This window comes from Photobacterium angustum, from assembly GCF_002954615.1.
GTDB lineage: Bacteria > Pseudomonadota > Gammaproteobacteria > Enterobacterales > Vibrionaceae > Photobacterium > Photobacterium angustum_A.
Window position 1 is genome coordinate 2,364,528 of the sequence record NZ_MSCJ01000001.1, and the last position, 115,343, is coordinate 2,479,870.

The window sequence follows — 115,343 nt, forward strand, 5'->3', positions numbered from 1 at the left end:
TAAAGAATGGCGGTGAAGGAGGGATTCGAACCCTCGATACGGGATAAACCGTATACTCCCTTAGCAGGGGAGCGCCTTCAGCCTCTCGGCCACCTCACCACACAAATCGGTGCGAATAACAAGTTTACCACTTATCACTCTAAATAATGGTGCGCGCGGGAGGATTCGAACCTCCGACCGCCTGGTTCGTAGCCAGGTACTCTATCCAGCTGAGCTACGCGCGCACTAAATGCCTTATTGGCTAACTTATTTTATCAAAATAAAACAAGTTGAAAGATGGCGGTGAAGGAGGGATTCGAACCCTCGATACGGGATAAACCGTATACTCCCTTAGCAGGGGAGCGCCTTCAGCCTCTCGGCCACCTCACCGTCTTTCGGGGGCTCATATTACTGTCAGCCAAAAATAAGTCAATCACTTTATTGATAAAAAATAACAATCACGAACCGCATGCGTACTTAATAGTCAATGAGGTAATTTATACAACGTAAGCGTTGAAATATTCACTTACTTTTAACTGAATTGGTTCTGTAACTACTGACGATTAAATAAATATTTAAACGCATTCATTTATTACAGATACAAAAAAGGCCTGGTTTTTATACCAGACCTTCTTCAAATTAATAGTTACCAGAACCCTGAGAGTCTGTTTCTTTTTCCGCTTGAATTCGCATGTAAATTTCTTCGCGGTGAACAGATACTTCTTTAGGTGCATTAACACCAATACGTACTTGGTTACCTTTAACACCTAAAACAGTTACGGTCACTTCATCACCGATCATTAGGGTTTCACCTACGCGACGTGTCAAAATTAACATTTATGTGCTCCTTGAGTCATCTCAATCTTATAAGAATTTAACGTTTATTATCCAATATTATTTACGATTTCGTAAATAGCCACTGCTCAAGAAACAGCGAGATATGATTGATTATCCAGACTTTGACCGTCAACCACAAACCTTTTATGGATTAAATCTACAGCAGCGACATGATCATCATCATTAATTAACAAAGATAAGCATTTTTTGTCACTCTGATAAGTATGCACTTTAATGTTAGCCTCCTTTAACACCTTTTGAACAGAATCCAAATAATGTTCCGTATTCTCTCCCACCAAGGAAAGAATGGAGACCATACCAATATGGCGTATTTTACTATCAAAAACTAGCTTCAAGCGTGCAATATCATCATTTACAACAACTATTTGTGATTTATTCTCATCACTTGCATGAGCAATAATCCAAGCAGTTCCACCAAATAATGCTAAATGTTTGTTGATCTCAGTTTCTGGAAGCGCTATTTCAAGCAACGCATGTTGATTTTGTAACGCGATACCAATGATAGTTGATGAAACCATACTATCAAAATTTACTAGCGTCCCTTCACTATCATCAAAAGAAGAAAGTACACGAAGTGGAACACGATGCTGGCAAGCATACTCAACAGATTGTAGCTGTAGTACTTTCGCACCTAAACGAGCCATTGACGTCATGTAGTCAAAATGAATGACATCGAGTCGTATTGCTGTAGGAACAATTCTTGGATCGGTAGAATAAACGCCATCAACATCAGTAAAGATCTGACATTCGTCTGCATCTAACGCACTTGCAATCGCTACTGCGGTGGTATCAGAACCACCGCGCCCCAATGTCGTAATATTGCCGTCAATATCACGACCTTGAAAGCCAGCGACAATAACAATGTTATCGTCGCCAAGTAATGCGGTTATTCGCTGCGTTTCAACTTCACGAATAGTGGCATTATTAAATGCATTATCTGTTCGAATAACAACTTGATCAGCGATCAACGATACCGCACTGTAGCCACGTTTATTCAATGCCATGGCTAACAAGGCAATTGACACCTGCTCTCCCGCTGCAAGCAATACATCTAGCTCACGCGGTGTTGGTATTTCGTCTATTTGCTTAGCTAAACCTAATAAACGATTGGTCTCCCCTGCCATCGCAGAAAGAACAACGACAACTTGATGGCCTGACTGGCGTGCTTTTATCACACGCTCAGCCACCGCTTCAATTCGCTCTATTGAGCCAACCGATGTTCCACCAAATTTCTGCACTAATAGTGCCACATTACCTCTCCAGTAATTACAGTTTATCAGCTAGCCATGGTGCAACGGTTTCTAGTGCTGCAGGTAATGCTGCTGCATCTGTACCGCCTGCTTGCGCCATATCAGGACGACCACCGCCCTTGCCGCCAACTTGTTGAGCAACTAGGTTAACTAGTTCACCCGCTTTAACTTTGCCAACAAGATCTTTTGTTACACCAGCAATCAAGCCAACTTTATCGTCGCTTACATTACCAAGTAGAACAACACCACTGCCTAGCTGATTTTTAAGTTCATCAACCATGCCACGAAGGGCTTTATTATCAGCACCGTTAAGTTTTGCGATTAAAACTTTAACGCCGTTGATCTCTTGCGCTTGGTTGATAAGATTTGCGCCTTCTTGAGCCGCTAACTTATCTTTTAATTGTTGAATTTCTTTTTCTAGTTGCTTGCTGTGCGAAACTAATGCTTCCACTTTGCTAACAACTGATGCTGAATCCGATTTTACTAGACGAGCAGTCTTAGCAAGCATTGCATCTTCAGTGTGCATCGCTTCGATTGCAGCAGCACCTGTTACCGCTTCAATACGACGAATACCCGCAGCGATACCGCTCTCAGATAGGATCTTAAATAGACCGATGTCACCTGTACGCGTTGCGTGAATACCACCACAAAGCTCAGTTGAGAACTCACCCATGCTTAGTACACGTACTTCATCATCGTACTTCTCGCCAAACAATGCCATTGCACCTTTCGCTTTCGCCGCTTCGATGTCCATGATATTGGTTTCAATCGCATGGTTAGCACGGATTTGGTCGTTAACCATGGTTTCTACAGCACGTAGTTGTTCTGGTTTAACTGCTTCTAGGTTAGAGAAATCGAAACGTAGACCATCAGCTTTTACTAATGAACCTTTCTGAGCTACATGCTCACCTAAAATGTTACGCAATGCTGCGTGCATTAGGTGTGTTGCTGAGTGGTTTAGGCTGATTGCTGCACGGCGCGCTGAATCTACAGACGCTGTTAGTTTTTGACCAACAGTTAGTGTACCTTCAGCAACTTGACCTTTATGACCAATTGCTGCACCAAACTTTTGCGTATCAGCAACGTTGAACAGTACACCTTCAGCAGTAAGAATACCGCTATCACCACACTGACCACCTGACTCTGCATAGAATGGTGTATTCGTTAGTACGACTAGCGCCTCTTCACCTGCATTTACGCTATCAACAGCAACACCATCACGGTATAGGGCAACAATTTCACCTTCACCGTCTGTTGCGCTGTAACCACAGAATTCTGTTTCAGCATCAACTTTGATTGCATCGTTGTAATCAACACCAAAGTTACCTGCATCACGAGCACGTTGACGTTGTTCTTCCATTGCCGCTTCAAAACCGTCTTCATCAATAGTGAAGCCACGCTCACGAGCAACATCGTTGGTTAAATCAGCAGGGAAACCGTACGTATCGTATAGTTTAAATACTGTTTCACCATCAAGCACTTTACCGTCTAAGTTATCGAGTGCTTCGTTAAGAATTGTCAAACCTCGGTCAAGAGTACGACCAAAGTTGTCTTCTTCAATCTTAAGAACTTTTTCTACTAGTTCTTGCTGTGCTTTTAGCTCTTCACCAGCGGTACCCATGATCTCAGCAAGAGGACCAACAAGCTTGTAGAAGAATGCACCTTGTGCGCCTAGCTTGTTACCGTGACGTACTGCGCGACGGATAATACGACGAAGTACGTAACCACGACCTTCGTTTGACGGCATAACACCATCAGAGATCAAGTAAGCACATGAACGGATGTGGTCAGCCACAACGCGTAGTGATTGGTTAGACAGATCTTCAAAGCCGATCACTTTCGCCGCTTCTTTAATTAGCGTTTGGAAAATGTCGATTTCGTAGTTTGAGTGTACGCCTTGCATGATTGCAGCAATACGCTCAATACCCATGCCTGTATCAACAGAAGGCTTAGGTAGCGGTTCCATTGTACCGTCAGCTTGACGGTTGAACTGCATAAATACGTTGTTCCAGATCTCAATGAAACGGTCACCATCTTCTTCTGGTGTGCCAGGACGACCACCCCAAATATGATCACCGTGATCGTAGAAAATTTCTGTACATGGACCACAAGGACCTGTGTCGCCCATTTGCCAGAAGTTGTCAGACTCAAAAGGCTTGCCACCTTTCTTATCGCCGATACGAACGATACGATCTGCAGGAATACCTACTTCTTTGTTCCAGATTTCAAATGCTTCGTCATCGGTTTCATAAACAGTCACAACCAAACGATCGGCTGGCAGTTTTAGAACAGAAGTTAAGAACTCCCAAGCGTATGCAATTGCATCGTGCTTGAAGTAATCGCCAAAGCTGAAATTACCTAACATTTCAAAGAAAGTATGGTGACGAGCAGTAAAACCTACATTTTCAAGGTCGTTATGCTTACCACCTGCGCGTACACAGCGCTGAGCCGTTGTTGCTCGGGTATAGCTACGCTTTTCAAGACCTAGAAATGTATCTTTAAATTGGTTCATACCTGCGTTAGTGAATAACAACGTTGGGTCATTCGCAGGTACAAGAGAAGAGCTTTCCACTATTTGGTGGCCTTTGCTCTCGAAAAACGCAAGATACGCACGGCGGATCTCATCAGTGCTCATGTACATTGGCAAATCCTGAATTAATGCTTTATTGAAAGACAGAAAATCATACTTATGTGATCTTCCTCCTCGCCCTTTGGGGTATGAAAAACATACTTTATTAAAAAGGTCGAGCTGAGTAATCGAACTAAGATAAATTTTTTGGGGGCTATTGTAAAACAACGGCAGCAATAACTGAAAATGTTATGTGGGAAAATGCACTAAATAATCCGATTATTTAATGCATTTGGTAGGTGATTGCTCAAGATTGAATAAGACGTTCGTGTAATTTATTAAATAAACGCTCTTTGGCTACCTACTTCGAGATCTCTTTTGCTGATAAGCCTTGAACAGAGTTAAGAAGTGAAGACACGATGGAGTCGCTATCAATACTTTCACCATTTAACACTCGCGCTAAAATATCACTAGCAAATTGCTGCGGTGAAATCACAATATCAGGATTCACACTTTTCACTTTATTAATATTTTTACTGTCATTTACCAGTGCAACCGTACGTGCATTGCTTTCCAATTCAATCGCAGACAACACAATAAAGGCATTATCAGCATCGTCATCACTTAATGCGAGCACCGCTTTTGCATTCATCACACCGGCTTGAGTTAAGATCTCACCGTCGCTGTAATCCCCCACTACAACATCCAAATCTTCAAGTAAATCCTTCGCTGCTTGTTGAGTACGAGGAGATACGATCACGGTGATAGGTTGTTTACGAGAAGACAGTTGTTTTATTGTATTTATTGCAAGGCTAGATAAGCCACAAATAATAAAATGATTGGTTCTATTCATTTTTTTAGTATTACCTTTAACAAGTCGCTCAAAACCACTATGAACAACAGGACCTAATACTGACGTCGCCGATGTGGCAAAGACCGTGATACCTGAAACAATGACTGAAATAGTAAATAATCGCGCAGGCTCCGAAACGGGAACAATATCACCATATCCCACTGTCGACATGGTTTCTATTGCGTAGTAAAACGCGGTCAATAATGAGGTAATTTTAGGGTCAAAACCATCACCAAAATACAGCGCACCATAGGTTGACGTTAGCATCAAAGTGATCACGCTGATCAACGCAAAAATACTACCTGCCGCAACACTGCTTCTTGAAAAATGGCGACGAACTAAAAACAAAATTAATAAAGAAATTAAGCCATAGTGAATATTGTGCGTCTGATCAGGGTGGATGTGCGCGGTGTAAAGCGTATCGATGATCATTAAAGTGAAACTGATCATCCACGATATTCGAGCTCGAAAAAAGAGTCCAATAGAGCTCAAAGCTATAAATACGCCCAACATGAAATAAGGCGCATTGGTTAAAAAGCTATGGTTAATTTGCTCATAATCTTTCACATTAAAGATCGTAATCAGATCAATCGGTAAACCATAAATAGTATGGAAAATTAAACCGCTATTAACCAATACAAATAACGCGACAAAAATATGCCTAATACTATATAGCCATAACGCGAAACGCCGAAAAATGCGTCCTATCCAACGCAATAACGAAAAACCGTCTTTCACTTTGTATATACCTATTAAGCAATATCAATGAGTTAGCGTTATAGCTTAGTCAAATAAAAATAACGTTCCTCTATATTAAAACAAAACATGGTGCTACGGAGGATCTAATTTTCATTCTATTAATAAAATACACCAGATATAAAAAAACCCAATCCTAAGATTGGGTTTCTTGATACGAAGTTAACGTAATTTAGAATGCTTCGTCTTCTTCAATATCACTATTTTTCTCGTCAACTTGATCACCTTCAGTTACAGGTGTTAGCAGCAAGTCACGTAATTTTGTCTCAATTTCAGCGGCAATCGCAGGGTTTTCGACAAGGTACTTACAAGAGTTTGCCTTACCTTGACCAATTTTATCACCTTGGTAACTGTACCAAGCACCCGCTTTTTCTACTAGTTTATGCTTAACGCCTAAATCAATTAGCTCACCGTTACGGTTAAAACCTTGACCGTAAAGGATTTGAGTTTCAGCTTGCTTAAACGGTGCTGCAATTTTGTTTTTAACCACTTTAATGCGTGTTTCGTTACCAACAACTTCGTCACCTTCTTTGATTGCGCCAGTACGACGGATATCAAGACGAACAGAAGCATAGAACTTCAGTGCATTACCACCAGTAGTCGTTTCAGGGTTACCAAACATCACACCGATCTTCATACGGATCTGGTTGATGAAGATACACATACAGTTTGACTGCTTAAGGTTACCCGTTAACTTACGCATCGCTTGTGAAAGCATACGCGCTTGTAAACCCATGTGTGAGTCACCCATTTCACCTTCGATTTCAGCTTTAGGTGTTAGAGCTGCCACTGAGTCAACAACGATTAAATCAACAGCGCCTGAGCGAGCTAATGCATCACAAATTTCAAGCGCTTGCTCACCTGTATCTGGCTGAGAAACTAATAGCTGATCAATATCAACACCTAGCTTCTGTGCATAAATAGGATCAAGTGCGTGTTCAGCATCGATGAAAGCACAGGTTTTTCCTTTACGCTGAGCTGCTGCAATCGTTTCAAGGGTTAAGGTTGTTTTACCTGATGATTCTGGACCGTAAATTTCTACAATACGTCCCATTGGCAGACCACCAGCACCCAGTGCAATATCTAGTGATAATGAACCGGTTGAAATGGTTTCGATATCCATAGTACGGTTATCGCCCAACTTCATGATTGAACCTTTACCGAACTGCTTCTCAATCTGGCCTAACGCTGCGGCAAGAGCCTTTTGTTTGTTGTCGTCCATTCGACTCTCCAACGGATGCTAAAATGAAATGAGTGAAGTATTTCTATGTCGCCTAGTATACTGTCTATTCATACAGTGTCTATAGGTGATCATAATTTTTTTGTTAAATGTGCATAGCCTTGTGCTACTCCGCCACAGTTGTTGCTCGTTCAAGCATGGCAGACAATGCTTTAGCAATCGCTTGTAATCGTATATTTTTTCGATCGCCTTCAAAATGGCAACACGTTGTTTGTCGCCAACCCGTTGCATCAGCCCAACAGAACCAGACTGTACCCACAGGTTTTTCTTCACTGCCACCATCAGGACCAGCAATACCACTGATCGCCACACTGATATCTGCTCGTGAAGCCGCTAATGCACCACATGCCATTTCAAATACCACAGCTTCACTTACCGCACCAAATTCTGCTAACGTCGCGCTAGAAACACTTAACATTTCTTGCTTTGCTTCGTTGCTATAGGTAACAAACGAGCGATTAAACCAAGCAGAACTGCCCGCAATCTCAGTGATCGCGTAAGCAACACCGCCTCCAGTGCAAGATTCCGCTGTCGTTGCAACCCAATTTTTATTTTTTAATGCCTGACCTAAATCTGTCGCAAGCTGTTCGATATTCATTTTTATTTGCTCCTTGCTAGCGTTATCAACGTGAAATGCTCTCGATATTTCGTTTCGTAATATGAATTACAATTTCTTTTCTCGACTTTACGCCTATCTAAGGCTGTTGCAAATATCTAAAAAAACGTATTTCGCTACTTTGCCCTATAGTCAGATTCACGTATCCTTAGCGATCAAATATTCATTGGTCATGCTGTTATGTAGGCATGACCACGTTCAAGCAAGAGTAGGCAATATCGTGACGATAAAAGGCTTAGAAAAACATACACCTATGATGCAGCAGTTCTTAAGAATCAAAGCTGAGAATCCTGATATATTATTGTTCTATCGCATGGGTGATTTCTATGAAATGTTTTTTGATGATGCGAAACGTGCCTCTCAACTGCTTGATATTTCGCTAACAAAACGTGGCTCAACCAATGGCGAACCTATTCCGATGGCCGGTGTGCCTTACCATGCGGTTGAAGGTTATTTAGCTAAATTGGTTCAGCAAGGTGTATCTGTTGCGATTTGTGAGCAAATTGGTGATCCGGCTACCAGTAAAGGCCCTGTAGAACGTAAAGTCGTGCGTATCGTCACTCCAGGAACTGTCAGTGATGAAGCGTTACTCAATGAGCGACGTGATAACTTAATTGCCGCTATTTATACTGCAAATAATAAATTTGGCTACGCAACATTAGATATCACCTCTGGTCGCTTCATGCTCACAGAGCCAAACAGCGAAGAAGAAATGCAGGCTGAGCTACAACGTACTAGCCCTGCTGAACTACTTTATCCTGAAGATTTTACCTACCTACATTTAGTAGAACCGTTTAAAGGTAAACGTCGTCGCCCTATTTGGGAATTTGAATTAGATACCGCGCGCCAGCAACTAACTCTGCAATTTGGTACCCGTGACTTAATCGGCTTTGGGGTTGAGAATGCGGAGTTAGGGCTATGTGCGGCTGGCTGTTTAATGCAATATGTCAAAGACACCCAACGTACGGCATTACCACATATTCGTGCGATCACTTTAGATACTAAAGATCATGCGGTTATCTTAGATGCTGCGACACGTCGCAATTTAGAGTTAACGCAAAACCTTGCCGGTGGCTACGATAACACGCTAGCAGCCGTCCTCGATCAAACCGCAACGCCGATGGGGAGTCGTTTATTAAAACGCTGGCTTCACCAACCTATTTGCGATCAAAAACAATTAAATGGTCGCCTAGATGCCATTGAAGCATTTAAAAATAGCGGCATGTTTGTCGATGTATCGGGTGTCTTGCGTCACATGGGTGACTTAGAACGTATTCTTGCGCGTCTTGCATTACGTTCAGCACGTCCACGCGATTTAGCACGCATGCGAACAGCAATGCAGTATCTACCAGAACTTGCTGAATTATTAGCGGAAATACCCCAATCACGCATTAATGACTTAGCCTCTCATGCAGCGCCAATGGACGAGCTATGTGAATTACTTGAGCATGCCATTATTGAAAATCCACCGGTTATCATTCGTGATGGTGGCGTTCTTGCACCGGGTTATAACGCAGAACTTGATGAGTGGCGCGATTTAGCCGATGGCGCAACTAAATTCTTAGAAGAATTAGAAGCCAGTGAACGCGAACGTCACGACATCGACAGCCTAAAAGTTGGCTTCAACCAAGTGCACGGTTTCTTTATTCAAGTAAGCCGCGGTCAAAGTCACTTAGTACCAAGTCATTATGTTCGTCGCCAAACACTGAAAAACGCAGAGCGTTACATCATCCCTGAGCTTAAAGAGCATGAAGATAAAGTCTTAAACTCTAAATCAAAAGCACTCGCTCTTGAGAAGAAATTATGGGAAGAGCTGTTTGATAAGCTATTGCCTCACCTTGAACAACTGCAAAATGCAGCAAGTGCATTATCAGAGCTTGATGTATTAACCAACCTTGCTGAACGTGCTGATAGCCTTAATTACTGTCGTCCTGAATTAATGACAGAAACAGGTATCGAAATCACAGCAGGTCGTCACCCTGTCGTTGAGCATGTGCTAAGCGAACCGTTCATTGCCAACCCTATTTCGCTGCATCAAGACCGCCGTATGCTAATTATTACTGGTCCGAATATGGGTGGTAAATCAACCTATATGCGTCAAACTGCATTAATTGCGTTAATGGCACATGTCGGCTCTTTTGTCCCAGCTGAAGCGGTAAAAATTGGCCCATTAGATCGTATCTTTACCCGTATTGGAGCCTCTGATGACTTAGCATCTGGTCGCTCAACTTTCATGGTTGAAATGACAGAGACGGCTAATATTCTTCACAATGCTACCAAGCAAAGTTTAGTCTTAATGGATGAAATTGGTCGTGGTACTAGTACTTATGACGGCTTATCGCTGGCATGGGCAAGTGCGGAATGGCTCGCGGATAAAATATCAGCCATGACACTTTTTGCGACTCATTACTTTGAATTGACTGAGCTGCCATCACTGTTAACAGGGTTAGCTAACGTTCACCTTGATGCCGTTGAGCATGGTGATGAAATCGCCTTTATGCATGCTGTACAAGAAGGTGCCGCAAGCAAGTCTTATGGTTTAGCGGTAGCGAGCTTAGCTGGCGTACCTAAGACGGTGATTAAACGCGCTAAGATCAAACTACAGCAATTGGAGGCATCTGGCCACCAGCAAGCTCTGCAACCTAACGAAATCACAACGGGCGCACCTAAAGAAGAGCATCAATTAAGTTTGATCCCAGAGCCGAGTGAAGTAGAAGAAGCTTTAGCAAACGTTAATCCTGATGAGTTAACACCACGCCAAGCACTTGATGAGCTTTATCGTTTAAAAGCGCTGCTTTAATTAAAAATCATTGAAATCAGATATAAAAAAGGACGCTTCAGCGTCCTTTTTTATTACTTTAAATTTATTATTGGCACGTCAAAAGTGATTTAAATAATTGTTAGCGCCATATTGAATCTAAACTTCTTGATTAAATAGTGATTCGATATTTAACCCTTGATGAGTCAACATATCACGTAAACGTCGTAAACCTTCAACTTGAATTTGACGTACTCGTTCACGGGTTAAACCAATTTCTCGTCCCACATCTTCTAATGTTGAGGCTTCATAACCTAATAGGCCAAATCGACGCGCTAACACTTCACGTTGTTTAGGGTTGAGTTCTTGTAACCAGTGAACAATCGAGTTTTTAATATCATCGTCTTGGGTTGATGATTCAGGACTACCACCTTTCTCATCAGGAATGATATCAAGTAGTGCTTTTTCGGAATCCCCACCGATCGGATTATCTACCGAGCTCACACGCTCATTTAAGCGCAGCATACGGTTCACATCATCAACCGGTTTTTCCAATTGTTGAGCGATATCTTCTGCCGTTGGCTCATGATCCAGCTTTTGTGCTAATTCACGTGCTGTACGTAAATAGACATTGAGCTCTTTAACGACATGGATTGGCAACCGAATAGTACGGGTTTGATTCATGATAGCCCGTTCAATCGTTTGACGGATCCACCATGTAGCATAGGTAGAAAAACGGAATCCACGCTCGGGATCAAATTTCTCAACCGCGCGGATCAAGCCTAAATTACCTTCTTCGACTAAGTCGAGTAACGCAAGTCCTCGATTACTATAACGGCGTGATATTTTTACAACTAAACGAAGATTACTTTCAATCATACGTTTACGGGCGACTTCATCGCCTCTTAATGCGCGACGTGCATACAGTACTTCTTCTTCTGCGGTAAGTAATGGCGAATAGCCAATTTCACCGAGATAGAGTTGAGTTGCATCCAGTGCTTTTTGAGTGGCCTCATATTTGGCAAGTTCAGCATCATCTGTATCATCGGTTACAGGTGATGCTGCGGTAGTTTCAGAACTATCATCAGCAGACGTAGGTGCTGGTACATCAATATCCAGTTCTTCGTCTAAAGTGAATGAATCAAGGTTTGTGGCTGTGCTGCTTCTACTCATAGCGCCTCCCAGATGGCGAGTTAGCAAGACATTACAACTTCATCATGTCATCTCTTATTGCTGCATCATTGATCTTTCACTTTTACTTCGGTAAATAACGCATCGGATCGACGGATTTACCCTTATAGCGAATTTCAAAGTGTAGCCTTACACTGCTAGCCCCAGTGCTTCCCATGGAAGCTATCTTTTGCCCAGCTTTTACTTGTTGTTGTTCTTTTACTAAAATTTTGTCGTTGTGTGCATAAGCACTTAAGTAGTCTTCACCATGCTTAATAATGACTAAATTACCGTAACCCGGTAGCGCATCACCAGCATATACAACAAGACCTGCGGCAGTCGCCTTAATGGCTTCTCCTCGCGTACCTGCAATATCAATACCTCTATTGCCGTTATCTGAATTAGAAAAACCAGCAATAATTTTCCCTTTTACAGGCCAAGCCCATTTAGATGTTGCTGAACTTGTACTTGGTTTAGTTGTTACAGGTTTGTTAACTTTTGAGTTTTCAGAGTACTCTTTTGGTTTTGGCTGTGCAACCGTTTTATTGGTTGTTTTTTGCTCTGGTTGTTTAACAACTGGCTTTTTCGGTGTTGTTGGAGTGGTATTTACAACAGGAGGCTTGACCACAACAGGAGGCGTTGAAGAACTATATGATGAGCTATTACTCCCATTAGGGATCACTAAGCGCTGACCTGGGTAGATAATATAAGGTTCTGATAGATTATTGTTTTTCACAATATCTTTTACATTTTGCCCAGTAACATAGGAAATAAAATATAACGTATCTCCTTTCTTTACCGTGTATGAATTTCCTTTAAAACTACCACGCTCTAATTGTGAGTAATCTTTGCTGAGATTGGCAACCGGTGCTGGTGTATGACTACTACAAGCTGATAGCAGGATCATACTCGTCACTGCTAACAAGGAAGGTTGAATTATTTTTTTCATCATACACTCTGTATTCATGGTTTAAGCCAAATCTCCAGCCAATAAAGGCACAAATCTTACGGGTTCAATCACGGTTTCGCAAAATGCTTCGCCATTTCGAACAATTAATTTCAATTCTTGCTGTTGACAACCAACAGGTAAAATTAATCGTCCACCATCAACAAGTTGAGCAAGTAAGCTCTGGGGGATCTCACTTGCTGCAGCTGTCACGATAATCGCATCAAAGGGACCTTTGCTTGCCCATCCTTGCCATCCATCGCCATGTTTAGTTGATATATTATGTAACTCTAACTGCTTAAAGCGTCGTTTTGCCTGCCACTGCAACGCTTTGATTCGTTCAACAGAATAAACATGCTCAACCAGTTGAGCTAATACGGCGGTTTGATATCCAGAGCCAGTACCAATCTCTAATACAGACGATTGATAGGTTAGCCCTAGTAACTCTGTCATTCTTGCCACAATATAAGGCTGAGAAATCGTTTGTCCGCTACCTATGGGTAACGCATTATTCTCATATGCCTGATAGGAAAAAGCTTCATCAATAAAACGCTCTCGAGGCACTGTTGCAATCGCATTGAGAACGCGTTGGTTACTTATCCCTTTATTGTTTAAAAATGTTATCAAGCTATCTACTTGATTTTGATACCGCATGACTACTGGATCTCCACATTTTTCATCCAGCCCTCAATTCCAACCATGGCATCATGCGCGGTTAAATCGACTTGTAGCGGCGTGATTGATACAGCTCCTTGCTCTATCGCATAAAAGTCAGTACCAATACCAGCATCTTGGCATTGACCGGGAGGGCCTAACCAATATAGCGGTTGGCCTCTTGGGTCATGCTCTTTGATCATATTTTCAGCACGATGTCTTGCCCCAAGACGAGTGACTTGCCAAGGTTTAAGTTGCTCAAAAGGCACATCAGGAACATTTATATTTAATATATTGTTGCTGGGTAATGGCTGCTTAGATAGCTGTTCAATCACTTGTTTAACAACCTTTGCTGCCGTTATAAAGTGTGTATTACCAACAAGTGAGACTGCAATAGCAGGAACACCTAGAAAGTGCCCTTCTGTTGCCGCTGCCACAGTACCGGAATACAGCACGTCATCACCTAAATTAGCGCCATGATTGATCCCTGCAACGACAATATCGGGACGTTCATCCAACCATTCATTCAGTGCAAAATGCACACAATCAGTTGGCGTTCCTTGTACTGAAATACGGTTTTCAGCTTCTTGTCGAATACGCAGTGGATAATCTAAGGTCAATGAATTTGAAGCACCCGATCGATTTCGATCGGGTGCAACCACAATTACATCGGCCAGTTGGCTTAATTCTTTTGCAAGTGTATTGATGCCTTCGGCAAAAATGCCATCATCATTGCTGATCAATATTCTCATCATTCACAACCTCAGATTTAAGTGGCATGATTAACTCACGCACTACCGAGGTGGCAAAACTACCAGCAGGCAGAGCAAATGAAACAATCAAATCTTTGTCTTCAAAATGCCATTGCATATTATTAGGCATTAATAATAATGCACGACGATCATGACGCATTCGGTTATCTCGAACAAGCTTAACCAATGCGGGTTCTTGTTCAACAATTGCCAACTCAAATGCTTGTGCTTCCGCTTGAGTAGGCAGAGCATTGTCACCAAGCAACGGACCTGTAATAGCTACCTCGCCACTATTGACTTGCTGTTGGAGTTCATCGGTTACCACATCAGCAACAAACGTGCGCTCATCTCCTGCCATTTGTAAGCAATCGCCTGCCATAATGGTTGAGGTTGAACCGTGCTCAATTCGCTTTGATAATACTTGGTTAAACATCCAAGAACGTGCTGCTGATAAGTAAAAACTACGCTTACTCTTATCACGCACACGGAATTCATCATTGCCCCAAGCGCGTGCTTTAACCACGTTATTACCACCATGACCAAAACGCTGCTCACCAAAATAGTTTGCAACACCTTGTGCTTTGACCATTTCCAGACGCTCAGTTAATGCATCAAGGTTATCTAGATCAGTAAGGCGTAATTGGAACCAGTTACCCGCTAAATCACCTGGGCGTAATTTTTTATCATGGCGTGTCACTTCAAGAATTTCGACACCTGGATGTTCAGCTTCAAATTGGCTTAAATCAGGATCAGCTTTACCCGGTAAGTGAACACTTAACCATTGCTCTGTGATTGCATGGCGATCTTTCAACCCAGCCCAGCTAACATCACGTGATTTAACACCACATGCTTTAGCTAACTCATTCACTACATATTTGGTGTTTTCACCGACTTTGCGAATTTTCACCATCAGGTGTTCGCCTGTACCGCTAAATTTAAAACCAAGTTCTTCATTAACGATGAAGTCCTGAGGACTGGCTTTAAGACGTCCGTGACAGATTGGCTTTGCATGTAGCCAATTAAAACAATCCATTATATTTTCTGCAGTGTTGGAGTGAGACATAAGCTCAAGATACCTTTTTAATTAAAACAACCGCTTCACAAGCAATGCCTTCTTTACGTCCAGTAAAACCTAAACGCTCAGAGGTCGTTGCTTTAACATTTACATTGGCGATATCTGTTTCCAGATCTTCTGCAATCGCTTGGCACATCGCATCAATATACGGCGCCATTTTTGGCGCTTGTGCAATAATAGTAACGTCTACATTACCAAGACTGTAACCTTGTGCTTTAACTTTACTGTAGACATCACGTAATAAATATCGGCTATCAGCACCAGCCCATTCCGCATCTGTATCGGGAAAATGACGACCAATATCCCCCGCGCCTATTGCGCCAAGTAATGCATCACATACCGCGTGTAGTGCAACATCACCATCAGAATGAGCGATCAGACCTTGCTCATAAGGGATTGCTACCCCACCAATAATTACCGGGCCTTCACCACCAAATTTATGAACATCAAAACCATGACCAATTCGCATTATGGTAATTCCTTTAATAACTGTTGTAGGTAGAACTCAGCTAAAGCTAAATCTTCAGGTTGTGTCACTTTTAGATTATCCGCACGTCCTTTCACCAGTACAGGTGAAAAACCACAAAACTCAAGCGCAGACGCTTCATCTGTGATCACCGCTTCTTTTGCTAAAGCGGTCGTTAACGCGTCACGTAGTTGACTGGCACGAAACATTTGAGGCGTTAATGCATGCCATAGTTGCTCACGGTCAACGGTGTGATCAATCACTGCGAGTGCATTTGAATTAACAGTACTGCGTTTCATGGTATCGCGTACTGGCGTGGCAAGGATTGCGCCATATTCAGACGTTTCAGCCACAGCCATTAATTGACGGAGATCTTCGATACGTACACAAGGGCGAGCAGCATCATGTACCATCACCCATGCGTTATCATCATTGATTGCTGCTAGGCCTGAAAATACGGAATCAACACGCTCATTACCGCCATCAACCACAGTGATACGGGGATCCATCGCTAACGGTAACGTCGGAAAGTAAGGATCGTTCTTACTTACTGCAATCACAACATGTTGGATTTCAGATAAGCTTAATAAACGCTCAACCGAATGTTCTAGAATCGTTTTACCAGCAATCGTTAAATATTGCTTCGGACGATCAGCGGCCATACGGCTACCAACCCCTGCTGCAGGTACAATAGCAATGCATTTATCGATCATGAAAGGTTATCTCATCACTTAACTAAAAATGTGTAATTAGTTACTATCACCAACAACACGAATAAATGTTTCCCCTGGTTTCACCAAACCAAGATCAGTACGCGCACGCTCTTCCACAGCTTCTTTACCGCCATGAAGATCTTTGATCTCCGCATACATTTGCTGATTACGTTGATGTAATTCAGCATTAGCGGCTTGTTGTAAGCTTACACTCTCTGTGACTGCGGTAAATTCTTTCATACCGTTTTTGCCATACCAGAAATCATATTGTAACCAAGCGATAAGAACCAATAATACAATAATAAACAGGCGCATACTTCTCCCTGCGAAATAATTTTAAACAGCAAGCTGCATTCCGATTATTGAATAAACCTAAATAATTGGAATACATTTTGCGAGTCAGCAATAATCCCATAATCAGTCAATGGTGACTACTATTATGCTATGAGACTTTACATCTCCCTTACTTAACATTTCTTTTCCTGAAAATAAAAACAGTGTTCACTGACAACAATACAAAATAAGCATTTGTTCCTGCATAAATATTGATGCCGCTTAGTGTTGTATTTTTTATTTTAGAGATAAAAAAACCGCCTCTTGCAAGGCGGTTTTATTTAACCAAATTGAGTAAACTCAATCATCGCTTAATAGAAAATTAAGCTTGGCCTTTAACTTCTTTAAGACCGTTGAAAGGAGCACGCTCACCTAGTGCTTCTTCGATACGGATAAGTTGGTTGTACTTAGCAACACGGTCAGAACGGCTCATAGAACCAGTTTTGATTTGACCTGCAGCAGTACCTACCGCTAGATCAGCGATAGTTGCGTCTTCGGTCTCGCCTGAACGGTGAGAGATAACAGCAGTGTAACCAGCGTCTTTAGCCATCTTAATAGCAGCTAGAGTTTCAGTTAGAGAACCGATTTGGTTAAGCTTGATTAGGATTGAGTTAGTGATACCTTTCTCAATACCTTCAGCGAAAATCTTAGTGTTTGTAACGAATAGATCGTCACCTACTAGTTGAATTTTGTCACCTAGTAGTTCTGTTTGGTGCTTGAAGCCAGCCCAATCTGATTCGTCTAGACCATCTTCGATAGAAACGATAGCTGGGAACTTCTCAGTTAGATCTTTAAGGAAGTAGTTGAACTCTTCTGAAGTGAATTGCTTACCTTCACCTTTAAGATCGTAGATGCCTTGCTCTTTGTTGTAGAACTCAGATGCAGCACAGTCCATTGCTAGAGTAATATCAGTACCTAGCTCGTAACCTGCAGCTTCAACAGCTTCTTTAATTGCTTTAAGAGCAGCTTCGTTTGACTCTAGGTTTGGTGCGAAACCACCTTCGTCACCTACAGCTGTGCTCATGCCCTTAGACTTAAGAACTTTAGCTAGGCTGTGGAATACTTCAGAACCCATACGTACAGCTTCACGAAGTGTCTTAGCACCTACTGGCTGAATCATGAACTCTTGAATATCAACAGTGTTATCTGCGTGCTCACCACCGTTGATGATGTTCATCATAGGTAGAGGCATAGAGAACTGACCAGCAGTACCGTTTAGCTCTGCAATGTGCTCGAATAAAGGCATGCCTTTAGATGCAGCAGCTGCTTTTGCGTTAGCTAGTGATACAGCTAGGATTGCGTTAGCACCGAAGTTTGATTTGTTTTCAGTACCGTCAAGGTCGATCATAACTTGGTCGATTGCAGCTTGGTCTTTTGCATCTTGGCCGATTAGTGCTTCAGCGATTGGACCATTTGCAGCAGCAACAGCTTTCAGAACGCCTTTGCCTAGGAAACGAGATTTATCACCATCACGAAGCTCTAGAGCTTCACGAGAACCAGTTGAAGCACCAGATGGCGCAGCAGCCATACCTACGAAACCACCTTCTAGGTGAACTTCAGCTTCAATTGTTGGGTTACCACGTGAGTCAATGATTTCACGAGCTAGAACTTTAACGATCTTAGACATTGTGTTTCCTCTTGCTTTATCTTCAAATTAAAAGCTAAAAAAATAGCTGTAGCCATAACAACTACAGCTATCAGTAATCCTTACTGGTTAAGCTCACCACGGTGGTATGCACCCGCCGCTTTTACAAAACCTTCAAACAATGGGTGCCCATCACGAGGTGTCGATGTGAACTCAGGGTGGAACTGTGCAGCTACGAACCAAGGGTGATTCGGAACTTCAATAATTTCAACAAGTTTCTTGTCAGCAGACAAACCAGATACTTTTAGACCTGCTTTTTCAAGCTTAGGTAGTAAAGTGTTGTTTACTTCGTAACGGTGACGGTGACGCTCATGGATCGTTGGCTGACCGTATAACGTACGCGCTTTAGAACCATCTTGTAGATGACATAGCTGAGAGCCAAGACGCATTGTACCGCCTAGATCTGATTTCTCAGTACGCTCTTCAACTTTACCTTCACTATCAATCCACTCAGTAATAAGACCAACGACTGGATATTTAGTTTCAGCATTAAATTCAGTTGAATGCGCATCGGCCATTTTGGCTACATTTCGAGCAAACTCGATTAATGCTACCTGCATACCTAAACAAATACCTAGGTATGGAATATTATTTTCACGTGCGTATTGAGCTGTAAGGATCTTACCTTCAACACCACGGCTACCAAAACCCCCAGGAACCAAGATAGCATCAAGGCCAGCCAGTACTTCTGTACCTTTTGACTCAACATCTTGAGAATCGATATATTTGATTTTTACTGATAGACGATTTTTCAGGCCCGCGTGTTTAAGCGCTTCGTTAACTGATTTATATGCGTCAGGCAGTTCAATGTACTTACCAACCATACCAATAACTACTTCAGAGGTAGGGTTCGCTTCTTCATAAATAACTTGTTCCCACTCAGAAAGATCAGCTTCTGGTGCAGTAATACCAAAACGCTTACACACTAAATCATCAAGACCTTGAGCCTTAATTAATTGTGGGATTTTGTAGATTGAATCTACATCTTTCATTGAGATAACAGCTTTTTCCTGCACGTTACAGAACAGCGCAATTTTTGCTCGCTCATTTGCAGGGATCATACGATCAGAACGACACACTAAGATGTCTGGCTGAATACCAATAGAAAGAAGTTCTTTTACTGAGTGCTGAGTTGGCTTGGTTTTCACTTCGCCAGCCGCCGCTAGGTAAGGAACGAGAGTCAAGTGCATGAACATGGTGTTTTCACGGCCTTGCTCTACTGCTAATTGACGAATAGCTTCCATAAATGGAAGTGATTCAATATCACCTACAGTACCGCCTACTTCAACGATTGCTACATCATGACCTTCAGCACCCGCTAATACGCGAGATTTGATTTCATTAGTGATATGAGGAATTACCTGAATCGTTGCACCTAAGTAATCACCACGACGCTCTTTGCGTAATACGTCTGCGTACACGCGACCAGCTGTAAAGTTATTACGCTTAGTCATCTTGGTACGAATGAAACGCTCGTAGTGACCTAAGTCTAGGTCAGTCTCTGCACCGTCTTCCGTAACGAATACTTCGCCGTGTTGAATTGGGCTCATTGTGCCTGGATCAACGTTGATGTAAGGGTCTAGCTTCATCATAGTCACGTTAAGACCACGTGCTTCTAAAATCGCTGCAAGTGATGCAGCAGCAATGCCTTTACCTAGAGAGGAAACTACTCCGCCCGTAACAAAAATGTAATTCGTAGTCATGTTTAACCTGGAAGATTGGTGTAGAGGATAAATGTATCTGGACGGGAAATTAGTATACCAGACACCATTTATCGCCACAACGTGAAAACTATCACACCGCCATTTGATTTTTTTTGCTTCAAATCAAGTAAGCGTTATGCCACTGAAATATCAAGCTTTAACAACCAAAACAATGCTAAATAGGTATATTTTATTTATAATCCATACCTTAAATTCAATTACTGATTTTTACTTTCTTTATCTTTAACACTATTCCATGCTTCATCTAGCTCAGTTAATGAACACTGACTAATGATCTTTCCTTGTTCTAGCACACTTTCTTCCACTTGGCGAAAACGCTTTTCAAATTTTTTATTGGCTTTTTGTAATGCCATCTCTGGTTTTACTTTTAAATGACGACTTAAATTCACCACTGAAAATAGTAGATCACCGAGCTCTTCTTCTATTCGTTGTTGTTCTGGCACCGCTTGAATCACTTCGTCCATCACTTCATCAAGCTCTTCTTTTACCTTATCAACCACTGGTGCTAATTCATCCCAATCAAAACCAACATTCGCGCAGCGTTTTTGAATTTTATCAGCACGCATTAATGCTGGTAATGCGTTTGGAATATTGGCAAGCAAGCTCACATATTGCTCTTTAGCTGCGCGCTCTTTGGCTTTTTCGGCTTCCCAGTTTTGTTGAACGGCTGCTTCATCATCAAAATCAGCATCACTAAAAACATGGGGATGGCGACGGACCAGCTTTTCACTTATGCCTGCCACTACATCGTCAAATTCAAACAACCCTTGTTCTTTGGCCATCTGACTATAAAAAACAACTTGGAACAATAAATCACCTAATTCTTCTTTTACATCGTTCCAGTTTTTCAGCTCGATGGCATCAGCCACTTCATAGGCTTCTTCAAGGGTATAGGGAACGATTGAATCAAAGTTTTGTTTCAAATCCCACGGACAACCACGATGTGGGTCTCGCAACTGAGACATAATCGCTAATAATTGTTCCATTTGAGATGCTTTTTTATTATCCATACCATCAACTCTTTAAAAATGGCGCTTTAAGCTTCTAACTTTAAAGCGCCAAAACTTCGATAGTTAATACTAGAAAACTAATTTAGAAATTCATAGCAACGATCAATCATCATCATGTTGGCAATGCTCATGTTGCTTATGATGATCTCTAGCATGATCACAATTTTCATGTCCATTATCGCCATCATAATGATGATTATCACATCGATGTTGATGTGACTCATGACGATGGTGTCTACACCCTTGGTGATGTGAATAATGGTGTTGGCAATCAGAGTGATGAGAGCACGTGTGATTAGATGAATCTACGCTATAAGACTCTGCTAACGCATAGTTTGGCAACAGAAATGACATTAACAATAACATTACTATTGTAAGACTTTTTTCTCTAATCATGCTTAATACATTCGACTTCATAATACCCCCGTTAATTATTTAAACGTTACTTTATCTGCACCCACTTTCATTCCCTGCAGGCAAAGAATAAAAAACAGCAATTGTTTGATTTCATCGCTAGGTACATTGATAAAGTTATTATCAGGAAGAAGAAACATTGAAATAAGTAATAAAACACTCGTAACACTATTTTTAGTTAATAATTTTAATAGTAAATTTTTCATAATAGTTCTCTTGCCGCTTTATTTATAAAGCAACATCATTAATTAATAACAACTATCACTCATCTATATAATTAAGATGGGATAATTAATTTGTTAAATTAACACTTACTTTGAATCCAATTTAGATCCAGAAATAAGCAAACTATTAGGCAATAGGAGGGCGATAAATTGATTTTATAACGGCAAGAACAAGCGACTCTTGAAGATATTCAATCGGTAACAGCTTACTGACGCGAGCGATAACGAGTGGAGGAAAAGAGAGTAGATGAAATGCATTACCACCAGTACGAGGTAATACTCTACAACATGAACACTGTGAACAGTCATTACAACCGTGATCACATTGCAAACTGCAGTGATGAGATTGTTGAGTAGCCGTTTGCTGGTATTGCAGTTCGCTCTTGATATTAGTTGCTAAATTAGCAGCATTAGAGACTTGAACATTTTGACTCATATACGCAGCATTTACACTACTACTTAACAGTAATATTGCTATAAATAATGCATATAAAATTTTATGTAATTGAGATAAATACATACTGAGTCTTTATTTAGAAGTTAATAGAATATTATCGGTCAATTATATATGAGTCAACATCAAGCCTTGTTTTAGATCATTAAACAAATAAAGAAATGAATTATTTTTTATAAGAACTAAGCATAAAATAATTGCTACTACTCATAATGCTGTATAAATAAAAAAGGGAAGCATATTGCTCCCCTTAATTTTTATCTTTATCGATTAATTAGCCGTATAATCGTTTAGCCTCAGCGACATCTTTAACTTGTTCAATGCGTTTCAGTACACGACCTAACACTTCTAAGTCAGTCAATTCAAGCTCAAAGTCCATGATAGACATTTGCTTTTTATAATCAACTCGGCTTTTCATTCCCGCTACTTTTACTTTTTCATTCATTAAAGTATTGGTTAATTCTTTCAATAAGCCATTGCGCTCTGAAGCCGTCACACGCACAGTAATGGTATAATTACCGACAAAACCGCCGCCCCAAACCGTATCAATAATACGCTCTGGCGCATGATGACGAAGCTCTTCAAGCTGCTCACAATCCATACGGTGAACAGAAATACCACGGCCTTGTGTAACAAAGCCTTGAATATCATCGCCAGGAATAGGCTGACAACAACGAGCAAGGTGAGTCATCAGATTATCAACACCTTCAACAACAACAGCATCACGTTGCGGTTTTTTATGGCTTGTTGCTTGCTTATTGCTTGCCTCAGATAGCTTTTCTAAAAGCTGCTGATCTTCTTCTTCTGCTGTTGGTTTATTTACTAGCGCATTAATATGGTTAATCACCTGATTAATACGTAAATCACCACTACCAATCCCCGCATATAGCTCTTCAGGCGATTTCACATTAAAACGCTTTGCTGCGTAGTATTGCGCATCTTTTAACGTCGCATGAATTTTTACCAGCTCTGCCTCTAAGATCTCTTTACCCGCAATAATATTCTTATCACGATCTTGCTTACGGAACCACGCATGAACTTTGGCACGAGCACGGCTAGATGTCACAAATCCTAAATTCGGGTTTAACCAATCTCGTGACGGATTCGGCTCTTTTTGAGTGATGATTTCAACTTGATCGCCCATTTGAAGATGATAAGTGAAAGGAACAATACGCCCTTCTACTTTGGCACCAATACAACGGTGACCCACTTCAGAGTGAATATGATAAGCAAAATCAAGCGGTGTCGCATTCGATGGCAAGTCAACCACATCCCCTTTAGGAGTAAAAGCATAGACGCGATCATCAAATACCTGACTACGAAGCTCATCCAGCATTTCGCCAGAATCTGACATTTCTTCTTGCCATGCTAATAGCTTACGCAGCCAATTAATTTTCTCATCGTAAGCGGTTTTCGCGCCACCTGATGCCGTACCCTCTTTGTACTTCCAGTGCGCAGCAACCCCTAACTCAGACTCTTCATGCATTTGCTTAGTACGGATCTGAATTTCAATCGTTTTACCTTCAGGACCAAGCACTACAGTGTGAATAGACTGATAACCGTTAGGTTTAGGGTTGGCAACGTAATCATCAAACTCTTTTGGTAAGTGACGATATTTGGTATGTACAACACCCAGTGCGGCATAGCAATCTTGTAGCTCTTCAGCAACAATACGCACAGCTCGAACATCAAAAAGCTCATCAAACTCTAAGCTTTTCTTCTGCATTTTTCGCCAAATGCTATAAATATGCTTAGGTCGACCTTGCACTTCTGCACGGATATTTGATGCTTTCATCGCATCAGATAAGTCATCAACAAATTGTGTAATGTAATCTTCACGATCAATACGACGCTCAGATAACTGCTTAGCAATTTGCTTGTAAGTTTCAGGGTGTTGGTAACGGAACGCGTAATCTTCAATTTCCCACTTAAGCTGACCAATACCGAGACGATTCGCTAATGGAGCATAAATGTTGGCACATTCTTGCGCTGCCGCTCGACGTACTTCATCAGGCTGATCTTTAACTTCACGTAAATTACAGATACGTTCAGCCAATTTAATAACCACGCAACGGAAATCATCAACCATCGACAGTAACATGCGTCGAATATTATCCACCTGCGCGGCTTGCGCAGTTTCTTCCGCCGTTGATTTTAACTGGCTGATTGCACACATTTGTTCAACACCTTGAACTAAATGTAAAATCGTCCCGCTATATTCTTCTTTTAACGCTTCATTGCTGTAACAACCGCCTTCCACTAATGGGTATAACAAGGCCGCAATTAAAGTATCGGCATCCATACTCAAGGTGACAAGGATTTCAACTAGCTCACGACCACGCCACAACAGTAACGGACCGTTTTCTTGTTCAGCGGCAAGTTCAATACAGCGCTGATATGTTCCTTCTATCCGACTCGATACTTTTGCATCTTGACGTAAACTCTCGACCCACGAGACAAGCTCAAATGTGGTATTTTCCTTTAAATGCGCACCGCGAACTGCGACCATGTTTCTATCCTGTTTTCTCTGAATACCGATGATTGTCTTACATCACATTGCTATTTTTTTTATGGTGATTAGCTTTTAACAAACAACGCCATTGATTCTAAATGCCCTGTATGAGGGAACATGTCCATCATACCAAGACGTGCCAACTTATACCCTTGCTGCAACAACATTTGACTATCACGAGCCAATGTTGCTGGATTACATGATACATAGACCACTTTGCTTGGCGCTAAATTTACAATATGCTGCATCACGCCAGCCGCCCCAGCTCGTGCTGGGTCTAGTAAAATCTTATCAAATTGCTCTTGCGCCCACACTAGTTTCGTTACATCTTCATCCAAATTTGCTTGATAAAATGTTGCGTTATCTAGACCATTCGCTGCCGCATTAGCTGTCGCTCGCGCGACCATTTCATCAACACCTTCCACGCCGACTACCGCTTTCGCTTGTCTTGCCAGCGGAAGGCTGAAATTGCCTAACCCACAGAATAAATCGAGTACCCTATCCTGCGGCTGAATATCAAGCCAATTTATCGCTTGCTCAACCATTTTTACGTTTACGTCTCGATTAACCTGAATGAAATCTTTTGGTGAGAATGTCAGTCTTACATCGTCAATATCGTAGAACGGTTGCTCACCTAACATATGGTCAAGCTCATCTGACGACAGCGCTAAAAATAGCATCAATGCATGTTCAGTAGCGAAAGCTTTAATCGCTGCGAGATCATTGTCATTAAATGGCTGCAAATGACGAATTAACAATACGCGACCATTATCTGCATTAACCAATTCTATGTGGCCAACATGCTTACGTCCTTTAAGATTACTTAACAGTTCACGTAATGGCGGTAACAAATCATTAAGAGTGGTCGCCAAAACAGGACAAGCATTCACATCAACGATGTCTTTACTCTGTTTTTTACGAAAGCCAAATACCATTTTGCCATTAGGTAGCATACGGACACTAAAACGTGCACAGCGACGATAATGTTCACTTTGCCTAACAATAGGCTCAACTTGGGAGGCATCGTCTTTTTCTGTGATCGCAAATTTCTCCATCAATTCACTTAGCGCCTGTTGTTTGGCGATAACTTGACCTTGGTGGGATAAATGTTGCAAGTTACAACCGCCACACTGGTCATAGATTGGACAATGAGGTTTAATACGCGCAGCACTGTCTTTTAAACGTTTGATCACGCGAGCTCGGGCATAATTTTTTTTGTCTTCCGTCAATTGCACAACAACGGTTTCATCGGGTAATGCACCATCAATGAAAACAGGTTTGTTGTTCAAGTGGCCGATGCCAGCGCCGATATGATCTAAACGGCTGATAGTTATTTCTTTATGCTTGGTATCGGTTTTACGTTTTTGAGGCTTAAAAAAGCGTGCCATAAAATTTTGCTCACTGTTCAGGCATTGAGTATTTGTCGAACAGCACTGATTTATTTAATCTAGTGCTACTGATGGGAGCTAATTCTCCCACAGATTTGTCTGCTTGTAATTAAGAGAACCATGACCAGATATGGACTTCGTGCCAGAGTATTTACTCTGACATTAGCACCTACACTTATAATCGGCTTATTATTAAGCGCTTTTTTCACCATGAGCCGTTATCAGGATCTGGAACATCAGCTGATTTCTACGGGTGCGAGTATCATCGAGCCGTTAGCGATTTCAGCGGAATACGGCATGACAGAAAAAAACCGAGAAGCAATTCGTCGGTTGATTGGTTATACCCATAGAAAGCACTCCGATATCATCCGCAGCATTGCGGTGTTTGATAACCATAATCATATTTTTGCCACATCTAACTTCCACCGTAATTTTGATTCCTTCATGTATCCTGAAGGCAAACCTATTCCTCGGCTACTTGATACTCAGTTAACCGATAACACCTTAATATTACGCGCGCCCATTCTTACTGAAGGTCAATTTGGTACTAATGTTGGTAGCGATGTTCGTGGTAAAGCCCTCGGCTATATCGCTATCGAACTGGATCTCAGCACACTACGGTTACAACAATACCAAGAAGTGTTTACCGCCTTAATGGTGTTATTACTGGGCTTAACCCTGTCATCACTGTTTGCGTATCGCTTAATGCAAGACGTGACACAACCGATCTCTCATATGATCAGTGTGGTAGATAGGATCCGTCGTGGCCACCTTGATATTCGAATTGAAGGTCGATTGTTGGGCGAATTAGATACCCTGAAAAACGGTATTAACGCCATGGCAATTTCGTTGTCGGAATACCACATTGAAATGCAACAAAGTATTGATCAGGCAACATCCGATCTACGTGAAACTTTAGAGCAGTTAGAAATTCAGAACGTTGAATTAGATATTGCAAAAAAACGTGCGCAGGAAGCGGCACGGGTGAAATCAGAATTTTTAGCCAATATGTCTCATGAGCTCCGCACACCGCTAAACGGTGTAATTGGCTTTACCCGACAAATGCTCAAAACCAAATTAAATACTAGCCAGAAAGATTACCTATTAACGATTGAGAATTCAGCCAATAACCTGCTGACTATCATCAATGACATTCTCGATTTCTCGAAGCTCGAAGCGGGTAAGCTGTTACTCGAAAACATTCCTTTCGACTTTACGGACTCACTTGATGAAGTCATGCGCCTACTTGCGCCAAGTGCCCACGAAAAAGGCCTAGAACTGACACTGAAGATTGACGATCGTATTCCAGCAGGCTTAATTGGTGATCCATTACGTATTCAGCAAGTGGTCACTAACTTAATTGGTAATGCGGTTAAATTTACCGAGCATGGCAATATTGATGTCTCTGTCGAGTTAAAATCTGATGTGGATAATAATATCGCCCTACAGTTTATGGTTCGTGATACTGGTATTGGTATTTCAGAGCGTCAACAAGCGCAATTATTCCAAGCATTTAGCCAAGCTGACGCCAGTATTTCTCGCCGTTATGGCGGTACAGGATTAGGCCTTGTGATCACCCAGAAACTGGTGAGCCAAATGGGAGGCGAAGTCAGTTTAACCAGTCGCTTACACCAAGGCTCGACCTTCTGGTTCACCATCCAAATGAACAAGACGGATCTCCCCGTATCACAGCCAATTGATACGACAGCACTGCAAGGTAAGTCTTTACTATTGGTCGAAGCCAACATGCAAGCGGCCTCTGTCATTCAACAACGTTTAATGCTCGCAGGTATACATGTTACATATCGCGCAAGCATGCCTGACGATATTGACCACCATGATTTTGCTTTACTGTGTCTGTCACCGGGTGAACAACCACCATTACCTGTCATTCTAAATGATGTATTTAAAGCCGAACAAACGGCGGATAAGGTGCTAGTTTGCTTGCCAACAACAGAGCTTGCGTTATCAGAAAAACTTACTCAAACCGGTGTTTATGCCTGTTTAGGTAAACCGCTTGCACAGCGTAAACTGTTTGAAGCGTTATGCGACAATGATGACGAGCCCCTTAGCGAATTAGAAGTACCGCTATTACCTACTGTTGTTGAAAAACTGCAACCTCTTACTGTGATGGCAGTAGATGATAACCCAGCGAACTTGAAGTTAATTTCAGCGCTACTTGGTGAGCGTGTAGAAACGGTTATTACCGCAACCGGTGGTAAAAAAGCGGTCGAATATGCAAAGAATAAAGCCTTTGATTTGATCTTTATGGATATTCAAATGCCTGAAATGGATGGTGTGACAGCCTGTCAGAAAATCCATGACACAGCACTGAACCATAACACACCAGTGATTGCTGTTACCGCACACGCCATGGCGGGAGAGCGTGAGCGTTTAATTAATGCTGGGATGGATGATTATCTCACCAAACCGATTGAAGAGCATATTCTGCAGCAAATTTTAGCAAAATGGATTGCCCCAACGACACCTCAACCGCAAGCAACGCCATCCTCTGTAGGCAGAGCGCCTGTAACGCTTGAAGGACAAGTTAATGATGTCGCTCCTGTGACAAATAATAGCAGCGTTAGTTTTGATTGGAATTTAGCGTTAAAACAAGCGGCAGGAAAAGAAGATTTAGCCTATGACATGCTGCAAATGCTGCTTGATTTCATGCCTGAGGTAGAAATGCTGGTTAATGAAGCACTGGATGGTAAAGATGTTGAACTCTGGCCACCGATTCATAAATTACACGGTAGCTGCGCTTACAGCGGTGTTCCACGCCTGAAGAATTTATGTTTGGAAATTGAAACCGCACTTAAGGCTAATGCAACCCTGTCCGATATTGAACCAGAGCTATTAGAGCTGGTTGATGAAATGGATAACATTGTCAAAGCGTCTAAAGACTATCGAAACTAACCCGTTTTGCTTTAAACAGATAAGCTAACGATCAAAAAAGCGGTAGATATATTATCTACCGCTTTTTATTTATTAACGTAAAAAACTAATCGCGATTCAACGTTCTAAAATGACAGTAGCAACTGCGTAATGACGCTCATCAGCAATGGTAAGGTGAACATGATTCACTCCCATTGCTTGCGCTAGTTCATTCGCTTTACCTGATAAGCTCAGTAATGGCTTACCACGCTCATCATTTTTAACAGTAAAATCATGGAAAGAGACACCACACGCAATACCGGTACCGAGTGCTTTTGATGCTGCTTCTTTGACCGCAAAACGTTTTGCTAAAAAGCGCCCTTTTAGCTTTAATTGCTGAAACTGTTCAAGCTCAGAGCTAGACAGTATTTTCTGGGCGAACGCATCACCCGAGCGAGCAAAGACTTTTTCGACTCGCTCAATTTCAGCAATATCAGTCCCTAAACCAACAATCGCCATTAACCACGCGCTTCCTGCATTAGCGAACGCATATCTGCCACTGACTTTTCTAGCCCATCAAACATTGCTCGTCCCATAATAGAATGCCCAATGTTGAGTTCATACAGCTCTGGCAATGCCGCTATCGGCTTAACATTGTGATAAGTTAAACCATGTCCTGCATTTACTTTAATACCTAAATTATGAGCGTAGCTTGCACCTGCAGCAATCTTCTTCAGTTCATCCGATTGTGCCTCTTCGGTTGTCGCTTCTGCGTATTGCCCAGTATGAAGCTCAATAAACGGTGCGCCACATGCATGAGCAGCATCAATTTGCGCGCGATCAGCATCAATGAAAAGTGACACTTTGATCCCAGCAGCTGTCAGTTTTTCTGTTGCCGCTTTTACTTTTTCAAGTTGACCTGCGACATCTAGACCACCTTCTGTGGTTAACTCTTCACGCTTTTCTGGTACTAAGCAAACATATTCAGGCTTAACATCTAACGCAATTGCTACCATTTCATCAGTGACGGCCATTTCTAAATTCATGCGAGTTTGGATCGTCTCACGTAAAATACACACATCACGATCATTAATGTGACGACGATCTTCACGCAAATGAATAGTGATGCCATCAGCGCCTGCTCGCTCGGCTACTTCTGCAGCATGAACAGGATCTGGGTAACGTGTACCACGCGCATTACGTAATGTCGCAATATGATCGATGTTCACGCCAAGTAATATATTGTTCATGTTCCGATTCTCCTTCCTCGCGGGATAAACAATTCCCGGCTTTTTAATGGCTTAGAACCAAGATACGGTTTTAATGCCATCCTTGTAAATCGTTTTGCTGCGCGTAACTGCTCTGGGGTTTCAAATCGTCTAGCGGCAATAGCTTTTAAATCATTGCCACGAAAGGTTAATAAACCAATTTTCATCGAAGCAATAAACCCCTGCTGCTCGCGGTAGTTATAGGTCATATCATCTTCAACACTTAATCCACTACCAGCGCAATGCAGAAAGTCAATCCCGTAGCCTAGATGATGTAGTAGCGAAAGCTCAAAGCGGCGTAAAGCAGGCTCTGGGTTATCCGCTTGTGCTAGCTCTCTAAGCACATTCAAATAATCCAGAAACAGCTGAGGATAAGGGGTATGGTTGCCCAATACACGTACCAGTATTTCATTCACATACATTGCTGAATATAAAATATAGCTGCGTAGGGGTAAACCTATACTGATAGGTTCGGCATGAGTAAGAACAGGCATCGCACCTTTGCCACTCCACTTCATAAATAAGGGAGTAAAAGGTTGGAGTGTGCCTTTTAGATTAGATCGCTTACGGCGAGCGCCTTTAGAAAGAAGAGTAAGACGGCCATGATCCTCGCTAAATACATCAAGGATCAGGCTCGTCTCACTATAGGGACGAGAATGAAGGACAAAACAACGCTGTAGCCCTTCCATTACTACCCTTATAAGTCGTCGATGTAACCAAGGCTTCGCAGTGCACGTTCGTCATCTGCCCAACCTGATTTCACTTTAACCCAAAGTTCAAGGTAAACTTTACGTTCAAACAAGTCTTCCATGTCTAAACGCGCTTCGCGTCCTATCACTTTGATTTTATCGCCACCTTTACCAATCACCATTTTCTTCTGGCCTTTACGTTCAACCAGAATCAAACCATTGATATCGAAACCATCTGTTTCAGGGTTGTAATCGAATCGCTCGATTTCAACCGTCACAGCGTATGGCAATTCATCACCCGTAAAACGCATCAGCTTCTCACGGATAATTTCAGAGGCCATAAAGCGTTGAGAACGATCAGTTACGTATTCTTCAGGGAAGTAGTACTCACACTCAGGTAAGTGCTGACGTACGATTTTCTCTACCGCATCAATGTTTGTACCATGCTTTGCTGATACCGGAATCACATCAACAAATTCCATCTTACTTGCAAGCTCTTGCAAGTGAGGGAATAGCTCATGCTTATCTTTTACGTTATCAACTTTATTCACTAACAACACAGTTGGTAACTGGCTCTTCGCCAACTTGTTTAATACCATCTCATCGTCAGCTGTCCACATAGTGCCATCAACTAAAAACAATACTAATTCAACATCGGTTAATGAACTGCTTGCAGCACGGTTCATTAAACGGTTAATTGTACGTTTTTCTTCAATGTGCAATCCTGGAGTATCAACATACACAGCTTGATAGCCGTCACGTGTGTCTACACCCATAATACGGTGGCGCGTGGTTTGTGGTTTACGAGAAGTAATAGATAACTTCTGCCCCACTAAACGGTTTAGCAAGGTTGATTTACCGACATTCGGTCGACCAACAATGGCTATAAAGCCACAATGTTGTTTATCTGTCATGATTCCAACTGATTTAGTGCAAGTTCTGCTGCTGCCTGCTCTGCCTTGCGCCGACTGCCGCCTTTGCCAATTACAGGTTTATCCAAACCTGTTACGTCACATTGTACGGTGAACTCTTGATTATGAGCTTCACCTTGTACCTTAGTTACAGTATATGCAGGTAGCGGTAAACGACGACCTTGTAAACACTCTTGAAGACGTGTTTTTGGATCTTTTTGATTGATGCCTGGCTCAATCGTATCAAGACGAGCTTTATACCAAGCCAATACGATACTTCGTACTTGCTCAACATCGCTATCTAGATAAATCGCGCCAATGATTGCTTCAACACAGTCAGCAAGAATCGAATCGCGACGGAAGCCACCACTCTTTAACTCGCCAGGTCCCAGTAACAAATGGTCGCCAAGCTCGAATTCTCGACCTAGCTCAGCCAATGTTTTTCCACGGACTAGTGTTGCACGCATTCGGCTCATATCACCTTCATCCACTGAAGGAAAACGGTGATATAAGTCATCAGCAATAACAAAACTTAAAATAGAGTCACCTAAAAACTCTAGGCGCTCATTGTGGGTGCCATTAGCACTGCGGTGTGTCAGTGCTAATGTCATCAACTCACAATTATTAAATTGGTAGCCCAGCTTGCGCTGAAGCCTATTCGCTGGAGTTGTCATTTTCTCTCGATTATTTAATGCTACCGATACGATTAAAACGTACGCCGGTAGGGATCCAAGATGGAAGTAAACTATCTGCTTGTCGATCAAACTCAAAGCTGATCCAAATAGCTACCGCCTTGCCAACAAGATTCGCTTCTGGCACAAAGCCCCAGTAACGACTGTCAGCACTATTGTCACGGTTATCACCCATAACAAAATAGTTTCCTTCTGGTACAACCCACTCACCAATACCTGGACGAGGCTCATATGCCATACGACGATCACGACGTAATGGGTTGATCAGAATATGGTGATCAACATCACCCAGTTGTTCTTTAAACTCAACTAAACGTGCCATACCTTGCTTAAAGTCACTGTCAGTCATATCGGTTAATTTAACCAGTTTACATACTGAGGTACCTTTAGGCTGAATACACAGTTGCTTATCTTCACTGTAACGAACAGTATCGCCAGGTAGGCCAACAACACGCTTAATGTAATCAATCTTTGGCTGAGGTGGGAATTTAAACACCACTACATCACCACGCTTTGGCTCACCTGTACTGACGATTTTATCGTGGAAAACAGGATCTCGTAGACCATAAGCAAATTTTTCAACCAGAATAAAGTCACCTACGTATAAAGTCGGTAGCATTGATTCTGATGGAATTTGAAAAGGTTCATAAATGAAAGAGCGGAATACCATGATCAAAGCAATGACAGGGAACATTGAACTTGCTGATTCAACCCATGCAGGCTGTGGCGCAACACTTTCTAGCGTTTTAGCATCAACTTGACCACCGGATTGTTCAGCTGCTGCAGCTATTTTTAATTGACGCTTCGGTGCCCAAAGAAACTTATCAAGTGCCCAAATGATCCCTGTTACTAACGTAGCTAGTACCAGAATCAAAGAAAAAGTGTTTGCCATGTTATCCCTTATGTTTAACCCGACCAACAGAAGAATGTTGATCTGCTCTGCCCCATTTAGAGCGTCAGAGTAAAAGAAAGTGCTATTTAATTAATAAATAAGCACTTTCTAATCGTTTTTGAAGCTTATTAGCTAAAGATAATTATTTATCTTTACCCACATGAAGAATCGCTAAGAATGCTTCTTGAGGCAGTTCTACGTTACCGATCTGCTTCATACGCTTCTTACCTTCTTTCTGTTTCTGCAACAGTTTCTTCTTACGACTAATATCACCGCCATAACACTTAGCGATTACGTTTTTACGTAATTGCTTCACGGTAGAGCGAGCAATAATATGCGTACCAATCGCGGCTTGAATTGCGATATCAAACATCTGACGAGGGATAAACTCTTTCATTTTCTCAACAACATCACGACCACGAGATTGTGAGTTATCTTTGTGAGTAATGATAGCAAGTGCATCAACACGCTCACCATTAAGAAGAATATCAACACGTACCATGTCTGATTCTTGGTAACACTGGAAATTGTAATCAAGTGACGCATAACCACGAGATGTTGATTTCAAGCGATCAAAGAAATCCAGAACCACTTCTGACATTGGAATATCATACGTTAGTGCAACTTGATTGCCGTGATAAACCATATCAATCTGCACACCACGCTTTTCAATACATAAGGTAATAACGTTACCTAAGTATTCGCTTGGTACCAAAATATTACAGCGAGCAATTGGCTCACCCATAATTTCGATATCATTCACTGCTGGCAGTTTTGCAGGGCTATCAACGTACAACATTGTGCCGTCTGTTTTCTTCACTTCATACACTACAGTCGGTGCTGTTGTGATCAGGTTTAGATCATATTCACGTTCTAGACGCTCTTGAATAATCTCCATATGAAGCATACCCAAGAAACCACAACGGAAACCAAAACCTAACGCAGACGAGCTTTCTGGCTCATAAAACAATGACGCATCATTCAGGCTTAATTTACCTAAAGCATCACGGAAGTTTTCGTAATCATCAGAAGATACAGGGAATAGGCCTGCGTATACCTGAGGTTTCACTTTCTTAAAGCCAGGCAGCGCGGTTTCACAACCACCTTTTGCCAGCGTTAAGGTATCACCTACAGGTGCGCCAAGAATATCTTTAATACCACAAACAACCCAACCAACTTCACCTGTATTTAGCTCTGTTGTATCAATTTGTTTTGGTGTGAAAATACCTAAGCGGTCAACACCCCAGATTTGACCTGTGGTCATAACTTTGATCTTGTCATTTTTCTTTAGCTTGCCGTTCTTAATACGAACTAAAGAAACAACACCTAAGTAGTTATCAAACCATGAGTCAATGATTAGCGCTTGTAATGGCGCATCTGGATCACCTTCAGGTGCAGGAATTGCTTCAACAATCTTTTCAAGAACATCGTCAACACCTAAGCCTGTTTTCGCTGAACAGCGAACAGCATCAATAGCATCGATACCAACAATGTCTTCAATCTCTTCAGCTACACGCTCAGGTTCAGCCGCAGGTAAGTCAATCTTATTTAAGATTGGCACTACTTCCAAATCCATCTCAATGGCAGTGTAACAGTTAGCAAGAGTCTGAGCTTCAACGCCCTGACCCGCATCAACCACCAGCAATGCGCCTTCACAAGCGGCAAGAGAACGAGAAACTTCGTATGAGAAGTCTACGTGTCCCGGTGTGTCGATAAAGTTTAATTGATAAGTTTCACCATCTTTAGCCGTGTAATCGAGCGTCACGCTCTGGGCTTTGATGGTAATACCGCGTTCGCGTTCAAGATCCATAGAATCTAAAACTTGTGCAGCCATTTCTCGATCAGAAAGGCCGCCACAAACTTGAATTAGACGGTCGGATAAGGTCGACTTACCATGGTCGATATGTGCGATAATCGAAAAGTTACGAATGTGCTTCATGAATGGCGTGACTAGCTCGTGATTAAAATGAATGGGATCTTACGATCAAGTTGTCGGATTCTACCGAATTTAAACGCTACTCGCTATCTTTCGATGCGGCATTTATCAGCTTATCTGATGAAATCGGTGCGCCGAGAACTCGAATAAGGGTTGGCTTATACTCTGAATTACCCTCTAAGCGTTTGGCATAGTGCCGTGCTATCAGTAATCCTAACGTTGTCGCAATAACAGCAGAACTGATAACACCCAGTTCGTTACTGTTAGCTAAATCAACAAATACCCATTGCCCTAATGCACTGCCTAACAGTAAAAAAAGCAGTGGGAGCATATAGATCAATAAAGCAGAGCTTAACATACTTCGCTCAGATAAGCCGATTTCAACTACCTGCCCGATAGAAAGCGACGATTGCGTTGCTATTTTTATATCATGTACACGACCAGGCATTGCTTTCGTTACAATGCCTGTTCCGCAACTATCACGTGATGCACAATGACCACAGCTTGTTTGTTGCTGGCAACTTACCGTCACCGCTCCTTTTTCGACTGCGGTCACTGTCGCTAAAGTGCGCATCATGACTAATTACCTTTTTTTACTGCCTTATTGGGTGTCCCTTTAGTGTTATCGAAAGTGACACTTTCTGCAATCTGTCTTGCTGTTGGTGGAGGAATATCGCCGACAACCGTAATTTCTTTATTGTCTTTAACTATATTGCTCAATGTTCGGCGACCTTGACGGACAAGTTGCCCACTTAACGCATAGCTATCAATATCAGACACATATACAGAGAAGCTAAATAAACCATCACTGTACATCCGACTTTCAACAGGACGCTCTGTCATCAAGAGGCGATGGCGATCGCCTGAAATTAATTTAAAGCCATCAGGTAACCATGACACCTTCCAATCAAGATTAGCTTTTTCTTGTACTGGTAATTTTACCACTTCTGGTAGTTTTACTGTTTTCAGCTTGCTGAGCATTTCAGCCACTTTTGGATTCACCGCATAAGAAACTGCGCGAAACTGCTCTAGTAAATCACCATTTCGATCCAATAAATCCGCACGCATCACTAAATGACTAAGCTGATCAACCCATATCAAATATGAATAACGCTCGCCGTCTTTTGGTGCAATACGGATAACATCACAGGTAACTCCCGCCTCTCGTGCGCGTCCCATTGAAATGAAATCGTAGTAATGGGCTAACTCTTGAATATTAGCCTTCATCAGCGGCATGATAGGCGCCACTATTTTCGCACTTTTTACCGTGAATGGATCAAGACCGGGTTCAAAGTAACTCACCTCATTACCGCGTTGAATCACTTCTTGAGGTGGGCCACTTAAGTAGAGTAAATGACTATAGCCTTGACCATCCTCTAGCGCATGTCGATAGCGCAAGGTATCAATACTGTTCTTTTTTACTCGAATGTAAGAAATTTCGTAACTCAGCTTTTGGCTTGCCTGCTCCATTTGATGCAACAAAGCCTCTGCCGAAGGCTTTTCAGCTTCAGCAAAGGCTTGGAGAGGCAAAAGCAAGCTGACCAATGCTATCGCACCGACCAGAATCTTTTTCATTAATCTGCCACAGAATTATGTTGTTTAAGTAAAGAGTGATCAAGGCTGCCGTCTTGCGCATTAAAACGCAACTGCAACTCATAATCTTGCAACATGGAGTTAATACGACGACGTTGCTCCATCAACTGAGCTTCAGTTGGTGCACGATCCGTATTACTTGCCATATTGGTATTTAAACTTACCGGTTCCGCTTTACCTGTAAACGGAATCGTTTGTAACACAGGCACATCATTGTTAGTTGAACCTGATGAATTATCTTCACCATCATACTGCTGGACGCCAACTATAACAGCTAAAGAGACACAAGCAGCAACGGCCACTTGGCCAAATTGAGTAAGCCAAGCTGGTAACGTGCGCTGGGCTTTAAATGGTGTTGGTTGCTCTTCAATTGCTTGCGAAATTGGCTCTGTAACAACCGCAACGGGTGTTTCAGTATGGCCAACTGAATGGGCAGGTTCATCGTCTAACGCTAATGCGACATTCGCTGCAATATTCCATTCTTTGCATTGCGGAGCATCACCGCGCAACACATCACCAATTAAGGTGTAGTCACGCCATGTAAGCTCATCTTCTTTGTCTACAGTCAGCGCATTAATAATGCTCTGATCTAGCTCTTCGCCATCAAGTAATGCCGAGATCTTTTCTTTATCAGCCATTTTTTCCACCGTTGGGTGCAACATTATTGCTGCATGAGAGGACGGATACGTTTTTCAACCGCCTCACGTGCACGGAATATACGAGAGCGAACTGTACCTACTGGACATCCCATTACCTCTGCAATTTCCTCATAACTTAGACCATCCAGTTCACGTAATGAGATTGCAGTTTTGAGATCATCTGGTAGCGCTTCAATCGTGCTAAAAACAACCCGCTTCAATTCATCTGACAACATTTGGTTCTCAGGGTTCGAAATTTCTTTCAGCGCACTACCACTTTCATAATATTCCGCATCTTCTGCATCAACATCAGATGCAGGCGGACGACGCCCCTGAGCGACTAAATAGTTTTTTGCAGTATTGACTGCAATTCGGTAGAGCCATGTATAGAAGGCACTTTCACCACGGAATGTTGGTAACGCTCGGTACGCTTTAATAAACGCCTCTTGCGCCACATCTGGTACATCACCAGAATTACTGACATAACGTGATACAAGGTTACAAACTTTGTTCTGGTATTTAATAACCAGAAGGTTGAAAGCTTGCTTATCTCCCCGCTGTACTCGCTCAATTAAAACCTGATCAGTTTGCTGCTCGCTCATTCGAGCGTGTACTCCTATATCTGTCTTTACTCAATATTGCATTAGCTAAATAAAGCCACAAATACTTACGTTAAGTGCTCTATCAAAAATGCTATATCATGATTTGTTCGGCGTAGTAACGCTAATAAGCCGAGTGTCGCCTTAAACAAATCATTGAGTTATGAAATATTTATGAGCATGAGCACTACTTATGACCGAAGGATAATGGCAAAGTTCCTACGCCCATTAAATAATTTCGGCTTATTATGTTAATTTTTATATCACCGTGACTTATGTCACGGTGTATTAAGTGAACACTATCTTACCTTAATTCACGATACTAACGGGCTTTTCAGCGCGAAAAAAGCAAAATTAATAACAAGTTTTAGGATTATTACATTATATAACTTTTTTATTATTCACCTTTAATCGTCATTAATTCACGCGTTGACGCTAGGTATAAAAATTGTCATGCGATATATTTGAATACTTAATCGTCTACAAAACTTATTTGTCGTACAATTTTCATGCTAATTTGACGTGAATTTGTTAGGATACGGACAGATAACAAAAGGATATGAGATCAAGTATGAATCAGATTCATCAACATAACTGCGATGTACTGGTTATTGGCAGCGGTGCCGCTGGCCTATCATTAGCACTACACCTTTCTTCTTCTGCCAATGTTACCGTGTTATGTAAAGGACCGCTAAATGAAGGCGCTACTTATTACGCACAGGGCGGAATTGCAGCAGTATTTGATGAGTCAGACAGCATCGATTCACATGTTGAAGATACCCTTATTGCTGGCGCCCACTTATGCGATAAAGAGGTCGTTCGTTTTATTGCCGAGAATGCTAAAGAATGTGTTCAGTGGTTGATTGATGGCGGCGTACCGTTTGATCGTGAAGAATCTGATAGTGATGATAACCCTCGTTTTCACTTAACTCGTGAAGGCGGCCACAGCCATCGTCGTATTCTCCATGCCGCTGATGCAACAGGCATGGCAATGCAAACATCTCTTCAAGATCAAGCCCGTAATCATCCCAATATTACCATTTTAGAACGTCATAATGCGCTCGATTTAATCACCGAAAAAAAGCTTAATCCAAATACCGAATCAAATCGCGTATTAGGCGCTTATGTGTGGAACCGTGATAAAGAAATGGTAGAAACACTGGGGGCTAAGTTCGTTATTTTAGCCACTGGTGGTGCTTCAAAAGTCTATCAATATACCTCTAACCCAGACGTGTCTTCCGGTGATGGTATCGCCATGGCGTGGCGTGCTGGTTGTCGTGTGGCAAATCTTGAGTTCAATCAGTTTCACCCAACCTGTTTATTCCACCCTGAAGCCCAGACTTTCTTGCTAACAGAAGCACTGCGTGGAGAAGGGGCGTATTTACGTCGCCCTGATGGCTCTCGTTTTATGCCTGAATTTGATGAGCGTGCAGAGCTCGCGCCTCGTGATATTGTTGCCCGTGCCATCGACTATGAAATGAAACGTTTAGGCGCTGACTGCATGTACCTTGATATCAGTCATAAGCCAGCAGACTTTGTTAAAAAACACTTCCCGATGATTGATGAAAAGCTACAAAGCTACGGCATTGATATCACGAAAGAGCCTATCCCTATTGTTCCCGCCGCCCACTATACCTGTGGTGGCGTTATGGTTGATAAAAAGGGTAAAACGGATATTGATGGCTTATATGCGATTGGTGAAGTGAGTTACACAGGCTTGCATGGTGCTAACCGTATGGCATCAAATTCACTGTTAGAGTGTGTGGTTTATGCTTGGTCTGCAGCCAAAGATATTCAGGCTAAAATGGATACAATTGCCGTTCCACCAGCTTTACCAATATGGGATGAAAGTAAAGTCAGCAACTCGGATGAAGAAGTCGTTATCCAACATAACTGGCACGAATTACGTTTATTCATGTGGGATTATGTCGGTATTGTCCGTTCAACAAAAAGACTTGAACGTGCAATGCACCGAATAGAGTTACTGAAAAATGAAATTAGCGAGTATTACAGCCATTTCCGTGTTTCAAACAATTTAATTGAACTGCGTAACCTTGTTCTGGTTGCAGAGCTTATCATTCGTTGTGCTATTGAGCGAAAAGAAAGTCGAGGTCTTCATTACACCTTGGATTACCCAGAGTTAGACGATAACGCACAACCTACGGTCTTAACTCCCAAATAAATCGTCAATATCATTCACGTAGACAAAAACATAAAAGTCCCGATCAAGTATCGGGCTTTTTTTATATTCCAATCACATAAATTGCTACTTTAAAAAACATTCGTTGCTAACGAGGTGAGAAATACAGATACGTAAACATTTTTAAATGGCGATAATGACGTTCGGACAAACTATCACGCCAGACAATAATCCAACGATGAGATAACCCCTCCACTTTAAAAATGATCAACCAACGGGTTAACGGACGAACATAAATCACGCCACCTCGTTGCTGTTGATAATAAACCTCACCTATAGAAGAAAGTCGGAAATGGCCTTGTAATTGATAACTGTATATCGCCGAATTAAGGTATTCGTCATACAGCTTTTCACACCAAATCAAAGCTATCGGAAGTGTTAGTAATGAACTTGAAAACAAGAGGAATATAGCCACACACAAGTAAGCTACCGTTAATGTGGCTATGTGTAATTTAGATGGGAATAAATAAAGATCAGCGTAATTTACTGTTGTTGTGAGCAACAATCATATCCACCATATTCGCATGGGCTTCATTTTCACTACGGCCGTGTTTCATCACCCATGTAAAAAGATCAGGATCATCACACGTTAGTAGATTAATAAAGTCTTGCTGCTGTTGCTCTGATAGTTCATCAAAACGCTCTTCAAAAAACGGCATAATAATCACATCTAACTCTAGCATTCCACGTCGGCATGCCCATTTAACTCGTGCTTTATCTTCCGCGCTTAACATATTTAACCTCGATAACTAGAACTAAAAACCTATTTAATGCTGTAGATTTAAAACAAAGAGAAACAGCTATTTATAGTAGCAGTGACATCACTTCCCGACCATGCGCTTAAACAAGCAATCATTAAAGATGAGACATTAAAACGATAAATCCCCTTTCAATGACTCTTGCTTGATTCCCACAGCGAGACGATGGTTAATTATTTTATTTACTTGGTATACCATGTCGTAATAATGACAACATTCTGTGGACAGAGATATGAGTACTTGGTCAACAAATCTAACGTTTTCCCCCCTTGCTTTATCATCGCAAGATCCTCTTCCAGCTTTAGCATTAAGTAAGCTTGATGACTGGGGAATGGTCACGTTAATTGGTGCCGACAGTAAAGCCTATTTACAAGGTCAGTTAACGTGTGATCTTGTATCACTAGAAGCGAGTAAATCAACATTAGCAGCACATTGTGATGCTAAAGGTAAAATGCGTACTGTGATGCGTGTTTTCCATATCGACAATGGCTATGGTTATCTTCAACGCCAAACGGTCATGGCAACCCAGATCCCCGAGCTAAAAAAATACGCAGTTTTCTCTAAAACCGATATCAATCAATCAACTGACGTAGTCTTAGGTCTTAGTGGTGAACAAGCTCAAAACACGATTGATAACTACTTTACAGGTAATGATGATGTCCGTCATAACGACACAGCAACTGCAGTAAAAGTAGATAACTTACGTTGGTTTATTATCACGCCAATGGAGCACGCTGAAGCTGTCGCTCAACACTTTGCGGCTAACGCGACGCTAACCGATGCTGCGTTGTGGAACTTATACGATATTAAAGCTGCACTCCCCGTTGTTGAAGCAGAGACTGAACTTGAATTTATTCCACAAGCGATGAACCTTCAGGCCGTTAACGGTATTAGCTTTAAAAAAGGGTGTTACACAGGTCAAGAAACGGTTGCCCGTGCAAAATACCGTGGTATTAACAAACGCGCGATGTACATCGTGAGCGGTGAATCCACACAGTGCCCACAAGCAGGTGATGCACTTGAACGTAGCATCGGTGAAAACTGGCGTAAAGGTGGAACGGTTATCACTGGCTACCAATTTAATGATCAACAAGCGTTAGCTTTAGTCGTATTGCCAAACGATCTCGATGACGATGCACAATTTCGATTTGCATCACAACCTGATGCCATCTGGGAAAAACATCCATTACCTTACGCTTTAGATGATGACGCATAATTCTATCGATACTGCTGTTACCCGTTTTCTTGATGAAGAAGGCGTTGATTTTCGCCTTCTTCATCACAGCAAACCAGCAAAAACCATTGAGGAAGCGGCTCAAGAACGTGGTGTTGACCCAAAGCAACTGGTCAAATCCATTTTGCTCAAAGATATGGCAGGATTTCATGTTTTAGCCTGTGTACCTGGGCCGAATGCTGTTGATCCTAAGAAAGTCCGTGAGCTATTTGGTTGTCGTCGTATGACCTGTGCTGATGCTTCTGATGTTGAAAAAATCACAGGTTTAGTTATTGGCACTGTTGCGCCATTAGGCTTGAAACGCCCATTGCCCATTATTTTCGATCATCAAATAGAGCAACATACTAAAGTGAACATTAGTAGCGGCGATCGTATGGCAGGGCTTGAGTTAGCTACCGATGATTTAGTGATCTTATGCGATCCTATGTTTGGTGATATCAGCCGAGACTAATCCATTAAAGTAAAGCCCCTAAAAATAAGGGGCTTTCATTTAACTCTAATACGTTAACTGGCTTTACTTATTTTATCATCTTCTACCCATCCACCGTGGTCTTGGCGTGGATGATAATGCGTGGGTAATTTTTTACTTCTTTGCGTCCATGGCGATTCTTTAATGGCTTTCGTCATATCTTCATAGCCTGCTTCACGACGTAAACGAATAGAACGACGTGAGAACTCTGCATCACTTAATGGAATATGGCCTTTCAGTGGATCAAACGTAATATGCACGATATCAATATGTCTGCCTACTTTTAGTGACACCACATCAGGCACTTGTTCACTATCAACGACATCTTTTGAATGTTCTAAAATATGATCAAGATTACGCTTTGCTACGAGCGCTTCAATATGATCACAAGAGCGACTCGCGTACTGGATCTCTTTTTCACGCCATAACACTTCACTCATGGTTTGTGGTAATTCACCTTTTGCATTCCATAAATCAACCATAAAGACGAGTAAATCTTCATCTTTTTCAGCTAAATCTAAAATACCATTGATCGGTGAATTGGAAACACACCCACCATCCCAATAATGATCATCACCAATTTTAGTGGCTGGAAAGCCTGGTGGTAAAGATCCACTAGCAACAGCATGAGCTGGTTGTAATGGTTGCGTATGACTATCAAAAAATACTAACTCTCCCTTCGTTACACTTGTTGCGCCAACGGTTAAACGGGCTTTCTGTTGATTAATAATAGAGAAATCAGACAGGTCATCGATAGTGGAAAATAACGGGCTAGTATCATAAAAACTGGTTGCTGATTCACCAGGCAATGACAACCATGGATTAATAATACGCGGTACAAAAAAGCCAGGTTGGCCCATTATTAATGCTTGAGATGCACTAAAGATATTAAACATCGGTGCCATTGATGGTAATAAATCAACATCAGTTTCTGGTCTTGAGATACGATCCCAAAAATCAGTCAATTTATTTAAACGATCTTCAGGTTTATTGCCTGCCAAGATGGCACTATTCAACGCGCCGATGGAAATGCCAGCAAACCAGTCTGGTGTGTATCCCGCTTCTTCCAGTGCTTGATACGCGCCAATATGATAAGCACCTAATGCACCACCACCTTGTAGAACAAGGCAAACCTTTGGTTTTTTCTTAGTACGTGTTCTAGCCATCATAATCCCTTTTTATCTGATAAGTCCGAGTATTACTCTACAGATTAAAAAGGCACCAGCTTGATAAAAAAACAGATAATCGATATAAAACAAGGCGAACTCACAAGCTGTTTTTTATCAATTGCAATTTGTTTCATATATTACTCTTGCAATTAGCACTCTTTGATACTCGCTCTTTTATTGTGCCAATTTCGCTTATTAATGTTATTTCTTACTAGGTATTCCACACTATGTCTGTTTCTCCTTCACATAAAAAAGATATCAACTGGCGTGGTGTTGATCTCAACCTGCTGATCTCCTTTTCCGCTCTAATGGAAACACAAAGTGTTACGAAGGCGGCAAACAAACTCGCGATTGGACAATCTGCCATGAGTCATAATTTGTCTCGTTTAAGGCAACTCCTTGACGATCCTTTATTTGAACGTCAAGGACACAATATGATCCCAACACAAAAAGCGTTAGAGCTCTCGGTCACTGTCGAAAAAATTCTAAACTTAATCACTAGAGAGCTATTACAACCGAGTACATTTGAGCCAGAGCTGTTCACTGGAACGTTTAAAATAGGCCTAACCGATTACGCAGAGTTACTCTTCGCACCCGCCATTTTTGATGCCATTCATACTTGCTCACCACATAGTCATCTCAGCTTCTTTAATGTTGATCGGCATAACTATCAAACCGTTTTTAATGATCAACGATTAGACTTAGTGATTGGTTCAATGACAAATATGGGCAAAGACATTAGTAGCCAATATTTATATACCGAAGATCATGTTTGTTTATTCGATAGCAAAGCAACCGGACTCAATGCCCCTATCACCATAGAACAATATAGTGCACATCCGCATGCCTTAGTTTCACCAGATGGACAACTCATTACCCAAGTTGATGAGCAACTAAAAAATCATGCCTTACAACGTCAAGTCGCGGTAGGTTCACGTAACTTTTTGACCATCCGCCATTTACTCAAAGGAAGGGATCTACTGTGTGTGGTTTCTCGCTTAATGGCACAATTAGATCTGTTTCATGATGATTTGATCCAATGCCCAACCCCTGTCGATATTGCTGATTTTGATATTCGTTTATTATGGCTACATCGCAATGGCACTCACCCGCGTAATGAGTGGCTACGTCAACGGGTTGCCAGTACGGTTATCGAACAGGTAAAACAACTCCAGAAACAATAACGGATAATAAAAAAGCAGAGTATGCATACTCTGCTTTCTACGACTACTTACCCGATTGAGGTTCTTGAATTTGGTATAACTTGTGTTCGTCACAAGGTTCATCGCAGTTACATTCTTTATCAACACCCACGTTGGCTAAACCACCACAGCTGCCTTTGATGGTACGTTGTTTTAAAAACCAACCTATCGCCATAGCAAAAATAACAAGCAGAAAAATACCTAGTGTTAACAGAAATGTGGTCACAACTTAAAACCTCCAATTTTTGTTAAACCGCTAACAGGCGATAATGATGACATCCCGACTTTAGCAACAGGCGCTTTCTTTTTAGTGCCGCAACCGCAGCCACATGCGCCTTTTTCACGCTTACAATCTCGGCCTTGCTCTGCCGATGTTAACGCTTCTTTTACTGCGCTACCTGATAATACATCAGCCAACGTTGTGCGTGGTGCAACTCGACTAACATTAAAGCCTGCCTTTAATAATCGAGCCAGTGATCGCTGACCAATATTACCTAAGACGATTTCAGACACGTCATGATCAGCCAATTGACGCTGGATTATTTTTTTATGCTTACAGCCTAGTTCGCGACTACCTGTATTTTCAATTCTAGCAACTTGCTGTCCTTGCTGATCGTAAATAACAAAAACAGCCGCTTTACCAAAGTGCCCTGCAACCTGCTCACGTGGCGTTAATGCAATTGCCATTGACATAATTATTCCTCACTCACTTAACCGAGCGCTCACAACGAATATGATCGCTTTTTATCACTTATCAAAATAAAAGCGTTCATGGTGTTGGCATATAACCGTCAAGTTCTAACGCCAACCCTTGCACTAACGCTTGCGCCACTTTTTTTCGTCCCGACGCCACTATATTGCCTAATGTTTGACGAGAGACACCGAGTTGCTTTGCCGCTTCTACCTGTTGCAAACCTTGCATATCAACTAATCGAAGTGCTTCTAATTCATCGCTATCTAAACGTAATGACACGAGTTCTTTCATCGGTACGCCATTGGGCTTAAAGCAACTGTACGCTGGACGACATCCTATTCGACGTTCAATCTTAGGCCTAGCCATGGTTCACCTTATCCATCTAACTATGGTGAATTATTGGCGTATGCCAAAAACATTACTTTGATCTAGATACGTAACAAGCAATAAAAATTTTTCTTATCTAAACACATCAATGATTTATAAATTCACAAAATAAAATCCCAATATAACGGCTTTTAAAAACAATGAAGATGAAAGTACCATGCGCGGATATTGTAGCGAAGAGAAGATAACAGACGTGAAGATGGCGCGAACTACCTTTAAAAATGAAGTCTGTTTATTTTATTCGCCCCCCCTAAAAACCTTATAAACAGAATAATCATCTGATTTTTTATTTCTTTGCTAATTAATAAGTTAGATAGTTACATATAGGAAACAGCATATGCTAATTATGTCACAGAAGTGTCATATACAAACTGCTATACTTAGCGCCGTCAATAGCCAGGAAGGTTGGAGTTAGCAGTATTATGCGGATGTTTAAACGCTACTTACCAAAATTAATCGCCAAACATGTCAGTCGCTTATTTAGTGGTCGCCTCTACATTGACGGACGCGGTGGGTACCATTTTGAAAATGGTTTACTACTGGTTCCTATTAAAGCAGAGAAGCGTCATTACGATACCGTGAATGAGGTGAATTTAGAGGTAAGACGCTTACGTGAAACCTATGAAGCTTAAGCGCTATTGCTAACTATAAAGCCCATATCAAAATGGGCTTTTTTGATCTTACTGTTCTTCATCTTCAACAATAATAGTGGCGTAATCTTCCGCCATCAATAAGTCATTCAGCTCGTTATCATCATTCACCCTAATCTGAAATAACCAACCGTCACCATAAGGATCACTATTAACGAGCTCTGGTGCCGAATCTAATTCATCGTTAACAGCAATCACGACACCAGACAAGGGAGCATATATATCTGAAGCCGCTTTTACAGATTCAGCCATCGCACACTCTTCCCCCACATCTGTGGATGATTCAATATCTGGCAATTCAACATAAACCATATCACCAAGCAATGATTGAGCATGGTCGGTAATACCAATAGTGTAAATCCCATCACCTTCAGAACGAATCCATTCATGGCTGTGGGTATATTGTAATTCAAGAGAAACGTAACTCATTTTCACATCCTTATAAAAGTAGCAATAATCTTCAAAGCGCTACTGTCACCATGTCAGATCTATATAAATTAACGCACAGTATTTATGCCTGATATTTACTGTAGGTGAAAAAATCCATTTTGTTAGTCACGAAAAACAAAAAAGTCACCATCAGGTGACTTTTTCAACATTCGCTAACAAGCATGTTATTTTTCGTAGCGAGCAAGCTCTGGCAATTCACCACTCAAACCTAACGCTTTACGCATAAACTCGTCTTTCATACCCGGCGCTTTATCTGCTACTAACATACCTATATCACGTAATAGTTTTTTCGCTGGATTTGAACCTGAAAACAGATCTTTAAATCCTTGCATCGCAGTGATCATCTTCGCCGCTTCAGCTTTACGCCAACGTTCATATTGACGTAAATGCGCCTGTTTACCTATATCTTTATCTGCTAACCATAGTGCTTTAAGCTCTTGTGCCAAAGCCGCTGCATCAAGCAAACCAAGGTTTACTCCCTGCCCTGCCAATGGATGAATAGTATGTGCTGCATCACCGACTAACGCGACGCGTTCACGAACAAAATCACGCGCATAACGCATACGCAGTGGAAACGCTTGACGCTCACCTTCTACGCGACATAAACCTAAGCGATTATCAAATGCAGTCGTTAGATGCTGATTAAACAACTCATCTGACATATCACATAATTGTTTAGCTTCATCTGGCGGTACAGACCACACGATAGAGCATAAATCAGGTTCAGATAACGGTAAAAAGGCTAACGGTCCTTGTGGCCGAAAAATCTGTCGTGCCATCTTCATGTGTGGCTCTTGGCTACGAATATTAGCCACAATGGCACTATGACCATAATCCCAATGGGTTAATGGAATATCTAGTTGCTGACGTACCCAAGAGTTTGCCCCATCAGCACCAACAACCAATTTCGCCGTCAGATGTTTGCCAGATGCTAATGTTAGCCATGCTTCTGATTCACCAAAAGCGATGTTTTCACAACGCTCTGGAACTAATAACGTCACATTACTAAACTGCTTTACACGATCTAATAAGGCGAGCTGAATGACTCGATTTTCAACAATATGCCCCAGATCAGGCTGAGCTAATCGCTGTGCATCAAAATGGATTTGAGCAAAGCTATCTTGCTCCCATACGGTCATTTCCGAATATGGGCTCATACGACGACTTACAATCCCTTCCCATACGCCTAAGCGACGAAAAATACGTTCACTGGCACGGCTTAATGCCGATACACGTAAATCAGGTAATGACTGCAATTGAGGATCAGGTAAATGTCCTTCAATAACGGCAACTCGAAGTTCAGTTTCAGCCAATGCTGCAGCTAACGTTAAGCCCACCATTCCGCCGCCAATAATCGCGACATCAACACTTTGCATCATAGCTATCGTTCTACCTGTCCCATAGCACGACGCAATAGCGGTGCTTTTAATGTGTTTGAAAGATTCATTGTAGCCAAACCAACATTCCGTCCAGCCGTCAACAATCGATTATCATTAGCAAATAAGTTTACCAATCCTGTTGTCATCATAATGGTATTTTGACGATCGGGCATACGGCGTTCTCGGTAACGCCCTAACACCTCAGGTAAACCTATATCGTTACCCTGTTGACGACCTGAAACGATCTCTTCAGCAAGTGTCATTACATCTCGAATACCGAGGTTAAATCCTTGTCCTGCGATAGGATGTAATGTTTGCGCCGCATTACCAATCACGGCAAAACGATGCGATACCAGCGAGTTCGATTGACGAAGTAATAGCGGATAGCATGAGCGTTTACCCGTTTGGGTTAACGCACCTAAACGCCACCCAAACGCGTGTTGTAGCTTGGCAAGAAATTCTGCGTCAGATAAATCCATGATCACTTGTTGTTGCTCTGGTGGTACACACCACACTAAAGAGCTTCGCCCTTGAGACATCGGCAGCAAGGCAACAGGACCATGTTCTGTAAAGCGTTCAAATGCTTGATTATAATGAGGCTCAGAGGTTGTAATATTGGCAATAATAGCAGTTTGTTCAAAATCATAGTCTGAGCGACCAAGCTTCACCAACTGACAGCAATGAGAAATAGCCCCATCAGCAGCCACCAGCAACGACGCCTGTATACGTTCACCGTTATCAAGCTCAATAGTTGCGTGATCTACGCTGCGCTCAATTTGCTTAACACTGGCAGGACAATATAGATCAACATTTACTAGCTGCTGCAGTTTATGGTGAAAAACTTCACCTACATCAGCGAGTTCAACCACATAACCTAACGCATCGACCGCCTGCTCCTGTGAGGAGATACGAACCATACCCGCATGACCACGATCTGAAACATGAATATCGTTTATCGGCGTTGCAACATCAAGCAAGGCTGACCACATACCAATGTTATCCAGTAAGCGTGTCGTACCATACGATAAAGCGATACTTCTTGCATCATAACCCGGATGAGTATCAAACTCAGGCATCACAGCTTCAACCACTGCAATACGTAATGAATGACGGCTCAATACATCTAATGCGATAGCAAGACTCGCTCCTGCCATTGCACCACCAGCAATTACAACATCATAGTGCTTCACTATTTATCCCTTCACAAAACAACGTTTAGTGTAACGTTGGTTTTTCCTCTGCATCTTCAGCAACTGGACGCTGCCCTAATTCAGAATGACAACTCAATACACACATACGAACATGCTCAACAACTTGTTCAAATAAAGCTGCTTGTTCTTCCATATCGTCATCTTCATCAATACCTAACTGAGCGATCTCTTGAAGATCAGCTAAAGCTTCAGTGACAGCTTCAGACAATTGGTTCTTTTGAAGATCCATCAGCCCTAAACCAGAAATAAAGCTAGTTACCCACTCTGTTAATGCATCTGCTCGCATCATTAGTGGCTCATCATCATCTGGCATCAGTAATGAAAACTCAAAACCACCACTAAACAGCTCATTCGCGGTTGTCGTAAACAGAGAGCGGATCATTGTTTTAGCACCGTCGGTTAATGGCTCACCTTCGTTAGCATAATCACTAACAGGGCCAACCCAGCTTTCATCATCAATCGCTAAACCACCGCAAATCATGCCACTTAATAAACCATGTAATTCAGCAGGTGCCGCTGCAAGCCCTTGCTCTTTTAACGCAGATTCAACAGCTTGGTATGTAGGTAGGGTTATTTCACTCATGGTTTATTACCTTTATTTTTAGATCAAACAACGAACAAAGCGTTCTATTGTTACTTCACATTGCTATATCCACTTCATTTAGAGAATTCAAATCAAGCAAACATCAATAATTACATTTTTACTTAATTTCTAAAGCAGAAATAACAATGGGTCAGTAACCGCCTGTGTTATGCTAACACTTAAGCTCTGTTCGGCAAATCATAACGCCGGGCATAACGTTCAATAGTTAACCAACCACCAATTTGGTGTGATTAATATCTGATTAGTTAGAGACTATTGAGCACAAAGTGAAGTATAGCCGCTTGCATGTTGTAACCGCTTTTCCTATGATTTGGCGACAAGCAAAAGCGGAATGAATACCCATTAGGCATGGAGCAAACCGAAGATTTATGAGTACTCAGGCTGTAGAGATTCAAGTATTCGGCAGAAATATCAAAGTTAACTGCCCAACTGGTCAAGAGGATGCACTTCGTGCTGCCGCTTCTGATTTTGACCAACGCTTGAAAGATATGTCAGAGCGCACTAAAGTATCCAATGTAGAGCAACTGTTACTCTTTACAGGGCTTAACATCTGCAACGAGTTACATGCAGAGCGACTAGAACATAACGGAAGCGCTGGAATTTTATCCAATAAGATCAGTGCACTAGAAGAAAAATTAGATAAAGCATTGCAAAATTATCCAAAGCGTTGATAATGAATTAACCCTGGGGTGTGCGTCAGTGAATGAACGTCCCCGAGCCGATAAGCAAATACCCAGGATCTGCTTTTATTAGCTATTGAGCATGCTCAGCTCGACTGAGAAGCCTACGGTTAATGTTGCCGATCCACCTTGAACGTCTGGTTCAAGGGCATTATTTCGCAACGGCACCTTGGGGCACTCCTCTGTTTTACTTCCAATTTCAAAAGCATATCCATACAATTTAGCAAAATCCCAACTCAAGGATTGAGCCAAATGACACCACAGCTTGTAACCCCACGACAAAAAATAAGACAACAAATTCGCTTACAGCGACAACAACTTCCTCCTGAACAACAAAGACACGCTAGCCTACAATTACTTAAACAAGTTCAGCAATGCGAACAATTTATTGCCAGTCAACATATTGCGCTTTATTTGACCAATGATGGTGAGATCAGCACTCAACCCATTATCGACTGGTTATGGCAAAGCGGAAAATCTGTTTACCTACCGGTTTTACATCCTTTTAGCAAAGGGCACTTATTATTTCTTAACTACACCCCTAGCACTCCTATGCGCAAAAATCGCTATCAAATTTCAGAGCCCACTCTCGATGTACGAGCAGTAAAACCCGTTAATAAATTAGATATTATTTGCACCCCACTGGTGGCTTTTGATAACTCAGGTCAACGATTAGGTATGGGAGGTGGCTACTATGATCGCACTCTTAGCCAATGGCATCAGCATAAACAAGGCCCTTACCCACTAGGTTTAGCCCATGATTGCCAATATGTAGAACAATTGCCAAGCGAACAATGGGATGTGCCGTTACCTAAAATTATCACTCCGTCAAAGATCCACTGTTGGTAAAAACACAAATAAGAGCATCAAATTGACATGCTTAAGCAATCGTTTACTTTAGTTTCAATAAAAACGAACAATCTAACTAATTGTTATAAATAACCTTATGTTTTTATTTCTTATTTTGCATTGTGATTGTTCATAATCACACTGACGAACGAATTCCAATTCGTTATAATTAGCATCAACGCTTACTCGGCGTATTAGTCATAACGAGGAGAATGGCATGACACAAGATGAAATGAAAAAAGCAGCAGGTTGGGCAGCACTTGAATACGTACAGAAAGGAACAATTGTAGGTGTAGGTACTGGCTCTACGGTTAATCACTTCATCGATGCCTTAGCAACTCGCAAAGAAGAAATTAAAGGTGCTGTTTCAAGTTCAGTCGCTTCAACTGAACGTCTTGAACAACTAGGCATTACTGTATTTGATGCGAATGAAGTTGCTTCACTTGATATTTATGTCGATGGTGCTGATGAAATTAACGCAGACTACGACATGATTAAAGGCGGCGGTGCGGCGCTTACTCGTGAAAAAATCGTGGCAGCCATCGCGAAAAAATTTATCTGTATCGTTGATGACACCAAGCAAGTTGACGTATTGGGTCAATTCCCGCTTCCAGTTGAAGTGATCCCTATGGGGCGCTCTTTCATTGGTCGTGAATTGGTAAAACTTGGTGGCGATCCGGCTTACCGTGAAGGCGTTGTGACCGATAACGGTAATATGATCCTTGATGTCTACAACATGAAGATCACTGATCCTAAAACAATGGAAGATAAAATCAACGCCCTACCTGGTGTTGTAACTGTTGGTCTATTTGCTCACCGTGGCGCTGATGTATTATTGGTTGGCTCACCTGAAGGTGTAAAAAAATTCGAGAAATAACATACAATGATCGCGTTTTATTCAAAAATATAAAACGCTACTGATCCCAGTATAAATGTTATTTCCTTTCAAAACGGCATAGCTTATTGATTCTAATTCTAGCTTATGCCGTTTTTTATTATCTTTTTTGTAATATTCTTACCCATAGTGGCTATTTTTTGATACTTTACTAATAAGCTATTAGCAAACGTTTAACCATTTCGCTACCGTGGCTGTAAAGAAGACATTTCACCACCTGACATTTCTTTGTTTTACATTCAGTTAGCTGCGTTTTTAAGGATGAGAACCATGGCCAAAGTTTCACTCAATAAAGATAAAATTAAAATTCTATTATTAGAAGGACTACACCCTTCATCTCTAGAAGTGCTACAACAAGCAGGTTACACCAACATTGAATACCACAAAGGATCACTCGCTGGTGAAGAGCTACTAGAAGCCGTAAAAGATGCTCACTTCATTGGTATTCGCTCTCGTACACAATTAACGCCTGAAGTTTTTGCTGCAGCGAAAAAACTTACCGCTGTTGGTTGTTTCTGCATTGGTACTAACCAAGTTGATTTAGATGAAGCTATGCGCCGCGGTATCCCCGTTTTCAACGCACCATTTTCAAATACCCGAAGTGTTGCAGAGCTTGTCTTAGGTGAACTGCTTCTTCTGCTACGTGGCATTCCAGAAAAGAACGCTAAAGCGCATCGTGGTGAATGGATAAAATCTGCAGATAACTCATTTGAAGCGCGTGGTAAAACCCTAGGTATTATCGGCTACGGTCATATCGGTACTCAACTTGGTATATTGGCTGAAAACCTCGGAATGCGCGTTTGTTTTTACGATATTGAAAGTAAATTAACCTTAGGTAATGCAACCCAAGTCGCATCGTTAAGTGAACTGTTAAATAAATCTGATGTGATTTCACTGCACGTACCAGAAACACCAGAGACACAAAACATTATGGGTGCAGATGAGTTTGCACGCATGAAGCCAGGTTCTATCTTTATTAACGCAGCACGCGGTACTGTCGTTGATATTGATGCACTTTGTAGCGCGTTAGAAAGCAAACATATTGCAGGCGCGGCTATCGATGTATTCCCTGTTGAACCGAAAACCAATAACGACCCATTTGAATCCCCTCTGCTGCAATTTGATAACGTTATTTTGACGCCTCACATTGGAGGATCAACACAAGAAGCACAGGAAAACATTGGTATTGAGGTGGCAGGTAAACTAGTGAAATACTCAGATAATGGTTCAACGTTATCTGCTGTTGGCTTCCCTGAGGTATCACTACCTGAGCACCGTGGTTGTTCTCGTCTACTTCATATTCATGAAAACCGCCCTGGTGTCTTAAATCAAATCACGACAATTTTTGCGTCGGAAGGCATTAATATTGCTGCCCAGTTCTTACAAACAGGTGCGGAAATTGGTTATGTGGTTATTGATGTTGAAACTGAACGTTCAAAAGAAGCACTAGCCAAACTGAAAACAATCGAAGGCACTATTCGCGCCCGTATTTTGCACTAATGACTCATAGTTAATAACGTTAACGTGATAGTAAAAAGGAGAGCCGAGGCTCTCCTTTTTTATATCATCTGCATATTCTATGACTAAACATGATGCAGAGTATGATCACTTAGCTAATTTAAAAATCACATTTACACTATCAGAAATCACAATGTTATTATCACTGTAACTTTGATTCACAGCAGAGTTTGCATCAGCTGCATACATCATTGGCGCACTTCTCATGCCATAAGGCATTGGACGATCATTGGTGTTGTAATCTATCTGCCACACGCCTTCAACTTTATCACCAAAGCCTTTAGCTAACGATGCTGCAACTTCTTTAGCATTAGCTATGGCCGCTTGACGCGCTTCATCTTGATATTTCTTCTGATCTTTTACTTTCAATGTAATGTTGTTGATCTGATTAATACCATCACCTAATGCACCATCAAGGTATGTATTAAGATTTTCTAATTTGTATACCGTTACAACCACATTACGGGTTGCTTTAAAGCCTGTAAATTCTGGCGCTTGATCTTTAGGGTAACGATACTGTGCAGATAGAGAAATATTGGCACTGTTAATATTTTTACGCTCAACACCCGCTTTAGTTAAACGCTCAATAAACTTAGCCACAGCCTGATCTGCAGCTTGCTTTGCTTCAGATGCTGTTGGCTTGGTTGCAACCACGTCCACAGAAAATGCAGCCATGTCCGGTTTAACAACAACTTCACCGCGTCCAGTTGTTTCTAAATGAGGAAATGATAGATCAGCGGCAACAGCGCCTGTAGAGATAAGTGCACTGGTACTTAATAATATAGCTAATAGGTGTTTTTTCATTATCAATCCTCGCTAACAAAGAGTTATTTTTATTTATCGTAGTCATGAGATAAATAATCTATGAACTTTGACCCCAAAAAAATGGAATCTATCCCTTATAACATTATTTATTTTGAACAACGTTCCTTTGTGGTTACTTAATGACTCTTTTTATTTTCTATAGATAAAAAAATGGAGCCAATTAGGCTCCATTTCTCTTCGTTATGCTTTAAATAAATTAAGCATCAACTTTGTTTAGGTGAACATCCATTTGTGGGAATGGAATTTCGATACCTTCTTTATCAAGCTCTTCTTTGATTGCTTGGTTAAGATCGAAGTATACAGCCCAGTAATCAGGCGTATTAACCCATGGACGTACTACGAAGTTCACTGAAGAATCAGCTAGAGCAACAACACCAATTGTTGGCTCAGGATCTTTAAGAACACGCTCATCAGCAGTTACAACACGCTTAAGTACTTCTTTTGTTTTTTGAAGATCAGCGTTGTAAGAAACACCAATTACAAGATCAATACGACGTGTCGCATTACGAGAATAGTTTGTAATTGGGTTACCAATGATAGATGAGTTTGGTACTACAACGGTTTTGTTGTCAGGCGTACGTAGCTCTGTAGAGAAAATCTGAATTGATTCAACTGCACCCGAAACACCAGCAACTTCAACAAAATCACCAGATTTGAATGGACGGAAAGCAACAATCAGAACGCCTGCAGCAAAGTTTGATAGAGAACCTTGAAGAGCAAGACCAACCGCAAGACCCGCGGCACCGATCACCGCTACCACTGAAGCTGTTTGAACACCAATACGGCTAAGAGCAGCAATCAATACAATAACGAACAATAGGTAACGAACTAAGCCGTGAATGAATTCAACAACCGCGTTATCCATTTCTTTCTTACGTAATACTTTAGCAACTGCGCCAGCAACTGCTTTAACAATCATATTACCGATAAATAAAATCAGAAGTGCTGAAACAAGATTCACTGCGTATTGGATCAAAAGATCCTGATTATCACTCAGCCAGTTTCCAGCGTGCAACACACCATTAGTTAATGTGTTATCAGAAATTTTTTCGACAACCTTGTCTGTAACGCTCTCAGTCATTTGAAGTGCTCTCTCTTATATTTACTTAAAATAAATCTATAGCGTAAGTCGTAGATAGTAAAATTACTCTACGACTTACTCCATTAGAACTGTCTTTCCGTTTGTCTATCTCATAGCGAAAAAACATACTACGGAATTTTGACGCTAATTATTCCCGTTTTTACTAGTAAATAGCTACTAAAAAAAACGATGTTTACATAAATTAACTTAAATATTACTAAACAACAATTTAAGTACAATCCCTTACAAAATACAAAAAAAAAGCCCGCCGAAGCGGACTTTTTCACATTTTATATGGCTGAAGTTCGATTAAAGAACATCAACTGCGTTTAGATCAGCGAATGCTTTCTCTAGACGCTCAACCATTGATACTTGACCTGCACGTAGCCATACGCGTGGATCGTAGTATTTCTTGTTAGGCGCTGACTCACCAGTTGGGTTACCAATTTGACCTTGTAGGTAATCGTGGTTTTCAGCTTCGTAGCGACGGATACCATCCCAACAAGCCCACTGTGTATCTGTATCGATGTTCATTTTGATAACACCGTAACCGATAGACTCTTGGATTTCAGCTTCAGAAGAACCTGAACCACCGTGGAATACGAAATCTAGAGAGTTAGTTGGAAGACCAAACTTCTCTGAAACGTATGCTTGAGAATCACGTAGGATAGTTGGAGTAAGTACAACGTTACCTGCTTGGTAAACACCGTGTACGTTACCGAAAGAAGCAGCGATAGTGAAACGTGGGCTAACAGCGCTTAGTTTCTCGTATGCGTATGCAACGTCTTCTGGAGAAGTGTAAAGCTCAGATGCGTCCATGTGAGAGTTATCAACGCCGTCTTCTTCACCACCAGTACAACCTAGTTCGATTTCTAGTGTCATGTCCATCTTAGCCATACGCGCAAGGTACTTAGCTGAGATTTCGATGTTCTCTTCTAGCGACTCTTCAGAAAGGTCGATCATGTGAGAAGAGAATAGAGGCTTACCAGTTTGAGCGAAGAACTCTTCACCCGCATCTAGTAGACCGTCGATCCAAGGAAGTAGTTTCTTAGCAGCGTGGTCAGTGTGAAGAATTACAGGAACACCGTAAGACTCAGCAACAGCGTGAACGTACTTAGCACCAGCGATAGCGCCAAGGATTTGTGGACCTTGACCTTCTAGTTTAAGACCTTTACCGCCAAAGAATGCAGCACCGCCGTTAGAGAACTGAACGATAACTGGAGACTTAACTTTAGCTGCCGCTTCTAATACTGCGTTAACAGAATCTGTACCGATACAGTTAACAGCAGGAAGTGCGAAGTTGTTTTCTTTAGCTACTGCGAATACTTTCTGAACGTCGTCGCCAGAAATAACACCAGGTTTTACAAAATCAAAGATCTTAGACATAACAATAGTCCTATTATTTACTTTGTTGTCTGTGGAAAAATTCTTGTGCAAACGTTTGCGATTGCTTGCTATTCTACTGAAAGTTAATAGCTATCACAAACATTTAAACGTGGAAGCAACACTCATATATAGTGTAAATTCGGCTCCCACGCCCAAAATAATTATGCTTTAGCGCGAGACTCTAGCATTTCAACTGCAGGTAATTTCTTACCTTCAACGAACTCAAGGAACGCACCGCCACCTGTTGAGATGTAAGATACTTTATCTTTGATGCCGTACTTGTCGATAGCCGCTAGTGTGTCACCACCACCTGCTACAGAGAAGCCCGCAGATTCTGCGATTGCGTTAGCAACAACTTCAGTACCTTTACCGAATTGCTCGATTTCAAACACGCCTACAGGGCCGTTCCAAAGAATCGTTTTCGCGTTCATGATGATGTCAGCAAGTGCTTGTGCTGAATCAGGGCCTAGGTCAAGAACCATGTCGTCAGCTGCAATGTCTGATGCTGATTTGATAGTCGCTTCAGCTGAATCAGAGAATTCTTTAGCACATACAACATCCGTTGCTACTGGGATGTCAGTGCTTGCCATTAGCTCTTTAGCCGTTGGAATTAGGTCTGCTTCGTAAAGAGACTTACCTACATCGTTACCTTCAGCAGCGATGAATGTGTTAGCAATACCACCACCAACAACGATTTGGTCAGCAATTTTAGATAGTGACTCAAGTACAGTTAGTTTAGTTGATACTTTAGAACCACCAACAATAGCAACCATTGGACGTGCTGGGTTGTCCATTGCTTTGCCTAGTGCTTCTAGCTCGCCAGCTAGCAGAGGGCCAGCACATGCAACTGGTGCAAACATACCTACACCGTAAGTTGATGCTTGTGCACGGTGAGCGGTACCAAATGCATCCATTACGAATACGTCACAAAGTGCAGCGTATTGCTTAGATAATTCGTCTTCGTTTTTCTTCTCGCCCTTGTTAAAACGTACGTTTTCAAGAACAACAAGCTCACCAGCGTTTAGCTCAAGACCATTTAGGTAATCTTTTGCTAGTTTAACGTCGCAATCTAGTGCGTCATTTAAGTAGTTAACTACAGGCTGTAGAGAGAATTCTTCTGCGTATTCGCCTTCCGTTGGACGACCTAGGTGAGAAGTAACCATTACTTTAGCGCCAGCTTCTAGACAACGCTTAATTGTAGGTAGAGATGCAATGATACGTGCATCTGAAGTTACTTTACCGTCTTTTACTGGCACATTTAGGTCAGCACGAATAAATACACGCTTACCAGCTAGATCCAGATCAGTCATCTTGATTACAGACATGTTTTGTCCTCTCAAACATTATTAAAAATAAAAGTTCATAAAATTGACAGCCTGCCGTCGTTAATGTTCAACGCCAAGCCCTGTAATTCTTACTATTTTACTTTTCAGCATCCGTATGTTCGGTTGCGTACATTGCTAACGCTGTATCCAACATTCGATTAGCAAAGCCCCATTCATTGTCACACCATACCAACAATTTAATCAAATGCTGGTTGCTTACCCTAGTTTGGCTGCCATCAACAATTGCACTATGGGGATCGTGATTAAAGTCAATCGACACTAAAGGCGCTTCTGTGTAATCCACAATACCACTTAATGTACAACGAGACGTATTTTTTAATGATTGATTTACGTCATTAACTTTCACATTTGTTTTAACTGTGACACTCAAATCCATAGCAGTGACATTTATTGTGGGCACCCTCACAGAAATGGCTTCAAATTTGTCGGAAAACTTCGGAAATATACGACCAATTCCAAGGTGTAGTTTAGTATCAACTGGAATAATTGACTGACTTGCTGCGCGCGTTCGGCGTAAATCAGGATGATAAGCATCAATGACTTGCTGATCATTCATGGCTGAATGAATTGTCGTAATGGTGCCAGATTCAATACCAAACTGGTCATCTAGGATTTTTATAATGGGAACAATACAGTTCGTTGTACATGAGCCATTAGAAACAATGCGGTGCTGAGATGTTAATTGTTGATGATTAACACCATAGATAACAGTGCAATCAATATCTTTGCTAGCAGGATGGGAAAATAATACTTTTTTAGCGCCAGATGCGATATGCGCTAAACCGTCGGCACGGGAGCCAAACTTACCAGTACAGTCTAAAACAATATCGACATCAAGATCATGCCAAGGTAACAGTTTTAGATCAGGTTGGTGAAGGATACGAATTTGATCTTGGCGACCATTTTCATGGGCAATAAAAAGATGCTCCTGATCATGACTGACAGGATTTTTGAAACGTCCATGGCTAGAATCGTATTGAAGTAGATGAACCATTGCTTCCGGCTCTGCTAATTCGTTAACTGCCACGACGTTAATATGATGATGTTTGTCGCTTTCATACAATGCGCGAAGCACACTGCGACCAATGCGACCGAATCCATTTATTGCGACTTTTAGTGTCATATCCGTGCTACAAAAATACTAAGCTGCGTTAGTGTATACCAAGCTAGATACAGAATCACCATAATTGTGACATCTCTCACCAAGCAGAATTAATATCTAATATAACCAAATAGATAGACTCATCACTCATCGATATTTTTGCGTATATCCTCTACTTTAACCTTAAAAATTCACTGATTTATAGGCTTAAAACAGCGAAATATCACGTATTAAAAAGTCACTATTTGTTCATTCAGCGTCTTTTTCTACGCATTAATAAACGGCGTTTAAGATTAGGATTAGCATTAACAAACCTTCACTTTTTTACATATAGCTAATAGATAAATGAAAAAAAGTTCATATTAAGCAATCCCAAAGAGGTGGTTATGTCGAAAGTAAAAGTCATTATTGGCGCAGTATTTTTCACCGTCGTACTTTACTTTTTGTCTGTTTATTGGTCATTTGAACCAGATACATTTAATCCAGACAGTTATGCGACAGAGCAAGCCAAGCTCAATAAAAAAACTTTGACGACTGGGTATGAGACCACCACAACGCTAATTCATATTTCAGAATTACTGATTAATAAGCAAGGCGGGTTCCTTACTAACGATAAATTACCACCCAGCTTATTAATGGATAACATGCCAGCATGGGAAACGGGTGTATTAACGCAAGTACGAGATATGGCACTGGTACTAAAAGATAATCTTAGCCGCCCTCAAAATGAAAGCCATGTCGATTCAGATTTAAAAGAAGCCCAACCCGAGCTCAATATAAATAGCCATAGCTGGAACTTTCCAAGTGCAGAGTCTGAATATCAAAATGCAATTGACGCCCTTACTCGATACCGTGACCGCCTTTCGGCATCTCGCCATCCAGCACAATTTTATTCACGGGATGATAATTTAGTGGCTTGGCTTGAAGTAGTACAAAAACGCTTAGGTACTATTTCACAAGACCTTGGCTCATCTGTGGGTGAACCACAGTTAATAATGGATAGCAAAGCAGAAAGTAAGGAAGTTTCACTCAATGCGTCGAAAACAAGCTGGTTCAAAATTGATAATGTTTTTTACGAATCACGAGGTTCTACTTGGGCCATATTACTGCTAATGAAAGCAATGAAACATGATTTTGAACCGCTGTTAGAAGAAGAAAAAGCAACTGTCATGATTGATCAGATAATTCGTGAGCTTGAAGCAACCCAAGAAACGGTTTGGAGCCCAATGATTTTAAATGGTATGGGATTTGGTTTATTGCCTAACCACTCTTTGATCATGGCAAATTACGTATCTCGCGCTCAAGCAGGTACCGTTGATCTCATCAATCTGCTAGAAAAAAGATAATAAACTCTTGTCGTATGATAGATACCGCAATCTATAACTAAATCCACCAGCATACGAAGCAGACTTTATAGCCTATACAATATTGCTTGTACTCAGGTATATAAAGTCTGTTTATCGTCATTTTTAATAAAAGAAACTTTATATAGTCAATTTGTGATTACATTTTTGAGGAAAAAAAGATCCCATTGTAATCACGGAAGATAAATACCATTATTTATCAAAAGCTTAAATAGCAACTATATCTGTAAACCACCACAATAGAGCTATTCAATTTTTTTATACAATAAGAAACCCTAGTTTTCATATTGTTGATTTTATCTGTTCTCGATGTATTATAGACGTCTAGACGGAAGTAGCTCTATACATACAAACGTACATATAGCTATATAACAGCGTTATAAACGCTACCGTGCGACTAAATTCAAAAGAAAGTGAGACTACCGATGGCAAAACATTTATTCACTTCTGAGTCGGTATCAGAAGGTCATCCAGATAAAATTGCAGATCAAATTTCAGATGCTGTATTGGATGCAATTATTGAACAAGATCCTAAAGCGCGTGTAGCTTGTGAAACTTACGTAAAAACCGGCATGGTAATGGTTGGTGGTGAGATCACAACATCTGCTTGGGTTGATATTGAAGAGCTAACACGTGAAACCGTACGTGAAATCGGTTATGTCCATTCAGATATGGGCTTTGATGCAAACTCTTGTGCAGTAATGAACACCATCGGTAAGCAGTCTCCTGATATCAACCAAGGTGTTGATAAAACCGATCCAAAAGAACAAGGTGCTGGTGACCAAGGTATCATGTTTGGTTACGCAACCAATGAAACTGAAGTATTCATGCCTGCGCCAATCACTTACTCTCACCGCTTAGTTCAGCGTCAAGCTGAAGTACGTAAGAACGGCACGCTTCCTTGGTTACGTCCTGATGCAAAATCTCAGGTAACGTTCGCTTACGATCAAGGTAAAATTGTTGGTATTGATGCGGTTGTTCTATCAACTCAGCACAGTGATTCAATTTCAACGTCTGATCTACGTGAAGCAGTAATGGAAGAAATCATCAAACCAGTACTGCCTGCGGAATGGTTAAATAAAGAGACTAAATTCTTTATCAACCCAACCGGCCGTTTCGTTATCGGTGGCCCAATGGGTGACTGTGGTTTGACTGGTCGTAAGATCATCGTTGACACCTACGGCGGTGCTGCACGTCACGGTGGTGGTGCTTTCTCTGGTAAAGATCCATCAAAAGTTGACCGCTCTGCAGCATATGCAGCACGTTATGTAGCAAAAAATATCGTCGCAGCAGGTATGGCAGATCGTTGTGAAATCCAACTTTCTTACGCTATTGGTGTAGCCGATCCTACATCTATCATGGTGGAAACATTTGGTACTGAAAAAGTAGCACATGAGATCATCATTGAAGCAGTACGCCAGCACTTCGACCTACGCCCATATGGCCTACAAGAAATGCTAGATCTTCTACAACCAATCTATAAGAAGACTGCAGCTTACGGTCACTTTGGTCGTGAAGAGTTCCCTTGGGAAAAAACAGATAAAGTGGCTGCACTTCGCGATTTCGCAAACATTAAGTAATACACTTAATCGTGCACAAAAAAGGACGCTTAGGCGTCCTTTTTTATTACTTGTCGTTTATCTATTTGCAATAAAAACACCTTGCTCCCCTACCCTCGCCAGCGCTTTATCTTCGGTGTATAGTGCCGTTCTCAATAACAAAGAACGAGTAAAAATGAATTCACTGCAACAACAAGTTATCAAACGTGTCGAACACGCCATCAAAACCGCCAATCAACGCCTTAATAAACGTTTAAAAATGCCGACTGTGACTTTTACCCAACGAGGGAAAATTGCGGGAAGTGCACGATTACAAAGCTGGGAAGTACGTTTTAACCCTGTCTTACTCAATGAAAACGCAGACGCTTTTCTAAACGAAGTCGTTCCTCACGAAGTGGCACATTTAATCGTGTTTAAACTGTTTGGCCGAGTAAAGCCGCATGGTAGAGAGTGGCAATTGATCATGCGAGAAGTATTTCAAGTAGCACCAAGAACAACACATAGCTTTGATGTCAGCTCTGTCTCAGGTGACACTTACCTCTATAAATGTAGCTGTAGCGAATACCCATTAACCATTCGCCGACATAACCGTATTTTACGTGGACAAGCTAACTACCATTGTCGCCGATGCCGTGAAGTTTTGGTTTATTCGCCTCAGTAACCTACGATTTTATATAAAAATATCTAAAAGCACCGTTACAAATAATTGCGACACACTTCTCAAAGAGAAAAATATCAGTAAGCTAATGATACGATAAATAATTAATGAACTACATTCATGACGCGTATCTCAAGCTGTTTTGCTATTGCCCTACTGTTACCTGTTACCGCATTCGCGACCTCTTATAAGCCAAGCGAACTGGGTAACACGACTAATCCTTCTTTCAGTAAAGCAAAAAAAATCATGCAAACGGAAATTTATATTTCTCCTCAAGACATGAAAACCATTTACTGTGGTGCTGATTTCAACAATAAAAAATACGTGACATTACCATCCGGTTTTACCACTGAAGTGTATAAAAAACGCGTTAAACGCTGGGAAGCGGAGCATGTCGTTCCTGCCGAGAACTTTGGTCGTGCTTTTAGTGAGTGGCGTGAAGGTGCTGCCGTTTGTGTTGATAGTAAAGGAAAAGCCTTTAAAGGCCGTAAATGTGCAGAAAAAGCCAATAACGAATACCGCTTAATGCAATCCGACCTTTATAATTTATACCCTGCCATTGGCGCCGTTAATGCTGCACGACAAAACTATAATTATGTGATGCTGCCTAAAACCAATAGCAAAAATTATCGTTCATTTGGTAGTTGCGACATGATCATTGATAAAAAGGATCATGATGCTCAACCGCCAGAGCGTGCTCGTGGTGTGATTGCTCGTACTTATATGTACTTTGAAGCCGTATACCCAAAATATAAAATGAGTCGTCAACAACGCCAATTAATGAATAGTTGGGATAAACAGTACCCTGTATCTAAATGGGAATGTGAGCGTGCCGCTAAAATTGAAAAAATCCAAGGTAACGTTAACCCTATTCTTGCGAGCCGTTGTTCATAACAGCATCTTTTACTTACACGCACTTTAGCGTTCAAAAACGCGTTATGTGTAAATAACGCGTTTTATTTAACCTCGAATAATTGGCGAACAGAGCATCCATGTTAAGATTCGTCATTACTCTTTTTTTATTGCATAGATGACCGCATTATGAGAATTCCACGTATTTATCATCCAGAATCTTTACCTTCCCACGGCAAGGTAATGCTCAGTGACGATGCTGCTAACCATGTTGGTCGCGTTATGCGTATGCAAGTAGGCCAAGAGCTATTAATGTTTGACGGCAGTAATGCAGAGTTTCCCGCCGTGATCACCAACGCAAGTAAAAAAAGCGTTGAAGTAGAGATCCAATCTCGGGTTGAACACAGTATTGAATCCCCACTAGATATCCATTTAGGTCAGGTGATTTCACGTGGTGATAAAATGGAATTCACCATTCAAAAATCCGTCGAGTTAGGGGTGAACACCATAACACCACTAATTTCAGAACGTTGTGGCGTTAAATTAAATGCTGAACGTTTTGAAAAAAAACTCGAACAATGGCAAAAAATCGCCATTGCAGCTTGTGAGCAATGTGGTCGTAATGTTGTCCCTACTATTCGCCCAGTGATGAAACTGGAACAATGGTGTGCTGAAGAATATGATGGTCTAAAGCTCAACTTACACCCTCGCGCTAATTATTCGATAAACACGCTTCCAACGCCAGTCACTAATGTTCGTTTATTGATTGGCCCAGAAGGCGGTTTATCCGCTGATGAAATCAGCATGACAGAACAATATAAATTTGATGAAATTTTGCTGGGACCTCGCGTACTTCGTACCGAAACCACCGCAATGACAGCCATCACTGCACTGCAAGTACGCTTCGGTGATTTAGGCTAAATTAGAGATTAGGAGAACACAATGATCAAACTGGGTATCGTGATGGACCCTATCGAGTCTATCAATATCAAGAAAGATTCTAGCTTTGCAATGATGTTAGAAGCTCAGCGTCGCGGCTGGGAAATTCATTACATGGAAATGAATGATCTATCTTTAGAGCAAGGTAAAGCGATTGCCCGTACGCGTGTCGTCACAGTACAACAAGATCCTGATCACTGGTTTGATTTTCACAGCGAACAAGAAATTGAATTATCAGATCTTGACGCTGTATTAATGCGTAAAGATCCTCCTTTCGATACTGAATATATTTACGCAACCTACATTCTTGAGCGTGCCGAAAATAATGGTGCACTCATTGTAAATAAACCACAAAGCCTACGTGACTGTAATGAAAAGCTGTTTACGGCATGGTTCCCTGAGCTGACACCAACCACTATTGTTACTCGTCGTGCCGAGAAACTAAAAGCCTTCCACCAAGAGCACGGTGATGTGATCTTAAAGCCACTTGATGGTATGGGTGGTTCGTCGATTTTCCGTGTAATGAAAGGCGATCCTAACGTATCGGTCATCATTGAAACACTAACTAATATGGGCCAAAACTACTGCATGGCACAGACCTTTGTTCCTGATATTAGTAATGGTGATAAGCGTATCTTAGTGGTTGATGGCGAGCCTATGCCTTACTGCCTAGCACGTATTCCTGCTAAAGGGGAAACTCGCGGTAACTTAGCTGCTGGCGGTCGTGGTGAAGCGCGTCCAATCAGTGAAACCGATCGTAAGATCGCAGAAACAGTTGCACCAGTACTAAAAGAAAAAGGCCTGATTTTTGTTGGTCTTGATGTGATTGGTGACAAGCTAACGGAAATTAATGTGACTAGCCCAACCTGTATCCGTGAGATTGAAGCAGCTTTTGATATCTCAATTACAGGCAAGTTAATGGATGCTATCGAACGTCGAGTAAACGCGAAGTAATATCGCTTTACTGACAATCATCAACCATACTCAAATTAAGAATGCAGCGGCAATGTCGCTGCTTTTTTACCTATCAGTAACGAGTGAACGCTCGCTGGTTTGTATCAAACTCTGGTGTTGTAGATGAATTTGACCAACCACTTTTTAGTGGCGATGCCCACTATGCAAGATCCTCAATTTAAGCAAAGTGTTATTTATCTTTGTGAACATAATAATGAAGGTGCAATGGGGATCATTATCAATCAACCTATCGATATTTCTATTGCTGATATGTTGGAGCAAATTGAAATTGAGAGAAAGCTACCTGTTGCCGATCCTATTAGCTTAGAATCACTGGTACTTAATGGTGGACCCGTTTCTGAAGATCGTGGCTTTGTACTCCACACCACGAAAGGTGAATATAGCTCAAGTTTACCTGTGAATAACGAATTAGCCGTGACCACCTCGCTGGATATTTTATCTGAGCTAGGTACTGCGCAAGCGCCAAACCAATTTCTGGTCGCGCTAGGTTATGCCGGGTGGGATGCAGGTCAATTGGAGCAAGAACTGGTTGATAACAATTGGCTCACCATTGAAGCAGATGACACCATTATTTTTTCCACTCCTATCGACGAACGTTGGCATAAAGCAATTGAAAAACTTGGCTTTACACCAGCAAACCTTTCTTTAGATATAGGTCACGCATGAGTCAATCTCGCAGTGTATTAGGTTTTGATTACGGCACCAAAAGTATTGGTGTTGCTATTGGTCAAGAGCTGACAGGAACCGCTACTCCCCTTGCCGCTTTAAAAGCCAAAGATGGCATCCCCAATTGGGATGATATTGAAAAGATTTTAAAAGAATGGCTACCTGATTTAGTCGTTGTAGGATTACCTTTAGATCTTGAAGGTAAAGAACTTGAAAGCATTACACCACGAGCGAAAAAATTTGCTAATCGCTTACATGGCCGTTTTGGTTGCCAAGTTGAACTACACGATGAACGTTTAAGTACTGTTGAAGCAAAAGCAGAACTGTTTGAGCGTGGTGGTTATCGCTCATTAAGTAAAGGTAATATCGACTCACAATCTGCTGTCGTTATTTTAGAAAGCTGGTTTGAACGTCAATACGGCGCTTAATATTACAAGTATCTAAAACAAAAAAGACAAGTCCTGTTGAGGTACTTGTCTTTTTTATTATCTAAAATCTAGCAATTGTCGAAACCTTGTACAGCTTTTTTCATATTGATCATCATAAAGCTAAACACGATCAAAACCTGTACTAAGATCCTCCCTCAAGGCCTTGCTGTTTCTTGTTTGTACAGCTTGTACAGCTTTTGTACCTCTTGAACTCAAAAGCTGTTCCAACAATCACCACTTAAATACATGAAATTATTTTTAATTTAAATTCAATGATTTAGATCTTAATTTAAATGTATCATTAAATACGAGTGATTAGTGCATGATGATCTTAATGCATTAGGATCATCACAAGCATATTACTGAAGATCTAATTTTACCCCAGATAAGGTACTGGTACTGTTTGACGTTTTATTATTAGGATCACCGACTTTAATCATTAAGCGGAGATCATTTGGTGAATCAGCGTGGTGCAGCGCATCTTGCTCGGTGATTTTCCCATCTCGAAATAATGCATATAACGATTGATCAAACGTAACCATTCCAGCCTGATTTGATTTTGCCATCACATCTTTAATTTCATGTAACTCACCGCGACGGATCAAATCGGCGACGCGTGGCGTATTGAGCAGCAGTTCATAAACACCATGTCGTCCAACACCATTGGCATCAGGGATCAATTGCTGCGCTAAAATACATTTCAGGTTTAACGACAGATCAAACAAAAACTGCTCACGTCGCTCTTTTGGTACAAGATGAAGAATACGTTCAAGTGCTTGGTTGGCGTTATTCGCGTGTAGTGTTGCCATACACAAGTGCCCTGTTTCGGCAAACGTCATCGCATATTCCATCGTCTCACGACTTCGGATCTCACCGATCAAGATCATATCTGGAGCTTGACGTAGTGAGTTTTTCAATGCCACCTCATAACTGGCAGTATCAAGCCCAACCTCACGCTGAGTTATGATGCATTTATTATGTTCATGGATAAACTCAATCGGATCTTCAACCGTTAAAATATGGCCGCTGCGATTTTGATTTCTAAACCCCGTCATTGCCGCCATGGATGTCGATTTACCCGAGCCTGTCGCACCAACTACCAATACTAAACCACGTTTAGCCAGTGCTAATCTTTCCATATCCAGCGGTAAATTAAGCTCATGAATATTCGGTATCTTGGTTTCGATTCGACGGACCACAATACCTGGTAATTCACGTTGCCAAAATGCACTTAATCGAAAACGACAACCATTACGGACAATGGCAAAATTGGCCTCACGGGTCGCAACAAATTCTTTATATTGCTCATCATCCATCGCTTCGTGGAACAACGAATCCACTGCTTCGCGATCAAGTAATTCGCCAAGATGATGTAAGTTGCCATCGACTTTCAGTAAGCATGCTGAGCCGACGGTGATATATAAATCCGACGCTTTACGCTCAACCATTTGCGCTAATATACTATCTAAATTCATCTCTTTTCCTACCTCGTTAAACCTGAGGTGTTATTAGAAACCGCGCTGACTCGTATCAACAATACGGCGACCTTCTTCAGCTTCAACTAAGCCTTTTGCCACCAGCATCTTCACGCTTTGCTCCATGGTTTGCATTCCCATCGATGAGCCGGTTTGGATCATTGAAAACATTTGCGCGACTTTATCTTCACGGATCAAGTTACGAATCGCAGGTGTTGCCATCATAATTTCATGGCTGGCCACACGACCACCGCTCACACACTTTAATAAGCTTTGTGATATCACGGCACGTAACGACTCCGATAACATAGAGCGAACCATGGATTTATCACTACCAGGGAAAACATCAATGATACGGTCAACCGTTTTTGCCGCAGAACTTGTATGCAAGGTACCTAAAACTAAGTGTCCTGTTTCAGCTGCTGTTAACGCTAAACTGATCGTTTCCTGATCACGAAGCTCACCCACTAAAATCACATCGGGATCTTCACGCAGTGCTGAACGCAGTGCGTTTTGGAAGCCCAATGTGTCACGGTGTACTTCTCGCTGGTTGATCAAACAACGTTTACTGCTGTGAACAAATTCAATCGGATCTTCAATCGTCAGAATATGACGGTTATAGTTGGTATTGATATAATCAACTAACGCAGCAATCGTGGTCGATTTACCCGAGCCAGTCGCACCTGTTACTAATACCAAGCCACGTGAAAGCTGGGCAATATCATAAAAAACATCAGGAACGTTTAACGATTCCAATGTTGGAATATGAATAGGAATGGTTCGAAACACCGCCGAACAACCACGAGACTGATGAAAAGCATTGACCCTGAAGCGACCGATGTCGGGAATTTCAAATGAAAAATCGACTTCTAAGTTTTCTTCATACTCACGACGCTGAGCATCGTTCATAATGTCAAATACTAAACGGTGCACTTCACTGTGATCGAGTGCTGGCATACTGAGTTTTCTAACATCGCCATCAACACGAATTATCGGTGGAACACCTGCAGAAAGATGTAGATCCGATGCGTTATGCTTTACACTAAAATCCAGTAATTCGGTGATATCCATAAATTTTCCCCAAGAATCAATTATGACTAGTATCAAACAAAATATTGCTGAGGTCATCAACCAGATCACCCTAGCAACTGAAAAATGCGGCAGGGCTGCAGATTCCGTGCAACTATTGGCAGTAAGTAAAACCAAGCCAGTGGAAGCGATCGAAGAAGCCATCGCTGCAGGCCAGTATGCATTTGGCGAAAACTATGTACAGGAAGGTGTTGATAAGGTAAATCACTTTTCGAGCCATCCGGAGAAAAACTTGCTTGTATGGCATTTTATTGGGCCGATCCAATCCAATAAAACTCGCCTTGTCGCTGAGCATTTTGATTGGGTGCACTCTATTGATCGCATAAAAACAGCAAAGCGTTTAAGCGATCAACGTCCTACGTCAATGGCACCGCTACAAGTCTTACTGCAAGTTAATAGCAGCGCTGAGGCAACAAAATCGGGGATAACATTGACTGAAGTTCCTGCACTAGCCGCAGAAATAGCAGCAATGCCAAATATTGAACTGCGCGGTTTAATGTCGATCCCACAACCTGCTACAGATTACGACAGCCAATTTGCCACTTTTAAAGCGTTGGCTGATACACTAGAACAGCTGAAATTGACTTATCCAAACGTTGATACATTATCGATGGGAATGAGTGGTGATATGGATGCAGCAATTGCAGCTGGCAGCACAATTGTTCGTATTGGCACCGCGATTTTTGGTGCTCGTGATTACGGCAATAAAGAATAATTACCAATATTCGTACTGTTCATGATAACAACAGCTCAATTAAGGTAAAAAACATTTAGTTTGTACCTATTTATAAGGATTTTACATGGAACAACGCTCAATTGCCTTTATTGGGGCAGGTAATATGGCTCGCTCAATTATCGCAGGATTAGTTGCTAGCGGTTACGATGCAAAAAAGATTACGGCCACCGCTCCTAGCGATGCACGACGTGAACCTTTAGCACGTGACTTTGGTATTCATACCACTAGCGATAACTTAAATGCTGCTCAAAATGCTGATGTTGTTGTTCTTGCGGTTAAACCACAACTTATGGAAGAAGTGTGTAAACCACTGCAAGACATTAACTTTGCGGGAAAATTAGTGATTTCTATTGCCGCTGGCATTAATTGCGAGCGCTTATGTGAAATGCTAGGCCAGCAAGTTGAATTGGTTCGTGTAATGCCAAATACTCCCTCTTTAATTGGTAAGGGTATGAGCGGCTTATATGCAAACCCACAACTCACAGAAACCGACCGATTATTTGCCACTCAACTATTACAAGCCGTAGGCGAAATTTGTTGGGTACAAGAAGAATCAGGTATTAATGGTATTATTGCCGCAGCAGGCAGTGCTCCCGCCTACTTCTTTTTGTTTATGGAAGCAATGCAGCAAGAAGCGATGAACCAAGGGTTTGATGCCGATACTGCGCGCTTACTGGTTCAGCAAGCCGCTTTAGGTGCCGCTGAATTAGTAAAAGCGAATCCTGATACTTCATTGTCGACACTACGTGATCAAGTCACTTCAAAAGGTGGCACGACAGCTGAAGCTATTAATACATTTAATCAACATCAATTCTCAGATATTGTTGCTAAAGCGATGCAAGCAGCCGTATCTCGAGCTAAAGAAATGGAACAATTGTTTTAAGGTTTATCTATGAATCCTTTCGTTTATCTAGTTCAAACCGGCTTTGATCTTTACATCATGGTCGTATTATTACGAGTTTGGTTACAATGGTCTCGTGCAGACTTTTATAATCCCTTCTCACAATTTATTGTTAAAGCGACTCAACCGATCGTTGCGCCATTACGCCGCGTGATCCCATCAATTGGTTCGCTAGATATGGCAACGGTACTGTTTGCTTATGTACTGTGTGTCGCTAAATTTATCATCATTATTTCAATCAGCAGTGGTGGTTTTTCCTTTGAACCAAGCTTCCTGTTCTTAGGGCTATTAGCATTATTAAAAGCAGCTGGTAGTTTATTGTTCTGGGTACTATTGATCCGTGCAATCTTAAGCTGGGTTAGCCAAGGTCGAAGCCCTATCGAATATGTCATGCACCAATTAACAGAACCACTAATGGCGCCTGTTCGCCGCGTTCTTCCTGCAATGGGCGGTTTAGATCTGAGTGTTCTAGTGATCTTTATCGCACTACAATTTGCTAACTACGCGATGGGCTCTTTAGTTGGTAACGTGTGGTACATGCTGTGACAGAAAAGACCATCTTTCGTGATGATGACGATCTCATTATTCGACTTTATATCCAACCGAAAGCAAGCCGCGATCAGATTGTTGGCTTGCATGGCAACGAAGTAAAAATTGCCATTACCGCGCCACCGGTAGACGGAAAAGCCAATGCCCATTTAGTAAAGTTCCTTGCAAAACAATTTAAGGTCGCTAAAGGGTTAATTCATGTAGAAAAAGGCTTACAAGGTCGGCACAAACAAATTCGGATTGAAGCCCCGAAAGTTATTCCCTCAGAGATCGCCACCATCATGTAATTTGATTGGTTCAATAAAGCGAATATCAGTAACCGATATTCGCTTTTTTTATCCCCTTACTCTTAGCTACAATCATCAAGTCAAGCAACACATCGCGACATAAAGGAAATACTTCAGTTACTTACTGAAAGATAAGGATACTTCAATGAAAATATTACTTAGCCTGCTACTGCTCGTTTTCACGCTGCCTAGCCATGCTGGACAATTCAAAAAATTTGGCGACTTAGAAGTACATTATTCTAGTTTTGCCTCAACATTTTTAACCCCAGAAATTGCCAGCCACTATAAAATTCAGCGCAGCCGTTACAGTGCGTTGGTCAATATTGCGATTCTCGATACCAGTAAACAAGAAAAAACAGCGGTTAAAGCACAGCTAACTGGTATTGCTCGTAATGTATTAGGACAGCAAAAGAAGTTGAACTTTAGAGAAATAAAAGAAGGTAAATCAATTTATTACCTTGCTGAATTTAAACACGCTAATGATGAAACGTTTAATTTTACGATCACTATTTTCTCTAACGGTAAAAAAGAAACACTGGCCTTTAAGCAGACCTTCTTCGTTGACAAGTAAGCACTTGAGCATCAACCTCTTCTACAATCACTAGGCGCACTCGCGCCTTTTTTATTACGATAACAACCGTTATTATAGCTGCCAATATTACATAGCTTGACGTTCAAAGGCATCAAAATGAGTAAACTTGTACTAGCAACAGGCAATCAAGGCAAAGTAAAAGAAATGGCCGATTTACTGGCTGATTTTGGTTTTGATGTAGTCGCGCAAAGTGATTATAACGTTTCATCCGTTGCTGAAACGGGCACCACATTTATTGAAAATGCGATCATTAAAGCGCGCCATGCGGCAAAGGAAACGGGCCTTCCAGCTATTGCCGATGACTCTGGCTTAGAAGTTGATCACCTCAACGGTGCACCGGGTATTTATTCTGCACGTTTTGCTGGTGAAGACGCATCAGATGCTGACAACATTGATAAGCTACTTGCGGAAATGAAAGATGTACCCGCCGAGCAACGTACTGCACGTTTCCATTGTGTACTTGTGATGATGCGCCATGAAAACGATCCTACGCCACTGGTTTGTCATGGTTCTTGGGAAGGCAGCATCTTAACTGAACGTCATGGCGAAAATGGTTTTGGTTACGATCCGGTATTTTGGGTACCTGAAGATCAATGTGCTTCAGCTCAACTTCCACCAGCTCGTAAAAAGCAACTATCACACCGTGGTAAAGCACTACAGCAATTGTTTAGCGCATTAAAGGCCGATTAAATGCTTGTACCTCCACCACTGAGTTTATATGTCCACATCCCTTGGTGTGTACAAAAATGTCCTTATTGTGATTTCAACTCTCACGCCTTAAAGACAGATCTTCCTGAGCTTGATTATATTGATGCCTTAATTGACGACTTAGAAACCGATCTTAGTGCTTATCAGTTAATCAATGGAGCACGACCTCTCCACTCAATTTTTATTGGTGGAGGGACGCCTAGCTTGATCTCTCCAAGTGAGATTGGTCGTTTATTAAAAGCCATTGAGCAACGCATTCCATTTAGTGATGATATTGAAATCACTATGGAAGCCAACCCTGGTACGGTAGAGGCGGGTCGTTTTGAAGCTTATCGCCAAGCTGGTGTAAACCGTATTTCTATTGGTATTCAAAGCTTTCAAAATGAAAAACTCGAACGTCTTGGCCGTATTCATGGCGCAGATGAAGCGATTCGTGCTGCAGGGCTTGCAAAGGAAGCGGGATTAAACAGCTTTAATGTCGATCTTATGCATGGCTTACCGGATCAAAGCGTGAATGATGCGATCAGTGATTTAAAACAAGCGATCGCGCTCGATCCACCGCATTTGTCTTGGTATCAGCTGACAATTGAACCCAATACCCTGTATTACTCAAAACCACCGACATTGCCTGATGATGACGACTTGTGGGATATTTTTGAGCAAGGTCATCAGCTTTTAACAGAAGCCGGTTATCAGCAATATGAAATATCAGGCTACAGCAAGCAGGGAAAACAATGTCAGCATAACCTTAACTACTGGCGTTTTGGTGATTACCTTGGTATTGGTTGTGGCGCACATGGCAAAATCAGTTTTGCTGATGGGCAAATCATCCGTACCGTTAAAGTCAAACACCCTCGTGGATATTTACAAGCCGATAAACCGTATTTAACGCAAGAGAATAAGGTTGCTGATGGTGAACGTCCATTCGAGTTCTTTATGAATCGTTTTCGTTTATTAGAATCCTGTCCAAAGCAAGATTTTGTCGCAAGAACAGGTTTAGCGTTAACAACCATAGAGCCGACAATTGATTGGGCGATAGCGCAAAACTATCTCCAAGATACGGGCGATCATTGGCAAATCACCGAGCACGGTAAATTGTTCTTAAATGATCTCCTAGCTGCCTTCGTTGACGATGATAACGAGTAGTATCCAATAAAAAAGCGAGCACTATGTTATTCAGAGTGCTCGCTTTTCTCTTGTTACATATTGACTAATTTAACGTGACGCTACGCCAGTTTTTTAATGCTGGAATCGCATCTTGCAACTGTTGTTCTTGTTCTATCCGCAGCGAAACAAAGTCACACACTTGCTTATCAATACGCTGAGAATGCGACAATAAATAAGGCAAGTCATTATCTAAAAGCTCGTAATAGTCCGATAATAATTGTGTTTGTTTTGGACTCAATGCAACCTTATGTACATCGAAAAACATCCGCCCTTTAGCATCAACAATAAATTCTTGCTTACCTTGTACTAAAGTTAACCGCCCTTCATTTAAACTCAGTGAGTTATGCCATTGTGGTTCGCATTCAACCGCATGAGCTGATACCGTAAAGAAGCTGAGCATCGCTACTATTGCGCCTAATATCGATGTTGTTAGTCCGTGAAACCCCTTATTCATTAACATACGATTCTCCCCTAATGTGAGCCTCGCTGTTTTATGTATACGGGCTCACTAAAAAATAGAACGTCCAATACGCTCAGATAATTTTTCTAACGCTGCAGTCCCTGCAACAGAATTACCGGATTGATCCAGTTCTGGCGACCACACTGCAATCGTCATCTCACCCGGTACAATCGCAACAATGCCACCTCCTACACCAGACTTTCCTGGCATACCTACCCGATAGGCAAATTCACCTGCGCCATCATATAAACCACAGGTCGCAAGCAATGCATTTATATGCTTACTTTGAGTTTGGCTGATAATTCTTTTTTTCGCGCCTAAAGGAAGCCCTTTATTTGCTAAATAGCTAAATGTTCTGGCGAGATCGACACAACTCATCTTGAGAGCACAATAACTAAAATAATTAGTGAGTACTGGCATCACTTCATTATCAAAGTTACCGAATGAACGCATTAAATAAGCAATGGAAGCATTACGATCGCTATGTTGCATTTCAGAGCTAGCGACGACTTTGTCGTAAACAATATTCGGATTACAAGAAAGCTCTCGCACCAATTCCAACATCCGATATTGCGGTGCACATAAACGACTATGCAGTAAATCCGACACTACAATCGCACCTGGATTAATAAATGGATTACGTGGGATCCCTTTTTCTAACTCAAGCTGAATCATAGAGTTAAACGCTTGACCTGATGGCTCTTTTCCAACACGAGACCACAACTCTTCCGATTCATATAATGTCATTGCAAGTGTTAACGACAACACCTTAGAGATAGATTGAATAGAAAAACCTTCTTGGCTATCACCCGCCTGAATAATTTCTCCGTCGTTATAGCACACTGCTATACCTAATTTACTCGCAGGTACGTTAGCTAAAGCAGGAATATAGTCAGCCACTTTTCCTTGACCTATCAATGGTCTCACTTCATCTAATACTTCATTGAGCAGTGTAGCTGTTGGCTTCATATCTCTTTCTCCAAGGGGAAAAAAAGCCAACACAAGGTTGGCTTTTTAATTGATTTAACAAAGCGTCATTAAATCAATAATGTCTTATTTCTTCAGCATATAATACCAAAGAGAAATTATTCAGTACGCTCGTACTTCATATCCCAAACGCCGTGACCTAAACGGTGACCACGAGCTTCGAATTTGGTTAATGGGCGATCTTCTGGACGATCAATATAAGCACCGTTTGTTGCCGTATTACGGTAACCTGGCGCTGCATCCATCACTTCAACCATATGCTCAGCGTAGTTTTCCCAGTCAGTTGCCATATGGAAAATACCACCAATTTTAAGCTTTTTACGCAGCATTTCAGCAAATTCAGGCTGAACGATACGACGCTTATGGTGACGTGCTTTATGCCATGGGTCTGGGAAGAATAGCTGTACGGTATCTAAACTACCATCAGGGATCATGTATTCAAACACTTCAACACCATCGTGACACATTACACGAAGGTTAGTTAAACCTGCATCTTCAGCACCCATTAGACACGCACCCACACCAGGGCTATGTACTTCGATACCAATAAAGTTTTTCTCAGGTGCATTTTTAGCCATTTCTACTAATGACGCACCCATACCAAAACCAATTTCTAACACTACTGGCGCTTCACGGTTATATACTTCTTTCCAGTCCAGCATTTGCTTGGCGAAGTCAATACCCATAGTTGGCCAGTTGTTTTCCATCGCATGTTCTTGGCCCTTAGTTAAACGGCCTTCACGACGAACAAAGCTACGGATCTTACGAACCAGTTTGCCATCTTCGGTAAATTCGGTCAGGGTCACTTCACCTGACTTCTTTGAAACTTCGCTCATGCTAATAACTATCCAAACAAAAAAGAAACGGATTGGCATTATCCAAAGTTATCGACTCAATTCAAGTCTATCAATTGCGACAATGGCCAGTTTATGGTGCAATCTTGCCCATAATAGACAATAAATAACGTTGCACTTCTGTTTGCAGTATAAGTGATTGCACTAGCGGACACCAATTTTCACTGTGTAGCGAAAAATAACTCAATAGCTACTCCTCATTGGCAAATACCATATCCCTTTGCGCAATATAAAGATAAGTAGCTATAAACTGTAAAGTGAGCACAACATTGAGTACGACATTTTCCGATGCCATTTTAGCGTGGTACGACAAATTCGGCCGCAAAACCCTACCTTGGCAACAAGATAAAACCCCATATAAAGTATGGCTTTCAGAGATCATGTTGCAACAAACCCAAGTAGCAACCGTGATCCCCTACTTTGAACGTTTTATGACACGCTTCCCTACCGTGCAAGACTTAGCGGATGCCGAGCAAGATGAAGTCTTACACTTATGGACAGGGCTCGGCTATTACGCTCGTGCGCGTAACCTCCATAAAGCAGCACAATTAATTGTTAGCGAACATAACGGCATTTTCCCAACAGATATCGATCAAGTCCAAGCATTACCGGGCATTGGTCGTTCAACTGCTGGCGCTGTTCTTTCACTCTCACTCGCTCAACATCACCCTATCTTAGATGGCAATGTGAAACGTACGCTTGCCCGTTGTTACGCGATTGAAGGCTGGCCTGGTAAGAAAACCGTTGAAAACAAATTATGGCAAATTGCTGAGACAAATACGCCCGAGATGGGGGTCGAACGCTATAACCAAGCCATGATGGATATGGGAGCAATGATTTGTACCCGTAGTAAACCTAAATGTGAATTATGTCCCGTAAGCACACAATGCATTGCACTCAAAGAATTACGACAAACCGATTTTCCGGGTAAAAAACCCAAAAAAACATTGCCTGAAAAACAAACATGGTTCGCTATTTTACAGTGCGACGATAAAGTTTGGTTAGAACAACGCCCACAAGTCGGAATTTGGGGTGGCCTATGGTGCTTCCCTCAACATGACAATGCTGATTTAACGTCGCTATTGGACAAGCAATTAGGTCAACAACTGTCACTTATCGAACAGCAAAGTCAGTTAACTGCTTTTCGTCATACGTTTAGCCATTATCATCTTGATATCGTGCCGATCTTATACGAACTTAAATCACAACCTACAGAGATCAATGAAGCTTCAGGTCAATGGTATGATCTTAATAATCCACCAAAAATCGGATTAGCAGCACCAGTACAGAAAATTTTGGACAGTTTGGCATACTCGTTAAACCATCAAAAATAAGACGGTTTTTACCGCTTTTATTTCCGCTCAGTGATGCTAGATGCCAGTCACTGACTCTGGTATAACTATCAACTAATCACTCATTTTCGCTGAGCCTGTATATCAGCGAGTTACAGTAAGGAATATTTCATGAGTCGTACTGTTTTTTGTACTCGACTACAACAAGACGCTGAAGGTTTAGACTTTCAACTTTACCCAGGTGAACTAGGCCAACGTATTTTTGATAATATTTCGAAGCAAGCATGGGCTGAATGGCAAGGTAAGCAAACCATGCTGATCAACGAGAAAAAGCTCAACATGATGAATCCTGAACATCGCCAGTTATTAGAAACTGAAATGGTGAAGTTTTTGTTCGAAGGTCAAGATGTGATTATCGACGGTTACACACCGCCAGAAAAATAAAATTTATAATTGAGGTTTCATCTCTGAATTTGCTTTAAATTGATGAAATCTCAATAATGAATATCAAAATCACACCACAACGAACAAAAAGACAACAAACAACACTATTTATCTTTTTTTATTAAAAAAAGTGTTGACGAAAAGGCTGAAAACCCTTTTAATAGCGCCCCGTTGCCTCGATAGCTCAGTCGGTAGAGCAGAGGATTGAAAATCCTCGTGTCGGTGGTTCGATTCCGCCTCGAGGCACCATTACTTCCCTTTCGAAGTTTGGTGCAAAGCAACCACAATCTGTTCCTCCTTAGTTCAGTTGGTAGAACGGCGGACTGTTAATCCGTATGTCGCTGGTTCAAGTCCAGCAGGAGGAGCCACTATTTATTTCTTGGCTCAATAGAGCGGGGAAATTAAAAGAATATAGTGTGCCGACTTAGCTCAGTAGGTAGAGCAACTGACTTGTAATCAGTAGGTCACCAGTTCGACTCCGGTAGTCGGCACCATTTATTCTCTTACTCACGTAAGAAATGCAAAAATAGCAATTTGATTGCTGTGTTTTGCCTCGATAGCTCAGTCGGTAGAGCAGAGGATTGAAAATCCTCGTGTCGGTGGTTCGATTCCGCCTCGAGGCACCATATTCATCTCACCTGATACGTCAGGTAAGATAAAAGAGATAATTCCTCCTTAGTTCAGTTGGTAGAACGGCGGACTGTTAATCCGTATGTCGCTGGTTCAAGTCCAGCAGGAGGAGCCAAATAAACGTGTGCCGACTTAGCTCAGTAGGTAGAGCAACTGACTTGTAATCAGTAGGTCACCAGTTCGACTCCGGTAGTCGGCACCATTTATTTTCTTACTCACGTAAGAATGCAAAAGTAGAGACTTAACCATCACTACTTCTGCCTCGATAGCTCAGTCGGTAGAGCAGAGGATTGAAAATCCTCGTGTCGGTGGTTCGATTCCGCCTCGAGGCACCATATTCATCTCACCTGATACGTCAGGTAAGATAAAAAAGATAATTCCTCCTTAGTTCAGTTGGTAGAACGGCGGACTGTTAATCCGTATGTCGCTGGTTCAAGTCCAGCAGGAGGAGCCAGTTAAGAAACCTTGTCGCAAGACAAGGTTTTTTTTCGTCTTGAATTTGTTAACTTTCCTCACTTTCCTCTTCCTATTCTATTTTTAGACAAGAACTCCCTCTCTCAAAATGATTATTCCCCGATCTTTTTTTATCGCCCTACCAGCAATGAGATCTTTTTCAGTTAAAAACTTAATAATTACTCTCCTTTTCTTTCGATATTTCACAAAATAATCTTTAATTATTTCTGTTGCTTGCTTCACAAACTAATGTTCAAACAGGTATCAACCTCCAATAAAAGCTTACTTTTCAAACAAACGGAACAAAAAAGACAAGGTTGATAATTATTTAGAAAAAAAGCATTGACGCAAAGACCGAAAACCTTTTTAATGCGCTCCGTTGCCTCGATAGCTCAGTCGGTAGAGCAGAGGATTGAAAATCCTCGTGTCGGTGGTTCGATTCCGCCTCGAGGCACCATTACTTCCCTTTCGAAGTTTGGTGCAAAGCAACCACAATCTGTTCCTCCTTAGTTCAGTTGGTAGAACGGCGGACTGTTAATCCGTATGTCGCTGGTTCAAGTCCAGCAGGAGGAGCCACTATTTATTTCTTGGCTCAATAGAGCGGGGAAATTAAAAGAATATAGTGTGCCGACTTAGCTCAGTAGGTAGAGCAACTGACTTGTAATCAGTAGGTCACCAGTTCGACTCCGGTAGTCGGCACCATTTATTCTCTTACTCACGTAAGAAATGCAAAAATAGCAATTTGATTGCTGTGTTTGCCTCGATAGCTCAGTCGGTAGAGCAGAGGATTGAAAATCCTCGTGTCGGTGGTTCGATTCCGCCTCGAGGCACCATATTCATCTCACCTGATACGTCAGGTAAGATAAAAGAGATAATTCCTCCTTAGTTCAGTTGGTAGAACGGCGGACTGTTAATCCGTATGTCGCTGGTTCAAGTCCAGCAGGAGGAGCCAAATAAACGTGTGCCGACTTAGCTCAGTAGGTAGAGCAACTGACTTGTAATCAGTAGGTCACCAGTTCGACTCCGGTAGTCGGCACCATTTATTTTCTTACTCACGTAAGAATGCAAAAGTAGAGACTTAACCATCACTACTTCTGCCTCGATAGCTCAGTCGGTAGAGCAGAGGATTGAAAATCCTCGTGTCGGTGGTTCGATTCCGCCTCGAGGCACCATATTAAAAAGTAGCGTCATTGACGTTATACAAAAAGAATAAAATGTGCCGACTTAGCTCAGTAGGTAGAGCAACTGACTTGTAATCAGTAGGTCACCAGTTCGACTCCGGTAGTCGGCACCATCTTTTGAAGCCTCATCTTTGATGAGGTTTTTTTTCACCTCGATAAAATCAATTATCAATTCTATTTCTTCGCCTATCTAACAATCATTAGATAAAAAAAAGCCCCACTACAATGAGCGAGGCTTTATCTGTAATGATTAATACACGCGGTTAACCATCAGTGAACATGTTTGTGATCCAAGCTGCGGGCTTTTTCGTTGAGCACTGCGCTTTAAGCCGCCCATCCAGATCCCAAACCGGCAAGGTTACATTACCACTACAATTAGGGGTTAATGTTCCATTCGCTTGCTTATCATACTTCATGGTAGTGATCTGCTTAGGCCATGGCAGCGTTAATGGTGCAGGCTTACGACGGGTTAAGTAATCAGCATAGATCCTTAATGCGCCGCTAGAGCCAGTTAAGCGCACTGGCGTATTATCATCACGCCCAACCCATACTACTGCGACTTCATGCCCATCAGCCCCCGCAAACCAGCTATCACGGTTTTTATCTGTGGTACCCGTTTTACCTGCCAATTTCGCGGCACTAAATTTACTCTGTAAGTAACGGGCTGTACCTTGGCTCACTACCCGCTTCATGTCATAAGTTGTCAGCCATGCTGCTTGCTCTGGTACCACCTGAGAGGCTTTAGGGTAGTTTTGATAAAGAATCCTACCTTTCTGATCAACAACCGCGCGTAATGCCGTTAAATCTGCTCTGCGACCACCACTTGTGATTGTCTGGAACATTTGTGCAACTTCATAAGGCGATAAGGTAAATGAACCTAACAAAATAGACGGCAACTTAGGCACTTCATTACGATCCACCCCCAACTTCGCCATGGTATCAATCACAGTCCCTAACCCGACTTTTAAACCCAGATTAACAGTCGGCACATTTAATGAATTAGCTAACGCATAATAAAGTGGTACTTGCCCTCTAAACTTACGGTCATAGTTACGTGGACGCCAAGAGTTACCTTTACTGCCTCGTAGAACAATGGATTTGTCATCTAGACTGGTTGCTAAGCTAAAACGATTCGGCTGACTTAATGCCGATAGGTACACTGCAGGCTTTGCCAATGAACCAATTTGACGACTGGCATCTAATGCGCGGTTAAAGCCAGCATAACCAGGACGACTTCCGCCAATAACAGCACGCACTTCCCCACTTAATCGATCAACCACTACCATCGCGGTTTCTACTTTAAGTCCTGCTTTTTTATTTAGCTTAGGTACCATTGATGCGACGCTTTGCTCAGCCGCTTGTTGAGACAATGGATCTAACGTACTAAATATACGCAGCCCTTTACCTGACTTATAAATATCACCGACATCACGCTCTAATTCACGTTGTAGTTGCTGGAAATAAGCAGGTTGTCGACTCGCAATCTTCGGTGTTTTTTGCACCCCTAATGGGCTAGAGGCTGCCACTTCATATTCAGCACCTGTAAGGGTATTATTTTTCAACAATAGGCTGAGGACTAAATCACGGCGTTCTAGCGTACGTTCAGGATGTCGCCAAGGGTTAAATTGAGAAGGTCCTTTAACCATACCCACCAGCATTGCTAATTGGGCTGATGTGAGCTCTTCTAATGGACGACCAAAATACAATCGAGCAGCCAATGGGAAACCATGAACTTCTTTACCGCCATTTTGCCCCAGATAAATCTCGTTAAGGTAAGCTTCTAATATCCGATCTTTGCTATAGCGATAATCAATAATAACGGCAATGTAAGCCTCACGAACTTTACGCCATAGGCTACGTTCACGACTTAAAAATAAGTTCTTCGCGAGCTGCTGGGTTAAGGTGCTGCCACCTTGTACCGTTCGACCCGCACGCAAGTTCACAAACATGGCGCGAATGATTGCCAATGGTGATACACCATCATGCTGATAGAAATCTCTATCTTCTGTCGCGAGTAATGCATCAATTAAAAGTGGTGGGAACTCGTCGCGCTTCATAAAAATACGCTGCTCATTACCAGAAAGCCCCAGCATGCCTAACATTTTAGGTTCAATGTTGAAATACCCTAACGAGCGCTTGGTGGTGAGATCTTTAATGCTTGTTAGCGTATTGCCCGAAAACGTCAGCAACACATGCTGTTTCTTCTCAGCACCTTCAGGAAAATCAAACGGACGTCGGATCAATTCAATCCGAGTTGATGAAGCAGAGTATTCACCAATACGGGTTGGCGTGCGCACTTTGTGGTATTTCAATAAATCCAATTCACGACGCACATCCATAATACTGATGTGTTGATCAGGGCGAAGTGTTAATACTCGACCATACACAACGGACGGTAAATCCCAAATTTGACCATCCATTTTATTACGTACAATCGTATCAAGGTAAATCCCCACAACCAGCATAGCAGCAACAACCACTAAGCCGATTTTAAAGCTCAACCAACCCAGTTTGCGTAACCAAGGACGATCTGTTTTAACCGATTTTTTTGTTTTTTTCTTTGCTGATCTCTTAGCCGGTGCCTTTTTGGTCGCACTCGCAGCAGGAGTACGTTTAGTGGGCTTTTTTGCTGTAGGTTTTACTGGGGTTTTCTTTCGTGGGGTCGTCGGCTTTTTTCCACCACTGTCTTTGGGTGGTGCAACGTGTTTTCTTGACTGAAAATGAAGAGGCAACTTAATCATAATGCATCAACTAAGGTCATTCCTATATTAAAATAGGAGCAACTACCATTGCTCCTAAAAACGTGATTATGGCTAATAATGAATACTATACCTGATTATATATACAGGTCTATTGCTACATATATTTTTTAGTTTTACGTGTAGGTACATGATTAGCAGGATCATCCGGCCATGGGTGCTTCGGATATCGACCTTTCATTTCCTTTTGTACTTCCTTATACGAGCCCTGCCAAAAAGCGGCTAAGTCTTGTGTAATTTGCAGTGGTCTTTGTGCTGGAGATAATAATTCCAACACCAGCGCCACTTTGCCATTAGCAATACAAGGCGACACTTTTTCACCAAACATTTCTTGTAATTTCACCGCAAGTACAGGTTGCTGTTGTTCATGATATCGGATCTTTATAGTAGTCCCTGTTGGGACTTGATAATGCGTGGGCAGTTGCAAATCGACTTGTTGCTTTTTATCCCAACCTAAATACGCCTCTAATGCGGCAAGTACATCTAACTTAGCGACACCTTTCATGGTTTTGATCCCATTCATATAAGGCAGTAACCAACGATCAGCCGCTTCAAGTAAATCCGCTTCCTCTAATGCAGGGAGCGCTAGTTCAGGTAACCAGCGAGCAGCACAACGTGCACGTGTCAGCAACGAAGTGGCTTTATCTGTCCACGTTAATACCGATAAGCCTTTGCGTTTTATTGCATTAACCAACGCTTCACTGGCAAGCGCTGGATCAGGATCGGCGGCAATATCTCGACTAACGATGAGTTTGCCACAATAGATCCGATGTTCAGCACTTAAGCGCCCTTTTTTATCATCCCAATCCAGCCAGTCTTTCTTGGTAAATAACTGAGGGTGCGCCTGTTGTAATTGGGCTAAATCAGCAGACACAGCAGAAAATACTCGACTATCACCTTGACGTGTTTTCACCACATCCGCCACCACCAAGGTATGTTCAGATGCCAGATTTTGATCCACATCGAGTATCACACCTTGACCGTTTGCCAACTGATAACGTCCATCATGATTACGTGTTATCGCAATACGATCAGGAAAGCCTGCTGCTAACAATGCACCTAACCATTGGTTATTAACCGTCAACGATGTGCTCTTGGGTTTGTCATCAAGGTATTGATAAAGTTTTTGTTGGGCTTGTTTCGCGCGCTGGCAGTAATGCCCTGCTTTAGCAAGCTTTTGACTTTCCAATAAATGTAATTGAAAACCGAGATCCGGATTGTCCATCCCTCGCGGCGGATCTTCTAATAACGCCACAAGCATGGCTGCTGTCGACAATATTGTCTCATCCTGTTGCGCTCGGTAGCGTTCAAGGGCAAAGGCCAGAATCGCGGCATGACGAGGGTCGGCACCTAAAACTTGAATCAATTTTCCTCGTTCAGTTTGTTGGCCTCGCGTATCTATGGCGCCAAGTTGTACCAATAATTCACGAGATTGTTGTAATGCGATTGCAGGAGGAATATCGAGCCATTGTAATTCAGCGGGATCGTGACAACCCCACTGCACTAATTCCATTGCCAATGAGGTTAAATCGCTACGTAAAATTTCAGGCTGCGGGGTTGCAGGTTGACGCTGTAGTTGCTCTTCACTGTACATTCGCAGACAAATACCCGCCGATAAACGTCCTGCTCGTCCTGCTCGTTGCTCTGCCGATGACTGTGCAATACGTACTTGCTGTAAGCGGCTAATACCTGATTTTGGATCCCACTGTGCGATACGCTCTAACCCGCTATCAACCACTAACCGAATACCTTCAATGGTTAAACTGGTTTCAGCAATATTCGTCGCCAACACGACTTTACGTTGCCCATTAATTGGCGCACTGATCGCTTGTTGTTGCAGTTCAATGCTCAGTTGTCCATAAAGTGGACAGATCATAGTTTTATTGTCGACACGATCCTGTAACGCTTGCTCTAACCGTTTAATTTCGCCTACACCCGGTAAAAACACCAGCATAGATCCTGATTCAGTAATGAGTAATTGGCATATTGCTTGTGCCATTTTTTCAATAAGATCTCTCGGCTCAGTTTGCCCAGCATAGCGATATTCAACAGGGAAGCAGCGTCCTTGTGATTCGATATAGCTAGCCTCTGGCAATAGTGCTATCAATTCTTGCTGAGATAAGGTTGCTGACATTACCAGAACCTTTAAATCATCGCGAAGCGCTTGCTGTACTTCGAGTGCTAACGCTAATGCGGTATCGGCGTGAATAGAACGCTCGTGAAATTCATCGAAGATCAGTAAATCAATGCCTGTCAGTTCAGGATCCTGTTGCAGCATCCGTGTCATCACCCCCTCGGTGACAATCTCAAGCTTGGTCTTTGCACTGACTTTAGTTTCACCTCGTACACGTAAGCCAACAGTTTCCCCGACCTTTTCACCTAACTGACGAGCTAAATACCCCGCAATATTTCTTGCAGCTAATCGTCTTGGCTCTAACATTACGATACGTCCGGTAAACGTATTTTCTTGCAATAATGAAAGCGGTAGAAATGTCGACTTACCTGCCCCCGGTGGCGCTTTTAAAATCAGTTGAGATGAAGATGTCAGTGCTGATAATAAATTGGGTAAAACGTCTACTATTGGGAGTTGTGACAAGCTGAGTACCTTATGTCATGATCTAATTTATCGGCTAATGCCATGCCTTTAATTGCCATTGTAGCGAAAAGGTAACCTACAACGAAAAACAATAATCAGTCACAGAGAGAACTATGAAATTTGCGCAACCTTTACAAGCGGCAAAACTGATCAAACGTTATAAGCGTTTTTTAGCCGATATTGAACTTGGTAATAATGATGTTCGCACTATCCATTGTGCCAATACGGGAGCTATGACAGGCTGTGCCGAACCTGGCAGCACCGTTTGGTATTCCACCTCTGACAATCCAAAACGTAAATATCCTAATAGTTGGGAGCTTACTCAAACACTGACTAATGATTGGATTTGTGTAAACACAGCCCAAGCCAATCGATTAGTAGAAGAAGCCATTAAAAATGACGTAATTGATGAACTAACAGGTTACACATCACTGCGAGCTGAAGTTAAATATGGCACTGAAAATAGTCGCATTGATTTATTACTTGAGTCAGAAAGTCGACCACCCTGCTATATTGAAGTAAAAAGCGTCACCTTATTAGGGAAAGATAGACAAGGTTATTTTCCTGACGCCGTAACCACTCGAGGCCAAAAACACCTTAGAGAGTTAATGGAGATGGTTGATCAAGGTAACAGAGCGGTGCTTTTATTTGCAGTATTACATTCGGGAATTGATAACGTATCAGTAGCTGATCATATTGATCCAATATACGCTCAGCTATTAACGCAAGCAGTGAAGGCTGGTGTTGAGGTTCTTTGCTATAAAGCAGAGCTCAATAAAGAACAAATCAAGCTAACTAATTGTATAGAATTTCGTCATTCAAACTAAAAAATGATGGTTTCTTCACATTGGTATAGAATTGAAGAAAGACAATAATTGCCACAGCCAACCCTTTCTGCTATAGATACCGCCCAAAATTAACCAGTGACGGTTATTAGGTACATTAGGAGATGCTATATGCCAGAGAGCAACGTTAAAAAATCACTAGGCATCCTGGCTATTGCTGGGGTTGAACCTTACCAGGAAAAAGCTGGTGAAGAGTATATGGGTGAAGCTCAACGCGATCACTTCCATAAGATTCTTTCAGCATGGCGTAATCAGCTTCGTGAAGAAGTTGATCGTACAGTAAACCATATGCAAGACGAGGCCGCTAACTTCCCAGATCCTGTCGATCGTGCAGCTCAGGAAGAAGAATTCAGCCTTGAATTACGTAACCGTGACCGTGAACGTAAACTGATCAAAAAAATCGAAAAAACGCTAAAGCGCATTGAAGAAGATGATTTCGGCTTCTGTGACTCTTGTGGTATCGAGATCGGTATTCGTCGTTTAGAAGCTCGTCCAACAGCAGAACTTTGCATTGATTGTAAGACACTTGCAGAAATCAAAGAAAAGCAAATGGCAGGCTAATTACGTCACCTGCGTTAATGCCTAATTTTAGAGGGAGCGAAAGCTCCCTCTTTCGTTTACACTAACGTGCGATTTAATTTGTGTGGCGCTATTATTAGCGCGACTTATCCATGTTGAACATTGCTTGCGCTCTAATCACGCTCAATTGAGCTTAAGATTAGCTCGCACCAAACTGAATAAGGTTCTGTATTAAGAGTCTTATTCAGTTTGGAGGGTTTGCCTTGCTGCAGTATCCCCTAGCTCTGGTCAACATATTTTAACGCCGAGCCTAGTCACCTAATCAGGTCTAGGCTGCTTTATTGTTCATAATTTATGACACAGACGACACAATATATAGGACGCTTTGCGCCATCACCCTCAGGGCCACTTCATTTCGGATCATTGATAGCCGCACTCGGTAGCTACTTGCAAGCCAAGTCACACCAAGGGCGCTGGATTGTCAGAATGGAAGATCTCGACCCACCACGAGAAATGCCAGGTGCTGCAGATGATATTCTTCGTACTCTTGAAGCTTATGGCTTTACGTGGGACGGTGGAATTATGTATCAAAGCCAACGTCATGATGCATACCAAAGTCAAATAGACCAATGGTTAGCCCAAGGCGATGCTTATTATTGTCAATGTAGTCGTAAAGCAATCAAAGAAGCAGGCGGTTTTTACCCAGGTACCTGTCGTAACCTCAATCAACAGCCTAAAGACAGTGCTGTTCGGTTAAAAGTGGACAAACCTATCACTCTTTTCGATGATCAATTACATGGTCAAATCGTCCTACCAACAGCTGTTGCGGGAGAGGATTTTATCATTCGACGTCGAGACGGGTTATTTGCTTATAATCTTGCGGTTGTGCTTGATGATATCGAACAAGGGATCACAGAAGTTGTTCGTGGTGCTGATTTAATTGAACCTACGGGACGTCAAATCGGCTTATACCAACAGCTTGGTCATGCCCCTGTGAGCTATTTACACTTACCGCTCGCTGTAACGGAAAATGGCAATAAATTGTCAAAACAAAACCATGCGCCAGCGATTGATAAAAACAATCCTCGGCCGGCTTTAGTTGCAGCGCTACAATTTTTAGGCTTAGCGCCACCAGCAGAACTTGCTGAACTAACTGTAGAAGAAATTTTATTGTGGGGCGTTGAACATTGGCAGCTCGATAAGCTACCAAAAACCACCGCTATCACACTAGCATTCTAAAATAGTCTGCCGTGATATATTATATACGGCTGTTTGTTGAACCAGATGCACATAATGGGGTGTATTATCTTTAATCGAGTAGCCAGCTTTTGCCGTAAAGTATTGAATCGCGACAGTAGTACTCGCGTTCCAGAGGAACAAACTTTGCAAGTTTACCAACGCCAAGAGCACAGCATTTCACGTAAAGATATCAGCGAAAATGCGCTGAAAGTACTATATCGTCTAAACAAAGCCGGTTACGACGCTTACTTAGTAGGTGGCGGCGTACGTGATTTACTACTAGACAAACAACCTAAAGACTTCGATATTGCAACCAATGCAACACCAGAAGACATTAAAAAGCTATTTCGTAACTGTCGCTTAATTGGTCGTCGTTTTCGTCTTGCCCATATCCTATTTGGTCGTGACATTATTGAAGTGGCAACATTCCGCGGACACCATTCAGACGCGCCAGTACAAACGACTACACCAAAAGATAGCAAACAAAAACCACAAATCTCGTCGCGTAGCCAAGAAGGTATGTTACTTCGTGACAACGTCTACGGCACGATCGAAGAAGATGCAGAGCGTCGTGATTTCACCATCAACGCACTTTATTACAGTGTGAAAGATTTTACGGTGACCGATTACGCCAACGGTGTTCACGATCTTAACAATCGTATTGTTCGCTTAATGGGTGATCCTGAAACCCGTTACCGTGAAGATCCTGTACGTATGTTACGTGCAGTACGTTTCGCGGTAAAACTAGACATGGAAATCGATCCTGCAACGGCAGCACCGATCAAAGATCTTGCGCCACTCATGCTAGATATTCCATCGGCGCGTTTGTTCGAAGAAAGCCTCAAACTGCTGCAATCAGGACAAGGTTTAGAAACGTACCGTATGCTACGTGAATATAACCTGTTCCAACAACTTTTCCCTATTTTGGCTGATCACTTTACTGAAGATAACAGCAGCCAAACAGAGAAGATGATTGAGCACATCTTGGCATCTACCGATAAGCGTATTGCAGAAGATAAACGCGTAAACCCTGCCTTTATCTATGCGGCAATGCTGTGGTATCCAATGATGATCCGTGCAGAAGAAGTGTCTTTTGCTAGTGGTTTATCGTTCTACGACGCCTTTATGGTGGCTAGTAACGATATTCTTGATGATCAAGTTCGTACGATTGCGATCCCACGTCGCCATACCACGACAGTTCGCGATATTTGGCAACAGCAATTACGCTTTGCTCGTCGCAGTGGCAAGCGTGCGTTTAAAACTATGGAACACCCTAAATTCCGTGCCGCTTACGACTTCTTAGAAATGCGTGCCCTATTTGAAGGTCATGATGTTAAAGAGTTAGCGCAATGGTGGAGTGAATTCCAAAACGTGGATCGCAACCAGCGCGGTAAAATGGTGCAGAACCTGAATGAAAGTGGCAGTCGTCGCCCACGTCGTCGCCGTCCGCAGCAGCGCCGTAAAAAGCCACAGCCAAAATCATCATGATCCGAGCTTATATCGCAATAGGCAGTAACTTGGGCGATCCTATCGCCCAAGCTAATAGTGCCATTGATGCGTTACGCGCACATCCCGATATGACGGTCGTTGCTGTCTCATCCCTATATAGCAGTACACCAATGGGACCGCAGAACCAACCCGATTATATCAATGCCGTGGTAGCAATCGATACCGATTTAGCACCGCTCGCATTACTTGATCAAACCCAAGCCATTGAACTTGAACATGGTCGAGTACGTAAAGATGAGCGTTGGGGACCAAGAACCTTGGATCTCGACATTCTGTTATACGGTGATCTCATGCACCATTGCGAACGTTTAACCGTTCCACATTACGGTATGAAAGTACGAGAGTTTGTACTCTACCCGTTAGCTGAGATAAGCCCTAAGTTAACCCTACCTGACAACACCCCTTTATCCACTCTATTGGATCAGGTAGACCTAAATGGCTTAGCTATCTGGCAAAAATAAAAATCTATCAGGGCGAGGAAAAGCTATGAAGAAAATTACTATCAACGATCTCATGAAATGGAAGCAAGAAGGTCGTAAGTTCGCATCAGTCACTGCATACGATGCAAGTTTTGCTCAATTATTTGAGCAGCAGGAAATGCCAGTATTACTGGTTGGTGATTCTCTTGGCATGGTTTTACAAGGCCGTGAAGATACGCTTCCTGTTACTGTAGAAGAAATTGCTTACCACACGCGTAGTGTTCGTGCTGGTAGCCCTAATGCATTACTGATGGCTGATATGCCATTTATGAGTTATGCAACGCCAGAGCAAGCTTGTGAAAATGCAGCAAAGCTAATGCGTGCTGGCGCTAATATGGTCAAACTAGAAGGCGGTGCATGGTTAGCAGATACCATTTCTATGCTAGCTGAACGTGCCGTACCTGTTTGTGCTCACCTCGGTTTAACACCACAATCAGTCAATATTTTTGGTGGATACAAAGTACAAGGCCGTGATATCGACAAAGCCGATGAAATGGTGAAAGACGCTATCCTATTAAAAAATGCAGGCGCACAGATCATTGTTCTCGAATGTGTACCTGCCAGCCTTGCTGAACGCATTACCAAAGCGGTAGAGATCCCTGTGATTGGTATTGGTGCAGGTAACAGTACCGATGGTCAAATTCTAGTTATGCACGATATGTTCGGTATTTCTGCCAATTATATGCCGAAGTTCTCGAAAAACTTCCTCGCAGAAACTGGCGACATGCGTGCGGCTGTCACTAAATATATTAAAGATGTTGAGACAGGTGAGTTTCCAGCCTCTCAACATACCTTTGAATAAGGAATAAAAGATGCAAACATTCGCCGAGATTGCCCCACTAAGAGAGCAAATTCGTACCTGGCGCCGTGAGGGTCGCCGTATCGCTTTTGTTCCAACAATGGGTAATTTGCATGAAGGCCACTTAACGCTGATGCGTAAAGCGCGTAAACATGCCGATGTTGTTGTTGCTAGTATCTTTGTTAATCCAATGCAGTTTGATAAGGCAGAAGATCTACAAACGTACCCACGTACGTTAGAACAAGACATTGCCAAACTGAGTCAACAAAATATGGTTGATGTGGTATTCACACCAACGCCGGAAGTTATGTATCCTGCCGGTTTAGACAATCAAACATTTGTTGAAGTACCAGGCCTATCTAGCATCTTAGAGGGCGAATTGCGTCCTGGTCATTTTCGTGGTGTAGCAACCATCGTTAATAAACTCTTTAATATTGTTCAACCTGATGTAGCCTGCTTTGGTGAAAAAGACTTCCAACAATTAGCGCTTATTCGTCAGATGGTTATCGACCTTGAACTTGATATCAAAATTGTTGGTGTACCTACAGTACGTGAAATGGATGGTTTAGCCATGAGCTCGCGCAATGGCAAACTAACCGTTGATGAACGTCAACGAGCGCCTGTACTTGCCCGTACTATGCGTTGGATCAGCAGCCAAATGCGTGGTGGTCGTACTGACTATGACGAGCTTGTCGTCGATGCCAATGATCAATTACGTGCGGCAGGTTTACAGCCTGATAAATGTTTCATTCGTGATGCAGTTACCTTACTGCCTATAACCGAAGGAACTCAGCAAGCGGTGATCTTGATGTCATCTCAATTAGGTAAAGTCCGCCTAATTGATAACCAAGTTGTTGACTTGGGACCGACTCAAACATCAGATGAAGATGTCGCTGAATAAACGTTAGTAATAACGGTTAATAAAAAATACCGCTCATTGAGCGGTATTTTTTTATCTCAAATATCACGCTATGAACGTAATCCAATACCGCGTGATATTAGATAATATGCCACGCTATACAACGCAATAACAAAAACACTCAATACAGCAAACGATGTACCAATTCCCACATCAGAGACGCCAAGAAAGCCGTAACGGAAGGCATTCACCATATAAACGATTGGGTTGATCTTCGATACACCTTGCCAAAATTCAGGCAGTAGATTGATCGAGTAAAACACCCCACCAAGATAAGTCAACGGCGTTAGCACGAACGTTGGAATAATACTGATATCATCAAACGTGCGAGCAAATACCGCATTAATTAAGCCGCCTAATGAGAACACGATAGATGTCATTACCACGGTTGCTACAATCACACCAATATGTGCAATGTGAAGCTTTACAAACAACAATGACACAATCGTAACTAATGTCCCTACGGCTAAACCACGTAGTACACCACCACCGACATAACCAGCAATAATGATGTAGTTAGGAACTGGCGCAACCAATAACTCTTCAATGTTGTGCTGAAACTTAGCACTAAAAAAAGAAGACGCAACATTAGAATAAGAATTAGTGATCACTGACATCATGATCAAACCCGGCACGATATAGGCCATATAACTAAACCCTTCCATATTACCAATTCGGCTACCAATTAAGTTGCCAAAAATAATGAAATACAAGGTCATGGTAATGGCAGGTGGGACTAACGTTTGTACCCATATACGTGTAAATCGATGGATTTCCTTGGCAATTAAGCTTTTAAAAGCGATCCAATATTGTTTCTTCACGCCTCAACCCCTTTATTATTCTGTGCTTGGTTTACCAAAGTGACAAACAATTCCTCTAAGCGGTTACTCTTATTGCGCATCGATTTAACCTCGATCCCTTGCTCAGTTAATTGACTAAATACAGGGTTTAAACTTTCGCCTTTTTTCAGTTCAATTTCCAAAGTCGCACTATCAACCAATAGACTATTGAAGCCAATTAAGTTTGGTGGCGTCTGTTGTGGGTTGATATCTAAAATAAACGTTTCTAATTCAAGCTTTCCCAATAAGTGTTTCATTGAGGTATGCTCAATCAATTCACCGTGGTTAATAATACCGATATTACGGCACAACATTTCGGCTTCCTCCAAGTAGTGAGTGGTAAGAATAATCGTCACCCCCTCTTGGTTTATTTTACGTAAAAACGTCCACATAGATCGGCGTAATTCAATATCGACACCCGCGGTTGGCTCATCTAAAATCAGCAACTTAGGTTCATGCATTAATGCACGAGCAATCATTAATCGGCGCTTCATCCCACCCGATAAATTACGCGCACGCTCACTGCGCTTTCCCCATAAATCAAGCTGTGATAAATATTTCTTAGCACGCTCTTTAGCAAGCGATCGCTCTACACCGTAATAACCGGCTTGGTTAATCACGATTTGCTCAACCGTTTCAAAAGGATTGAAATTAAATTCTTGTGGCACTAACCCTAGCTGGTTTTTCGCATCGACTTTTTCAGAGTCTAAATCATAACCAAAGATTTTTACCGAGCCCGAGGTCTTATTCACCAATGAGCTAATGATGCCAATAGTGGTCGATTTTCCCGCACCATTAGGCCCTAATAACGCAAAAAAATCCCCTTCATCAACGGTTAAGCTCATATTCTTTAAAGCTTCCACACCGCCTTTGTAAGTTTTTCTTACATTTTTTATTTCTAAAGCGTTCATAAATTGCAATCTTTCTGTTACAAAAATAAAAGGAATTATTAATTATCTATCACTAATCCGATTTGCTATTAGCGAAGCTTGTGTATAGTAAGGAACATATCAATATAAGGTATCATCATGGCAGATATTAAGCAGCTCTTCGCAAACAACCTATCTTGGTCAGAGAACATTAAAAATGAAGATCCTGACTACTTTACAGAATTGGCAAAAGGACAACATCCACAATACCTTTGGATCGGTTGTTCAGACAGTCGTGTTCCCGCTGAACGTTTGACGGGACTTGTCTCTGGTGAATTATTCGTCCACCGAAATGTAGCCAACCAAGTGATCCACACCGATCTTAACTGTTTATCCGTGGTTCAGTATGCTGTTGATGTACTGAAGGTTAAACATATTATTATCTGTGGTCACTATGGCTGTGGTGGCGTTACCGCTGCCATTGAAAACCCACAGCTAGGTTTAATCAATAACTGGCTACTGCATATTCGCGACCTTTACTTAAAGCACCGTACTGATTTAGGTGCCCTTCCTCGCCAAGAGTGGGATGATAAATTATCTGAAATTAACGTTGCCTCGCAAGTCTATAACTTGGGTAACTCAACCATTTTGCAGCAAGCATGGGAACGTGGACAAGAAGTGAAGATCCATGGTTGGATCTATAGTACAAGCAATGGCGTACTTAAAGATCTTGGTGTTACCTCAACCAGTCGAGAAACGCTTGAAGTTGGTTACCAATCGGCAATGTCTTCACTGCTGCCACCGTTAGAGCAGTCTATCAATGATCATATTACTGAAAAAACAAACTAAGCTTCAGGATCTATCATGATAAAAAAAGCGACCTAATGGTCGCTTTTTTTTATTCCGGAACCACTTTACCAATGAAAGGTAAATGACGGTATTTTTGTGCGTAATCGATACCGACACCCACAACAAATTCATCAGGAATAACAAAACCGTACCAATCAACTTTCACGTCCACTTCACGACGCTCTGGCTTATCAAGTAAGGTACAAATACGAATAGAGTTAGGCTCGCGTAGCGATAAGATCTCGCACACTTTATGTAATGTATTGCCGGTATCGATAATATCTTCAACAAGCAGTACATCTTTACCTTTGATGTCATCATCAAGATCTTTCAAGATACGTACATCACGGCTACTTTCCATCGTATTACCGTAACTTGATGCAGTCATAAAATCGACTTCATGAGGCAAGTCAATCGCACGTGCAAGATCTGCCATGAACACAAAGGAACCACGCAACAAACCTACCATCACTAGATCTTTTGAATCTTTGTAACACTCAGTAATTTGCTTACCTAGCTCTTTAACTCGTTCTTGAACTTCCTGCTCAGAAATCATTACTTCAATTGTATGTTTCATTTTCTTCTCCATTTGTGCGACTGCACTAGCCATCACAGGCTACTTATTTCAAAGGAATCGCATTGTACCACTCCTCAGAAATAATGGTTATTTAATCAATAGTGTCAATTATCCGAAACACTTTAGATTAGTTATATTTGCCGAACAGTTGTTTATTATGTAACCTACCCTTATTAAAACAGATGCATAAACAGTTTTTATACTTAGGCTAGGGATTATTAATTATGGATACGATTACAAAAAAAACCCGTACTCGTCTTTCACCTGAAAAGAGAAGACAGCAACTTCTTGATTACTCATTGGAAGTTTTTGCCAGAAGAGGTATCGGCCGTGCAGGACATGCTGATATCGCTGAAATGGCAAACGTTTCTGTTGCAACTGTATTTAATTACTTTCCAACTCGTGAGGCACTGGTTGAGCAAGTACTAGTTGAAGTTGAAAATGAGTTTAGTGCATTACTAGAAGAATGTCTGGGTGATAAAAACAAGACACTTCATGCACGTTTAACCTGTATTAGTCACAATCTTATCGATACGGTTTTAGATCAACAAGATTGGATTAAAGTATGGTTTGAATGGAGTACTTCGGTACGCGATGAAGTATGGCCACAATTTGTTGAAACCAACCGTAATAACCTTCATAAAGTACGTGATGCGTTTGCCCAAGCTATCGATAACGGTGAAATTACTACCGCACAAAAGGCTGATGATTTAGCCAAATTGTTACATGGCATTTGTTACGTCATTTATATCCAAGCGAACTTACTACCAGATCAAACAGCACTTCAAGAACAAGCAGAAATCTACCTTGAAGCATTAGCTTTAAATCGCTAATTCAAGCGCATAAATAATAAAGCCTGCATCATGCAGGCTTTATTATTAGCGAAGTTGAAAACAACGTTCTCTTTAAAACAGTTACGACGCAACCGCAAAAACCACTGGTAAATGGGGTTCAACTTCAACCGAAACACGATCGCCGACATTCATCAATAAATGAGAATTCACAATCAATTTATGGCCTGAAAAATCAACCGTATAGCGACAGCTATCACCCATAAATTGTTGTTCAATAATCTCACCATCACCATCGTCTTGTAACATAACACGCAAGTTTTGTGGCCTTAAAAGCCAATCAACTGATATATCATCAAGTAACGTTTCATTAGACGCTAATGCTAACTCACCTAAGGGTGTCAGCAACCGCGTTTGATTTTTCACCGTAGCGGGAAGGTAAGATCCCGTACCGAGGAAATCTGCAACAAATCGGCTACTTGGCTGATAATACAATTCCGTAGCACTACCAAATTGTTCAATCACACCATGATTCATGACCGCCATTTTATCAGCAAAAGCGAAAGCTTCTTCACGGCTATGGGTAACAAAGATCGCTGTTACTCCCTGCGCTTTAAAGATTTTTCGAATATCACGAATCAAGCTATGTCGTACTTGTGTATCAATATTAGAGAAAGGTTCATCTAACAAAATCAAATCAGGCTCAGACGCCAGTGCACGAGCAATCGCGACACGTTGCTGTTGTCCTCCTGATAATTGGTGAGGATAACGATCCTCTAACCCTGTTAAATGCACTAAGGTTAACATTTCTTGGATCTTGGCTGCGGTACGGGCTTTATCCCAATGGCGTAGACCAAAGGCTATATTTTGCGCCACGGTTAAATGCGGAAACAATGCATAATCTTGAAAAATCATCCCAATATTACGTTTCTCTGGTGGTAACCATTGCTGCTCATCAACAATTGTTCGTCCATTAATCGACATTAAACCTTGTTCTAACGGCAACAGTCCAGCAATTGCTTTTAACAACGTTGTTTTACCACAACCACTTGCGCCTAACAGACAAACGATCTCACCGGGATTAACCGCTAACGATAAGTCTTGCAGCACAGCCTGACCATGGTAACTACAGGTTAAGCCGTTGACAGATAATGCATGTTTCATTAGTTCTTTTGCTCCAAAGATCGGTTAACCAATACCAAGGGAATTAAACCCACAACCACCAGTAAAATAGCCGGTAATGCTGCTAGCTCTAGCTGTTCATCTGACGCAAAATTAAATACGTAAGTCGCTAAGGTTTCAAAATTAAATGGTCTCAGCAACAAGGCTGCATTGAGCTCTTTCATCGACTCAATAAACACCAGTAACCCTGCAATTAAACAACCTCGACGTATTAACGGCAGATGGACTTTTCTCAACATCGCCGTTGAGGCATAGCCCATGGTTTTTGACGCCATATCTAATGATGGCGATACTTTGGTTAAGCTTGTTTCAATGCTACCAATCGCAACGGCAGCAAAACGGACCACAAAGGCAAAAATAATCGCGAATATCGTACCTGAGAAAATTAATCCCGGACGACCAAGCCCTAGGCTCATCGCAATATCATTAACCAGATGATCAGCACTGGTTAGTGGGATCATCACTCCTATCGCCAACACAGTACCCGGTACCGCATAGCCTAATGACGATAAACGAATTGGCATTTGGCTAAAACCGTTACCATCAAGGCGTCGATAAAAGTTAACCACAAGCCCTAGAATTACCGCTATAACCGCAGCAGTGATCGAGACAAAGAAGCTATTTAAGCTGTATTGTTTAAATTCAGGTGTCCAACTTTGGCTAAAATACTCAACGGCGTAATAACCCAGTTGTAGTAGCGGAAATATAAAAGCACAGCCAACCAGTCCCCAACACCATACGAGTGCTAGCCACTTTTTCCATCCTTTTAAGATGTACTTAACATCCCCATCGTTATCACATTGATGTTGAAACATCTTCTGTTTACGACGACTAAAACGCTCACTACTGATCAAAAAGAAAATAACAAGCAACATGATGGCTGATATTTTCGCAGCAGCATAAAGATTAGAATAACCTAGCCACGTATCGTAAACCGCTGTCGTTAACGTATTAACGGCAAAGTAACTAACCGTACCAAAATCCCCTAACGCTTCCATGGCCACAAGTGACACCCCAACAGCAATTGCTGGTCGTGCTAACGGTAGCGAAATACGACGAAAGCTTTCCCATGGCGTACAACGTAGCAAACGAGCAGATTGCAATAAGCTGACACTCTGCTCCATAAAGGCAGCCCGAACAAGAAGATAAATATAAGGGTAAAGCACTAAGGCTAAAACAAAACATGCACCGCCTAATGAGCGAAGATCAGGAAACCAATAGTCACCAACATGCTGCCAGCCGAACATACTGCGTAAAAAAATCTGAATTGGGCCTGCGTAGTCAAACCAATTAGTATAGAGGTAACCAACAATATAACCGGGCATGGCTAAAGGTAAAACAAGTGCCCACTGAAGTGTTTTTTCGGTTGGTAAACGGCACATTGCCATTAACCAAGCAGTAGGAAGGCCGAAGCAAAGAGATAACAGTACCGTGCCCACAACTAAAGCAACAGTATTAAAGGCATAGGTTGGCATCACCGTATTCATTAGGTGGCCAAATACCTCATCTGAATTGCCCATTGCGGTAAAAAATATTGCAAGAATAGGAAAAACCAGTAGCAGAGCAAAGGTCCAACTACCGGCTTTCCAGAACAAAAACTTTTCTTTCATTGACTACTACTTAGTATTTTCCAATATCTTTAACCATAAGAATAATGGCAAGATTAAGTATCAACATTCCCTAGTAATGGGAAGAGGAAACTACCACAACTTATTGCAAAATTTACCAAGCATGATGCAAAAATGGGGCTTAGCGCCCCATTTATTTTGTAACTAATTACAGATCAAACTTCACTTCATCCAGCAGTTTTGTTGCTGCATTGTGGTACTGTGCAATCTTGTCTAGTGATACATCGTCAGCTTTAAAATCACCCCAAGATGCAACTAGTTCTGAACGCTTCACACCCTCTTTAACTGGGTATTCATAGTTCACTTCAGCGTACATCTCTTGTGCTTTATCAGACGTTAAGAATTCCATTAATTTAAGTGCGTTAGCTTGGTTTGGCGCGTATTTCGCCATTGCCATACCACTTACGTTAACGTGAGTACCGTTACCTTCTTGACCTGGGAAATTAATGTAAACCGCTTCAGCCCATGCTTTTTGGTTTTCATCGTTAACCATCTTACCTAGGTAGTAGCTGTTACCAATCGCTAGATCACATAGGCCTTCTTTCACAGCTTTAACTTGTGCGCGGTCGTTACCCTGAGGTTTACGAGCAAGGTTTGCTTTCACACCTTCAAGCCACTTTTTCGTTTCCGCTTCACCATAGTGAGCAATCATTGATGAAACGAGTGAAACGTTGTAAGGGTGCTTACCTGAACGTGTACAAATTTTACCTTTCCACTCTGGTTTCGCTAAATCTGCATAATCAAAAGAGGCAGGTAGTTTACCTACACGATCTTTTGATGAGTAAACGTTACGAGAACGCAGTGTTAAAGCAAACCACTCATCTTCGTTATCACGAAACTGTGCAGGAACATTACCATCAATCAGTTTGCTATCAACTGGTTGAACTAATTTCTTATCAGATAGCTCTACCAAACGGCTAATATCTGTTGTTAATACAACATCAGCAGGGCTATATTCACCTTCTTGCTCAAGCTTTTCAGCAAGACCTTTTTTAGCAAACTTCACATTAACTTTAATGCCAGTTTCTTTAGTGAATTCGTTAAACATAGGCTCAACTAGGAAAGGTTGGCGGTATGAATAAACATTAACCTCTTCAGCTGCAGTAGCAACTTGAGGAGCGGCTAAACCCATAAGGATTGCTGAAGCTAAAAGCTTTTTCATTGATTATTCCCTTAAACGCAAAATGTAATGATAATGTTTCTCAATAACATTCATTATACGTAAAACACTTACCTTCGCAATCCAGTAGTTACAATTTATTACAATCAAAAATAAAACTCGCCACCTATTTCTAGGTGGCGAGTTTTTATCTACAAAGTAATTAATTACTTATATTTTATTTTACGCTAACAAATTCTGGGTAAGCATCAACACCACAATCATGTGAATCCATACCTTCCAGTTCTTCTTCTTCTGTTACGCGAATACCAACCGTTACTTTTAGTAAACCCCATACCGCTAAACTTGCTGCAAACACCCAACCGAAGATAACTGCAGCACCAAATAACTGAGTCATAAAGCTTGCATCAGCATTACTAAATGGCACGACCATTAGACCAAATAAACCACATACACCGTGTACTGAAATCGCGCCTACTGGATCATCAATCTTCACTTTATCAAGTGCAATGATACTAAACACAACTAATGCGCCTGCAACCACACCAATAATTACCGCAGCAACTGGTGATGGTGATAATGGATCAGCCGTGATAGCCACAAGACCCGCTAGCGCACCGTTTAACACCATAGTTAAATCAGCTTTACCCCATGTTGTTTTACATACTGCTAGTGCTGCAATGGCACCAGCGGCGGCTGCGGCATTCGTATTTAGGAAGATTTGACCAACAGCAGTTGCGTTTTCAAAGTCAGATACCATTAACTGTGAACCACCATTGAAACCAAACCAACCGAACCACAGAATAAATGTACCTAATGTTGCAAGTGGCATGTTAGAACCTGGAATTGGGTAAATCTCACCATTTTTACCATATTTACCTTTACGTGCTCCTAGTAGTATTACACCCGCTAGTGCTGCTGCTGCACCTGCCATATGTACAATACCTGAACCTGCAAAGTCACTAAAGCCAGCTTCTGATAGGAAACCACCACCCCATGTCCAGTAACCTTCTACAGGATAGATAACCGCTGTTAGTACTACAGAAAAAATTAAGAATGACCATAGCTTCATACGTTCAGCTACTGCACCAGAAACAACAGACATCGCAGTCGCAACGAAGACAACTTGGAAAAAGAAGTCAGATTCTAAAGAGTGATCAGCGCCTTCAGCTTGCGTACCAATTAATGCTCCAAATGAGGGTAACCAACCACCCGCACTGTTATCGACATACATAATGTTGTAACCAACCAGTAGGTACATGGTACAAGCGATAGCATATAAACAAATATTTTTAGTTAAAATTTCAGTGGTGTTTTTCGAACGAACAAGGCCTGCTTCCAACATCGCAAAACCTGCCGCCATCCACATCACTAATGCGCCAGAGATCAAAAAGAAAAATGTGTCTAACGCATAACGTAATTCTATTACTGTTGTTGATAATTCCATGGTCGTCTTCCCCTAATAACCTAATTCATCAATTCTTTTATTGTTGTGAATTACAGTGCTTCTGTATCCACTTCACCAGTACGAATACGTACCGCGTGCTCAAGATCGTAAACAAAAATTTTGCCGTCACCGATTTTCCCGGTTTGTGCGGCATTGCTGATGGCTTCAACAATGGCATCTAAATTCTGAGCTTGTGTCGCAATTTCAATTTTCACTTTAGGTAAAAAATCGACCTGATATTCTGCACCACGGTAAAGCTCTGTATGCCCTTTCTGTCGGCCAAATCCTTTGACTTCCGAGACTGTCATACCTTCTACACCGACATCGGCTAATGCTTCACGTACGTCGTCTAATTTAAATGGCTTAATAATGGCGTTAATTATCTTCATTGCTTGCTCCTCAAATACCCAATCCTTGATGTTTACAGTTACTTAACAAACAAGCATTGTGCCAACTTTTATTTGTAATAAAATTCAACAACTTAATATATTTAAAGGAATTTAAAGAAAAAAGGCTGCACCATCACAGTGCAGCCCTCTCACTAACATGAAGCATAAATACGCCTCAAATCAATTCTATTTTTAAAACTCGCTAAGAAAATTAAAAACGAGCAATAAAAGTACGCCAACCTTCTAACACTTGCTCAAGATCTTCAAATCCACAAACAGAAAGACTTTCTTCATCATAGAAATGAAAATCCTCTTCAAAGTCTTCCTCTTCTTCTGAAAACAAACAGTTAGCTTGAACTAAGGCTTCATTATCTTGCAATAATAGGGTTAATTCTTCCCCCACTAAACGCCACTCTTGGCTACTGTTTTTCATTGCACTAAGTTGATCCATGATGAGATCGAGCTTCTCGGTATCCTTACCTATTTCTTCAATGATCCAACGACCCAATACTTCATGACCCATAGAAAAAATAGCGTGATAAGTACCGTCCAAGGTATTTTTTTTAAATTCGTAGTCCATACCTTTCGTTCCTCATAGATGATCTTCTTGCTTTAATAAGCTGATAAAATACAGCCTATATGCTGCCGCCCATTGTCAGGATCTACTCAAGAAATGCAACTCAATACCACAAGTAGACGCAAATCGTGCTACACAATGACGTAACCATAACAAAAATGCTCGTATTCCTTCTCTTCGTTTAGAGCTCATTATTATGAAAATTATTATTGCTCCTGATTCTTACAAAGAAAGCTTAACGGCAATGGAAGTGGCTACCGCGATTGAAAACGGTTTCCGCCAAGTATTACCAAACGCTGAATACATTAAACTTCCCATGGCTGATGGCGGTGAAGGCACTGTGCAATCATTGGTAGATGCTAGCAACGGTCGTATTATTGAGTGCACAGTAACAGGTCCTTTAGGCGAGCAAGTAAACAGCTTCTTCGGTTTAATGGGTGATAACAAAACCGCGATTATTGAAATGGCGGCTGCATCTGGTTTACATCTTGTTAGCTCTGAGCAACGAAATCCCATGTTGACGACCAGCTTTGGTACAGGTGAATTAATTATCGCTGCATTGGATAAAGGTGTAGAGCACATAATTATTGGTATTGGTGGAAGCGCAACTAACGACGGAGGTGTCGGTATGGCACAAGCGTTGGGGGCACGTCTACAGGATGAAAACAACAACCCAATTTGCTTCGGTGGCGGTGCGTTAGCTCGCTTGCACCATATTGATATCAGTAACATCGACCCTCGCCTTGCTAAGGTAAAATTAGAAGTTGCATGTGATGTCGATAATCCACTGTGTGGCGAAAAAGGCGCATCACGGATCTTCGGTCCTCAGAAAGGTGCAATTCCGGAAATGGTTGATCAACTTGACGCTAACCTTGCCCATTACGCCAAAATTATTAAACGTGATTTAGGTCGTGATGTAAAAAACAGGGCTGGTGCGGGTGCTGCTGGCGGTATAGGAGCTGCTTTGCTTGGATTTTTTAACGCGCAGTTACGTTCAGGAATAGAAATAGTCATGGATGCGGTCAATTTAGCAGACGTATTAAAAGACGCTGATTTAGTGATCACAGGTGAAGGTCGCATTGATAGCCAAACTATTCATGGTAAAACCCCAATTGGGGTTGCACGCACAGCAAAACGTTTCAACAAACCTGTCATTGGTATTGCAGGGTGCCTATCTTATGACTGTGATGCCGTGTATGACCACGGGATTGATGCAGTATTCAGTGTCGTACCACGCTCGGTAAGTTTGACTGAAGCGCTAGCAGAAGCTGCAATTAACGTTGAGCTTACGGCACGTAATGTGGCTGCAATTTACGCAATAGTTCGCTAATAAAAACTTTTCCCATACAAACAAAAACGCCTCGAACATTCGAGGCGTTTTTTATTATTTAATCAAAACTAAGCACTATGATTAAGCTGGTTTTTGAATGATCACATCATCCGCTTTCTTGGTGTAATCTTCCATACGATGGAAATTTAAGTAACGGTAAGTATCTGCCGCCGTTGCATCAATTTGTTTCGCGTATTCTAGGTATTCTTCTTTCGTTGGAATACGACCTAAAATAGCGCCAACAGCTGCAAGCTCTGCTGATGAGAGGTAAACATTCGCGCCTGTACCTAAACGGTTCGGGAAGTTACGGGTTGATGTCGACATTACTGTTGCCTTATCAGCAACACGTGCTTGGTTACCCATACACAATGAACATCCCGGCGTTTCAATACGAACCCCAGCACGACCAAAGATCCCGTAGTAACCTTCTTCTGTTAGCTGATCTTTATCCATCTTCGTCGGTGGTGCGACCCACAAACGTGTATCTAGCTGACCACCAAACTTCTCTAGTAGTTTACCTGCTGCACGGAAGTGACCAATGTTCGTCATACATGAACCGATAAATACTTCATCAATTTGTGTACCTTGAACGTCAGACAGTAAACGCGCATCATCAGGATCATTTGGCGCACATAGAATTGGCTGATTGATATCTGCCAAGTCAATTTCAATCACGTGTGCGTATTCTGCATCATTATCTGCTGTCATTAGCTCTGGATTTGCTAACCACTCTTCCATCGCGGTAATACGACGTTCAATGGTACGGCGATCGCCGTAACCTTCAGAAATCATCCACTTCAGCATCACGATGTTTGAATTTAAGTATTCTGCAATCGACTCTTCAGAAAGCTTAACGGTACAACCTGCCGCACTACGCTCTGCCGATGCATCTGATAGCTCAAATGCTTGCTCAACCGTTAGGTGTTCAACACCTTCGATCTCCAGTACTCGACCAGAGAATTCGTTGATCTTACCTGCTTTCTCTACTGTCAGTAGACCCTGCTGAATCGCGTAGTATGGGATCGCATGAACCAGATCACGTAGCGTGATACCTTCTTGCATCTCACCTTTAAAGCGAACCAGAATAGATTCAGGCATATCTAACGGCATAACACCTGTTGCCGCAGCAAAAGCGACAAGGCCAGAACCAGCTGGGAATGAAATACCTAATGGGAAACGCGTATGTGAGTCACCACCTGTACCAACAGTATCAGGCAGGAGCATACGGTTTAGCCATGAGTGAATAACACCATCACCCGGACGAAGTGATACACCACCACGATTCATAATGAAATCAGGTAATGTGTGGTGAGTATTAACATCAATCGGTTTCGGATAAGCCGAGGTATGACAGAACGACTGCATCGTAAGTTCAGCAGAGAAACCAAGACACGCTAAGTCTTTTAATTCATCACGAGTCATAGGACCGGTGGTATCTTGCGAACCTACCGTTGTCATCTTAGGCTCACAGTAAGTGCCAGGGCGAACGCCTTCAACACCACATGCTTTACCTACCATCTTCTGCGCTAAGGTATAACCCTTACCGCTATCTTCAACCGCAACAGGACGACGGAAAATATCCGATGATGGTAAACCCAATGATTGACGAGCACGATCGGTTAGGCCACGACCAATGATCAATGGAATACGACCACCCGCACGTACTTCATCAATCAGCACATCCGTTTTTAGCCCAAAAGTAGAAACTAGCTCATCACTTTCGTGACGACGAACTTCACCTTTAAATGGATACACATCGATCACATCACCCATCGCGAGTTGAGTCACATCAACTTCAATCGGTAGTGCGCCTGCATCTTCCATCGTATTAAAGAAGATAGGAGCGATCTTGCCACCTAAAACATAACCACCCGCACGCTTGTTCGGTACATAAGGGATATCATCGCCCATGAACCAAAGCACAGAGTTAGTCGCAGACTTACGAGAAGAACCGGTACCTACAACATCACCAACATAAACAAGCTGATGGCCTTTTTCTTTTAACGCTTCGATTTGCTTGATCGGACCAACAGAGCCTTGTTGATCAGGCACGATACCTTCACGTTCATTTTTCAGCATCGCAAGCGCGTGAAGTGGGATATCAGGACGAGACCATGCATCAGGTGCTGGTGATAAGTCATCGGTATTGGTCTCACCTGTGACTTTAAATACAGTCAGGGTGATTTTTTCAGCCAATGCTGGTTTAGATAGGAACCACTCAGCATCAGCCCATGATTGTAGAACTTGCTGAGCAAATGCATTGCCTGCTTTTGCTTTTTCTTCTACATCGTAGAACGCATCAAACATCAATAACGTATGAGATAACGCTTTAACTGAAATCGGAGCTAGCGTGTCATCATCAAGCAAAGAAATAAGTGGTTCGATATTGTAACCACCTTGCATTGTGCCGAGTAACTCTGCGGCTTTTTCTTTACTTACGATAGGTGATTGCGCGTCACCTTTAGTAATCGCTGCAAGGAAACCCGCTTTTACGTATGCCGCTTCATCAACGCCTGGGGGAATACGATTTTCTAGTAGATCCAGCAGAACACTTTCTTCGCCTGCTGGCGGATTTTTTAGTAACTCAACAAGAGCGGCAACCTGTTCAGCATCCAATGGTTTAGCAACAACCCCTTCAGCAGCACGCTCTTCGACGTGTTTACGGTAGGCTTCAAGCACGACATATTCCTCATATTACGGCCTAGCTCTAGTGACTAGACATCCTTGGAAGTGGATGATCTCTGGATTATTATCAATCTTGTTTTGCTAAATACCTTCTGAGCAAAATTCATTTAGTAGAGACCAAATCTGTGTAAACATCATACCATTGTTAACTTAAACTTAAAAACTACTGCTTTTTTACAACATTCACATTTTAAGAAAATTCTTTGTTCATAATGTGTAAAGCGATCCTCAATATTTATAACGCATAAAATAAAAGTCGCTTGTTTCATATTGGTTTTATTTTCTCTTTTTTAGCTACAGGTCATATTAAGTGACATAAATCACTAAAGTTTTGTAACAAAATTGCAGATACATAACGGCGTATTTTCATTTCATTGATCAGTATTGCGTTGTCACGTTGTGCATGGTCTGTTCATTTGCTCATAAATATAAGCCGTTTTATGAATTACAAACATTTAAGTATCAAATCTAAACTGATCATCGCGATAACGATGGCGGTTCTTGCCTCTACGACTCTCGTCAGTGTACTCAGCCAAAACCAAGTCCGTACTGCGATTACCAATCGTATCTTAGACCTCGAATTACCCGCGATTTTGCTGCAAATTCGTAATAATGTAGAAAAAGAAGTTATTCAACTTCAATCTGCTGCAGAGCAACTGGCCAATAACAGCTATGTTGTCGATAGCGTATTAGATAACAAAGCGCCACAAGATAAGACTCGTTTGGTTCAGGAACTTCAAAGTATAAAGAATCAATACAACCTACTCGATGTCTCTATTGCTAACAGAAATAACGGTGACTATTGGAATCAAAATGGTTTTCTTCGTCAGTTAACGCCTCAACAAGATAGTTGGTTTTTTGATGCTGTGCGCAGCAATCAAGCTCGTAGTTTAAGTATTTTTCGTGAGAATAATGGCGAGGTAAAACTGTTTGTTAACTACCAACAGCCCAATGGCGACACATTAGCAGGGCTGTCTAAGTCACTTGATGAAATGGCAAACTTCATTAGCCAATTTAAAATAGAGCAAACAGGATTTGTATATTTAGTCGATAATAAAGGGACAATTAAGATCCACCGCGATAATAATAAGATGCTAAATCACAACTCAATCTCTACACTGTTTGATTCCAATATCGCCTCAAAATTATTAAACAAACAAAGTTTTAGCGTGGTAGAAGCGACGAATAATCAACAAGATGTTTTCTTAGCTGCTAGTTATATTCCGGCAATGGATTGGTACGTTATTGGTGAACTACCAAAACAAGAAGCGTTTGCAGCACTTACCTCCATTCGAAATCAAGTTATCCTCTTTACAGGCATCATTGCAGCCATTTTCATTGTTGTTGCGATTTTCCTTGCCAGTAGCATTACTCGCCCTATTCAACAACTTGCGGCTATGTTTAAAGATCTGGGTGAAGGTGATGGCGATTTACGTCACCGCTTAACAGTGGAAGGAAATGATGAGATTGCACAATTATCATCAGGGTTTAATGGCTTCATTGGTAAAATCCACCACTCAGTAACAGAAGTAGCAGAAACCGGAAATTCACTGCGCCAAGCGGCAGAATCTGTCGCCCACCAAGCTCAACTGACACTGGATAATAGTCATAGCCAACGAGATAGAACCCTTCAGGTTGTCGCAGCGATTAATGAAATGGGGGCGACGGTTAATGAAATAGCCAGTAACGCCGCATTGGCTGCAGAGTCCACCCAACAAGCAGAGCAGCAAACCCATGATGGTCAAACCGTTGTTGGTGAAGCACGTAATACCATAAATCAACTGTCATCGGATATTAGCCAAGTCAGCGATGTCATTGACTCACTGGCAAGTAATACCCAGTCGATTGGTAGTATTTTAGATGTGATCCGTGGGATCTCAGAACAAACTAACCTACTTGCCCTTAATGCCGCGATTGAAGCAGCACGTGCTGGCGAACAAGGACGAGGGTTTGCGGTCGTGGCCGATGAGGTGCGTAATCTTGCTAGTCGTACTGCCGATTCTACCGACGAGATCCAAGCGATGATCAACCGCCTCCAGCAAGAAGCATCCAATGCAGTGGTTGCGATGGAGCAAAGCCGTCAGCTGTCTGAAAATGGGGTATCAGCTTCCGATCAAGCATCTGTTGCTTTAGTGTCGATTTCTGAGCGTATTAGTTTAATTGCCGATATGAATACCCAAGTGGCTACCGCGACAGAAGAGCAGTCAACCGTGGTACAAGACATTAATTGTAATATTGAAGAGATAAATGAAACCACTCAGCTAACCGCAGAAACAGCCGCGCAATTAGCTGATTCAAGCCAAGCATTACGTCAACTATCACAACGTCTTGATGACATGGTCGGTACGTTTAAGTTGTAACCTGAAATTAAATGTTAGCAATGCTAAACAGCAGACAACAAAAAAGCGCCCTTAGGCGCTTTTTTATTATCATAACAAGTAGTAATTACTTCTTACGCTTTACCGCTTTTGCATTTGGAAGGTCAGTGATAGAGCCTTCAAATACTTCAGCAGCAAGACCTACTGATTCGTGTAGTGTTGGGTGAGCGTGGATAGTTAATGCGATATCTTCAGCATCACAACCCATCTCGATCGCTAGACCGATTTCACCAAGTAGTTCACCACCGTTAGTACCTACGATAGCACCACCGATCACACGGTGCGTGTCTTTGTCGAAGATCATCTTCGTCATACCGTCAGCACAATCAGATGCGATAGCACGGCCTGATGCCGCCCATGGGAATGTAGCAACTTCGTAGTTGATACCTTCAGCTTTCGCTTCTTTCTCAGTCTTACCAACCCACGCAACTTCTGGCTCAGTGTAAGCAATTGAAGGAATAACTTTAGGATCGAAGTAGTGCTTCTTACCAGAAATAACTTCAGCCGCTACGTGACCTTCATGCACACCTTTGTGAGCCAACATTGGTTGACCAACAACATCACCAATTGCGTGAATGTGAGCAACGTTAGTACGCATTTGCTTATCAACGTTAATAAAGCCACGCTCATCAACATTGATACCCGCTTTTTCAGCGTCAATTAGTTTACCGTTTGGTACACGACCGATAGCAACAAGAACAGCATCGTAACGAACAGGCTCAGCAGGTGCTTTTTTGCCTTCCATCGTTACATAAATACCGTCTTCTTTTGCTTCAACAGCTGTTACTTTAGTTTCAAGCATCAGGTTGAATTTCTTCGCGATACGCTTAGTAAATACTTTAACGATATCTTTATCCGCAGCAGGGATCACTTGATCGAACATCTCAACAACGTCGATTTGAGAACCTAGCGCGTGGTAAACCGTACCCATTTCAAGACCGATGATGCCGCCGCCCATAACAAGTAACTTCTCAGGTACTTCTTTAAGCTCTAGCGCATCTGTTGAATCCCAAATACGTGGGTCTTCATGCGGGATGAATGGTAGTTCGATTGGGCGAGAGCCCGCCGCGATAATCGCGTTATCAAAGTTAACTGTTGTTGGACCATCTGCGCCTTCAACAACAATGCTGTTAGGGCCAGTAAACTTACCGTAACCATTAACAACATTTACTTTACGCATCTTAGCCATACCGCCAAGACCGCCAGTTAACTGAGTAATTACTTTATCTTTCCACAGACGGATCTTGTTGATGTCTGTTTGTGGTTCACCAAAAACAACGCCGTGCTCAGCCATTGCTTTTGCTTCTTCGATAACTTTCGCTACGTGAAGTAATGCTTTTGATGGGATACAACCCACGTTAAGACATACGCCACCTAGTGTGTTGAATTTTTCAATTAGAACCGTATCTAGACCTAAGTCAGCGCAACGGAATGCAGCAGAGTAACCAGCAGGGCCTGAACCCAACACCACTACCTGGGCTTTAATTTCTTTACTCATTATGACCTCGTTGTAAGTCTTATATCCCTAACAAGCTATCAGGTAACTTTTACGTATTTGTATACGTTTATCTTTCAGATGGATAACAAGTCTACAGACCTATTAACAGAGTGAAAAATAAATTACTGCAGCCTGTGAGCTACACAACAATTCCATGCCTACGCATTGTAGGCATGGCGTTGTGGATGTGAAACCTTAAAGTACTAAACGACGGATGTCTGATAGACAGCCATTTAGGTAAGTGATGAAGCGCGCACCTTCAGCACCATCAATCACACGGTGATCGTATGATAGTGATAGTGGAAGTTGTAGACGCGGTTCGAACTCTTTACCGTTCCATACTGGTTTCATTTCAGACTTAGATACACCTAGGATACCTACTTCTGGTGCGTTCACGATTGGTGTGAATGCAGTACCACCTAAGCCACCAAGGCTTGAGATAGTGAAACAGCCGCCTTGCATATCAGATGCAGTTAGCTTACCAGCACGTGCTTTCTTAGAAATAGCCATTAGCTCTTCAGATAGCTCGTAGATACCTTTCTTGTTCACATCTTTAAATACAGGAACAACTAAGCCGTTTGGCGTATCTACTGCGATACCGATGTTCACGTATTTCTTCAGAATCAAGCTCTCGCCATCGTCAGATAGAGAAGAGTTGAATGAAGGGAATGCTTCAAGTGCTTTAGCAGCCGCTTTCATGATGAACACAAGTGGAGTGATCTTCATGCCAGAATCTTTCTTCGCTTCGATAGCATTCTGCTCTTTACGGAATGCTTCAAGCGCAGTGATATCTGCGTTATCCCACTGTGTAACGTGAGGGATCATTACCCAGTTACGGTGTAGGTTAGCGCCAGAGATCTTCTTAATGCGAGAAAGTGGCTTAACTTCAGTTTCACCAAACTTGCTGAAATCAACTTTCGGCCAAGGTAGTAGACCAAGCGCTGCGCCATCGCCTTTACCTGACGCAGAAGCTGCTGCACCAGACTCAAGACGCTTAAGTGCATCTTTAACGAAGTTTTGTACGTCTTCTTTAAGAACGCGGTTCTTACGGCCAGTACCTTTAACTTTCGCAAGGTTAACACCGAACTCACGAGCTAGACGACGAACAACTGGTGATGCGTGTGCATATTCGTTGTTTTCAACGAAATCACCTGTTGCAGCAGGCGCTTCAGCTTTTGCTGGAGCCGCCGCAGGAGCAGGCGCTGCCGCTTGAGCTACAGGAGCCGCTGCAGGTGCTGCACCAGCAACTTCAAATACCATGATTAGTGAGCCAGTAGAAACCTTATCGCCTTCTGCGATCTTGATTTCTTTAACTGTACCAGCGAATGGTGCAGGAACTTCCATAGAAGCCTTGTCACCTTCAACAGTGATTAGCGATTGCTCTTCTTCCACTGTATCGCCAACAGATACCATGATTTCAGTAACTTCTACTTCGTCGCCACCGATATCAGGAACGTTAACTTCTTTCGCTGCAGATGCCGCAGGTGCTGCAGGAGCAGGCGCTGCCGCTTGAGCAACAGGTGCTGCTGCTGGAGCAGAACCAGCCACTTCAAATACCATGATTAAAGAACCAGTAGAAACCTTGTCGCCTTCTACGATTTTGATTTCTTTAACTGTACCAGCGAATGGCGCAGGAACTTCCATAGAAGCCTTGTCACCTTCAACAGTAATTAGAGATTGCTCTTCTTCTACTGTATCGCCAACAGATACCATGATTTCAGTACATTCAACTTCATCACCACCGATATCTGGAACATGAACTTCTTTCAGTTCAGCCGCTGCTGCTGGAGCTGGAGCAGCAGGTGCTGCTTCAGCCGCAGGAGCAGGTGCAGCGTCAGCTGCACCCTCGGCTTCGAAAATCATGATTAGAGAACCAGTAGAAACCGTGTCGCCTTCAGCAACTTTGATTTCTTTAACGATACCCGCTTGAGAAGCAGGAACTTCCATTGAAGCTTTATCGCCTTCAACAGTGATCAGTGATTGCTCTTCTTCAACCTTGTCGCCAACGCTAACAAGAATCTCAGTTACTTCAACCTCATCCGCACCGATGTCTGGTACATTAATTTCGATTGCCATTTTTAATTTGCCTCTTATGCGTATAGCGGGTTGATCTTGTCAGCGTCGATATCGAACTTAGCAATTGCGTCTACAACTACTGCGTTATCAATATCGCCACGTTTAGCGAGTTCAGAAAGTGCAGCAACAACAACGTAGCCAGCATTCACTTCGAAGTGACGACGTAGGTTTGCACGGCTATCAGAACGACCGAAACCATCAGTACCAAGAACCTTGTAAGACTCAGATGGCATGAATGCACGTACTTGTTCTGCGTAGTTCTTCATGTAGTCCGTTGCAGCGATTGCAGGCTCAGAACCCATTGCAGTTGTTAGGTAAGGTACCTTCTTCTCTGCTGTAGGGTGAAGCATGTTGTAACGCTCACAATCTTGACCATCACGAGTTAGTTCGTTGAATGATGTTACAGAGTAAACATCAGACGCTACACCGTACTCTTCGCTTAGGATCTGTGCCGCTTTACGTACTTCGTTCATGATAGTACCAGAGCTCATTAACTGAACTTTAGACTTATCACCAGCGTGAGACTCAAGCTTGTAAATACCCTTACGGATGCCTGCTTCAGCGCCTTCTGGCATTGCTGGCATTGCGTAGTTTTCGTTCATTACTGTTAGGTAGTAGTAAACGTTCTCTTGATTTTCACCGTACATGCGACGAATACCGTCTTGCATGATAACCGCTAGCTCGTAAGCAAACGTTGGATCGTAAGAGATACAGTTAGGTACTGTGTTTGCAAGAATGTGGCTGTGACCATCTTCGTGCTGTAGACCTTCACCGTTCAGTGTTGTACGACCTGCAGTAGCACCTAGTAGGAAGCCACGTGCTTGTTGGTCACCTGCTAGCCATGCCATATCACCAATACGTTGGAAACCGAACATTGAGTAGTAGATGTAGAATGGAATCATTGGAAGATCGTTGGTGCTGTAAGATGTTGCAGCAGCAACCCAAGATGCCATTGAACCTAGTTCGTTGATACCTTCTTGAAGTACCTGACCAGATGTTGCTTCTTTGTAGAAAGAAACGATGCCTTTATCTTCTGGTGTGTAAGTTTGACCATCTGGGTTGTAGATACCAACCTGACGGAACAGACCTTCCATACCGAACGTACGCGCTTCATCACAGATAATTGGAACGATGTTCTTACCGATCGCTTTATCTTTAAGAAGAATATTTAGTGCACGAACATAAGCCATAGTGGTTGAGATTTCACGCTTCTGCTCACTTAGTAGTGGTGCAAATGCATCAAGCTCAGGCACTTTAAATTCTTGAGTGAACTTAGGGCTACGCTTAGGTGTATAACCGTGTAGCGCATCACGACGAGCGTGTAAGTAGTTGTACTCAGCTGAGCCTTCTTCCAGTTTTAGGTAAGGCAGAGTCTTAAGTTCTTCTTCAGAGATAAGATCTTGTAGACCTAGACGATCACGTAAGTATTGAACGTGCGTCATGTCCATCTTCTTAACACCGTGAGCGATGTTCTTACCTTCAGCTGCTTCACCCATGCCATAACCTTTAACAGTCTTAGCTAGGATCACAGTTGGCTTACCATTTGTTTCTTTTGCATTGTTAAATGCTGCAAATAGTTTCGAAGAATCGTGACCACCACGCTTCAATTCGAAGATTTGCTCATCAGTCATGTCAGAAACAAGTGCAGCTGTTTCAGG

At 42.0% G+C, this 115,343-nt stretch carries 107 protein-coding genes, 19 tRNA genes and 1 other RNA gene (1 of these 127 only partly in view); 56 read left to right on the plus strand and 71 right to left on the minus strand.

What is annotated here, in order from left to right:
- Positions 1-7 precede the first annotated feature (7 nt).
- From BTO08_RS10520 to pncC, 9 genes are all read right to left on the minus strand, one after another.
- A tRNA-Ser gene (locus BTO08_RS10520) sits at positions 8-99 on the minus strand.
- 48 nt (positions 100-147) lie between these two features.
- Positions 148-224: transfer RNA gene (locus tag BTO08_RS10525), tRNA-Arg, on the minus strand.
- Between the two features lie 53 nt (positions 225-277).
- Positions 278-369, minus strand: a tRNA-Ser gene (locus BTO08_RS10530).
- A 249-nt stretch (positions 370-618) separates the two neighbouring features.
- Positions 619-816, minus strand: coding sequence for a carbon storage regulator CsrA (csrA, locus tag BTO08_RS10535; protein ID WP_005371488.1), 198 nt, complete (start codon positions 814-816; stop codon positions 619-621).
- 86 nt (positions 817-902) lie between these two features.
- Positions 903-2,087, minus strand: coding sequence for an aspartate kinase (locus BTO08_RS10540; protein WP_105060912.1), 1,185 nt, complete (start codon positions 2,085-2,087; stop codon positions 903-905).
- 16 nt (positions 2,088-2,103) lie between these two features.
- Positions 2,104-4,728 carry an alanine--tRNA ligase gene (alaS, locus tag BTO08_RS10545; RefSeq protein ID WP_045150076.1) on the minus strand — a complete coding sequence of 875 codons (2,625 nt, stop codon included), beginning with the start codon at positions 4,726-4,728 and terminating at the stop codon, positions 2,104-2,106.
- 289 nt (positions 4,729-5,017) lie between these two features.
- Positions 5,018-6,247 (minus strand): voltage-gated potassium channel protein, encoded by a 1,230-nt coding sequence (gene kch, locus BTO08_RS10550; protein WP_105060913.1) that lies wholly within the window; start codon positions 6,245-6,247, stop codon positions 5,018-5,020.
- Positions 6,248-6,437: 190 nt separating this feature from the next.
- The gene (gene recA / locus BTO08_RS10555; protein WP_005371483.1) at positions 6,438-7,487 is read right to left on the minus strand and encodes a recombinase RecA; all 1,050 of its coding nucleotides are present in this window, start codon (positions 7,485-7,487) and stop codon (positions 6,438-6,440) included.
- A gap of 124 nt (positions 7,488-7,611) precedes the next feature.
- Positions 7,612-8,103: a nicotinamide-nucleotide amidase gene (gene pncC, locus BTO08_RS10560; protein WP_105060914.1), complete on the minus strand. Its 492-nt coding sequence runs from the start codon at positions 8,101-8,103 to the stop codon at positions 7,612-7,614.
- Positions 8,104-8,341: 238 nt separating this feature from the next.
- Between pncC and mutS the strand changes: the two genes are divergently transcribed.
- Positions 8,342-10,921: a DNA mismatch repair protein MutS gene (gene mutS / locus BTO08_RS10565; RefSeq protein ID WP_105060915.1), complete on the plus strand. Its 2,580-nt coding sequence runs from the start codon at positions 8,342-8,344 to the stop codon at positions 10,919-10,921.
- Positions 10,922-11,038: 117 nt separating this feature from the next.
- Here mutS and rpoS read toward each other — a convergent pair whose 3' ends face one another.
- From rpoS to rlmD, 16 genes are all read right to left on the minus strand, one after another.
- On the minus strand, positions 11,039-12,052 hold the full coding sequence (gene rpoS, locus BTO08_RS10570) for an RNA polymerase sigma factor RpoS (RefSeq protein WP_105060916.1): 1,014 nt from the start codon (positions 12,050-12,052) through the stop codon (positions 11,039-11,041).
- A gap of 82 nt (positions 12,053-12,134) precedes the next feature.
- Positions 12,135-12,998, minus strand: a complete 864-nt coding sequence (locus tag BTO08_RS10575) for a peptidoglycan DD-metalloendopeptidase family protein (RefSeq protein WP_105060917.1) — start codon at positions 12,996-12,998, stop codon at positions 12,135-12,137.
- Positions 12,999-13,019: 21 nt separating this feature from the next.
- The gene (locus BTO08_RS10580; protein WP_005371478.1) at positions 13,020-13,649 is read right to left on the minus strand and encodes a protein-L-isoaspartate(D-aspartate) O-methyltransferase; all 630 of its coding nucleotides are present in this window, start codon (positions 13,647-13,649) and stop codon (positions 13,020-13,022) included.
- 2 nt (positions 13,650-13,651) lie between these two features.
- Positions 13,652-14,401 (minus strand): 5'/3'-nucleotidase SurE, encoded by a 750-nt coding sequence (gene surE / locus BTO08_RS10585; RefSeq protein ID WP_105060918.1) that lies wholly within the window; start codon positions 14,399-14,401, stop codon positions 13,652-13,654.
- Complete coding sequence (truD, locus tag BTO08_RS10590) at positions 14,379-15,434, minus strand: tRNA pseudouridine(13) synthase TruD (protein WP_105061333.1); 1,056 nt, start codon at positions 15,432-15,434, stop codon at positions 14,379-14,381. Before truD ends, surE begins: the two co-directional genes overlap by 23 nt.
- Before the next feature lie 34 nt (positions 15,435-15,468).
- Positions 15,469-15,945, minus strand: a complete 477-nt coding sequence (gene ispF, locus BTO08_RS10595) for a 2-C-methyl-D-erythritol 2,4-cyclodiphosphate synthase (protein WP_105060919.1) — start codon at positions 15,943-15,945, stop codon at positions 15,469-15,471.
- Positions 15,945-16,655 (minus strand): 2-C-methyl-D-erythritol 4-phosphate cytidylyltransferase, encoded by a 711-nt coding sequence (gene ispD / locus BTO08_RS10600; protein ID WP_105060920.1) that lies wholly within the window; start codon positions 16,653-16,655, stop codon positions 15,945-15,947. Before ispD ends, ispF begins: the two co-directional genes overlap by 1 nt.
- 36 nt (positions 16,656-16,691) lie before the next feature.
- Positions 16,692-16,970 (minus strand): cell division protein FtsB, encoded by a 279-nt coding sequence (gene ftsB, locus BTO08_RS10605; protein WP_105060921.1) that lies wholly within the window; start codon positions 16,968-16,970, stop codon positions 16,692-16,694.
- A 340-nt stretch (positions 16,971-17,310) separates the two neighbouring features.
- Positions 17,311-18,615 carry a phosphopyruvate hydratase gene (gene eno, locus BTO08_RS10610; protein ID WP_005371469.1) on the minus strand — a complete coding sequence of 435 codons (1,305 nt, stop codon included), beginning with the start codon at positions 18,613-18,615 and terminating at the stop codon, positions 17,311-17,313.
- 80 nt (positions 18,616-18,695) lie between these two features.
- Positions 18,696-20,336 carry a CTP synthase gene (locus BTO08_RS10615; protein ID WP_006647209.1) on the minus strand — a complete coding sequence of 547 codons (1,641 nt, stop codon included), beginning with the start codon at positions 20,334-20,336 and terminating at the stop codon, positions 18,696-18,698.
- Between the two features lie 218 nt (positions 20,337-20,554).
- Positions 20,555-21,367: a nucleoside triphosphate pyrophosphohydrolase gene (mazG, locus tag BTO08_RS10620; protein WP_105060922.1), complete on the minus strand. Its 813-nt coding sequence runs from the start codon at positions 21,365-21,367 to the stop codon at positions 20,555-20,557.
- Between the two features lie 77 nt (positions 21,368-21,444).
- Positions 21,445-21,591: a hypothetical protein gene (locus BTO08_RS22340; protein WP_198038434.1), complete on the minus strand. Its 147-nt coding sequence runs from the start codon at positions 21,589-21,591 to the stop codon at positions 21,445-21,447.
- Positions 21,592-21,798: 207 nt separating this feature from the next.
- Positions 21,799-21,987, minus strand: a complete 189-nt coding sequence (locus BTO08_RS10625) for a hypothetical protein (protein ID WP_105060923.1) — start codon at positions 21,985-21,987, stop codon at positions 21,799-21,801.
- 145 nt (positions 21,988-22,132) lie between these two features.
- The gene (locus tag BTO08_RS10630) at positions 22,133-22,441 is read right to left on the minus strand and encodes a hypothetical protein (RefSeq protein ID WP_146108433.1); all 309 of its coding nucleotides are present in this window, start codon (positions 22,439-22,441) and stop codon (positions 22,133-22,135) included.
- 292 nt (positions 22,442-22,733) lie between these two features.
- Positions 22,734-24,968, minus strand: coding sequence for a GTP diphosphokinase (gene relA / locus BTO08_RS10635; RefSeq protein WP_105060925.1), 2,235 nt, complete (start codon positions 24,966-24,968; stop codon positions 22,734-22,736).
- 68 nt (positions 24,969-25,036) lie between these two features.
- A complete protein-coding gene (gene rlmD / locus BTO08_RS10640) occupies positions 25,037-26,359 on the minus strand; it encodes a 23S rRNA (uracil(1939)-C(5))-methyltransferase RlmD (protein ID WP_105060926.1) in 1,323 nt (440 codons plus the stop codon).
- 120 nt (positions 26,360-26,479) lie between these two features.
- Here rlmD and barA point away from each other — a divergent pair, with 120 nt between their 5' ends.
- The gene (gene barA / locus BTO08_RS10645) at positions 26,480-29,275 is read left to right on the plus strand and encodes a two-component sensor histidine kinase BarA (RefSeq protein WP_105060927.1); all 2,796 of its coding nucleotides are present in this window, start codon (positions 26,480-26,482) and stop codon (positions 29,273-29,275) included.
- 96 nt (positions 29,276-29,371) lie between these two features.
- Here the strand turns inward: barA and acpS are convergent, their stop codons facing one another.
- The 11 genes from acpS to rpoE all read right to left on the minus strand — a co-directional run bounded on the left by acpS (position 29,372) and on the right by rpoE (position 38,454).
- Positions 29,372-29,752 carry a holo-ACP synthase gene (gene acpS / locus BTO08_RS10650; protein ID WP_105060928.1) on the minus strand — a complete coding sequence of 127 codons (381 nt, stop codon included), beginning with the start codon at positions 29,750-29,752 and terminating at the stop codon, positions 29,372-29,374.
- On the minus strand, positions 29,752-30,483 hold the full coding sequence (gene pdxJ, locus BTO08_RS10655; RefSeq protein ID WP_105060929.1) for a pyridoxine 5'-phosphate synthase: 732 nt from the start codon (positions 30,481-30,483) through the stop codon (positions 29,752-29,754). Before pdxJ ends, acpS begins: the two co-directional genes overlap by 1 nt.
- Entirely contained in the window at positions 30,480-31,190 is a 711-nt protein-coding gene (recO, locus tag BTO08_RS10660; RefSeq protein ID WP_105060930.1) for a DNA repair protein RecO, read from the minus strand. The genes pdxJ and recO overlap by 4 nt, the downstream gene beginning before the upstream one ends.
- A gap of 8 nt (positions 31,191-31,198) precedes the next feature.
- Positions 31,199-32,104: a GTPase Era gene (gene era, locus BTO08_RS10665; protein WP_005371444.1), complete on the minus strand. Its 906-nt coding sequence runs from the start codon at positions 32,102-32,104 to the stop codon at positions 31,199-31,201.
- Complete coding sequence (gene rnc / locus BTO08_RS10670) at positions 32,101-32,775, minus strand: ribonuclease III (protein WP_105060931.1); 675 nt, start codon at positions 32,773-32,775, stop codon at positions 32,101-32,103. The genes era and rnc overlap by 4 nt, the downstream gene beginning before the upstream one ends.
- 10 nt (positions 32,776-32,785) lie before the next feature.
- A complete protein-coding gene (lepB, locus tag BTO08_RS10675; protein WP_105060932.1) occupies positions 32,786-33,685 on the minus strand; it encodes a signal peptidase I in 900 nt (299 codons plus the stop codon).
- Positions 33,686-33,827: 142 nt separating this feature from the next.
- Positions 33,828-35,624 carry a translation elongation factor 4 gene (gene lepA / locus BTO08_RS10680; RefSeq protein WP_105060933.1) on the minus strand — a complete coding sequence of 599 codons (1,797 nt, stop codon included), beginning with the start codon at positions 35,622-35,624 and terminating at the stop codon, positions 33,828-33,830.
- A gap of 76 nt (positions 35,625-35,700) precedes the next feature.
- Positions 35,701-36,198, minus strand: a complete 498-nt coding sequence (locus BTO08_RS10685) for a SoxR reducing system RseC family protein (RefSeq protein WP_105060934.1) — start codon at positions 36,196-36,198, stop codon at positions 35,701-35,703.
- Between the two features lie 2 nt (positions 36,199-36,200).
- A complete protein-coding gene (rseB, locus tag BTO08_RS10690) occupies positions 36,201-37,196 on the minus strand; it encodes a sigma-E factor regulatory protein RseB (protein ID WP_105060935.1) in 996 nt (331 codons plus the stop codon).
- Complete coding sequence (locus BTO08_RS10695; RefSeq protein ID WP_198038435.1) at positions 37,196-37,852, minus strand: RseA family anti-sigma factor; 657 nt, start codon at positions 37,850-37,852, stop codon at positions 37,196-37,198. Before BTO08_RS10695 ends, rseB begins: the two co-directional genes overlap by 1 nt.
- A gap of 23 nt (positions 37,853-37,875) precedes the next feature.
- Positions 37,876-38,454 carry an RNA polymerase sigma factor RpoE gene (gene rpoE, locus BTO08_RS10700; protein ID WP_005371428.1) on the minus strand — a complete coding sequence of 193 codons (579 nt, stop codon included), beginning with the start codon at positions 38,452-38,454 and terminating at the stop codon, positions 37,876-37,878.
- 568 nt (positions 38,455-39,022) lie between these two features.
- Between rpoE and nadB the strand changes: the two genes are divergently transcribed.
- Entirely contained in the window at positions 39,023-40,633 is a 1,611-nt protein-coding gene (nadB, locus tag BTO08_RS10705; protein WP_105060937.1) for an L-aspartate oxidase, read from the plus strand.
- A gap of 106 nt (positions 40,634-40,739) precedes the next feature.
- On the opposite strand, the gene BTO08_RS10710 is transcribed toward nadB, so the two are convergent.
- Positions 40,740-41,156: a protein YgfX gene (locus tag BTO08_RS10710; RefSeq protein WP_347337943.1), complete on the minus strand. Its 417-nt coding sequence runs from the start codon at positions 41,154-41,156 to the stop codon at positions 40,740-40,742.
- Positions 41,125-41,385, minus strand: a complete 261-nt coding sequence (locus BTO08_RS10715) for a succinate dehydrogenase assembly factor 2 (RefSeq protein WP_005371425.1) — start codon at positions 41,383-41,385, stop codon at positions 41,125-41,127. Before BTO08_RS10715 ends, BTO08_RS10710 begins: the two co-directional genes overlap by 32 nt.
- A gap of 256 nt (positions 41,386-41,641) precedes the next feature.
- On the opposite strand from BTO08_RS10715, the gene ygfZ reads away from it, so the two are divergent.
- A complete protein-coding gene (gene ygfZ, locus BTO08_RS10720; RefSeq protein ID WP_105060938.1) occupies positions 41,642-42,625 on the plus strand; it encodes a tRNA-modifying protein YgfZ in 984 nt (327 codons plus the stop codon).
- Complete coding sequence (locus BTO08_RS10725; protein ID WP_198038462.1) at positions 42,615-43,094, plus strand: aminoacyl-tRNA deacylase; 480 nt, start codon at positions 42,615-42,617, stop codon at positions 43,092-43,094. Before ygfZ ends, BTO08_RS10725 begins: the two co-directional genes overlap by 11 nt.
- A 53-nt stretch (positions 43,095-43,147) precedes the next feature.
- On the opposite strand, the gene BTO08_RS10730 is transcribed toward BTO08_RS10725, so the two are convergent.
- The gene (locus tag BTO08_RS10730) at positions 43,148-44,278 is read right to left on the minus strand and encodes a patatin-like phospholipase family protein (RefSeq protein WP_105060939.1); all 1,131 of its coding nucleotides are present in this window, start codon (positions 44,276-44,278) and stop codon (positions 43,148-43,150) included.
- A gap of 230 nt (positions 44,279-44,508) precedes the next feature.
- Between BTO08_RS10730 and BTO08_RS10735 the strand changes: the two genes are divergently transcribed.
- Positions 44,509-45,465: a LysR family transcriptional regulator gene (locus BTO08_RS10735; protein WP_105060940.1), complete on the plus strand. Its 957-nt coding sequence runs from the start codon at positions 44,509-44,511 to the stop codon at positions 45,463-45,465.
- Between the two features lie 43 nt (positions 45,466-45,508).
- Here the strand turns inward: BTO08_RS10735 and nqrM are convergent, their stop codons facing one another.
- The 3 genes from nqrM to BTO08_RS10750 all read right to left on the minus strand — a co-directional run bounded on the left by nqrM (position 45,509) and on the right by BTO08_RS10750 (position 46,543).
- A complete protein-coding gene (gene nqrM, locus BTO08_RS10740; RefSeq protein ID WP_005371409.1) occupies positions 45,509-45,709 on the minus strand; it encodes a (Na+)-NQR maturation NqrM in 201 nt (66 codons plus the stop codon).
- A complete protein-coding gene (locus BTO08_RS10745; protein ID WP_105060941.1) occupies positions 45,706-46,176 on the minus strand; it encodes a NifB/NifX family molybdenum-iron cluster-binding protein in 471 nt (156 codons plus the stop codon). Before BTO08_RS10745 ends, nqrM begins: the two co-directional genes overlap by 4 nt.
- A gap of 76 nt (positions 46,177-46,252) precedes the next feature.
- A complete protein-coding gene (locus tag BTO08_RS10750; protein WP_105060942.1) occupies positions 46,253-46,543 on the minus strand; it encodes a DUF134 domain-containing protein in 291 nt (96 codons plus the stop codon).
- A gap of 443 nt (positions 46,544-46,986) precedes the next feature.
- Here BTO08_RS10750 and BTO08_RS10755 point away from each other — a divergent pair, with 443 nt between their 5' ends.
- Entirely contained in the window at positions 46,987-47,196 is a 210-nt protein-coding gene (locus tag BTO08_RS10755) for a DUF1107 domain-containing protein (RefSeq protein ID WP_039860945.1), read from the plus strand.
- Positions 47,197-47,244: 48 nt separating this feature from the next.
- On the opposite strand, the gene gcvH is transcribed toward BTO08_RS10755, so the two are convergent.
- The 4 genes from gcvH to BTO08_RS10775 all read right to left on the minus strand — a co-directional run bounded on the left by gcvH (position 47,245) and on the right by BTO08_RS10775 (position 50,837).
- On the minus strand, positions 47,245-47,643 hold the full coding sequence (gcvH, locus tag BTO08_RS10760; RefSeq protein WP_105060943.1) for a glycine cleavage system protein GcvH: 399 nt from the start codon (positions 47,641-47,643) through the stop codon (positions 47,245-47,247).
- 185 nt (positions 47,644-47,828) lie between these two features.
- Positions 47,829-49,043, minus strand: coding sequence for an FAD-dependent 2-octaprenylphenol hydroxylase (locus tag BTO08_RS10765; protein WP_198038436.1), 1,215 nt, complete (start codon positions 49,041-49,043; stop codon positions 47,829-47,831).
- Positions 49,044-49,045: 2 nt separating this feature from the next.
- Entirely contained in the window at positions 49,046-50,233 is a 1,188-nt protein-coding gene (gene ubiH, locus BTO08_RS10770; RefSeq protein ID WP_105060944.1) for a 2-octaprenyl-6-methoxyphenyl hydroxylase, read from the minus strand.
- A gap of 25 nt (positions 50,234-50,258) precedes the next feature.
- Complete coding sequence (locus BTO08_RS10775; protein WP_045084444.1) at positions 50,259-50,837, minus strand: YecA family protein; 579 nt, start codon at positions 50,835-50,837, stop codon at positions 50,259-50,261.
- 389 nt (positions 50,838-51,226) lie between these two features.
- Here BTO08_RS10775 and zapA point away from each other — a divergent pair, with 389 nt between their 5' ends.
- From zapA to serA, 5 genes are all read left to right on the plus strand, one after another.
- Positions 51,227-51,529, plus strand: a complete 303-nt coding sequence (gene zapA / locus BTO08_RS10780) for a cell division protein ZapA (protein ID WP_045084445.1) — start codon at positions 51,227-51,229, stop codon at positions 51,527-51,529.
- A gap of 7 nt (positions 51,530-51,536) precedes the next feature.
- Positions 51,537-51,718, plus strand: a non-coding RNA gene (gene ssrS / locus BTO08_RS10785) — 6S RNA.
- A gap of 72 nt (positions 51,719-51,790) precedes the next feature.
- On the plus strand, positions 51,791-52,387 hold the full coding sequence (locus tag BTO08_RS10790; protein WP_105060945.1) for a 5-formyltetrahydrofolate cyclo-ligase: 597 nt from the start codon (positions 51,791-51,793) through the stop codon (positions 52,385-52,387).
- Positions 52,388-52,604: 217 nt separating this feature from the next.
- A complete protein-coding gene (gene rpiA, locus BTO08_RS10795; RefSeq protein ID WP_105060946.1) occupies positions 52,605-53,264 on the plus strand; it encodes a ribose-5-phosphate isomerase RpiA in 660 nt (219 codons plus the stop codon).
- A gap of 288 nt (positions 53,265-53,552) precedes the next feature.
- Complete coding sequence (gene serA, locus BTO08_RS10800; RefSeq protein WP_105060947.1) at positions 53,553-54,782, plus strand: phosphoglycerate dehydrogenase; 1,230 nt, start codon at positions 53,553-53,555, stop codon at positions 54,780-54,782.
- 105 nt (positions 54,783-54,887) lie between these two features.
- Here the strand turns inward: serA and BTO08_RS10805 are convergent, their stop codons facing one another.
- The 5 genes from BTO08_RS10805 to epd all read right to left on the minus strand — a co-directional run bounded on the left by BTO08_RS10805 (position 54,888) and on the right by epd (position 60,561).
- A complete protein-coding gene (locus BTO08_RS10805) occupies positions 54,888-55,604 on the minus strand; it encodes an oxidative stress defense protein (RefSeq protein WP_105060948.1) in 717 nt (238 codons plus the stop codon).
- A gap of 217 nt (positions 55,605-55,821) precedes the next feature.
- Positions 55,822-56,706, minus strand: a complete 885-nt coding sequence (mscS, locus tag BTO08_RS10810; RefSeq protein ID WP_105060949.1) for a small-conductance mechanosensitive channel MscS — start codon at positions 56,704-56,706, stop codon at positions 55,822-55,824.
- A 309-nt stretch (positions 56,707-57,015) separates the two neighbouring features.
- On the minus strand, positions 57,016-58,092 hold the full coding sequence (gene fbaA / locus BTO08_RS10815; protein WP_105060950.1) for a class II fructose-bisphosphate aldolase: 1,077 nt from the start codon (positions 58,090-58,092) through the stop codon (positions 57,016-57,018).
- Between the two features lie 161 nt (positions 58,093-58,253).
- Positions 58,254-59,417, minus strand: coding sequence for a phosphoglycerate kinase (locus BTO08_RS10820; RefSeq protein WP_105060951.1), 1,164 nt, complete (start codon positions 59,415-59,417; stop codon positions 58,254-58,256).
- 97 nt (positions 59,418-59,514) lie between these two features.
- A complete protein-coding gene (gene epd, locus BTO08_RS10825) occupies positions 59,515-60,561 on the minus strand; it encodes an erythrose-4-phosphate dehydrogenase (protein WP_105060952.1) in 1,047 nt (348 codons plus the stop codon).
- 365 nt (positions 60,562-60,926) lie between these two features.
- On the opposite strand from epd, the gene BTO08_RS10830 reads away from it, so the two are divergent.
- From BTO08_RS10830 to ruvX, 8 genes are all read left to right on the plus strand, one after another.
- Positions 60,927-61,886 (plus strand): DUF2333 family protein, encoded by a 960-nt coding sequence (locus tag BTO08_RS10830; protein WP_105060953.1) that lies wholly within the window; start codon positions 60,927-60,929, stop codon positions 61,884-61,886.
- Positions 61,887-62,329: 443 nt separating this feature from the next.
- On the plus strand, positions 62,330-63,484 hold the full coding sequence (metK, locus tag BTO08_RS10835) for a methionine adenosyltransferase (protein ID WP_105060954.1): 1,155 nt from the start codon (positions 62,330-62,332) through the stop codon (positions 63,482-63,484).
- Between the two features lie 154 nt (positions 63,485-63,638).
- Positions 63,639-64,124 carry a SprT family zinc-dependent metalloprotease gene (locus BTO08_RS10840; protein ID WP_105060955.1) on the plus strand — a complete coding sequence of 162 codons (486 nt, stop codon included), beginning with the start codon at positions 63,639-63,641 and terminating at the stop codon, positions 64,122-64,124.
- Positions 64,125-64,241: 117 nt separating this feature from the next.
- Positions 64,242-65,015 (plus strand): endonuclease, encoded by a 774-nt coding sequence (locus tag BTO08_RS10845; protein ID WP_105060956.1) that lies wholly within the window; start codon positions 64,242-64,244, stop codon positions 65,013-65,015.
- Between the two features lie 147 nt (positions 65,016-65,162).
- Positions 65,163-65,894, plus strand: coding sequence for a 16S rRNA (uracil(1498)-N(3))-methyltransferase (rsmE, locus tag BTO08_RS10850; RefSeq protein ID WP_045084455.1), 732 nt, complete (start codon positions 65,163-65,165; stop codon positions 65,892-65,894).
- A 21-nt stretch (positions 65,895-65,915) separates the two neighbouring features.
- Positions 65,916-66,866: a glutathione synthase gene (gene gshB, locus BTO08_RS10855; protein ID WP_105060957.1), complete on the plus strand. Its 951-nt coding sequence runs from the start codon at positions 65,916-65,918 to the stop codon at positions 66,864-66,866.
- A 123-nt stretch (positions 66,867-66,989) separates the two neighbouring features.
- Positions 66,990-67,553 carry a YqgE/AlgH family protein gene (locus BTO08_RS10860; protein ID WP_005371352.1) on the plus strand — a complete coding sequence of 188 codons (564 nt, stop codon included), beginning with the start codon at positions 66,990-66,992 and terminating at the stop codon, positions 67,551-67,553.
- Entirely contained in the window at positions 67,550-67,981 is a 432-nt protein-coding gene (ruvX, locus tag BTO08_RS10865) for a Holliday junction resolvase RuvX (RefSeq protein ID WP_045128821.1), read from the plus strand. The genes BTO08_RS10860 and ruvX overlap by 4 nt, the downstream gene beginning before the upstream one ends.
- Positions 67,982-68,340: 359 nt before the next feature.
- Here ruvX and BTO08_RS10870 read toward each other — a convergent pair whose 3' ends face one another.
- Both BTO08_RS10870 and BTO08_RS10875 read right to left on the minus strand, forming a co-directional pair.
- Positions 68,341-69,456 (minus strand): PilT/PilU family type 4a pilus ATPase, encoded by a 1,116-nt coding sequence (locus BTO08_RS10870; RefSeq protein ID WP_105060958.1) that lies wholly within the window; start codon positions 69,454-69,456, stop codon positions 68,341-68,343.
- Positions 69,457-69,489: 33 nt separating this feature from the next.
- A complete protein-coding gene (locus tag BTO08_RS10875; RefSeq protein ID WP_005371345.1) occupies positions 69,490-70,527 on the minus strand; it encodes a type IV pilus twitching motility protein PilT in 1,038 nt (345 codons plus the stop codon).
- A 22-nt stretch (positions 70,528-70,549) separates the two neighbouring features.
- Here BTO08_RS10875 and BTO08_RS10880 point away from each other — a divergent pair, with 22 nt between their 5' ends.
- The 7 genes from BTO08_RS10880 to hemW all read left to right on the plus strand — a co-directional run bounded on the left by BTO08_RS10880 (position 70,550) and on the right by hemW (position 75,464).
- Positions 70,550-71,260, plus strand: a complete 711-nt coding sequence (locus BTO08_RS10880; protein ID WP_105060959.1) for a YggS family pyridoxal phosphate-dependent enzyme — start codon at positions 70,550-70,552, stop codon at positions 71,258-71,260.
- Positions 71,261-71,345: 85 nt separating this feature from the next.
- Positions 71,346-72,164 (plus strand): pyrroline-5-carboxylate reductase, encoded by an 819-nt coding sequence (gene proC / locus BTO08_RS10885; RefSeq protein WP_105060960.1) that lies wholly within the window; start codon positions 71,346-71,348, stop codon positions 72,162-72,164.
- Positions 72,165-72,173: 9 nt separating this feature from the next.
- The gene (locus tag BTO08_RS10890; RefSeq protein WP_005371338.1) at positions 72,174-72,728 is read left to right on the plus strand and encodes a YggT family protein; all 555 of its coding nucleotides are present in this window, start codon (positions 72,174-72,176) and stop codon (positions 72,726-72,728) included.
- A complete protein-coding gene (gene yggU / locus BTO08_RS10895) occupies positions 72,725-73,018 on the plus strand; it encodes a DUF167 family protein YggU (RefSeq protein WP_105060961.1) in 294 nt (97 codons plus the stop codon). The genes BTO08_RS10890 and yggU overlap by 4 nt, the downstream gene beginning before the upstream one ends.
- Positions 73,019-73,163: 145 nt before the next feature.
- Positions 73,164-73,589 carry a DUF4426 domain-containing protein gene (locus tag BTO08_RS10900; protein ID WP_105060962.1) on the plus strand — a complete coding sequence of 142 codons (426 nt, stop codon included), beginning with the start codon at positions 73,164-73,166 and terminating at the stop codon, positions 73,587-73,589.
- 117 nt (positions 73,590-73,706) lie between these two features.
- A complete protein-coding gene (locus BTO08_RS10905) occupies positions 73,707-74,300 on the plus strand; it encodes an XTP/dITP diphosphatase (RefSeq protein WP_105060963.1) in 594 nt (197 codons plus the stop codon).
- Positions 74,301-75,464: a radical SAM family heme chaperone HemW gene (gene hemW, locus BTO08_RS10910; protein WP_105060964.1), complete on the plus strand. Its 1,164-nt coding sequence runs from the start codon at positions 74,301-74,303 to the stop codon at positions 75,462-75,464.
- Positions 75,465-75,528: 64 nt separating this feature from the next.
- Here hemW and BTO08_RS10915 read toward each other — a convergent pair whose 3' ends face one another.
- The 3 genes from BTO08_RS10915 to trmB all read right to left on the minus strand — a co-directional run bounded on the left by BTO08_RS10915 (position 75,529) and on the right by trmB (position 77,768).
- A complete protein-coding gene (locus BTO08_RS10915; RefSeq protein ID WP_105060965.1) occupies positions 75,529-75,945 on the minus strand; it encodes a hypothetical protein in 417 nt (138 codons plus the stop codon).
- 48 nt (positions 75,946-75,993) lie between these two features.
- The gene (gene glsB / locus BTO08_RS10920) at positions 75,994-76,914 is read right to left on the minus strand and encodes a glutaminase B (RefSeq protein ID WP_105060966.1); all 921 of its coding nucleotides are present in this window, start codon (positions 76,912-76,914) and stop codon (positions 75,994-75,996) included.
- A gap of 116 nt (positions 76,915-77,030) precedes the next feature.
- On the minus strand, positions 77,031-77,768 hold the full coding sequence (trmB, locus tag BTO08_RS10925) for a tRNA (guanosine(46)-N7)-methyltransferase TrmB (RefSeq protein WP_045153679.1): 738 nt from the start codon (positions 77,766-77,768) through the stop codon (positions 77,031-77,033).
- A gap of 287 nt (positions 77,769-78,055) precedes the next feature.
- Here trmB and mutY point away from each other — a divergent pair, with 287 nt between their 5' ends.
- The 18 genes from mutY to BTO08_RS11015 all read left to right on the plus strand — a co-directional run bounded on the left by mutY (position 78,056) and on the right by BTO08_RS11015 (position 81,899).
- Positions 78,056-79,120, plus strand: a complete 1,065-nt coding sequence (gene mutY, locus BTO08_RS10930; protein WP_105060967.1) for an A/G-specific adenine glycosylase — start codon at positions 78,056-78,058, stop codon at positions 79,118-79,120.
- Positions 79,121-79,249: 129 nt separating this feature from the next.
- A complete protein-coding gene (locus BTO08_RS10935; RefSeq protein ID WP_006647282.1) occupies positions 79,250-79,522 on the plus strand; it encodes an oxidative damage protection protein in 273 nt (90 codons plus the stop codon).
- Positions 79,523-79,695: 173 nt separating this feature from the next.
- A tRNA-Phe gene (locus BTO08_RS10940) sits at positions 79,696-79,771 on the plus strand.
- A 43-nt stretch (positions 79,772-79,814) separates the two neighbouring features.
- Positions 79,815-79,890: transfer RNA gene (locus BTO08_RS10945), tRNA-Asn, on the plus strand.
- A 50-nt stretch (positions 79,891-79,940) separates the two neighbouring features.
- Positions 79,941-80,016 (plus strand) — tRNA-Thr (locus BTO08_RS10950).
- Positions 80,017-80,072: 56 nt separating this feature from the next.
- Positions 80,073-80,148: transfer RNA gene (locus BTO08_RS10955), tRNA-Phe, on the plus strand.
- Positions 80,149-80,191: 43 nt separating this feature from the next.
- A tRNA-Asn gene (locus BTO08_RS10960) sits at positions 80,192-80,267 on the plus strand.
- An 11-nt stretch (positions 80,268-80,278) separates the two neighbouring features.
- Positions 80,279-80,354, plus strand: a tRNA-Thr gene (locus tag BTO08_RS10965).
- A 57-nt stretch (positions 80,355-80,411) separates the two neighbouring features.
- Positions 80,412-80,487, plus strand: a tRNA-Phe gene (locus tag BTO08_RS10970).
- 43 nt (positions 80,488-80,530) lie between these two features.
- Positions 80,531-80,606, plus strand: a tRNA-Asn gene (locus tag BTO08_RS10975).
- Between the two features lie 380 nt (positions 80,607-80,986).
- Positions 80,987-81,062, plus strand: a tRNA-Phe gene (locus BTO08_RS10980).
- A 43-nt stretch (positions 81,063-81,105) separates the two neighbouring features.
- A tRNA-Asn gene (locus tag BTO08_RS10985) sits at positions 81,106-81,181 on the plus strand.
- Positions 81,182-81,231: 50 nt separating this feature from the next.
- Positions 81,232-81,307 (plus strand) — tRNA-Thr (locus BTO08_RS10990).
- Positions 81,308-81,362: 55 nt separating this feature from the next.
- A tRNA-Phe gene (locus BTO08_RS10995) sits at positions 81,363-81,438 on the plus strand.
- A 43-nt stretch (positions 81,439-81,481) separates the two neighbouring features.
- Positions 81,482-81,557, plus strand: a tRNA-Asn gene (locus tag BTO08_RS11000).
- Positions 81,558-81,568: 11 nt separating this feature from the next.
- Positions 81,569-81,644, plus strand: a tRNA-Thr gene (locus BTO08_RS11005).
- Between the two features lie 57 nt (positions 81,645-81,701).
- A tRNA-Phe gene (locus BTO08_RS11010) sits at positions 81,702-81,777 on the plus strand.
- A gap of 46 nt (positions 81,778-81,823) precedes the next feature.
- Positions 81,824-81,899: transfer RNA gene (locus BTO08_RS11015), tRNA-Thr, on the plus strand.
- A 150-nt stretch (positions 81,900-82,049) separates the two neighbouring features.
- Here the strand turns inward: BTO08_RS11015 and mrcB are convergent.
- Positions 82,050-84,527: a penicillin-binding protein 1B gene (gene mrcB / locus BTO08_RS11020; RefSeq protein ID WP_105060968.1), complete on the minus strand. Its 2,478-nt coding sequence runs from the start codon at positions 84,525-84,527 to the stop codon at positions 82,050-82,052.
- 115 nt (positions 84,528-84,642) lie between these two features.
- Positions 84,643-87,141 carry an ATP-dependent helicase HrpB gene (gene hrpB / locus BTO08_RS11025; RefSeq protein WP_105060969.1) on the minus strand — a complete coding sequence of 833 codons (2,499 nt, stop codon included), beginning with the start codon at positions 87,139-87,141 and terminating at the stop codon, positions 84,643-84,645.
- Positions 87,142-87,254: 113 nt separating this feature from the next.
- Here hrpB and sfsA point away from each other — a divergent pair, with 113 nt between their 5' ends.
- The 7 genes from sfsA (at position 87,255) to panC (ending at position 93,432) form a co-directional block, all read left to right on the plus strand.
- A complete protein-coding gene (gene sfsA / locus BTO08_RS11030; protein WP_105060970.1) occupies positions 87,255-87,968 on the plus strand; it encodes a DNA/RNA nuclease SfsA in 714 nt (237 codons plus the stop codon).
- A 129-nt stretch (positions 87,969-88,097) separates the two neighbouring features.
- Positions 88,098-88,547, plus strand: a complete 450-nt coding sequence (gene dksA, locus BTO08_RS11035; RefSeq protein WP_006647288.1) for an RNA polymerase-binding protein DksA — start codon at positions 88,098-88,100, stop codon at positions 88,545-88,547.
- 312 nt (positions 88,548-88,859) lie between these two features.
- Positions 88,860-89,744 (plus strand): tRNA glutamyl-Q(34) synthetase GluQRS, encoded by an 885-nt coding sequence (gene gluQRS, locus BTO08_RS11040; RefSeq protein ID WP_105060971.1) that lies wholly within the window; start codon positions 88,860-88,862, stop codon positions 89,742-89,744.
- Positions 89,745-89,798: 54 nt separating this feature from the next.
- Positions 89,799-91,232, plus strand: coding sequence for a polynucleotide adenylyltransferase PcnB (gene pcnB / locus BTO08_RS11045; protein ID WP_277949263.1), 1,434 nt, complete (start codon positions 89,799-89,801; stop codon positions 91,230-91,232).
- Positions 91,229-91,714 (plus strand): 2-amino-4-hydroxy-6-hydroxymethyldihydropteridine diphosphokinase, encoded by a 486-nt coding sequence (gene folK / locus BTO08_RS11050; RefSeq protein WP_005371314.1) that lies wholly within the window; start codon positions 91,229-91,231, stop codon positions 91,712-91,714. Before pcnB ends, folK begins: the two co-directional genes overlap by 4 nt.
- Positions 91,715-91,739: 25 nt before the next feature.
- Positions 91,740-92,534 (plus strand): 3-methyl-2-oxobutanoate hydroxymethyltransferase, encoded by a 795-nt coding sequence (gene panB / locus BTO08_RS11055; RefSeq protein ID WP_105060973.1) that lies wholly within the window; start codon positions 91,740-91,742, stop codon positions 92,532-92,534.
- Between the two features lie 10 nt (positions 92,535-92,544).
- Complete coding sequence (gene panC, locus BTO08_RS11060) at positions 92,545-93,432, plus strand: pantoate--beta-alanine ligase (RefSeq protein WP_105060974.1); 888 nt, start codon at positions 92,545-92,547, stop codon at positions 93,430-93,432.
- A 68-nt stretch (positions 93,433-93,500) separates the two neighbouring features.
- Here the strand turns inward: panC and BTO08_RS11065 are convergent, their stop codons facing one another.
- Both BTO08_RS11065 and BTO08_RS11070 read right to left on the minus strand, forming a co-directional pair.
- Positions 93,501-94,271: an ABC transporter permease gene (locus BTO08_RS11065; protein ID WP_105060975.1), complete on the minus strand. Its 771-nt coding sequence runs from the start codon at positions 94,269-94,271 to the stop codon at positions 93,501-93,503.
- Positions 94,268-95,200, minus strand: a complete 933-nt coding sequence (locus BTO08_RS11070) for an ABC transporter ATP-binding protein (RefSeq protein WP_105060976.1) — start codon at positions 95,198-95,200, stop codon at positions 94,268-94,270. Before BTO08_RS11070 ends, BTO08_RS11065 begins: the two co-directional genes overlap by 4 nt.
- 117 nt (positions 95,201-95,317) lie before the next feature.
- Here BTO08_RS11070 and can point away from each other — a divergent pair, with 117 nt between their 5' ends.
- On the plus strand, positions 95,318-96,007 hold the full coding sequence (can, locus tag BTO08_RS11075) for a carbonate dehydratase (protein WP_105060977.1): 690 nt from the start codon (positions 95,318-95,320) through the stop codon (positions 96,005-96,007).
- A 49-nt stretch (positions 96,008-96,056) separates the two neighbouring features.
- Here the strand turns inward: can and hpt are convergent, their stop codons facing one another.
- Positions 96,057-96,584: a hypoxanthine phosphoribosyltransferase gene (gene hpt / locus BTO08_RS11080; RefSeq protein WP_005371302.1), complete on the minus strand. Its 528-nt coding sequence runs from the start codon at positions 96,582-96,584 to the stop codon at positions 96,057-96,059.
- Positions 96,585-96,808: 224 nt separating this feature from the next.
- On the opposite strand from hpt, the gene BTO08_RS11085 reads away from it, so the two are divergent.
- Positions 96,809-97,417, plus strand: a complete 609-nt coding sequence (locus BTO08_RS11085) for a TetR/AcrR family transcriptional regulator (protein WP_006647298.1) — start codon at positions 96,809-96,811, stop codon at positions 97,415-97,417.
- 81 nt (positions 97,418-97,498) lie between these two features.
- On the opposite strand, the gene BTO08_RS11090 is transcribed toward BTO08_RS11085, so the two are convergent.
- From BTO08_RS11090 to BTO08_RS11115, 6 genes are all read right to left on the minus strand, one after another.
- The gene (locus tag BTO08_RS11090) at positions 97,499-98,539 is read right to left on the minus strand and encodes an ABC transporter ATP-binding protein (protein WP_105060978.1); all 1,041 of its coding nucleotides are present in this window, start codon (positions 98,537-98,539) and stop codon (positions 97,499-97,501) included.
- Positions 98,539-100,167 (minus strand): ABC transporter permease, encoded by a 1,629-nt coding sequence (locus BTO08_RS11095; RefSeq protein ID WP_105060979.1) that lies wholly within the window; start codon positions 100,165-100,167, stop codon positions 98,539-98,541. Before BTO08_RS11095 ends, BTO08_RS11090 begins: the two co-directional genes overlap by 1 nt.
- Positions 100,168-100,333: 166 nt before the next feature.
- Positions 100,334-101,347, minus strand: coding sequence for a Fe(3+) ABC transporter substrate-binding protein (locus BTO08_RS11100; protein WP_105060980.1), 1,014 nt, complete (start codon positions 101,345-101,347; stop codon positions 100,334-100,336).
- A gap of 175 nt (positions 101,348-101,522) precedes the next feature.
- A complete protein-coding gene (locus BTO08_RS11105) occupies positions 101,523-102,752 on the minus strand; it encodes an ammonium transporter (RefSeq protein ID WP_105060981.1) in 1,230 nt (409 codons plus the stop codon).
- A 50-nt stretch (positions 102,753-102,802) separates the two neighbouring features.
- On the minus strand, positions 102,803-103,141 hold the full coding sequence (locus tag BTO08_RS11110) for a P-II family nitrogen regulator (RefSeq protein ID WP_008987933.1): 339 nt from the start codon (positions 103,139-103,141) through the stop codon (positions 102,803-102,805).
- 211 nt (positions 103,142-103,352) lie between these two features.
- The gene (locus BTO08_RS11115) at positions 103,353-103,721 is read right to left on the minus strand and encodes a YacL family protein (RefSeq protein WP_005371287.1); all 369 of its coding nucleotides are present in this window, start codon (positions 103,719-103,721) and stop codon (positions 103,353-103,355) included.
- 193 nt (positions 103,722-103,914) lie between these two features.
- Here BTO08_RS11115 and BTO08_RS11120 point away from each other — a divergent pair, with 193 nt between their 5' ends.
- A complete protein-coding gene (locus tag BTO08_RS11120) occupies positions 103,915-105,048 on the plus strand; it encodes a glycerate kinase (RefSeq protein ID WP_105060982.1) in 1,134 nt (377 codons plus the stop codon).
- Between the two features lie 81 nt (positions 105,049-105,129).
- Here BTO08_RS11120 and acnB read toward each other — a convergent pair whose 3' ends face one another.
- Positions 105,130-107,727 (minus strand): bifunctional aconitate hydratase 2/2-methylisocitrate dehydratase, encoded by a 2,598-nt coding sequence (gene acnB / locus BTO08_RS11125; RefSeq protein ID WP_105060983.1) that lies wholly within the window; start codon positions 107,725-107,727, stop codon positions 105,130-105,132.
- A 446-nt stretch (positions 107,728-108,173) separates the two neighbouring features.
- Here acnB and BTO08_RS11130 point away from each other — a divergent pair, with 446 nt between their 5' ends.
- The gene (locus BTO08_RS11130) at positions 108,174-110,093 is read left to right on the plus strand and encodes a methyl-accepting chemotaxis protein (RefSeq protein WP_105060984.1); all 1,920 of its coding nucleotides are present in this window, start codon (positions 108,174-108,176) and stop codon (positions 110,091-110,093) included.
- A gap of 85 nt (positions 110,094-110,178) precedes the next feature.
- Here BTO08_RS11130 and lpdA read toward each other — a convergent pair whose 3' ends face one another.
- The 3 genes from lpdA to aceE form a co-directional block, all read right to left on the minus strand.
- The gene (gene lpdA / locus BTO08_RS11135) at positions 110,179-111,609 is read right to left on the minus strand and encodes a dihydrolipoyl dehydrogenase (protein WP_005371283.1); all 1,431 of its coding nucleotides are present in this window, start codon (positions 111,607-111,609) and stop codon (positions 110,179-110,181) included.
- A 195-nt stretch (positions 111,610-111,804) separates the two neighbouring features.
- The gene (aceF, locus tag BTO08_RS11140) at positions 111,805-113,685 is read right to left on the minus strand and encodes a pyruvate dehydrogenase complex dihydrolipoyllysine-residue acetyltransferase (protein ID WP_105060985.1); all 1,881 of its coding nucleotides are present in this window, start codon (positions 113,683-113,685) and stop codon (positions 111,805-111,807) included.
- A 14-nt stretch (positions 113,686-113,699) separates the two neighbouring features.
- Positions 113,700-115,343 carry the 3' portion of a pyruvate dehydrogenase (acetyl-transferring), homodimeric type gene (gene aceE / locus BTO08_RS11145; protein WP_105060986.1) on the minus strand. It continues 1,023 nt past the right edge of the window, so 1,644 of the gene's 2,667 nt are visible here — the last part of the coding sequence; the start codon falls outside the window, past its right edge — the gene reads right to left on this strand; the stop codon is at positions 113,700-113,702.

What these genes read in the sequence shown, in the direction of transcription:
- csrA (WP_005371488.1), bottom strand. Translation starts at nt 816, where the DNA reads ATGTTAATTTTGACACGTCGCGTAGGTGAAACCCTAATGATCGGTGAT.
- alaS (WP_045150076.1), bottom strand. Translation starts at nt 4,728, where the DNA reads ATGTACATGAGCACTGATGAGATCCGCCGTGCGTATCTTGCGTTTTTC.
- recA (WP_005371483.1), bottom strand. Translation starts at nt 7,487, where the DNA reads ATGGACGACAACAAACAAAAGGCTCTTGCCGCAGCGTTAGGCCAGATT.
- pncC (WP_105060914.1), bottom strand. Translation starts at nt 8,103, where the DNA reads ATGAATATCGAACAGCTTGCGACAGATTTAGGTCAGGCATTAAAAAAT.
- rpoS (WP_105060916.1), bottom strand. Translation starts at nt 12,052, where the DNA reads ATGAGTAGAAGCAGCACAGCCACAAACCTTGATTCATTCACTTTAGAC.
- BTO08_RS10575 (WP_105060917.1), bottom strand. Translation starts at nt 12,998, where the DNA reads ATGAAAAAAATAATTCAACCTTCCTTGTTAGCAGTGACGAGTATGATC.
- BTO08_RS10580 (WP_005371478.1), bottom strand. Translation starts at nt 13,649, where the DNA reads ATGCGGTATCAAAATCAAGTAGATAGCTTGATAACATTTTTAAACAAT.
- surE (WP_105060918.1), bottom strand. Translation starts at nt 14,401, where the DNA reads ATGAGAATATTGATCAGCAATGATGATGGCATTTTTGCCGAAGGCATC.
- truD (WP_105061333.1), bottom strand. Translation starts at nt 15,434, where the DNA reads ATGGATTGTTTTAATTGGCTACATGCAAAGCCAATCTGTCACGGACGT.
- ispF (WP_105060919.1), bottom strand. Translation starts at nt 15,945, where the DNA reads ATGCGAATTGGTCATGGTTTTGATGTTCATAAATTTGGTGGTGAAGGC.
- ispD (WP_105060920.1), bottom strand. Translation starts at nt 16,655, where the DNA reads ATGATCGATAAATGCATTGCTATTGTACCTGCAGCAGGGGTTGGTAGC.
- ftsB (WP_105060921.1), bottom strand. Translation starts at nt 16,970, where the DNA reads ATGCGCCTGTTTATTATTGTATTATTGGTTCTTATCGCTTGGTTACAA.
- eno (WP_005371469.1), bottom strand. Translation starts at nt 18,615, where the DNA reads ATGTCTAAGATCGTTAAAGTTCTAGCTCGTGAAATCATTGACTCACGT.
- BTO08_RS10615 (WP_006647209.1), bottom strand. Translation starts at nt 20,336, where the DNA reads ATGACTACGAATTACATTTTTGTTACGGGCGGAGTAGTTTCCTCTCTA.
- mazG (WP_105060922.1), bottom strand. Translation starts at nt 21,367, where the DNA reads ATGGATAATAAAAAAGCATCTCAAATGGAACAATTATTAGCGATTATG.
- BTO08_RS22340 (WP_198038434.1), bottom strand. Translation starts at nt 21,591, where the DNA reads ATGAGTCACATCAACATCGATGTGATAATCATCATTATGATGGCGATA.
- BTO08_RS10625 (WP_105060923.1), bottom strand. Translation starts at nt 21,987, where the DNA reads ATGAAAAATTTACTATTAAAATTATTAACTAAAAATAGTGTTACGAGT.
- BTO08_RS10630 (WP_146108433.1), bottom strand. Translation starts at nt 22,441, where the DNA reads ATGAGTCAAAATGTTCAAGTCTCTAATGCTGCTAATTTAGCAACTAAT.
- relA (WP_105060925.1), bottom strand. Translation starts at nt 24,968, where the DNA reads ATGGTCGCAGTTCGCGGTGCGCATTTAAAGGAAAATACCACATTTGAG.
- rlmD (WP_105060926.1), bottom strand. Translation starts at nt 26,359, where the DNA reads ATGGCACGCTTTTTTAAGCCTCAAAAACGTAAAACCGATACCAAGCAT.
- barA (WP_105060927.1), top strand. Translation starts at nt 26,480, where the DNA reads ATGACCAGATATGGACTTCGTGCCAGAGTATTTACTCTGACATTAGCA.
- acpS (WP_105060928.1), bottom strand. Translation starts at nt 29,752, where the DNA reads ATGGCGATTGTTGGTTTAGGGACTGATATTGCTGAAATTGAGCGAGTC.
- pdxJ (WP_105060929.1), bottom strand. Translation starts at nt 30,483, where the DNA reads ATGAACAATATATTACTTGGCGTGAACATCGATCATATTGCGACATTA.
- recO (WP_105060930.1), bottom strand. Translation starts at nt 31,190, where the DNA reads ATGGAAGGGCTACAGCGTTGTTTTGTCCTTCATTCTCGTCCCTATAGT.
- era (WP_005371444.1), bottom strand. Translation starts at nt 32,104, where the DNA reads ATGACAGATAAACAACATTGTGGCTTTATAGCCATTGTTGGTCGACCG.
- rnc (WP_105060931.1), bottom strand. Translation starts at nt 32,775, where the DNA reads ATGACAACTCCAGCGAATAGGCTTCAGCGCAAGCTGGGCTACCAATTT.
- lepB (WP_105060932.1), bottom strand. Translation starts at nt 33,685, where the DNA reads ATGGCAAACACTTTTTCTTTGATTCTGGTACTAGCTACGTTAGTAACA.
- lepA (WP_105060933.1), bottom strand. Translation starts at nt 35,624, where the DNA reads ATGAAGCACATTCGTAACTTTTCGATTATCGCACATATCGACCATGGT.
- BTO08_RS10685 (WP_105060934.1), bottom strand. Translation starts at nt 36,198, where the DNA reads ATGATGCGCACTTTAGCGACAGTGACCGCAGTCGAAAAAGGAGCGGTG.
- rseB (WP_105060935.1), bottom strand. Translation starts at nt 37,196, where the DNA reads ATGAAAAAGATTCTGGTCGGTGCGATAGCATTGGTCAGCTTGCTTTTG.
- BTO08_RS10695 (WP_198038435.1), bottom strand. Translation starts at nt 37,852, where the DNA reads ATGGCTGATAAAGAAAAGATCTCGGCATTACTTGATGGCGAAGAGCTA.
- rpoE (WP_005371428.1), bottom strand. Translation starts at nt 38,454, where the DNA reads ATGAGCGAGCAGCAAACTGATCAGGTTTTAATTGAGCGAGTACAGCGG.
- nadB (WP_105060937.1), top strand. Translation starts at nt 39,023, where the DNA reads ATGAATCAGATTCATCAACATAACTGCGATGTACTGGTTATTGGCAGC.
- BTO08_RS10715 (WP_005371425.1), bottom strand. Translation starts at nt 41,385, where the DNA reads ATGTTAAGCGCGGAAGATAAAGCACGAGTTAAATGGGCATGCCGACGT.
- ygfZ (WP_105060938.1), top strand. Translation starts at nt 41,642, where the DNA reads ATGAGTACTTGGTCAACAAATCTAACGTTTTCCCCCCTTGCTTTATCA.
- BTO08_RS10725 (WP_198038462.1), top strand. Translation starts at nt 42,615, where the DNA reads ATGACGCATAATTCTATCGATACTGCTGTTACCCGTTTTCTTGATGAA.
- BTO08_RS10730 (WP_105060939.1), bottom strand. Translation starts at nt 44,278, where the DNA reads ATGGCTAGAACACGTACTAAGAAAAAACCAAAGGTTTGCCTTGTTCTA.
- BTO08_RS10735 (WP_105060940.1), top strand. Translation starts at nt 44,509, where the DNA reads ATGTCTGTTTCTCCTTCACATAAAAAAGATATCAACTGGCGTGGTGTT.
- BTO08_RS10745 (WP_105060941.1), bottom strand. Translation starts at nt 46,176, where the DNA reads ATGTCAATGGCAATTGCATTAACGCCACGTGAGCAGGTTGCAGGGCAC.
- BTO08_RS10750 (WP_105060942.1), bottom strand. Translation starts at nt 46,543, where the DNA reads ATGGCTAGGCCTAAGATTGAACGTCGAATAGGATGTCGTCCAGCGTAC.
- BTO08_RS10755 (WP_039860945.1), top strand. Translation starts at nt 46,987, where the DNA reads ATGCGGATGTTTAAACGCTACTTACCAAAATTAATCGCCAAACATGTC.
- gcvH (WP_105060943.1), bottom strand. Translation starts at nt 47,643, where the DNA reads ATGAGTTACGTTTCTCTTGAATTACAATATACCCACAGCCATGAATGG.
- BTO08_RS10765 (WP_198038436.1), bottom strand. Translation starts at nt 49,043, where the DNA reads ATGATGCAAAGTGTTGATGTCGCGATTATTGGCGGCGGAATGGTGGGC.
- BTO08_RS10775 (WP_045084444.1), bottom strand. Translation starts at nt 50,837, where the DNA reads ATGAGTGAAATAACCCTACCTACATACCAAGCTGTTGAATCTGCGTTA.
- zapA (WP_045084445.1), top strand. Translation starts at nt 51,227, where the DNA reads ATGAGTACTCAGGCTGTAGAGATTCAAGTATTCGGCAGAAATATCAAA.
- BTO08_RS10790 (WP_105060945.1), top strand. Translation starts at nt 51,791, where the DNA reads ATGACACCACAGCTTGTAACCCCACGACAAAAAATAAGACAACAAATT.
- rpiA (WP_105060946.1), top strand. Translation starts at nt 52,605, where the DNA reads ATGACACAAGATGAAATGAAAAAAGCAGCAGGTTGGGCAGCACTTGAA.
- serA (WP_105060947.1), top strand. Translation starts at nt 53,553, where the DNA reads ATGGCCAAAGTTTCACTCAATAAAGATAAAATTAAAATTCTATTATTA.
- BTO08_RS10805 (WP_105060948.1), bottom strand. Translation starts at nt 55,604, where the DNA reads ATGAAAAAACACCTATTAGCTATATTATTAAGTACCAGTGCACTTATC.
- mscS (WP_105060949.1), bottom strand. Translation starts at nt 56,706, where the DNA reads ATGACTGAGAGCGTTACAGACAAGGTTGTCGAAAAAATTTCTGATAAC.
- fbaA (WP_105060950.1), bottom strand. Translation starts at nt 58,092, where the DNA reads ATGTCTAAGATCTTTGATTTTGTAAAACCTGGTGTTATTTCTGGCGAC.
- BTO08_RS10820 (WP_105060951.1), bottom strand. Translation starts at nt 59,417, where the DNA reads ATGTCTGTAATCAAGATGACTGATCTGGATCTAGCTGGTAAGCGTGTA.
- epd (WP_105060952.1), bottom strand. Translation starts at nt 60,561, where the DNA reads ATGACACTAAAAGTCGCAATAAATGGATTCGGTCGCATTGGTCGCAGT.
- BTO08_RS10830 (WP_105060953.1), top strand. Translation starts at nt 60,927, where the DNA reads ATGTCGAAAGTAAAAGTCATTATTGGCGCAGTATTTTTCACCGTCGTA.
- metK (WP_105060954.1), top strand. Translation starts at nt 62,330, where the DNA reads ATGGCAAAACATTTATTCACTTCTGAGTCGGTATCAGAAGGTCATCCA.
- BTO08_RS10840 (WP_105060955.1), top strand. Translation starts at nt 63,639, where the DNA reads ATGAATTCACTGCAACAACAAGTTATCAAACGTGTCGAACACGCCATC.
- BTO08_RS10845 (WP_105060956.1), top strand. Translation starts at nt 64,242, where the DNA reads ATGACGCGTATCTCAAGCTGTTTTGCTATTGCCCTACTGTTACCTGTT.
- rsmE (WP_045084455.1), top strand. Translation starts at nt 65,163, where the DNA reads ATGAGAATTCCACGTATTTATCATCCAGAATCTTTACCTTCCCACGGC.
- gshB (WP_105060957.1), top strand. Translation starts at nt 65,916, where the DNA reads ATGATCAAACTGGGTATCGTGATGGACCCTATCGAGTCTATCAATATC.
- BTO08_RS10860 (WP_005371352.1), top strand. Translation starts at nt 66,990, where the DNA reads ATGAATTTGACCAACCACTTTTTAGTGGCGATGCCCACTATGCAAGAT.
- ruvX (WP_045128821.1), top strand. Translation starts at nt 67,550, where the DNA reads ATGAGTCAATCTCGCAGTGTATTAGGTTTTGATTACGGCACCAAAAGT.
- BTO08_RS10870 (WP_105060958.1), bottom strand. Translation starts at nt 69,456, where the DNA reads ATGAATTTAGATAGTATATTAGCGCAAATGGTTGAGCGTAAAGCGTCG.
- BTO08_RS10875 (WP_005371345.1), bottom strand. Translation starts at nt 70,527, where the DNA reads ATGGATATCACCGAATTACTGGATTTTAGTGTAAAGCATAACGCATCG.
- BTO08_RS10880 (WP_105060959.1), top strand. Translation starts at nt 70,550, where the DNA reads ATGACTAGTATCAAACAAAATATTGCTGAGGTCATCAACCAGATCACC.
- proC (WP_105060960.1), top strand. Translation starts at nt 71,346, where the DNA reads ATGGAACAACGCTCAATTGCCTTTATTGGGGCAGGTAATATGGCTCGC.
- BTO08_RS10890 (WP_005371338.1), top strand. Translation starts at nt 72,174, where the DNA reads ATGAATCCTTTCGTTTATCTAGTTCAAACCGGCTTTGATCTTTACATC.
- BTO08_RS10900 (WP_105060962.1), top strand. Translation starts at nt 73,164, where the DNA reads ATGAAAATATTACTTAGCCTGCTACTGCTCGTTTTCACGCTGCCTAGC.
- BTO08_RS10905 (WP_105060963.1), top strand. Translation starts at nt 73,707, where the DNA reads ATGAGTAAACTTGTACTAGCAACAGGCAATCAAGGCAAAGTAAAAGAA.
- hemW (WP_105060964.1), top strand. Translation starts at nt 74,301, where the DNA reads ATGCTTGTACCTCCACCACTGAGTTTATATGTCCACATCCCTTGGTGT.
- BTO08_RS10915 (WP_105060965.1), bottom strand. Translation starts at nt 75,945, where the DNA reads ATGTTAATGAATAAGGGGTTTCACGGACTAACAACATCGATATTAGGC.
- glsB (WP_105060966.1), bottom strand. Translation starts at nt 76,914, where the DNA reads ATGAAGCCAACAGCTACACTGCTCAATGAAGTATTAGATGAAGTGAGA.
- trmB (WP_045153679.1), bottom strand. Translation starts at nt 77,768, where the DNA reads ATGAGCGAAGTTTCAAAGAAGTCAGGTGAAGTGACCCTGACCGAATTT.
- BTO08_RS10935 (WP_006647282.1), top strand. Translation starts at nt 79,250, where the DNA reads ATGAGTCGTACTGTTTTTTGTACTCGACTACAACAAGACGCTGAAGGT.
- mrcB (WP_105060968.1), bottom strand. Translation starts at nt 84,527, where the DNA reads ATGATTAAGTTGCCTCTTCATTTTCAGTCAAGAAAACACGTTGCACCA.
- sfsA (WP_105060970.1), top strand. Translation starts at nt 87,255, where the DNA reads ATGAAATTTGCGCAACCTTTACAAGCGGCAAAACTGATCAAACGTTAT.
- dksA (WP_006647288.1), top strand. Translation starts at nt 88,098, where the DNA reads ATGCCAGAGAGCAACGTTAAAAAATCACTAGGCATCCTGGCTATTGCT.
- gluQRS (WP_105060971.1), top strand. Translation starts at nt 88,860, where the DNA reads ATGACACAGACGACACAATATATAGGACGCTTTGCGCCATCACCCTCA.
- pcnB (WP_277949263.1), top strand. Translation starts at nt 89,799, where the DNA reads ATGGGGTGTATTATCTTTAATCGAGTAGCCAGCTTTTGCCGTAAAGTA.
- folK (WP_005371314.1), top strand. Translation starts at nt 91,229, where the DNA reads ATGATCCGAGCTTATATCGCAATAGGCAGTAACTTGGGCGATCCTATC.
- panB (WP_105060973.1), top strand. Translation starts at nt 91,740, where the DNA reads ATGAAGAAAATTACTATCAACGATCTCATGAAATGGAAGCAAGAAGGT.
- panC (WP_105060974.1), top strand. Translation starts at nt 92,545, where the DNA reads ATGCAAACATTCGCCGAGATTGCCCCACTAAGAGAGCAAATTCGTACC.
- BTO08_RS11070 (WP_105060976.1), bottom strand. Translation starts at nt 95,200, where the DNA reads ATGAACGCTTTAGAAATAAAAAATGTAAGAAAAACTTACAAAGGCGGT.
- can (WP_105060977.1), top strand. Translation starts at nt 95,318, where the DNA reads ATGGCAGATATTAAGCAGCTCTTCGCAAACAACCTATCTTGGTCAGAG.
- hpt (WP_005371302.1), bottom strand. Translation starts at nt 96,584, where the DNA reads ATGAAACATACAATTGAAGTAATGATTTCTGAGCAGGAAGTTCAAGAA.
- BTO08_RS11085 (WP_006647298.1), top strand. Translation starts at nt 96,809, where the DNA reads ATGGATACGATTACAAAAAAAACCCGTACTCGTCTTTCACCTGAAAAG.
- BTO08_RS11090 (WP_105060978.1), bottom strand. Translation starts at nt 98,539, where the DNA reads ATGAAACATGCATTATCTGTCAACGGCTTAACCTGTAGTTACCATGGT.
- BTO08_RS11095 (WP_105060979.1), bottom strand. Translation starts at nt 100,167, where the DNA reads ATGAAAGAAAAGTTTTTGTTCTGGAAAGCCGGTAGTTGGACCTTTGCT.
- BTO08_RS11100 (WP_105060980.1), bottom strand. Translation starts at nt 101,347, where the DNA reads ATGAAAAAGCTTTTAGCTTCAGCAATCCTTATGGGTTTAGCCGCTCCT.
- BTO08_RS11105 (WP_105060981.1), bottom strand. Translation starts at nt 102,752, where the DNA reads ATGGAATTATCAACAACAGTAATAGAATTACGTTATGCGTTAGACACA.
- BTO08_RS11110 (WP_008987933.1), bottom strand. Translation starts at nt 103,141, where the DNA reads ATGAAGATAATTAACGCCATTATTAAGCCATTTAAATTAGACGACGTA.
- BTO08_RS11115 (WP_005371287.1), bottom strand. Translation starts at nt 103,721, where the DNA reads ATGGACTACGAATTTAAAAAAAATACCTTGGACGGTACTTATCACGCT.
- BTO08_RS11120 (WP_105060982.1), top strand. Translation starts at nt 103,915, where the DNA reads ATGAAAATTATTATTGCTCCTGATTCTTACAAAGAAAGCTTAACGGCA.
- BTO08_RS11130 (WP_105060984.1), top strand. Translation starts at nt 108,174, where the DNA reads ATGAATTACAAACATTTAAGTATCAAATCTAAACTGATCATCGCGATA.
- lpdA (WP_005371283.1), bottom strand. Translation starts at nt 111,609, where the DNA reads ATGAGTAAAGAAATTAAAGCCCAGGTAGTGGTGTTGGGTTCAGGCCCT.
- aceF (WP_105060985.1), bottom strand. Translation starts at nt 113,685, where the DNA reads ATGGCAATCGAAATTAATGTACCAGACATCGGTGCGGATGAGGTTGAA.